Source organism: Roseovarius sp. MMSF_3359 (assembly GCF_030733385.1).
Classification (GTDB): Bacteria; Pseudomonadota; Alphaproteobacteria; order Rhodobacterales; family Rhodobacteraceae; genus Roseovarius.
In genome coordinates, this window is record NZ_JASHJC010000005.1 from 1 (window position 1) to 112,973 (window position 112,973).

115 protein-coding genes (1 of these 115 running past the window's edge) are annotated in these 112,973 nt (G+C 60.5%); 55 read left to right on the forward strand and 60 right to left on the reverse strand.

All coding sequences use genetic code 11. The features are described 5' to 3' along the window. Nucleotides 1–34: 34 nt before the first annotated feature. Nucleotides 35–991 carry an L-malyl-CoA/beta-methylmalyl-CoA lyase gene (locus RBB29_RS08545; protein WP_306115777.1) on the reverse strand — a complete coding sequence of 319 codons (957 nt, stop codon included), beginning with the start codon at nt 989–991 and terminating at the stop codon, nt 35–37. 183 nt (nt 992–1,174) lie between these two features. Between RBB29_RS08545 and RBB29_RS08550 the strand changes: the two genes are divergently transcribed. From RBB29_RS08550 to RBB29_RS08565, 4 genes are all read left to right on the forward strand, one after another. Further along, nucleotides 1,175–2,419, forward strand: a complete 1,245-nt coding sequence (locus RBB29_RS08550) for an MFS transporter (protein WP_306115778.1) — start codon at nt 1,175–1,177, stop codon at nt 2,417–2,419. Between the two features lie 142 nt (nt 2,420–2,561). Further along, on the forward strand, nt 2,562–3,563 hold the full coding sequence (gene dgcN, locus RBB29_RS08555) for an N-acetyltransferase DgcN (protein ID WP_306115779.1): 1,002 nt from the start codon (nt 2,562–2,564) through the stop codon (nt 3,561–3,563). A 79-nt stretch (nt 3,564–3,642) separates the two neighbouring features. Continuing rightward, nucleotides 3,643–4,608: an N-acetyl-D-Glu racemase DgcA gene (gene dgcA, locus RBB29_RS08560; protein ID WP_306115780.1), complete on the forward strand. Its 966-nt coding sequence runs from the start codon at nt 3,643–3,645 to the stop codon at nt 4,606–4,608. An 11-nt stretch (nt 4,609–4,619) separates the two neighbouring features. Further along, nucleotides 4,620–5,480: a D-amino-acid transaminase gene (locus RBB29_RS08565; protein ID WP_306115781.1), complete on the forward strand. Its 861-nt coding sequence runs from the start codon at nt 4,620–4,622 to the stop codon at nt 5,478–5,480. Between the two features lie 15 nt (nt 5,481–5,495). Here RBB29_RS08565 and RBB29_RS08570 read toward each other — a convergent pair whose 3' ends face one another. The 7 genes from RBB29_RS08570 to RBB29_RS08600 form a co-directional block, all read right to left on the reverse strand. Next, nucleotides 5,496–5,999, reverse strand: coding sequence for a hypothetical protein (locus tag RBB29_RS08570; protein WP_306115782.1), 504 nt, complete (start codon nt 5,997–5,999; stop codon nt 5,496–5,498). A 73-nt stretch (nt 6,000–6,072) separates the two neighbouring features. Then, entirely contained in the window at nt 6,073–6,528 is a 456-nt protein-coding gene (locus tag RBB29_RS08575; RefSeq protein ID WP_306115783.1) for a YHS domain-containing (seleno)protein, read from the reverse strand. Nucleotides 6,529–6,558: 30 nt separating this feature from the next. Then, nucleotides 6,559–7,575 (reverse strand): GlxA family transcriptional regulator, encoded by a 1,017-nt coding sequence (locus tag RBB29_RS08580; RefSeq protein ID WP_306115784.1) that lies wholly within the window; start codon nt 7,573–7,575, stop codon nt 6,559–6,561. A gap of 76 nt (nt 7,576–7,651) precedes the next feature. Next, nucleotides 7,652–9,124 carry a Na+/H+ antiporter NhaC gene (gene nhaC, locus RBB29_RS08585; RefSeq protein WP_306115785.1) on the reverse strand — a complete coding sequence of 491 codons (1,473 nt, stop codon included), beginning with the start codon at nt 9,122–9,124 and terminating at the stop codon, nt 7,652–7,654. A gap of 261 nt (nt 9,125–9,385) precedes the next feature. Next, nucleotides 9,386–9,700: a DUF1244 domain-containing protein gene (locus tag RBB29_RS08590; protein ID WP_306115786.1), complete on the reverse strand. Its 315-nt coding sequence runs from the start codon at nt 9,698–9,700 to the stop codon at nt 9,386–9,388. A gap of 17 nt (nt 9,701–9,717) precedes the next feature. Next, nucleotides 9,718–10,059: a 5-carboxymethyl-2-hydroxymuconate isomerase gene (locus tag RBB29_RS08595; RefSeq protein WP_306115787.1), complete on the reverse strand. Its 342-nt coding sequence runs from the start codon at nt 10,057–10,059 to the stop codon at nt 9,718–9,720. 348 nt (nt 10,060–10,407) lie between these two features. Then, nucleotides 10,408–11,148 (reverse strand): N-formylglutamate amidohydrolase, encoded by a 741-nt coding sequence (locus RBB29_RS08600; RefSeq protein WP_306115788.1) that lies wholly within the window; start codon nt 11,146–11,148, stop codon nt 10,408–10,410. A 193-nt stretch (nt 11,149–11,341) separates the two neighbouring features. On the opposite strand from RBB29_RS08600, the gene pyk reads away from it, so the two are divergent. The 5 genes from pyk (at nt 11,342) to RBB29_RS08625 (ending at nt 15,801) form a co-directional block, all read left to right on the forward strand. Then, on the forward strand, nt 11,342–12,793 hold the full coding sequence (pyk, locus tag RBB29_RS08605) for a pyruvate kinase (protein ID WP_306115789.1): 1,452 nt from the start codon (nt 11,342–11,344) through the stop codon (nt 12,791–12,793). A gap of 37 nt (nt 12,794–12,830) precedes the next feature. After that, entirely contained in the window at nt 12,831–13,055 is a 225-nt protein-coding gene (locus RBB29_RS08610; RefSeq protein ID WP_306115790.1) for a hypothetical protein, read from the forward strand. Between the two features lie 146 nt (nt 13,056–13,201). After that, nucleotides 13,202–13,402, forward strand: a complete 201-nt coding sequence (gene rpmI, locus RBB29_RS08615; protein ID WP_306115791.1) for a 50S ribosomal protein L35 — start codon at nt 13,202–13,204, stop codon at nt 13,400–13,402. A gap of 14 nt (nt 13,403–13,416) precedes the next feature. Next, entirely contained in the window at nt 13,417–13,782 is a 366-nt protein-coding gene (gene rplT / locus RBB29_RS08620) for a 50S ribosomal protein L20 (protein ID WP_306115792.1), read from the forward strand. Nucleotides 13,783–13,932: 150 nt separating this feature from the next. Next, nucleotides 13,933–15,801, forward strand: a complete 1,869-nt coding sequence (locus RBB29_RS08625) for a phage tail sheath C-terminal domain-containing protein (protein WP_306115793.1) — start codon at nt 13,933–13,935, stop codon at nt 15,799–15,801. Nucleotides 15,802–15,806: 5 nt separating this feature from the next. Here the strand turns inward: RBB29_RS08625 and RBB29_RS08630 are convergent, their stop codons facing one another. From RBB29_RS08630 to RBB29_RS08650, 5 genes are all read right to left on the reverse strand, one after another. Next, nucleotides 15,807–16,424 carry a TetR/AcrR family transcriptional regulator gene (locus RBB29_RS08630; RefSeq protein ID WP_306115794.1) on the reverse strand — a complete coding sequence of 206 codons (618 nt, stop codon included), beginning with the start codon at nt 16,422–16,424 and terminating at the stop codon, nt 15,807–15,809. A 109-nt stretch (nt 16,425–16,533) separates the two neighbouring features. Further along, on the reverse strand, nt 16,534–16,692 hold the full coding sequence (locus tag RBB29_RS08635; protein ID WP_306115795.1) for a hypothetical protein: 159 nt from the start codon (nt 16,690–16,692) through the stop codon (nt 16,534–16,536). Between the two features lie 287 nt (nt 16,693–16,979). After that, entirely contained in the window at nt 16,980–18,380 is a 1,401-nt protein-coding gene (locus RBB29_RS08640) for a TRAP transporter large permease (RefSeq protein ID WP_306115796.1), read from the reverse strand. After that, nucleotides 18,380–19,009 (reverse strand): TRAP transporter small permease subunit, encoded by a 630-nt coding sequence (locus RBB29_RS08645; RefSeq protein WP_306115797.1) that lies wholly within the window; start codon nt 19,007–19,009, stop codon nt 18,380–18,382. The genes RBB29_RS08640 and RBB29_RS08645 overlap by 1 nt, the downstream gene beginning before the upstream one ends. 55 nt (nt 19,010–19,064) lie before the next feature. Next, nucleotides 19,065–20,081 carry a C4-dicarboxylate TRAP transporter substrate-binding protein gene (locus RBB29_RS08650; protein WP_306115798.1) on the reverse strand — a complete coding sequence of 339 codons (1,017 nt, stop codon included), beginning with the start codon at nt 20,079–20,081 and terminating at the stop codon, nt 19,065–19,067. 144 nt (nt 20,082–20,225) lie between these two features. Here RBB29_RS08650 and mbfA point away from each other — a divergent pair, with 144 nt between their 5' ends. The 7 genes from mbfA to RBB29_RS08685 all read left to right on the forward strand — a co-directional run bounded on the left by mbfA (nt 20,226) and on the right by RBB29_RS08685 (nt 26,616). Continuing rightward, nucleotides 20,226–21,203: an iron exporter MbfA gene (gene mbfA / locus RBB29_RS08655; RefSeq protein WP_306115799.1), complete on the forward strand. Its 978-nt coding sequence runs from the start codon at nt 20,226–20,228 to the stop codon at nt 21,201–21,203. Between the two features lie 133 nt (nt 21,204–21,336). Further along, the gene (locus RBB29_RS08660; protein ID WP_306115800.1) at nt 21,337–22,296 is read left to right on the forward strand and encodes a DMT family transporter; all 960 of its coding nucleotides are present in this window, start codon (nt 21,337–21,339) and stop codon (nt 22,294–22,296) included. After that, nucleotides 22,293–22,916, forward strand: a complete 624-nt coding sequence (locus RBB29_RS08665; RefSeq protein ID WP_306115801.1) for an HAD family phosphatase — start codon at nt 22,293–22,295, stop codon at nt 22,914–22,916. Before RBB29_RS08660 ends, RBB29_RS08665 begins: the two co-directional genes overlap by 4 nt. Further along, a complete protein-coding gene (locus RBB29_RS08670) occupies nt 22,913–23,830 on the forward strand; it encodes an ornithine cyclodeaminase family protein (protein ID WP_306115802.1) in 918 nt (305 codons plus the stop codon). The genes RBB29_RS08665 and RBB29_RS08670 overlap by 4 nt, the downstream gene beginning before the upstream one ends. Then, nucleotides 23,827–24,750, forward strand: coding sequence for an alpha/beta fold hydrolase (locus RBB29_RS08675; protein WP_306115803.1), 924 nt, complete (start codon nt 23,827–23,829; stop codon nt 24,748–24,750). The genes RBB29_RS08670 and RBB29_RS08675 overlap by 4 nt, the downstream gene beginning before the upstream one ends. Before the next feature lie 25 nt (nt 24,751–24,775). After that, nucleotides 24,776–25,408, forward strand: coding sequence for a LysE family translocator (locus tag RBB29_RS08680; protein ID WP_306115804.1), 633 nt, complete (start codon nt 24,776–24,778; stop codon nt 25,406–25,408). 173 nt (nt 25,409–25,581) lie between these two features. Next, on the forward strand, nt 25,582–26,616 hold the full coding sequence (locus tag RBB29_RS08685) for a fatty acid desaturase (protein ID WP_306115805.1): 1,035 nt from the start codon (nt 25,582–25,584) through the stop codon (nt 26,614–26,616). 6 nt (nt 26,617–26,622) lie between these two features. On the opposite strand, the gene RBB29_RS08690 is transcribed toward RBB29_RS08685, so the two are convergent. After that, complete coding sequence (locus RBB29_RS08690; protein ID WP_306115806.1) at nt 26,623–27,855, reverse strand: MFS transporter; 1,233 nt, start codon at nt 27,853–27,855, stop codon at nt 26,623–26,625. A 126-nt stretch (nt 27,856–27,981) separates the two neighbouring features. On the opposite strand from RBB29_RS08690, the gene zapE reads away from it, so the two are divergent. After that, nucleotides 27,982–29,040 (forward strand): cell division protein ZapE, encoded by a 1,059-nt coding sequence (zapE, locus tag RBB29_RS08695; RefSeq protein WP_306115807.1) that lies wholly within the window; start codon nt 27,982–27,984, stop codon nt 29,038–29,040. A gap of 91 nt (nt 29,041–29,131) precedes the next feature. Here zapE and RBB29_RS08700 read toward each other — a convergent pair whose 3' ends face one another. The 8 genes from RBB29_RS08700 to RBB29_RS08735 form a co-directional block, all read right to left on the reverse strand. Further along, nucleotides 29,132–30,025 (reverse strand): dihydrodipicolinate synthase family protein, encoded by an 894-nt coding sequence (locus RBB29_RS08700; RefSeq protein WP_306115808.1) that lies wholly within the window; start codon nt 30,023–30,025, stop codon nt 29,132–29,134. Nucleotides 30,026–30,041: 16 nt separating this feature from the next. Continuing rightward, entirely contained in the window at nt 30,042–31,004 is a 963-nt protein-coding gene (locus RBB29_RS08705; protein ID WP_306115809.1) for a D-2-hydroxyacid dehydrogenase, read from the reverse strand. 6 nt (nt 31,005–31,010) lie between these two features. Then, the gene (locus tag RBB29_RS08710) at nt 31,011–32,366 is read right to left on the reverse strand and encodes an MmgE/PrpD family protein (RefSeq protein ID WP_306115810.1); all 1,356 of its coding nucleotides are present in this window, start codon (nt 32,364–32,366) and stop codon (nt 31,011–31,013) included. Further along, on the reverse strand, nt 32,363–33,103 hold the full coding sequence (locus tag RBB29_RS08715) for an Asp/Glu racemase (protein WP_306115811.1): 741 nt from the start codon (nt 33,101–33,103) through the stop codon (nt 32,363–32,365). The genes RBB29_RS08710 and RBB29_RS08715 overlap by 4 nt, the downstream gene beginning before the upstream one ends. Further along, nucleotides 33,100–34,185, reverse strand: a complete 1,086-nt coding sequence (locus RBB29_RS08720) for a histidinol-phosphate transaminase (RefSeq protein ID WP_306115812.1) — start codon at nt 34,183–34,185, stop codon at nt 33,100–33,102. Before RBB29_RS08720 ends, RBB29_RS08715 begins: the two co-directional genes overlap by 4 nt. Then, nucleotides 34,182–35,822 (reverse strand): hydantoinase B/oxoprolinase family protein, encoded by a 1,641-nt coding sequence (locus tag RBB29_RS08725; protein WP_306115813.1) that lies wholly within the window; start codon nt 35,820–35,822, stop codon nt 34,182–34,184. Before RBB29_RS08725 ends, RBB29_RS08720 begins: the two co-directional genes overlap by 4 nt. Beyond that, nucleotides 35,819–37,915, reverse strand: coding sequence for a hydantoinase/oxoprolinase family protein (locus tag RBB29_RS08730; RefSeq protein WP_306115814.1), 2,097 nt, complete (start codon nt 37,913–37,915; stop codon nt 35,819–35,821). The genes RBB29_RS08725 and RBB29_RS08730 overlap by 4 nt, the downstream gene beginning before the upstream one ends. A 242-nt stretch (nt 37,916–38,157) precedes the next feature. Then, on the reverse strand, nt 38,158–39,114 hold the full coding sequence (locus tag RBB29_RS08735; RefSeq protein WP_306115816.1) for a LysR family transcriptional regulator: 957 nt from the start codon (nt 39,112–39,114) through the stop codon (nt 38,158–38,160). 109 nt (nt 39,115–39,223) lie between these two features. Between RBB29_RS08735 and RBB29_RS08740 the strand changes: the two genes are divergently transcribed. From RBB29_RS08740 to RBB29_RS08780, 9 genes are all read left to right on the forward strand, one after another. After that, nucleotides 39,224–40,744, forward strand: coding sequence for a trimethylamine methyltransferase family protein (locus RBB29_RS08740; protein WP_306115817.1), 1,521 nt, complete (start codon nt 39,224–39,226; stop codon nt 40,742–40,744). Beyond that, on the forward strand, nt 40,744–43,134 hold the full coding sequence (locus RBB29_RS08745; RefSeq protein WP_306115818.1) for an FAD-dependent oxidoreductase: 2,391 nt from the start codon (nt 40,744–40,746) through the stop codon (nt 43,132–43,134). The genes RBB29_RS08740 and RBB29_RS08745 overlap by 1 nt, the downstream gene beginning before the upstream one ends. After that, nucleotides 43,131–45,533 carry an FAD-dependent oxidoreductase gene (locus RBB29_RS08750; RefSeq protein WP_306115819.1) on the forward strand — a complete coding sequence of 801 codons (2,403 nt, stop codon included), beginning with the start codon at nt 43,131–43,133 and terminating at the stop codon, nt 45,531–45,533. Before RBB29_RS08745 ends, RBB29_RS08750 begins: the two co-directional genes overlap by 4 nt. A gap of 18 nt (nt 45,534–45,551) precedes the next feature. Further along, on the forward strand, nt 45,552–46,874 hold the full coding sequence (locus RBB29_RS08755) for an aspartate aminotransferase family protein (RefSeq protein ID WP_306115820.1): 1,323 nt from the start codon (nt 45,552–45,554) through the stop codon (nt 46,872–46,874). 81 nt (nt 46,875–46,955) lie between these two features. Continuing rightward, nucleotides 46,956–47,804, forward strand: a complete 849-nt coding sequence (locus RBB29_RS08760) for a flagellar motor protein MotB (protein WP_306115821.1) — start codon at nt 46,956–46,958, stop codon at nt 47,802–47,804. 97 nt (nt 47,805–47,901) lie between these two features. Further along, nucleotides 47,902–49,197: a flagellar hook protein FlgE gene (locus RBB29_RS08765; protein WP_306115822.1), complete on the forward strand. Its 1,296-nt coding sequence runs from the start codon at nt 47,902–47,904 to the stop codon at nt 49,195–49,197. Between the two features lie 52 nt (nt 49,198–49,249). Beyond that, complete coding sequence (flgK, locus tag RBB29_RS08770; RefSeq protein ID WP_306115823.1) at nt 49,250–50,704, forward strand: flagellar hook-associated protein FlgK; 1,455 nt, start codon at nt 49,250–49,252, stop codon at nt 50,702–50,704. 3 nt (nt 50,705–50,707) lie between these two features. Then, nucleotides 50,708–51,718 carry a flagellin gene (locus RBB29_RS08775; RefSeq protein WP_306115824.1) on the forward strand — a complete coding sequence of 337 codons (1,011 nt, stop codon included), beginning with the start codon at nt 50,708–50,710 and terminating at the stop codon, nt 51,716–51,718. Next, nucleotides 51,715–52,827, forward strand: a complete 1,113-nt coding sequence (locus RBB29_RS08780) for a flagellar basal body P-ring protein FlgI (protein ID WP_371931459.1) — start codon at nt 51,715–51,717, stop codon at nt 52,825–52,827. Before RBB29_RS08775 ends, RBB29_RS08780 begins: the two co-directional genes overlap by 4 nt. A gap of 439 nt (nt 52,828–53,266) precedes the next feature. Here RBB29_RS08780 and fliP read toward each other — a convergent pair whose 3' ends face one another. From fliP to fliF, 4 genes are read right to left on the reverse strand one after another with little or no spacing between them, the layout of a single operon-like run. Continuing rightward, entirely contained in the window at nt 53,267–54,007 is a 741-nt protein-coding gene (gene fliP / locus RBB29_RS08785) for a flagellar type III secretion system pore protein FliP (RefSeq protein ID WP_306115825.1), read from the reverse strand. Next, nucleotides 54,004–54,300 (reverse strand): FliM/FliN family flagellar motor C-terminal domain-containing protein, encoded by a 297-nt coding sequence (locus RBB29_RS08790; RefSeq protein WP_306115826.1) that lies wholly within the window; start codon nt 54,298–54,300, stop codon nt 54,004–54,006. The genes fliP and RBB29_RS08790 overlap by 4 nt, the downstream gene beginning before the upstream one ends. After that, a complete protein-coding gene (locus tag RBB29_RS08795) occupies nt 54,300–54,890 on the reverse strand; it encodes a flagellar biosynthesis protein (RefSeq protein ID WP_306121128.1) in 591 nt (196 codons plus the stop codon). Before RBB29_RS08795 ends, RBB29_RS08790 begins: the two co-directional genes overlap by 1 nt. Further along, nucleotides 54,887–56,527 carry a flagellar basal-body MS-ring/collar protein FliF gene (gene fliF / locus RBB29_RS08800; protein WP_306115897.1) on the reverse strand — a complete coding sequence of 547 codons (1,641 nt, stop codon included), beginning with the start codon at nt 56,525–56,527 and terminating at the stop codon, nt 54,887–54,889. Before fliF ends, RBB29_RS08795 begins: the two co-directional genes overlap by 4 nt. 125 nt (nt 56,528–56,652) lie before the next feature. Here fliF and fliL point away from each other — a divergent pair, with 125 nt between their 5' ends. The 10 genes from fliL to RBB29_RS08850 all read left to right on the forward strand — a co-directional run bounded on the left by fliL (nt 56,653) and on the right by RBB29_RS08850 (nt 66,710). Continuing rightward, nucleotides 56,653–57,147: a flagellar basal body-associated protein FliL gene (gene fliL, locus RBB29_RS08805; RefSeq protein ID WP_306115828.1), complete on the forward strand. Its 495-nt coding sequence runs from the start codon at nt 56,653–56,655 to the stop codon at nt 57,145–57,147. Nucleotides 57,148–57,156: 9 nt separating this feature from the next. Then, on the forward strand, nt 57,157–57,555 hold the full coding sequence (locus RBB29_RS08810; protein WP_306115829.1) for a hypothetical protein: 399 nt from the start codon (nt 57,157–57,159) through the stop codon (nt 57,553–57,555). A gap of 9 nt (nt 57,556–57,564) precedes the next feature. After that, nucleotides 57,565–58,173, forward strand: coding sequence for a MotE family protein (locus RBB29_RS08815; RefSeq protein WP_306115830.1), 609 nt, complete (start codon nt 57,565–57,567; stop codon nt 58,171–58,173). 70 nt (nt 58,174–58,243) lie between these two features. Then, nucleotides 58,244–59,113, forward strand: a complete 870-nt coding sequence (gene motA, locus RBB29_RS08820) for a flagellar motor stator protein MotA (protein ID WP_306115831.1) — start codon at nt 58,244–58,246, stop codon at nt 59,111–59,113. Then, complete coding sequence (locus RBB29_RS08825; RefSeq protein WP_306115832.1) at nt 59,113–61,437, forward strand: hypothetical protein; 2,325 nt, start codon at nt 59,113–59,115, stop codon at nt 61,435–61,437. The genes motA and RBB29_RS08825 overlap by 1 nt, the downstream gene beginning before the upstream one ends. Nucleotides 61,438–61,529: 92 nt before the next feature. Then, nucleotides 61,530–62,339, forward strand: a complete 810-nt coding sequence (locus RBB29_RS08830; protein WP_306115833.1) for a transglycosylase SLT domain-containing protein — start codon at nt 61,530–61,532, stop codon at nt 62,337–62,339. A gap of 3 nt (nt 62,340–62,342) precedes the next feature. Beyond that, the gene (gene flhA, locus RBB29_RS08835; RefSeq protein ID WP_306115834.1) at nt 62,343–64,430 is read left to right on the forward strand and encodes a flagellar biosynthesis protein FlhA; all 2,088 of its coding nucleotides are present in this window, start codon (nt 62,343–62,345) and stop codon (nt 64,428–64,430) included. Further along, complete coding sequence (locus RBB29_RS08840; protein WP_306115835.1) at nt 64,427–65,200, forward strand: flagellar biosynthetic protein FliR; 774 nt, start codon at nt 64,427–64,429, stop codon at nt 65,198–65,200. The genes flhA and RBB29_RS08840 overlap by 4 nt, the downstream gene beginning before the upstream one ends. Continuing rightward, nucleotides 65,200–66,285, forward strand: a complete 1,086-nt coding sequence (locus RBB29_RS08845) for a flagellar biosynthesis protein FlhB (protein ID WP_306115836.1) — start codon at nt 65,200–65,202, stop codon at nt 66,283–66,285. The genes RBB29_RS08840 and RBB29_RS08845 overlap by 1 nt, the downstream gene beginning before the upstream one ends. After that, a complete protein-coding gene (locus RBB29_RS08850; protein WP_306115837.1) occupies nt 66,285–66,710 on the forward strand; it encodes a hypothetical protein in 426 nt (141 codons plus the stop codon). The genes RBB29_RS08845 and RBB29_RS08850 overlap by 1 nt, the downstream gene beginning before the upstream one ends. 27 nt (nt 66,711–66,737) lie before the next feature. Here the strand turns inward: RBB29_RS08850 and RBB29_RS08855 are convergent, their stop codons facing one another. Genes RBB29_RS08855 through RBB29_RS08895 form a run of 9 tightly spaced genes read right to left on the reverse strand, consistent with a single transcriptional unit; the run spans nt 66,738 to nt 71,309 of the window. Next, nucleotides 66,738–67,247 (reverse strand): flagellar basal body-associated FliL family protein, encoded by a 510-nt coding sequence (locus tag RBB29_RS08855; RefSeq protein WP_306115838.1) that lies wholly within the window; start codon nt 67,245–67,247, stop codon nt 66,738–66,740. A gap of 9 nt (nt 67,248–67,256) precedes the next feature. Continuing rightward, nucleotides 67,257–67,991, reverse strand: coding sequence for a flagellar basal body L-ring protein FlgH (flgH, locus tag RBB29_RS08860; protein WP_306115839.1), 735 nt, complete (start codon nt 67,989–67,991; stop codon nt 67,257–67,259). Between the two features lie 8 nt (nt 67,992–67,999). After that, the gene (flgA, locus tag RBB29_RS08865; protein ID WP_306115840.1) at nt 68,000–68,419 is read right to left on the reverse strand and encodes a flagellar basal body P-ring formation chaperone FlgA; all 420 of its coding nucleotides are present in this window, start codon (nt 68,417–68,419) and stop codon (nt 68,000–68,002) included. Beyond that, nucleotides 68,419–69,204, reverse strand: a complete 786-nt coding sequence (gene flgG, locus RBB29_RS08870; protein WP_306115841.1) for a flagellar basal-body rod protein FlgG — start codon at nt 69,202–69,204, stop codon at nt 68,419–68,421. The genes flgA and flgG overlap by 1 nt, the downstream gene beginning before the upstream one ends. 15 nt (nt 69,205–69,219) lie before the next feature. Continuing rightward, the gene (locus tag RBB29_RS08875; RefSeq protein ID WP_306115842.1) at nt 69,220–69,933 is read right to left on the reverse strand and encodes a flagellar hook-basal body complex protein; all 714 of its coding nucleotides are present in this window, start codon (nt 69,931–69,933) and stop codon (nt 69,220–69,222) included. A gap of 3 nt (nt 69,934–69,936) precedes the next feature. Beyond that, entirely contained in the window at nt 69,937–70,206 is a 270-nt protein-coding gene (locus RBB29_RS08880; protein ID WP_306115843.1) for a flagellar biosynthetic protein FliQ, read from the reverse strand. Nucleotides 70,207–70,211: 5 nt separating this feature from the next. Next, nucleotides 70,212–70,502: a flagellar hook-basal body complex protein FliE gene (gene fliE / locus RBB29_RS08885; protein ID WP_306115844.1), complete on the reverse strand. Its 291-nt coding sequence runs from the start codon at nt 70,500–70,502 to the stop codon at nt 70,212–70,214. Between the two features lie 12 nt (nt 70,503–70,514). After that, nucleotides 70,515–70,907 (reverse strand): flagellar basal body rod protein FlgC, encoded by a 393-nt coding sequence (gene flgC, locus RBB29_RS08890; protein ID WP_306115845.1) that lies wholly within the window; start codon nt 70,905–70,907, stop codon nt 70,515–70,517. Between the two features lie 12 nt (nt 70,908–70,919). Next, nucleotides 70,920–71,309: a FlgB family protein gene (locus RBB29_RS08895; protein ID WP_306115846.1), complete on the reverse strand. Its 390-nt coding sequence runs from the start codon at nt 71,307–71,309 to the stop codon at nt 70,920–70,922. Between the two features lie 85 nt (nt 71,310–71,394). On the opposite strand from RBB29_RS08895, the gene RBB29_RS08900 reads away from it, so the two are divergent. Beyond that, the gene (locus tag RBB29_RS08900) at nt 71,395–72,828 is read left to right on the forward strand and encodes a FliI/YscN family ATPase (protein ID WP_306115847.1); all 1,434 of its coding nucleotides are present in this window, start codon (nt 71,395–71,397) and stop codon (nt 72,826–72,828) included. 127 nt (nt 72,829–72,955) lie between these two features. Here RBB29_RS08900 and RBB29_RS08905 read toward each other — a convergent pair whose 3' ends face one another. The 6 genes from RBB29_RS08905 to RBB29_RS08930 form a co-directional block, all read right to left on the reverse strand. Then, nucleotides 72,956–73,768 (reverse strand): DUF1217 domain-containing protein, encoded by an 813-nt coding sequence (locus RBB29_RS08905; protein ID WP_306115848.1) that lies wholly within the window; start codon nt 73,766–73,768, stop codon nt 72,956–72,958. Then, complete coding sequence (gene flbT / locus RBB29_RS08910) at nt 73,765–74,169, reverse strand: flagellar biosynthesis repressor FlbT (protein ID WP_306115898.1); 405 nt, start codon at nt 74,167–74,169, stop codon at nt 73,765–73,767. Before flbT ends, RBB29_RS08905 begins: the two co-directional genes overlap by 4 nt. Further along, on the reverse strand, nt 74,169–74,543 hold the full coding sequence (gene flaF, locus RBB29_RS08915; protein ID WP_306115849.1) for a flagellar biosynthesis regulator FlaF: 375 nt from the start codon (nt 74,541–74,543) through the stop codon (nt 74,169–74,171). Before flaF ends, flbT begins: the two co-directional genes overlap by 1 nt. A 75-nt stretch (nt 74,544–74,618) precedes the next feature. Next, complete coding sequence (locus tag RBB29_RS08920; protein WP_306115850.1) at nt 74,619–75,869, reverse strand: flagellin; 1,251 nt, start codon at nt 75,867–75,869, stop codon at nt 74,619–74,621. Between the two features lie 213 nt (nt 75,870–76,082). Next, nucleotides 76,083–76,442: a flagellar protein FlgN gene (locus RBB29_RS08925; protein ID WP_306115851.1), complete on the reverse strand. Its 360-nt coding sequence runs from the start codon at nt 76,440–76,442 to the stop codon at nt 76,083–76,085. Further along, nucleotides 76,432–76,719 (reverse strand): rod-binding protein, encoded by a 288-nt coding sequence (locus tag RBB29_RS08930; RefSeq protein ID WP_371931460.1) that lies wholly within the window; start codon nt 76,717–76,719, stop codon nt 76,432–76,434. Before RBB29_RS08930 ends, RBB29_RS08925 begins: the two co-directional genes overlap by 11 nt. Nucleotides 76,720–76,834: 115 nt before the next feature. Here RBB29_RS08930 and RBB29_RS08935 point away from each other — a divergent pair, with 115 nt between their 5' ends. From RBB29_RS08935 to RBB29_RS08945, 3 genes are all read left to right on the forward strand, one after another. Further along, the gene (locus RBB29_RS08935) at nt 76,835–78,178 is read left to right on the forward strand and encodes a flagellar hook-length control protein FliK (protein ID WP_306121129.1); all 1,344 of its coding nucleotides are present in this window, start codon (nt 76,835–76,837) and stop codon (nt 78,176–78,178) included. Between the two features lie 12 nt (nt 78,179–78,190). Beyond that, nucleotides 78,191–78,862, forward strand: a complete 672-nt coding sequence (locus tag RBB29_RS08940) for a flagellar hook capping FlgD N-terminal domain-containing protein (RefSeq protein WP_306115853.1) — start codon at nt 78,191–78,193, stop codon at nt 78,860–78,862. 80 nt (nt 78,863–78,942) lie between these two features. After that, the gene (locus tag RBB29_RS08945; RefSeq protein WP_306115854.1) at nt 78,943–79,827 is read left to right on the forward strand and encodes a phosphotransferase; all 885 of its coding nucleotides are present in this window, start codon (nt 78,943–78,945) and stop codon (nt 79,825–79,827) included. On the opposite strand, the gene ubiB is transcribed toward RBB29_RS08945, so the two are convergent. Both ubiB and ubiE read right to left on the reverse strand, forming a co-directional pair. Then, nucleotides 79,813–81,345, reverse strand: coding sequence for a 2-polyprenylphenol 6-hydroxylase (gene ubiB / locus RBB29_RS08950; protein WP_306115855.1), 1,533 nt, complete (start codon nt 81,343–81,345; stop codon nt 79,813–79,815). The two genes, RBB29_RS08945 and ubiB, sit on opposite strands and share 15 nt — an antisense overlap. After that, nucleotides 81,346–82,089 carry a bifunctional demethylmenaquinone methyltransferase/2-methoxy-6-polyprenyl-1,4-benzoquinol methylase UbiE gene (gene ubiE, locus RBB29_RS08955; RefSeq protein ID WP_306115856.1) on the reverse strand — a complete coding sequence of 248 codons (744 nt, stop codon included), beginning with the start codon at nt 82,087–82,089 and terminating at the stop codon, nt 81,346–81,348. An 88-nt stretch (nt 82,090–82,177) separates the two neighbouring features. Between ubiE and mutM the strand changes: the two genes are divergently transcribed. Together mutM and RBB29_RS08965 are read left to right on the forward strand one after the other, a co-directional pair. Next, complete coding sequence (gene mutM, locus RBB29_RS08960) at nt 82,178–83,029, forward strand: bifunctional DNA-formamidopyrimidine glycosylase/DNA-(apurinic or apyrimidinic site) lyase (protein WP_306115857.1); 852 nt, start codon at nt 82,178–82,180, stop codon at nt 83,027–83,029. A gap of 64 nt (nt 83,030–83,093) precedes the next feature. Next, nucleotides 83,094–83,870, forward strand: a complete 777-nt coding sequence (locus tag RBB29_RS08965; protein WP_306115858.1) for an enoyl-CoA hydratase — start codon at nt 83,094–83,096, stop codon at nt 83,868–83,870. A 45-nt stretch (nt 83,871–83,915) separates the two neighbouring features. Here RBB29_RS08965 and RBB29_RS08970 read toward each other — a convergent pair whose 3' ends face one another. Continuing rightward, entirely contained in the window at nt 83,916–84,389 is a 474-nt protein-coding gene (locus RBB29_RS08970; RefSeq protein WP_306115859.1) for an ester cyclase, read from the reverse strand. Between the two features lie 102 nt (nt 84,390–84,491). Between RBB29_RS08970 and RBB29_RS08975 the strand changes: the two genes are divergently transcribed. Then, nucleotides 84,492–85,355, forward strand: a complete 864-nt coding sequence (locus RBB29_RS08975) for a LysR family transcriptional regulator (RefSeq protein ID WP_306115860.1) — start codon at nt 84,492–84,494, stop codon at nt 85,353–85,355. A 4-nt stretch (nt 85,356–85,359) separates the two neighbouring features. Here the strand turns inward: RBB29_RS08975 and RBB29_RS08980 are convergent, their stop codons facing one another. Further along, nucleotides 85,360–86,100, reverse strand: a complete 741-nt coding sequence (locus RBB29_RS08980) for a YebC/PmpR family DNA-binding transcriptional regulator (protein WP_306115861.1) — start codon at nt 86,098–86,100, stop codon at nt 85,360–85,362. A 121-nt stretch (nt 86,101–86,221) separates the two neighbouring features. Here RBB29_RS08980 and RBB29_RS08985 point away from each other — a divergent pair, with 121 nt between their 5' ends. Next, nucleotides 86,222–87,994, forward strand: coding sequence for an SLC13 family permease (locus RBB29_RS08985; RefSeq protein ID WP_306115862.1), 1,773 nt, complete (start codon nt 86,222–86,224; stop codon nt 87,992–87,994). Nucleotides 87,995–88,055: 61 nt separating this feature from the next. Here the strand turns inward: RBB29_RS08985 and gyrB are convergent, their stop codons facing one another. From gyrB to RBB29_RS09015, 6 genes are all read right to left on the reverse strand, one after another. Continuing rightward, on the reverse strand, nt 88,056–90,473 hold the full coding sequence (gene gyrB / locus RBB29_RS08990) for a DNA topoisomerase (ATP-hydrolyzing) subunit B (RefSeq protein ID WP_306115863.1): 2,418 nt from the start codon (nt 90,471–90,473) through the stop codon (nt 88,056–88,058). Nucleotides 90,474–90,649: 176 nt separating this feature from the next. Then, a complete protein-coding gene (gene recF, locus RBB29_RS08995) occupies nt 90,650–91,750 on the reverse strand; it encodes a DNA replication/repair protein RecF (RefSeq protein WP_306115900.1) in 1,101 nt (366 codons plus the stop codon). Nucleotides 91,751–92,123: 373 nt separating this feature from the next. Further along, nucleotides 92,124–93,242 (reverse strand): DNA polymerase III subunit beta, encoded by a 1,119-nt coding sequence (gene dnaN, locus RBB29_RS09000; RefSeq protein ID WP_306115864.1) that lies wholly within the window; start codon nt 93,240–93,242, stop codon nt 92,124–92,126. Nucleotides 93,243–93,406: 164 nt separating this feature from the next. Next, nucleotides 93,407–94,759, reverse strand: coding sequence for a chromosomal replication initiator protein DnaA (gene dnaA, locus RBB29_RS09005; protein WP_306115865.1), 1,353 nt, complete (start codon nt 94,757–94,759; stop codon nt 93,407–93,409). Between the two features lie 491 nt (nt 94,760–95,250). Continuing rightward, nucleotides 95,251–95,514, reverse strand: a complete 264-nt coding sequence (gene rpsT, locus RBB29_RS09010) for a 30S ribosomal protein S20 (protein ID WP_306115866.1) — start codon at nt 95,512–95,514, stop codon at nt 95,251–95,253. A 407-nt stretch (nt 95,515–95,921) separates the two neighbouring features. Further along, nucleotides 95,922–96,236 (reverse strand): hypothetical protein, encoded by a 315-nt coding sequence (locus RBB29_RS09015; protein WP_306115867.1) that lies wholly within the window; start codon nt 96,234–96,236, stop codon nt 95,922–95,924. A 437-nt stretch (nt 96,237–96,673) separates the two neighbouring features. On the opposite strand from RBB29_RS09015, the gene RBB29_RS09020 reads away from it, so the two are divergent. Further along, entirely contained in the window at nt 96,674–97,171 is a 498-nt protein-coding gene (locus RBB29_RS09020; RefSeq protein ID WP_306115869.1) for a L,D-transpeptidase, read from the forward strand. Nucleotides 97,172–97,191: 20 nt separating this feature from the next. Here RBB29_RS09020 and RBB29_RS09025 read toward each other — a convergent pair whose 3' ends face one another. Together RBB29_RS09025 and RBB29_RS09030 are read right to left on the reverse strand one after the other, a co-directional pair. Then, nucleotides 97,192–97,716, reverse strand: coding sequence for a hypothetical protein (locus tag RBB29_RS09025; protein WP_306115870.1), 525 nt, complete (start codon nt 97,714–97,716; stop codon nt 97,192–97,194). Between the two features lie 64 nt (nt 97,717–97,780). Then, a complete protein-coding gene (locus RBB29_RS09030) occupies nt 97,781–98,437 on the reverse strand; it encodes a YggS family pyridoxal phosphate-dependent enzyme (RefSeq protein ID WP_306115871.1) in 657 nt (218 codons plus the stop codon). 190 nt (nt 98,438–98,627) lie between these two features. Between RBB29_RS09030 and RBB29_RS09035 the strand changes: the two genes are divergently transcribed. Beyond that, nucleotides 98,628–99,122, forward strand: coding sequence for a DUF3576 domain-containing protein (locus tag RBB29_RS09035; protein WP_306115872.1), 495 nt, complete (start codon nt 98,628–98,630; stop codon nt 99,120–99,122). 28 nt (nt 99,123–99,150) lie between these two features. Here the strand turns inward: RBB29_RS09035 and RBB29_RS09040 are convergent, their stop codons facing one another. Continuing rightward, entirely contained in the window at nt 99,151–99,798 is a 648-nt protein-coding gene (locus RBB29_RS09040) for a carbonic anhydrase (protein ID WP_306115873.1), read from the reverse strand. 151 nt (nt 99,799–99,949) lie between these two features. On the opposite strand from RBB29_RS09040, the gene RBB29_RS09045 reads away from it, so the two are divergent. The 5 genes from RBB29_RS09045 (at nt 99,950) to RBB29_RS09065 (ending at nt 104,434) form a co-directional block, all read left to right on the forward strand. Continuing rightward, nucleotides 99,950–100,330, forward strand: coding sequence for a hypothetical protein (locus RBB29_RS09045; RefSeq protein ID WP_306115874.1), 381 nt, complete (start codon nt 99,950–99,952; stop codon nt 100,328–100,330). Between the two features lie 67 nt (nt 100,331–100,397). Next, nucleotides 100,398–101,777 (forward strand): M17 family metallopeptidase, encoded by a 1,380-nt coding sequence (locus tag RBB29_RS09050; protein ID WP_306115875.1) that lies wholly within the window; start codon nt 100,398–100,400, stop codon nt 101,775–101,777. Beyond that, the gene (locus RBB29_RS09055) at nt 101,774–102,613 is read left to right on the forward strand and encodes an NlpC/P60 family protein (RefSeq protein WP_306115876.1); all 840 of its coding nucleotides are present in this window, start codon (nt 101,774–101,776) and stop codon (nt 102,611–102,613) included. Before RBB29_RS09050 ends, RBB29_RS09055 begins: the two co-directional genes overlap by 4 nt. Beyond that, nucleotides 102,610–103,575 carry an agmatinase gene (gene speB / locus RBB29_RS09060; RefSeq protein ID WP_306115877.1) on the forward strand — a complete coding sequence of 322 codons (966 nt, stop codon included), beginning with the start codon at nt 102,610–102,612 and terminating at the stop codon, nt 103,573–103,575. The genes RBB29_RS09055 and speB overlap by 4 nt, the downstream gene beginning before the upstream one ends. A gap of 4 nt (nt 103,576–103,579) precedes the next feature. Then, the gene (locus RBB29_RS09065) at nt 103,580–104,434 is read left to right on the forward strand and encodes a class I SAM-dependent methyltransferase (protein ID WP_306115878.1); all 855 of its coding nucleotides are present in this window, start codon (nt 103,580–103,582) and stop codon (nt 104,432–104,434) included. Nucleotides 104,435–104,440: 6 nt separating this feature from the next. Here the strand turns inward: RBB29_RS09065 and RBB29_RS09070 are convergent, their stop codons facing one another. The 3 genes from RBB29_RS09070 to RBB29_RS09080 form a co-directional block, all read right to left on the reverse strand. Next, complete coding sequence (locus RBB29_RS09070) at nt 104,441–104,869, reverse strand: hypothetical protein (RefSeq protein ID WP_306115879.1); 429 nt, start codon at nt 104,867–104,869, stop codon at nt 104,441–104,443. Then, on the reverse strand, nt 104,866–105,210 hold the full coding sequence (locus RBB29_RS09075; RefSeq protein ID WP_306115880.1) for a DUF2794 domain-containing protein: 345 nt from the start codon (nt 105,208–105,210) through the stop codon (nt 104,866–104,868). Before RBB29_RS09075 ends, RBB29_RS09070 begins: the two co-directional genes overlap by 4 nt. A gap of 122 nt (nt 105,211–105,332) precedes the next feature. Then, entirely contained in the window at nt 105,333–105,506 is a 174-nt protein-coding gene (locus RBB29_RS09080) for an RSP_7527 family protein (RefSeq protein WP_306115881.1), read from the reverse strand. 207 nt (nt 105,507–105,713) lie between these two features. On the opposite strand from RBB29_RS09080, the gene RBB29_RS09085 reads away from it, so the two are divergent. Continuing rightward, nucleotides 105,714–106,085, forward strand: coding sequence for a cupin domain-containing protein (locus RBB29_RS09085; protein ID WP_306115882.1), 372 nt, complete (start codon nt 105,714–105,716; stop codon nt 106,083–106,085). Nucleotides 106,086–106,205: 120 nt separating this feature from the next. Here the strand turns inward: RBB29_RS09085 and RBB29_RS09090 are convergent, their stop codons facing one another. The 3 genes from RBB29_RS09090 to RBB29_RS09100 all read right to left on the reverse strand — a co-directional run bounded on the left by RBB29_RS09090 (nt 106,206) and on the right by RBB29_RS09100 (nt 108,455). After that, a complete protein-coding gene (locus RBB29_RS09090; RefSeq protein ID WP_306115883.1) occupies nt 106,206–106,370 on the reverse strand; it encodes a hypothetical protein in 165 nt (54 codons plus the stop codon). A 151-nt stretch (nt 106,371–106,521) separates the two neighbouring features. Next, the gene (locus RBB29_RS09095) at nt 106,522–106,980 is read right to left on the reverse strand and encodes a DNA polymerase III subunit chi (RefSeq protein WP_306115884.1); all 459 of its coding nucleotides are present in this window, start codon (nt 106,978–106,980) and stop codon (nt 106,522–106,524) included. A gap of 2 nt (nt 106,981–106,982) precedes the next feature. Continuing rightward, nucleotides 106,983–108,455, reverse strand: a complete 1,473-nt coding sequence (locus RBB29_RS09100; RefSeq protein WP_306115885.1) for a leucyl aminopeptidase — start codon at nt 108,453–108,455, stop codon at nt 106,983–106,985. A gap of 122 nt (nt 108,456–108,577) precedes the next feature. Between RBB29_RS09100 and lptF the strand changes: the two genes are divergently transcribed. The 3 genes in view from lptF to RBB29_RS09115 are tightly spaced (each overlapping or abutting the next) and all read left to right on the forward strand, a layout consistent with a single transcriptional unit that may run on beyond the window. Beyond that, nucleotides 108,578–109,723 carry an LPS export ABC transporter permease LptF gene (lptF, locus tag RBB29_RS09105; protein ID WP_371931461.1) on the forward strand — a complete coding sequence of 382 codons (1,146 nt, stop codon included), beginning with the start codon at nt 108,578–108,580 and terminating at the stop codon, nt 109,721–109,723. After that, the gene (gene lptG, locus RBB29_RS09110) at nt 109,720–110,811 is read left to right on the forward strand and encodes an LPS export ABC transporter permease LptG (protein ID WP_306115886.1); all 1,092 of its coding nucleotides are present in this window, start codon (nt 109,720–109,722) and stop codon (nt 110,809–110,811) included. The genes lptF and lptG overlap by 4 nt, the downstream gene beginning before the upstream one ends. Further along, nucleotides 110,808–112,973, forward strand: the 5' portion of a protein-coding gene (locus RBB29_RS09115) for an LPS-assembly protein LptD (protein WP_306115887.1). The gene runs 15 nt beyond the window's last position; only the first 2,166 of its 2,181 coding nucleotides appear in the window; its start codon is at nt 110,808–110,810; its stop codon lies beyond the right edge, outside the window. The genes lptG and RBB29_RS09115 overlap by 4 nt, the downstream gene beginning before the upstream one ends.

The following is a 112,973-nucleotide window of genomic DNA, read 5'->3' on the forward strand; positions in this document are numbered from 1 at the left end:
CGCGCGAGGGCGGCGATCCCACCACCCCAACACTTTATCCGGCGATCATTTCGGCCTGTTTCACGATCACCTCGGCCTGCTTGATCGACGCGATATCGACCAGCCGCCCCTTGTAGACCGTGGCCCCCTCGCCCTTGGCCTTGGCCTCTTCCATCGCGGCCAGGATCTCACGTGCTTCCTGCACGGCCTCATCCGACGGGGTGAAAACCTCATTTGCCAAGGCAATCTGCTTCGGGTGGATCGCCCACTTGCCAACCATACCAGAGGTCGCTGCCCGGCGCGCCTGCGCGCGGAACCCGTCATCGTCGCTGAAATCGCCAAATGGACCATCCACCGGCAAAAGCCCATGGGTCCGGCAGGCCGCGACGATGGCCGTTGTTGCCCAGTGCCACGGATCGGACCAGTATTTCTCGCCCTCACGCAACATGTAATAATTCTCCTGCGTGCCGCCGATGCCTGTCGTCGCCATCCCCATCGACGCGGCGAAATCCGCAGCGCCAAGGCTCATCGCCTGCAGCCGCGGGCTGGCGGCGGCAATTTCTTCCACATGGGCGATGCCTGCGGCACTTTCGATGATAACCTCGAAACTGATCGGCTTTGTGCGCCCCTTGGCCTGCTCGATCGACGTCACTAGCGCATCGACAGCATAGATGTCACCTGCACAACCCACTTTGGGGATCATAATCTGATCCAGGCGCTCACCAGCCTGCTCCAGCAGATCCACCACATCCTTGTACCACCAGCCTGTATCGAGGCCGTTGATCCGCACACTGAGGTACTTGTTGCCCCAGTCGACAGTGTTGATCGCCTCGATGGTCTGGCTCCGTGCCAGGTCCTTGTCCGTGGGGGCCACCGAATCTTCAAGGTCGATATTGATCACATCGGCGGCACTCGCAGCCATTTTCTCGAACAGTTTGGCATTCGACCCGGGGCCAAAAAGCTGACAGCGGTTCGGACGGGCGGGGGCAGGCGGTTGCAGGCGGAAGCTCATGACAAGGGATCCCTTCGGTAACGAAATTGCGTATGATTTCGCGCAACCGGTATTAAATTGCGCGCCGGCCTGCAAGGCGATTTCCTGCGACATCATCGCCCGGGAGCGACCCTGCTGTCGCAAACAGGGGCGCAGGAACATCGCGGGCCTGACATCCTCACTCCAGACGCAGGAGGGCTAGCCATGCAACGCGCACTCTTAGACAACTGGGCGCTGTTCCTCGGCATGCTGATGCTGATGGTGGCCAACGGATTGCTGGTCACCCTTCTGTCGATCCGTGGCGCGGGGCTGGGCTTCAGCCCGCTGACCATTTCACTGATGCAGGCCTGCTATCCGCTCGGCGCGCTGATCGGCACCATTACCGTCCCGCATCTCATTGAAAAGGTCGGCCATATCCGGGTCTTTTCCGCTCTGGCCTCTATGGTCTCGATTGCAGCGATCATCCACCTGCTGACCAATGACCCGTACAGTTGGAGCGCCATGCGCTTCCTCGCGGGCGTGTGTTTTCCCGGTCTTTACGTAGTCACCGAAAGCTGGCTCAACGCCAAGTCCGAAAACCGCATCCGCGCGCAGGTACTGTCGGTCTATTTCATCATCCAGACCCTCGGTCCCGCCCTCGGCACGGCCCTCGTGGGGTTCCCCGACCCGACCGGCAACCTGATGTTCGGTATCGTGTCGATCCTCATGTCATTGGCCATCGTACCGCTCCTGCTCTCAGGCAATCGCGCGCCCGACTACTCGGCCCCGGATCGGATGACCGTGATCAGGCTCTACCGGGTTTCACCCATGGCCGTCCTGGGCATTATCATCATGAGCGTCGGCGTCTCCGCCTGGTTCATCGCGCTGCCGCTTTACGCATTGCGGCAGGGTTTTACCGATGCGCAAGCCTCCGGCGCGCTGGTGGTGGCAATGATCGCAGCGGGTTTGGTGCAGTACCCGGTGGGATGGATTTCCGACAATACCGACCGGCGCTACGTGGTCATCGGGCTCAGCGTGATTTCCGCCATTGCCGCACTCTGGATGGCCGTCGACACCTCGCCCTCCCGGATCGTCATCGGTTTTGCCATCATCGCGGCGATGACCCTGCCGGTCTATTCGATCCTTGCGGCCCATGCCAACGATCAGCTGAGCCCGGGACAGGTCGTTCCGGCAAGCGGCACCATGGCGTTCCTGCTGCAATTCGGCCAGGTTTTCGGGATCTTGCTGGGGCCCAACCTGATCCTGTTGGCCGGTGGCCGCGGCCTACAGATCCTGCTGGTCGGCATCGGAATCGGCGTGGCCCTGATAGCCGTTGCCCGCCGGGTACAGCGTGAGGCACCTGCCGAGACAGGCGAGGTGCAGGCGACGGGTGTCTTGGGCATGGCGCAACCGGGCCGTTTGCAGGCGGAGGTTCTGGCGGCGTCGGAAGAAGATGAAACCAAGGATTAAGAGACGGGAAATTCTTGCTCAAATCTCATTTTTCTTCGAATTATCTTCTATGATCGACCAATCCGGCCGAGAATTCAAAAGGAATTCGCGCCTGGTTTATCGGAAACTGCCGCGACTCTGATTCCGGCTAGGGGGATAAACCATGATCGAGACACCGTATCTTCTGTTTCTGGGCGACGCGCCTGACATGCTGGCTGCCAAGGTGGCGATCGGTATCCGCGACTGGCGGCCCGAGAACGCCATCGGCCAGATTCGCCTGCCGGGCTGCGGTGCTGATCTGGGTCTGACGGACATGACATTGGCCGAAGCGAAAGAAGCCGGTGCCAAGACCCTCGTTATCGGTGTGGCCAACCGTGGCGGCGTGATCTCGGACGCCTGGAAAGAAGTCCTGATCCAGGCGCTCGACATGGGGTATGACCTGGCGTCGGGCCTGCACAACCTGCTGCGCGACGAGGGGGATCTTGTTGCCGCGGCCCAGACCCATGGCGGCACCTTGCATGACGTGCGAGTCCCAACCGTGGGTTATCCCATCGCGAACGGCGTCAAACGCAGCGGCAAACGCTGCCTGGCGGTTGGCACCGACTGCTCCGTCGGCAAGATGTACACGGCCATGGCGATGGAACGCGACATGCATGCGCGCGGGATGAAGGCCACCTTCCGCGCCACCGGTCAGACCGGCATTCTTATCACCGGCCATGGTGTGCCGCTTGACGCCGTCATCGCCGATTTCATGGCCGGGTCGGTGGAGTACCTGACCCCCGACAATGACGACGATCACTGGGACATGATCGAGGGGCAAGGCAGCCTCTTTCACGTCTCCTATTCGGGCGTGACCATGGCGCTCATTCATGGTGGGCAGCCCGATGCGCTGATCCTGTGTCATGAACCCACCCGCGAACATATGCGCGGGTTGCCCGGCTACACCCTACCCTCGCTCGAAGCGTTGCGCGACACCGCCCTGCCGCTGGCGCAGGTGGCGAACCCGGCCTGTAAGGTCGTGGGGGTCTCGGTCAACACGCAGCACCTCTCCGAAGAGGATGCCCACGCCTACCTGGCCGAGGTCGAGGAACGGATGGGCCTGCCCGCGACCGACCCTTACCGTTTCGGCTCGGACAAGCTGGTGGACGCGCTGGCCGCATTGTGATCTGACGGCGGCGCAAGCGGTCTTGCCGTCGGATGCCTCCGGCGGGAGTGTTTTGAGGCAAGATGAAAGGGGCAGTCCAATGCGGATCTCGGTAACGCGCGACATTTTCAAGCTGGCGCAGGTCTTCACGATTTCGCGCGGATCCCGCACCGAGGCCCAGGTCCTGACCGTGCGCCTGACCGATGGCGCGCATGAGGGTTGGGGGGAATGCGTCCCCTATGCGCGCTATGACGAGACGCTGGAAAGTGTCACCGCCGAGATCGAAGGGTTGCCCGGTGATCTCTCGCGCGCGGCGCTTTATGACCTGCTGCCCGCCGGGGCTGCGCGGAATGCGGTTGATTGTGCGCTGTGGGATCTGGAGGCGAAGCGCGCGGGAAAGCGTGCGTGGGAACTGGCCGGATTGCCAGCACCCGGCCCAGAGATCACCGCCTATACGCTTTCGCTGGATGAACCTGCGAAAATGCAGGAACAGGCGGCAAAGAATGCCTTTCGGCCTTTGCTGAAAATCAAGCTCGGCACACCCGACGACATGCCCCGGCTTGAGGCTGTGCGCGCCGGCGCGCCCAAATCGACCATTATCGTGGACGCGAACGAGGGGTGGAGCGCAGAGGTCTATGCAGATCTGGCGCCGCACCTGGTCCGGCTGGGCGTGGCGCTTGTGGAACAACCACTGCCAGCGGGGCAGGACGAGGCGCTCATCGGCATGGACCGCCCGGTGCCGGTTTGCGCCGACGAAAGTTGCCATGACCGGAGCAGCCTGCCCAAGCTCAAGGGTAAGTATGACGTGGTCAACATCAAGCTCGACAAGACCGGGGGTCTGACCGAAGCCCTGGAACTGCGCAAGGCGGCGCTGACCGAAGGGTACAAGGTGATGGTCGGCTGCATGGTCGGCTCCAGCCTCGCCATGGCACCGGCCACGTTGCTGGCGCAGGGCGCGATGGTAACAGACCTTGACGGCCCCCTGCTTCTGGCCGAAGACCGCGACGAACCATTACTGTTTGATGATGCCGGAGTGCACCCGCCCAAGGCGGCGCTCTGGGGCTAAGGAGACCTGAAATGACCCGTACCGTTTACGTGAATGGAGAGTACCTGCCCGAGGGCGAGGCGACGGTTTCGATCTTTGACCGCGGCTTCCTGATGGCCGATGGGGTCTATGAGGTGACCAGTGTCCTGGGCGGCAAGCTGATTGACTTTGCGGGTCACCTGAAGCGGTTGGAGCGGTCGCTGAACGAGCTCGACATGCAAAAACCAGCGGATTTCGATGATCTGCTGGAGATCCACCGTGAGTTGGTGCGCGTCAACGAAATCGACGAGGGCTTGGTTTACTTGCAGGTCACCCGCGGCAGTGATGGCGACCGTGATTTCGCCTTTCCTTCCGCCGATACCAAGCCCACCGTCGTGCTCTTCACGCAGAACAAGCCGGGGTTGGCGCATTCCGAGGCCTCGAAAAAAGGCAACAAGATCATCTCGATCGAGGATATCCGCTGGGGCCGCCGCGACATCAAGACGGTGCAGCTTCTCTATCCGTCGATGGGTAAGATGATGGCCAAGGCCGCCGGGTGCGACGATGCGTGGATGGTCGAGGACGGCAAGGTCACCGAAGGCACCTCGAACAATGCCTATATCGTCAAGGGCGGCAAGATCATCACCCGGGAACTCTCGAACGACATCCTGCACGGCATCACCCGCGCCGCCGTGCTGCGCTTTGCGCAAGAGGCACAGATGGAAGTCGAAGAGCGCAGCTTTACCATCGACGAAGCCAAAGACGCCGACGAGGCATTTACAACCTCGGCCAGTGCCTTTGTCATGCCGGTGGTCGAAATCGACGGTGTGCAGATGGGCGACGGCACCCCAGGCCCGGTCGCGAAACGCCTGCGTGAGATTTACCTGGACGAGAGCCTGAAAGCAGCAGTCTGACTGAAGACGAAACGGCTACGCCTTTGACAAAGGTTGCGCGTTCAGAAAACGGATCAAATCCTGCACGGTTTCAACCTTGTCGTAGAAGGGGTTGGCTTGGATATTCGCAAGCGACCGACCCGACCGGGTGGCGATATCATGTACCATCTCATCAAGGTCGTCATCATCGACCCTCAGTTCACCGCTGAAGCTATCACCCGGACGAAGGGGGAACTGGTCATCGCCGTTGGAGATGTAGTCCTGAATTTCGTCATAGACCGCTCGAATGATTTTCGTGTCCGTGGTGCGGTAGTCGAGTGCGCGGACAAAGGTGCAGATACTGTCGCCCCTTCTGGCAGTGCGTAGTCGCGCAAGGCGCCCTTGATCCAGAACACCCTCGACCCAGACGCCCACGCCAATCAGCATCAGGATGATTGCTGAGGACGCGCCAAGGAGAAGATAGAAAAGTCCGATGGTCAGGCCATAACCGACAACAAGGAAGCGGGTGTCTATCCGGACGGCTTCGGCACGAGGTGGCATATTACGGGAAGGCTCCTTCATCCGGCAAATGTCGACCTTCGCAGATCGGAAATCAAGATCCGACCGAGGCAGTTCATTGCTTGTTCAGCAGCACCGGCCAATACCCATCGGCCTTTTGAATGTTGGCGTCGATATTGCTGGCCCATTGCCGGCGGACGCGGGGGCTGTAGTTGAGATAGAGCTTGCCTTCCCAGATGCGCCAGGCGAACGGGTCCACGTCGGCAATCGCGTTCTGGCTCGCCGCATAGGCGCAGTAGCCACCGTATTGGGGGGCGTAGCGGGCCGGGTCGGCCAGGAAAAGCCCCCGGTTTTCAACGGTCGTGAAAACCCATGTCGCGCCTTTGTAGGTCGCTGCTATGGCGGGATCACCCTTTTGCGGGTCGCCGCCTTTCCAATAGGTCATCACGTCATAGCCGTTCATCGCCAACTCGTTAAAATATCCCAGATTGACCTCGGGTTCGGCCCTTGCGGGAACCGGACACAGCATGAAATGCACGACCAGTACCAAGATGATCCATGAAGTCTTCAACGGCGATCCCTTCCCCGAGGTTGCATGACTTTATTGCGCCTGGTTGACCCAGCTCTTGCGAAACGCACCCGGCGATTTGCCAAACCTCTTGCGAAACCGAAGCGACAGTTGCGAGGAGCTGCTGAACCCCGTCGCGACGGCAATTTCATTGATCGACATGGCGGTTTCGTTCAGCAGTGCATGGGCACGGGAAATCCGCTGGTCAATGTAGAACTGCGCCGGACTGACGCCCACATGGCGTTTGAACAGTCGCTCAAGCTGTCGACGCGAAATGTTGACCTCGGCTGCGATCTCGTCGATCTCAACCGGGTTCTCGAGATGCTCGTTCATGTATTGCATGGCCGAGATCAGGTGTTGATTGCGGCTGCCAAGCGCGACGGAATAGGCCGATTTCTGCGGCGCTTCGCGGCTGTCGGTGCGGTAATGGATGCACATATCCGCAACGACGATCGCGAGGTCCTTGCCATGGTCCTGCTCGATCATGGCAAGCATCATGTCCGTGGCCGCACTGCCCCCGCCGCAGGTCATCACACCATTGTCACTCTCGAAAAGGTTGTTGGTCGGCTCCAGCCCGATGAAGTTCTCCAGAAACGCGGGCTGATTTTCCCAATGCAGCGTGAATTTCCGGTCTGTGAGCAATCCGGCGCGCGCCAAAGTGAAGGCGCCGGTGCAGATGCCACCAACCTGGCAGCCGAATGTGCGCTGACGGCTGACCCATGCGGCGGCTTTCGCGCTGACGCTTTCCGACGGTTCCGTCCCGGCGCAGATGAACGCCATCGCTTCTTTGGATAGGTTCTCAAGACCGGAATCGGGGCTGATCAGGATGCCGTTGGAACACCGCACCGGCGCGCCATCTTCAGTCATCACGAACCACCGATAAAGCTCGCGATTGGCGACCTGGTTGGCGACGCGCAGCGGCTCTACTGCGGAGCTGAAGGCCAGCATCGTCAAGCGGGGCAGCAGCAGGAAATAGAAGTCCTTGGGCGGCCCTTCATAGTCCACCCGGAAACTGGCAGCACCCCTTGCAATAAAGCTACGCTCACTCATCTGACGATCCTAGCAAAGAAGACGCATCGGGAGAAGGTAACGGGCGCCAGGATACTGCACCCCGGCGCCCGTCTCTTTACGTGGCAAGCTCGGTCACCGGCTCACCGGTCTCGGACCAGGCTTCGATTTCGGCCTCACTGGCGCGGGGCGAGAAAAGACCCGTCATGGCGTAGAAAATGCCAATCACCGGGGACATCCAGCAGGCAAAGGCCAGCGGAATGTAAAGCAGGTTCTCGAAATTGCCATCTCCGATGCCAAGCGCAAGTGCACTGATGACAAATGCGCCACCCGCGTTCCACGGGATCAGCGGCGATACCAGCGTGCCGCCTTCTTCGATGGCACGGCTTAGGTTCAGCGGCGAATAGCCCAGACCGCGATAAACCGGCGCGTACATGCGGCCCGGCAGGGCAATCGACAGGTACGGATCTCCGGCCACGGTATTGGTCGCAACCGATGTCAGGATGGCCGATGTCTGAATTCCCGCGAAGGACTTCACCTTGGAGATGATGACTGCGATGATCGCCTCAAGGCAGCCGGTCCGCTCCAGGGCGCCACCGAAGCCCAGGGCCAGCAGCACCAATGAGATTGTCCACATCATCGACTGAATGCCACCGCGATTGAGAAGGCTGTCGATTTCGCTCACCCCGGTGTCGATCGAATAGCCGCTATTGGCATAGGTGAAGGTTTCGTGCAGGCCCGCGCCCTGGCAGGCCATGGCCATGATACCGCCCACGACCGCGCCGGCGAAAAGCGACGGGATCGGCGGCTGTTTCTTGACCGCCAGGATGATGACCAGCAGCGCAGGAAGCAGCATCAGAGGCGAGATCCAGAACGCCTCATCCAGCGCGGATGTGATGGCGTCGATCCGTTCAAACGACGTCTGCGAGGTGTCGATCAGCGTGAAGCCGACCACGAAATAGATCGCCAGCGCGATCAGCATCGCAGGCACCGTCGTCGGCAGCATGTTGCGGATGTGATCGAAGAGGTTGGTGCCCGTCACCGCCGGGGCCAGGTTGGTCGTGTCCGACAGGGGCGAGATCTTGTCGCCGAAAAACGCACCGGAGACCACCGCGCCCGCGGTCCAATACATCGGGATGCCAAACCCCGCGCCAATCCCCATCAGCGCGAGGCCGACGGTCCCGACCGTCCCCCACGACGTGCCCAGGGACACCGAGACGATGGAGCAGAGGATCATGCCCGCGGCCAGGAAAATTTCGGGCGAAAGCACCTTGAGACCATAGTAGATGAGCGTTGGCACCGTGCCGCTGGCGATCCAGATGCCGACAATCATGCCGACGGTGATCAGGATCGACACCGATGGCAGCGAGATATTGATGACGTGAAACACCCCCTCTTCGATATTGGGCCATTTGTGGCCCAGCTTCAGCCCGACAATGCCGGTGATGGCGATGCCGATGGCAAGCGGGATATGCGGGGTGAAATCACCAAAGTAAAATAGCTGAATACCCAGCACCATCAGGGTCAGGATGATGGGCACCAGCGCCAGCCCCAACCCCGGTTTGGATATAACTCCATTGTCAACGGTCATTGCCGTCTCCTCGTTTGTCAGTTTTCAGGGTTGTTGCAACACCGGCGTATTTCGCAGCTTTTGCGACGTCGGACTCATGGTGAGCGCGCCGCATGTGGCCAGATTCGCGACATTTCGGACCGAAACGGCGCGGTGTCAGCCATTTCGAGGGTCAGATTCTACTGGAGTTAGGCGTCATATCCCGGCGAGAGCGGAGCGTCGCAAGGGGAATGCGCCGAAATCAGGGGTTTCTTAATCAGGGGGTTCTTCGAGGCGTCGGGATCAAGAGCCCTTGCCGACATTCTCGGCAAAACTCTTCTCGAAGGCCTTCTGTTTGTCGGGCGACGCCTCGGTCTGATAGTTGGCTTTCCATTCATCCATGGTCATGCCGTAAAAGATCTCTCGCGCCTCTGCCTTGTCCATGTCGATACCGCGTTCGTTAGCGGCCTCCTGATACCATCGGCTCAGGCAATTGCGGCAGAACCCGGCGAGGTTCATCATGTCGATATTCTGCACATCGGTGCGTTTTTCCATCAGGTGCTCACGCAGGGTGCGAAACGCGGCGGCTTCCAGCTCGATGCGGGTCTGGTCATCCATCAAAGGTCTCCTTTGACCTATAACATGCGCTTCAGGTAGGGCGGGTTCAAGTCCGTCAACCGCACCGTGAGGCTTCCGACATCCGGCAGCGCCGCGTCAAGCGCATCCATGGTGATCTGCGCCAGGTCCTGCCGCGTGGCATCGTCCCGCCCCGGCAAGAGCAGAAGCGTCGCATGGGCAAAGGTCTGCGGTTCCACGCCGATCCGTCCGGCGGTGGCAGCAATTGTTCGCACCCGGACCGTTTCCGGGCCGCTTACAGATGGATGCGCGGCAAACGCCTGCCAGATGGTCTCGCAAAGCGTTTGCAGGTCGTGGCTGTCCTCAAGCCCCTTGGAATGTTCGATCACGATATGCGGCATATGGCTTCCCTCCTGATGGTGGCAATATCCGCAGGAAACGGTGCGACGTGCAATGTGAATTTTGCATGTCCGGCTCGGCGAATGGTTTGTTTGAGCCTGGAACGGACGTCCCCATCCTGAGGTTAAAGCCGCGCGAACGCCAGACCGCGGGATGGCAATCAACCGTCGTCAAACGCGCTTTATCTTTGCCAAGTCCGAAAAACCTCAATTCGGCGCGCAACCTCACCCAATCGCCAGCCCTTGCGGGCGGTCTGGCGATCGCGCGGCGGCCTTCGGCCTTGATTCCGCGCGGGACATGAAAGTCCCGCAGCATCTTTTTCTGCAAAGCCAACACCCACAGATCCAAGATCAGATACCGGCACGGTGTGCGGCTTCCTCCAGCATGGGCGTGAGCCGTGCGGCCCAGGACTGTTGTTGATCATCAGTTCCAATCAGGTCATTCCGCAGTTCCAACAGGATATTGGCGCGTTCATAAGCGATCGCATGACGGGCAATCGCGTCACCGGCCAGATGGCCGCTATAGGGCTCATTATCGCCCACGCAAAGGTCCTCTTCGGCCCGCAGGCGGGTGAGCAAGGGCTTGGCCAGGCGGTCATCGACCGCGTAGAGCAGCCCCACATGCCACGGGCGCGGCGGACGACCAATGAATTGTCGCGTGAAACTGTGGACGGAGCAGATGATTGTGTCGGGTTGGCGCGCCGCCATCTCTGCCAGGGCGGTATGATAGGGGCGGTAGAGGCGGTTCAACCGCGCATCAAGCTCCGCCGGACCCGCGTGGCGATTGCCCGGAATGATGGTCCCGTCATAGAGTTTCATCAACAGGGTCGGATCGTCCTCGCCGCGGTTCGGGTCGATCACCAAACGCGAGAAATTCGAACAGATCACCGGCGCATCAAGCAAGCGCCCCAAGGCCCGCGCCACACCCGCCGCGCCCACGTCATATGCGATGTGGCGCGCCATATCCTCATGGGCCAGCCCGAGCGTCCCGCCATTGACGAAATCCGGCACGGCGTTGCTGGCATGGTCACAGGTGACCAGCCATCGGGACGGGCGGTCAGCCCCCTCGATCAGGAAAGGTTCATATGTCATCTGGTTGTCTTCTTCTTATTCTACCCCTCTAGGGCAGTTGCCCCGGAATGTGAATTGCGTAATAAGGGCCGTGCAATTTGTTAGCGATAACGCCGAAACCGGAAGCCGAGGCCAGATTCCCGACAGCCCCGTTGACACAGACCCCTATTTCGCCTGAGCTTCAGGTTCAGCATTCAAGAGCAGGATCAGACCCATGAGACGCCACCGCAATGTCAAGATCGTGGCCACCCTTGGCCCCGCATCCGAGGATTACGATACGATCCGGGCGCTGCACGAAGCGGGGGCGGATGTCTTTCGCTTGAACATGAGCCATTCGAGCGGTGCCCACGAAGGGATCGTGGAAAAGCACCGGATCATCCGGCAGGTGGAAAAGGATCTCAACAGCCCGATCGCGATCCTGGCCGATCTGCAGGGGCCGAAACTGCGCGTGGGCACCTTCGCCAATGGCGAAGAAGAGCTTGAGAATGGCAAATCCTTCCGCCTTGACCTGAGCGAGGCCGAAGGTGATGTCACCCGCGTCTGCCTGCCCCATCCGGAGATCTTTGCCGCCCTTGAACCCGGTGCCAGCCTGTTGGTCAATGATGGCAAGATCCGCCTCAAGGTCACCGACTGCGGCAAGGATTTCGCCGATTGCGTCGTGATCGCGGGCGGGACGATTTCGAACCGCAAGGGCGTGAATGTCCCCGATGTGATGCTGCCCCTCGCGGCGCTGAGTGAAAAGGACCGCGCCGATCTGGAATTTGTGTGCAATTTGGGTGTCGACTGGCTGGCGCTGAGCTTCGTGCAACGGCCCGAGGATGTGCAGGAGGCGCGGGAGCTTTGCCAGGGGCGCGCCGCGATCCTGTCGAAGATTGAAAAACCTTCGGCGATTGAGCGATTCAACGCGATCCTTGCCGCGTCCGACGGGATCATGGTGGCGCGCGGCGATCTCGGCGTGGAACTGCCGGTGCAGAACGTGCCGCCGATTCAGAAACGCCTGGTGCGGACTTGCCGGGCCGCCGCCAAGCCGGTGATCGTGGCGACGCAGATGCTCGAATCCATGATCGAAAGCCCGATGCCCACCCGTGCCGAGGTCAGCGACGTGGCCACCGCGATCTATGAGGGCGCGGATGCGATCATGCTGTCGGCGGAATCAGCCGCAGGCGACTTCCCGATCGAGGCAGTCACGACTATGGACAATGTCGCCCGCGAGGTCGAGGACGACCCGACCTATACGCAGATCATCGAAGCCTCCCGCAAGGCGACGCGCACGACGGTCGCCGATGGCATCGTGGCCGCCGCGCGTGAAATTGCCGAAACCACGGATATCAAGGCAATCTGCTGCTTCACCCAATCCGGCACCACGGCGCTTCTGACCGCACGGGAACGGCCCCGGGTGCCGATCCTCGCGCTCAGTTCCGAGATGGACACCGCCCGCAGGCTTGGCCTGAGCTGGGGCGTGAACTGCGTCATCACCGAGCAGCTCGACCGGTTCAAACAAGCGGTGATCAACGCCGCCCGCGCCGCCCGCACCCAGGGCTATGCCAGCGCGCTCGATCAGATCGTAGTGACCGCCGGTGTCCCGTTCAATGTACCAGGCACCACCAACATCCTTAGGGTCGCGCCCTGTCAGGAAAGTTTGATTTATTCCCACGAACGCGGGTAAGGTTCCGATTGATTGTGGCTGGTTGGGGAGGCACCGCATGGATGCCGATCTTGCGCTTGTTCTGGGTGTTGTTCTGCTGGTGTTTTCGGTGCCGTCGATCATGTCGGCGTTTTCCGAGGGGCGTGCGCCGCGCGTTGCCGCGTTCACGATCATCCTGGGCGGGACCATGACCATCTGGGCTTTGAGCCAGAAACCCGGCGGGTTTGACATCATGGAGATACCCGAAGCCTTTGTGCGGGTGGTGGCGCGCATCACCTCCTAGAACATCGCGCCTTGAAGCCGCAATTCACACCCGAATCCCCTTGCGTAAACAAAAGATGCGGCGTATACGGCGCCTCTCACGCGCGCGTCCGGCCAAGTGGCATGCCGAGTCGCGCGTCCGACCGACTGACCAAAGAGGAGCCGGAAATGCCCAAGATGAAGACCAAATCGAGCTGCAAGAAGCGGTTCAAAGTGACGGCCAGTGGCCGCGTTGTGGCCGCCCAGGCCGGTAAGCGCCACGGCATGATCAAACGCACCAACAAGTTTCTCCGCAACGCGCGTGGCACAACCACGCTGTCAAAGGCTGATGAGCAGATCATCAAGCCGATGATGCCCTATAGCCGCTAAGGAGGATCTGACAGATGTCACGCGTTAAAGGTGGGACCGTTACCCACGCCCGTCACAAGAAAGTCGTCAAGGCCGCTAAAGGCTATTACGGACGTCGCAAGAATACCTTCAAGGTGGCCGCGCAGGCCGTCGACAAGGCAAACCAATACGCCACCCGCGACCGCAAGAACCGCAAGCGCAACTTCCGTGCCCTGTGGATCCAGCGGATCAACGCCGCCGTGCGCAGCCATGACGAAGCTCTGACATATTCACGCTTCATCAACGGCCTGTCGCTGGCCGGTGTCGAGGTGGACCGCAAAGTGCTGGCCGATCTGGCCGTGCACGAACCTGCTGCATTCGGCGCCATCGTCGATCAGGCCAAGGCCGCGCTGGCACAATAAGCCAGTCGCCGAGGGACAGAAGAACACGCCGCTGGTTGAAAAACCGGCGGCGTTTTTCTTATGGGCTCCCGCCTCGGTTGATTTCTGCGCGGCAGGCGATACCCTCCGATACACTTCATTTGAGTGTTTTTTGATCGCAGGAATTTTGCCATGCCCGAGTATCTGGCCCCCGGGGTTTACGTCGAAGAAGTAAGTTTTGCCGCGTCATCCATCAGGGGTGTTTCAACCTCCACCACTGCCTTTATCGGCGTCACGGAACGTGGTCCCCTGAAAGCCCCCGTCGCCCTGAGTTCGATGGCGGAGTTCGAGCAGGTATTTGGCGGCGCGCCCCATCCCAGTTTCCATCTGGAAAAACATGTCACGCGCACCGGCACCTCCCCCCTCAGCGATGCGGGCGCAACGCAACCCGCTGAACTGCCAGAGATCACCTTTCAGGCCGGTTCCGAGACCTATGCGCTGGTTCAGACGAACCCGGCCTACTTCCTCCATGCCGCGCTGCGGATGTTCTTCATCAATGGCGGCGGAAGATGCGTTGTTGTCAGTTGTGGCACCTATGGCGACGCTTTCGACAGCGCCGAAATGCTTGGCGCGCTCGACACGTTGAAGGACATAGACGAACCCAACCTGATCGTGGTCCCCGAGGTTACGCGATTGCCCCGTGCCGAGGCGTCGATGGTGAACCAGGCCATCCTGGCGCAATGTGAGGACGCCGGCAGCCGGTTTGCCATTCTCGATATCCCCGGCGGGTATCTCGACCGCGCCGACCCGAGCGGAGACCCGGTTGCCGCCTTTCGGGACGATATCGGCACGCGGGCCCTGTCCTTTGGCGCGGCCTATTACCCATGGTGCGAGGCCGCGGTGTTTCGGCCGGAGGACTTCACCTTTGCCAATATCGAACCCGATAGTCGGCCGCTCCTTGTGACCCTTCTGACAGATGCCGGCACCGCGCCGGAAGCTGGGAAGATCAGTGCTCCAACTTTGACCGGTGATTTCACCATCGTGGCGCGACCCGGGCAGTCCGTACCGCTGACCCTCGACGATTTCCGTGCGGTGGATGACAGCCGCGCCAGGAACCTGCGGTATAGCATCCTCGACACCGGCCAGATGACCAGTCGGCTCGTGACCACCAGCACCGGTAAACGCCGGAGCGGGTTTCGACAAAAGGGACTGGCGCAGGGCAAGATCAGCTTTATCCGTGACAGGGATGCCGTTGATCCGGGGCAGTTCGACATTGTTGTCACCGACAAGAATGGCCGAAAAAGCGCCCAGCGGACCGTCTTCGTGGTCTCGGATGAGAATGCCGCGGATAGAGGCCGCATCCTGCAGAAGATCGCCAGTGATGAGGCGGATCAACAGCGGGAGGTTCGCGCCCTGGATCACACCTTGCGTCAAACGTCACCACTCTATGCCGAAATCACCCGGCGCATGGCGGCCTATGCCAACACCTTACCGCCGGGCGCGGCAATGGCCGGGGTTTATACGAGAACCGATAACGCGCGCGGCGTCTGGAAAGCGCCCGCTGGCGTTTCGGTCACCGGTATTCTGCGCCCCACTGTCACAATCCAGAACCGGCAGCAGGATAACCTGAACAGCCCTAACGGCGGTGTCTCGATCAACGCGATCCGGGAGTTTACAGGGCGCGGCACGCTTGTCTGGGGCGCCCGCACCATGGCGAGCCACGACAATGAATGGCGATACGTCCCGGTGCGGCGTTTTTCGATCATGGTGGAACAGTCCGTCAAAAAGTCGATCGCGCCATTCATTTTCGAAGAGAACGACAGCACAGCCTGGCACAGCATTCGTACGATGACCGACAATTTCCTCCTCGGGCTCTGGCGCTCCGGTGCCTTGGCCGGGCAGAAACCATCAGATGCCTTTTTTGTAAAGGTGGGCTTGGGCGAAACCATGACACAGGATGATGTGCTCAACGGCCGGATGATTGTCGATATCGGCATGGCGCCGGTCCGGCCGGCGGAATTCGTCATCATCCGCATTCAGCAGAAAACACGGTCGCGATAGAGGGGTCAGGCCCGGTACCGTGCCAGGAACATCTCAACCGCGCCGTTGACGACACGTTCGATGTTTTCTTCGGTGACGTTGCATTCCACGCCGCAGAGGCACCGCACAAACATGTCGGTCTTGCACAGCTCGCCAAACTGGCTGGCGGCAAGGTCCATGTCGTCGATCCTGAGGATGCCGCGTTCGACATAGGGGGTCAGCACCTTGGACATCCGTTCGCGAACCAGTGCCGGACCGGAATTGTAGAACCGCTGCCCCAACTCGGGAAAGCGGTGCGATTCCGACACGCAAATCCGGAAGACCTGCTGACCGAAGCTCGACAGGAAAAATCGAACGATCCGGCTGGCCGCTTCGTGCAGCACATGCTCGATCGGGGCGTCGACGCCGATCACTTCGAGTGCCTCTTCCGCCTGCCGGTTGCATTCAACGCGGGCCACCTCGGAGAAAAGCAGCCGCTTGTCGGGAAAGTAACTGTACAGTGTCGCTTTGGAGACGCCAGCCGCCCGGGCAATATCATCGACGCTGGCTCCTTCAAAGCCGTCCCGCATGAAGATACTGCGTGCGCCTTCCAGAACCTGGTCGAACTTTCTGCCTTTTTTGATTTCCGCGGCCATTGCCGTCATGCATGTCCTCCCTGCGCGCCGAGTCAGTGTGTCAGGTCGGGATGCCTGCCGCAAGCAATTCTGCCCAGGCGGCGGTCGAACCCGCCCGCCGCCTGGAACGTGAGCGACATCATTTATTGAGGGTCGAACGATCCTGGCTCACCGGCTCCGTTGTGGGTTTCGGAAAGTCCAAGGTCGGGGTCAGGCTCCCCATATCAAAGCCTTGTGCAACGACCGGCGCAGCGGTCAGGGAGAGGGCAAGTGCAAAAGCGATAAGTGGGGTTTTCATGTCATTTCCTTTCTGAACTAATCAGTTCACATCAAAATAAATAAACCGTTTAGTTCAGTTTACAAGAGAAAATTGAACTGAATAGTTCACTTTTATGACGTAACGTCACAAAATCGCGGTTTATCGTTATTTTGCAGATGCTTAAGATGAGCGGAATATGGCCTACCTTCACCCGCGCGAAGAAAAGAGCGCAACGTCAAAACCCGCGCCCGCCCGAGGAAGACGCGCCTTGCGCGGCTGACGAGATTACCAGCGCGCCGCAAGGCGCTCATTTTGGTTGAAGGGCGCTACATCGCCTGGCTGGGCAGCCAAAGAACAATCGCCGGAAAGGCCACCAAGAGCGCAATGGTGATCGCATCCGCAATGAAAAACGGCGTCACGCCCTTAAAGACGTCCTGCACCGTCAGATCATCCCGCACCCCGGCCACCACGAAGCAATTCAACCCGATAGGCGGCGTGATGAGGCAAAACTCGGCCATCTTCACCACTAATATACCGAACCATATGGCGCACATCGTGCCGTTCATCCCAAACGCGCTCTCGGCTGCCGTAACGCTCTCGCCCCCGTTCAGTGCCATCACCGCCGGATAGACCACGGGCAGCGTCAGGAGCAGCATGCCGATCGCATCCATGAACATCCCAAGCACCGCATAGGCCAGCAGAATGCACACCAGGATCATCAACGGCGCCATATCCAGCGACGTGATCCAATCGGCAAACGCTCCGGGCAGGTCTGCGAATCCGAGGAAGCGCACATAGATGAGAACGCCCCAGATGATCGTGAAGATCATCACCGTCAGCTTTGCCGTCTCGATCAGCGCCTCTTTCAATTGCGCCCATCTAAGGCCCCGCGCCAGTGCCATCAGGAAGACGATGAATGCGCCGACTGCCCCGCCTTCTGTCGGTGTGCCCCAGGCATCCCCGAAGGGGTTGTAGACAAAGAAGATGATGATAACGACCACCGCCACAATGGGCAGCGCGGGCAGAAGCGCCGTAAACCGCTCGCCCCAGGTGAAGCCGCCCACCGGCGGCCCGACATTCTTGAACACAAGCGCGATTGTGATGATCAGGATCGCGTAGACCACGGCGGAAAAGGCCCCGGGAATAAAACCCGCGAGCAGGAGCGATCCCACATCCTGCTCCACGATGATCGCGTAGATCACAAGGATCGCCGAAGGTGGAATGAGCGAGGCCAATGTCCCCCCCGCCGCCACGACGCCCGCCGCGAATTGCTTGTCATAGCCAATCTTGAGCATCTCGGGGATGGCGATGCGGGCAAAGACCGCCGCCGTGGCCACGGACGCGCCGGAGACTGCCGCAAACCCGGCCGTCGCGAATACCGTCGAGACCGCGAGACCGCCCGGCACCCAGGCGATCCAGCGTTTCGCCGCCTCGAAGAGCGCCGTGGTGAGCCGGGCGTAATAAGCGAGATAACCGATGAGAATAAAGGTGGGGATCAGGCTCAGCGCATGGGCCGAGACCTTGGAATGCGGCACCTGCCCGGCCACTTTGACGCTGATCTCGACCGCCTTGCCGAAGCGCGCGGGATCATAATCGAACCCGTTCCAGCGCAGCCAGACAAGGCCAACGAAGCCTGCCAGACCGGCAGCAAAAGCCACCCGCATGCCCAGCACGACCATGACGAGCATGCCGCCCGTGACCCAGAGGCCGATTTCGATGGATCCCATCAATCCGCCCCTTCAAGCTGCTTGGCTTCCGCCTCGGCCTGTTCAGCCACCGATTGGTAGAGCGGCACCGCCACGGGCCGCTCCAGGCCTAGTACCAGCGCGCGCCCGTAAGCCCAGACCTGTATCACCAATCGCAGGCTCAACACCGAAAATGCGACCGGCACCAGGAGTTTCGTGGGCCAGATCGGCAAGCCGATATCAATCGAACTGTCCCGGCTCCAGAGCGGTTTCGTCATGTCAAAGCTGCGGTCGAAATGCGCCCAACTACCCCAGACAAGCGCGATCATCAGCACAAGCATCAACGAAACGGTCATCAGTTCCAGCGCCCAAAGCGCCCGCCCACGCAAGGCGCCGATGAGGATGTCCATGCGGATATGCCCGCCTTCGCGCTGCACATAGGCGACGCCCATGATCGCGATCAGCGGCATCAGCGCCTCGATCCAATCCACGTATCCCGGCAGAGGGCTTTCAAAGAACTCCCGGCCACTGACGGAATAGGCTGCAAGAAACATCAGTGAAAACGCCGCGATGCCGCTCAGGAGCGCAAAGAATCGCTCGAGCTTGAGCAAGCCGCGGTCCAGACGGCTGAGCCAGCCATCATCCTGTAAAACGGTTGAGTTACCTGCCATGTGTTCGCGCCGGATTTTACTGGGGCCGCCCCTTCAGGCGCGGCCCCATGATCCCTCAGCTATCGCCGCGGGCTTCCTTGAGCGTCTTCATCACCAGATCATAAAGCTCCTGACCCGGCAGGCCCTGCGCTTCCATATCGGCAATCCACGCAGCCCGGATCGGATCCGCCGCCTTTTCGCGGAAGGCCGCAAGCTCATCTTCGCTGATCTCGACCTTGGTCACGCCCTTTTCTTCGAGGATGCCGTCCCACTTGGTCAGCAACTCGCCATAGTTGGCCAGGTAATGGTCAATCGCCTCCGGGATGGAACTGTCGAGCGCCTCACGCTCCGCGTCCGAGAGCGATTCGTAGGCGTCGATATTCACCACCACCGGGCAGTTCACCGTGCCGGGGTTGAGGTTTGCGGTCCACCAGGCGGCCTGATTGATGGTACCGAAGCTCAGATGCGCGTGCTGCGCGAAGGCCACGGTGTCGACGGTACCCGATTCCATCGCCTGATAGGCTTCGGTCGCGGTCACCGATGTGGGTACGGCGCCCACAGCCTCGAACGCCTTGCCAAGCCCGCCGGTAGCACGCACCCGCATGCCTTCGAAATCAGCGAGTTTTTCACGCGGCTCGCCGGTGCCGACGATGTTGTATTGCGGCATGGGCGAGGTCATCAGGAGCTTGGCATTCCACTGCGCCAATTCGTCCTGTACCGCCGGGTGATCGTAGACCGCGTGGCTCACCGCAACCTCTTCCTCAAGGTTGCTCACCCCCAGGAACGGCAGTTCCAGCACGGTGATCGTCCTGTTCTTGTCGCGGTGATAACCCGCGCAGAACTGCGCCATCTCGAATGCACCGATGGAAATACCGTCGAGGTTTTCCTTGTTCTTCGAAAGGCCGCCATAGCTGATGTTCAACGTGAACTCGCCCCCGGTCTTTTCGCTCACCAACTCGGCCAACTTCTCGACATGCTCGGTGAAGGCCCGGCGCTTGCCCCAGAGCGAGACGTTCCATTCCGTGGCCAGCGCCTCGGACGCGAAGGCGAATGTCATTGTCGCGGCCGTTACGCCACCCAGAAACTTGTGCATCTTCATTCCTCCCTAGAATCACATGCTTATTTCATGACGGGAGTTTAGCGATTCATTTTCGATTGGCTACCGGGTGGCAAGAAAGCTCTTGATCCCGAAGGTTGCTTTGTTAGTTTAGAATCATTCTAATAAAGGATACCCCCAATGATCCCCGGTGTTACCTCCCGCCGCCGTTTCAGCGACCTCTCGGAACAGGAAATCCTGGCGCTTGCGATCTCCTCCGAGGAGGATGACGCGCGTATCTACCGCAGTTACGCCGAAATTTTGCGCGCGGACTTTCCCGACAGTGCGCGGGTGTTCGACGGCATGGCAGCCGAAGAAGATGGCCACAGGCAGCGCCTGATCGACCTGCACTGCGCCCGGTTTGGCGAGGTGATCCCCCTGATCCGCCGCGAACACGTCGCCGGGTTCTATGCGCGCCGGCCCGTCTGGCTGATTGAAAACCTCGGGATCGAGCGTATCCGTGAGGAGGCCGCCGCGATGGAGCGGGACGCCGAGGCGTTTTACCTCAAGGCCGCTGCACGCACGAGGGACGCCGCCACACGCAAGTTACTCGGCGATCTGGCCGCCGCCGAGGCCGGGCATGAGACCCGCGCGGGCGAGCTGGTGGCGGAGCACCTTGATGACGATGCCCGCGCGTCCGAGGACAAGACCGCCAAGCGGCAATTCCTTCTGACCTGGGTGCAGCCGGGGCTTGCCGGCCTGATGGACGGCTCGGTTTCGACCCTCGCCCCCATCTTTGCAACCGCCTTTGCGACGCAAGACACCTGGACCACCTTCCTCGTCGGATTGGCGGCCTCGGTGGGGGCGGGCATCTCGATGGGTTTCACCGAAGCGGCCAGCGACGATGGCGAGCTTTCGGGCCGCGGCAGCCCGGTGAAACGCGGGATCGCCTCGGGCGTGATGACGACCGTGGGCGGTTTGGGCCATGCGCTCCCCTACCTGATCCCGGATTTCTGGACCGCCACGATCATCGCCGTGATCGTGGTCTTCGTGGAGCTTTGGGCCATCGCCTGGATTCAGAACCGCTACATGGAAACGCCCTTTTTCCGCGCGACCTTGCAGGTTGTGTTCGGCGGCGCACTGGTCCTGGCCGCCGGGATCGTGATCGGATCGGGCTGAGCCATAGCGCAGCCCCCGGGGGTCTAACCGGCCGGGCGCACCGGCACGACGATGGCCGAACCTCGGGCACGGGCCTTTACAAATGGTGGTCACTGGCCTCATCTGACCTGATCTTGTTTCAGACCCGGCCATCATGACCCAATCAGCGACCGCCCGTTCGAACCTTACCGGCGCGCTCTGCGCGTTTGCGGCGGCGCTGTGCTTTTCGCTCAACGATGTCGGCATCAAGTTTCTGAGCGACCAATACGCGCTGCATCAGATCATCCTGATCCGCTCTTCCCTGGGCCTGCTGGTATTTCTTGCCATCATCATGCCGCTATCGGGCGGGTGGGGGATCATCCGCACCCGCCGGATCGGGTGGCACCTGCTGCGCGGCCTCTGCGTGGTGCTGGCCAATTCCTTCCTGTTCCTCGGGCTGGCCGCGATGGAGATTGCCGATGCGATCGCGATCTTCTTCGTCTCGCCCCTGCTAATCGCGCTCATGTCGATCGTGTTCCTCGGCGAAGTGGTGGGGCCACGACGCTGGGCGGCGATTGCCGTTGGATTTGCCGGGGTCATGGTGATCGTGCAACCCGGCACCTCGGCGTTCCAGATCGCATCGCTCTTTCCGATTGCCGCGGCTTTCCTTTATGGCGTGATGCATATCGTGGCGCGGCAGATCGGCGGCACCGAAAGCGCCGCCACCATGACGTTCTATATCCTGCTGACCTTCATCACGGTCAGCGCCGCCATCGGCCTCTCGGTCGGCGACGGACGGTTCGCAGCAGAGGCGCACCCGGCGCTTGTCTTCCTGCTGCGGCCCTGGGTGCCGGTGGAGATGGCGGACATGCCGATCCTCGCCATGCTGGGAGTGAGCGGCGTCATGGGCGGCTTCCTCATCAGCCAGGCATACCGCCTTTCCGAAGCGGCCTTTGCGGCGCCGTTCGAATATGTGTCGATGCCGATGGCAATCTTCTGGGGGATCACGGTTTTTGGCACATTCCCCGACCGGACCGCATGGATCGGGATTGCGCTGATCATGGGATCAGGGTTGTATCTGGTCTGGCGGGAGACAGTCAAAGGACGACCACACAGGATGGAGCGACGGGCATGACAGAGGTTCAGGCCGTGATTTTCGACATCGGCAATGTTCTGATCGAATGGCAGCCGGAACGCCACTACGACCGCCTCATCGGGGGGGAGCGGCGCCGGGCGTTCTTCGATGAATTCGACTTCCACGGGCTGATGAACCGGATCGACGAAGGCGCGCCATTTGCGCCGACGATCGACGACGCGGCGCGGGAGGCACCGACATGGGCCACCGAACTTCTGATCCTGCGCGACAATTGGACCGATCTGGCGCAACCGGCCATTCCCCATTCGGTGCGCCTCTTGCGGGCGCTCAAAGAGCGGGGTGTGCCGGTCTTTGTCCTGAGCAATTTCGGCGCCGAAAACTTCCCGGTCAGCCAGGCGCAATTCCCCTTCCTGACGGAGTTCGACCGGTTCTATATCTCCGGCAGGATGAAGATGCGCAAACCCGATCCGGCAATCTATGCCGCGGTCGAAGCCGATTGCGGGCTGCCGGCGCAAAGCCTTCTCTTTGCCGATGACCGTGCGGAAAACATCGACGCCGCGCGCGCCCGTGGATGGCAAACCCACCTCTTCACCACCCCCGAAAGCTGGGCCGATTGCCTGGTTGCCGCGGGGCTCATCAGCAGGGAAGACGCCGCATGAGCATCACGATCATCCCTTTCGACGGCGGCGAGGCAAATCTGGATTGGCTTTCCCTATGCGACGCTTTCGAGCGGGGCCACGCGATGCCAAAGGCAGAGATCGCCGATACGTTCCTCTATCGCGGCAATGACACGCTCCTGAACCGGTCGGCCTGGATCGACGGGCTGGGCCTGGCGGTGAAGTGCGCCACGGTTTTCCCCGGCAACCCCGTGGCGGGCAAACCGATGATCCACGGATCGGTATGCCTTTATGCCGATGCGGATGGCGCGCTTGAGGCGATGATTGATTTCCATCTCGTGACAAAGTGGAAGACCGCAGGTGACAGCCTCTTTGCCGCGCGCCGCCTGGCCCGGCCGGATAGCCAAAACATCCTGATCGTGGGTGCGGGCACCGTCGGGCGCACCCTTTGGCAGGCCTATCGCACGGCCTTCCCGGATGCGCGCTTTACCATCTGGAACCGGACCCCCGCAAAGGCCGAAGAGATGGCGGCGGAATGTCCCGGCATGTCCGTGGCGGGCGATCTGCAAAGCGCGGTGCAGGCTGCCGATATCGTCACCTCCGCCACCATGTCCACGGATCCGCTGATCCAGGGCGATTGGTTGCGCCCCGGTCAGCATATCGACCTGATTGGCGCCTACCGCCCGGACATGCGCGAGGTGGACGATACTGCCCTGACCCGTGCCCGGATCTTTGCCGACAGTTTCGACACCACCATCGACCATATCGGCGAATTCAAGATACCGGTCGCAAGCGGGGCCATCACGCGCGGTGACATCCTGGCGGATTTCTACACGCCCGAGGCATTCAAACGCCGTTCGGATGACGAGATCACGCTTTTCAAGAATGGCGGCGGTGCGCATCTCGACCTGATGACCAGCCGCTACATCCTCGACGCCTGGAACGCGGGCGCATGAGCTGGGTGTGGCTTGTCCTTCTGGCCGCGATCATTGCGGCCCCCTATGTGGCCGACCGTCGACGCAAACCGATGGGCAAGGCCGAGCGGCAAGAGGCCCCCGGCGCTTTCGTCACCTTGTCGCGCGGGGTGACACATTACCAATGGCATGGCCCCGAGGGCGGCCCCGTCGCCGTTTGTGTACATGGATTGACCACGCCATCCTTTGTCTGGGGGCCGATTGTCGAGGGCCTTACCGCCATGGGCTACCGCGTACTGACCTATGACCTCTATGGGCGGGGTTATTCAGACCGGCCACGTGGCGAGCAGGACGCGGCTTTTTTTGTCACGCAACTCGAAGAGCTATTGGACAACCAGCAGGTAAGCGGCAAGTTCACCCTGCTGGGGTATTCCATGGGCGGTGCGATCTCAACCGCCTTTGCCGCGAAATCGCCGGAGCGGTTGCGGCAGGTCGTGCTTTTGGCACCGGCGGGGATGGGCCATGACCTTGGTCCAATTGCCCGGTTGGTGACCAACCACAAATACCTGGGCAGCTGGCTGATGATGGCGTTTTATGGACGGTCCTATGGCCAGGCGCTCGAAGCAGAACGGGATCTGCCCACGGCCATCCCGAACATTGTCGATCTGCAAAAGGCGGAACTCGGGTATCGCGGCTTTCGCGGCGCCGTCCTCGCCTCCCTGCGTGGTATTCTCGACACCGAACAGGAGCACGAACACCGGCAGATCAGCGAGACCAGCCTGCCGGTCATGGCGATCTGGGGCCGCGATGATGACGTGATCCCGATCGCAGGCAAGGCCACGCTCTCGGAGTGGAACCCACGCGCAGCCCACGGCGTGGTTGAAAACGCGGGCCATGCGCTGGCCTATACCCATAGCGACGAGGTTGTGGCCCTGCTGCACGACGTGATGGAAACGCCCTGAAACCCATCCAAGAGGGGAGAAGTAAATGCCATCCGGTGAATTGATGATCGCCTTTTTCGCGGCCACCTTGCTCTTCGCTTATATGCCCGGTCCGGCCCTGCTCTATACCGCGGCACAAACCGTTGCCCGGGGTCGCCGGGGCGGATGGTTGGCGGCGCTCGGGCTCCATGTGGGTGGCTATGTTCACGTCGTGGCGGCGGCACTGGGCCTCGCCCTGTTGTTCAAGGCAGTGCCGGTTCTCTATGTCGCGTTGAAATTCGCCGGGGCGGCGTACCTGGTCTGGCTCGGGGTGCAGATGATCGTGTCCAAACCGCACGCCGTCGAACGGGTCCCCGAAACAAAGGCAAAAGGCCCAAGACGCGCCTTTTGGCAAAGCGTAACGGTCGAGGCCCTGAACCCCAAAACCGCAATCTTCTACCTCGCGTTCTTGCCGCAATTCACGGATCCGGCGGCAAGCCTGCCAATCTGGTTGCAGCTCCTGGTCCTGGGAACGATCGTCAATATCGTCTTTTCATCAGCAGATGTCCTTTGCGTCCTTGCGGCGGACAAGATCACGCGGATGGTCCGGTCGTCCCGTGCGGGTGGACGGATCTTGCACCGCATCGGCGGCAGCGTCCTGATCGCGCTTGGCGTCAACATCGCCCTCGACCAGAACTGACCCGCTTGGCGCCATTCCACCCCCTCGGGCACCACCCAGAGACGTATGACTGCGCGTTATCTGCATCATATCCGCCAAACCGTTTTCGCAAGCTGACCAAAGGTCAACATTCTGCTTGCCAAGTCGCCTGACTTCTCTATCCGGGTGCGCAAGACACACAGAAATGCAGGCATATGACAAAACACCCGGATCTATCCCAGCCCGACCACGACACAATGCAGGCAAGAGACTGGGTCAAGATCCTGTCGAGCTACCGAGAGCCAAACCACCTGCGCAGCGTTTTTGAGACCGGGGTCAGCCTGGTACCCTTCATCCTGCTCTGGGCGCTGGCTTGGTGGACGCTTTCGATCAGCTATTGGCTGGCTTTCGGGATTTCGGTTTTCAACGCGCTTTTCCTGCTGCGCCTCTTCACGATCCAGCACGATTGCGGCCACGGCGCGTTCTTTGCCAACCGCCATGTCAGCGATTGGGTCGGCCGTGTGATCGGCGTCCTGACCCTGACGCCCTACGATGTCTGGCGCCGGACCCATAATGCCCATCACAGCGGTTCCGGCAATCTCGCGCGGCGCGGCATGGGGGATATCCACACCTACACCGTAAATGAATTCAACGCCTTGTCGCCCCTGCGCCGGTTGCAATACCGGCTCTACCGCCATCCGTTTACGCTTTTCGGCCTGGCGCCTGGGTATCTCTTCTTGCTGCAAAACCGCCTGCCGCTTGGCCTGATGAACAGCCTCCGGTACTGGGTCAGCGCCATCGGGACGAACATCGCGATCATCGCCGTTCTTGTCGCAATCTGGTATTTCGGGGGGTTCGCGCCGATCCTGTTGATCTTTCTGCCCACAACCCTCTTGGCGGCGACGGCGGGGATGTGGCTCTTCTACGTGCAGCATCAGTTCGAACACACCCACTGGAACCATGATCAGGATTGGCAACTGCATGACGCCGCGCTGCATGGCAGTTCGCACTATGTGCTGCCGAAGATCCTGCAATGGTTCAGCGCCAATATCGGCATCCACCATGTGCACCACCTCTATAGCCGGATACCGTTCTATCGCCTGACCGAAGTGCTGCGCGATCATGCCGAGCTGGATGAGAGTAACCGCATGACAATCCGGCAAAGCCTTGGCTGCGCGCGGCTGCACCTCTGGGACGAAAACAGCAAGCGGCTGTTGTCCTTCGCGCAGGCCCGCAAGCTATACGGGTAGGGCACGTCAGGCAGGGCTCAACGCCCGTTCCCTGACCGGTAGATGCACAATGGCGCTAAACGCCCCGATCCCCACGCCGACCCACCAGACCAGCGTGTAATCGCCATAGGCGTCGTACATCCGCCCCCCAAGCCAGACGCCGAGAAAACTGCCCAACTGGTGGCTGAAGAAGATGATGCCGTAGAGCGTTCCCATGTAGCGCAACCCATAGATATGGGCGATCAATCCGCTGGTCAGCGGCACCGTTGCAAGCCATGTCGACCCCATGCAGAGCGCAAACAACAGAACCGTGGCGGGGGTCATCGGCACCAGGATGAATGCGGCGGCAAAAATCGTACGCAAAGTGTAGAGACCCGCAAGCAGGTACTTCTTGGAATAACGCTTACCAAGCCAACCCGCCAGCAACGTACCTCCAATGTTTGCCAGTCCAATAATGGCGATCGACGCAGCGCCAAGCGCAGAGGTGGTGGTGATGCCCAACCCGTGCAGCAGCCCGCCCGGTTCAATCGGGCCGCAAACCTCGGTCACGAAAGCCGGGAAATGCGCGGTGATGAACGCCAACTGATAACCGCAGCTAAAGAACCCGAGGAAAATGAGCGTATAGGACGGATCCCGGAATGCTTTCTTCAAAACGTGGCCCAGGCTTTCTTCGAGCGTCTGCTTGCTTGCCGGCGCCGGCAGGCGCATCAGCGGCAGCGTCAGCAGCACCGACAAGATCAGAACCGCAAAGATCAAGAAGACCGTTTGCCACCCCATGAAATTCAGCAGGTATTCCGCCAGTGGCGGGCCGAATACCTGTCCGCTCGACCCCGCCGCCGCGGCAATTGCCAGGCTCATGGACCGGTTGTCAACGCTGCTGGCGCGCCCGACCACGGCCAGGATCACGCCGAAGCCCGTCCCGGCGATACCGAACCCAACGATCACCTCGTAAAACTGATGCGCCAGCGGCGTCACCGCATAGGACGACAGCACCAGGCCCATTGCGTACATGATCGCACCGATCACGATGGCCTTCCTGTCGCCGATCTTCTCCGCAATCGCGCCAAAAATCGGCTGCCCGATGCCCCATGCAAGGTTCTGTATGGCAATGGCGGTGCTGAACTCGGATCTCAGCCAACCAAACTCGTCGGCAATCGGAATTTGAAACACCCCGAACGCAGACCGGATCGCAAACGAAATCAGCAGGATCGCGCAGCCGATGATCAAAACGGGCGTGAAAAGAGGTGTGGTCTTGGTCATCTGCGCCCTCCGATGGCCGGGACACTTTAGTGACGCGGTGACAACGGTCAATTCAACTGTTGTGATGACAGGTATCAATATCCGATCACACTTCCCAAGCCTGCAAGGGCGCGATATGCCGGTTTCATGGAAACGCTGCCGGAAAAATACGCGCGCCTTGTGGCCGCCGGAGACCTGACGCGCGACGACGCACAAGAGGCCCTGCTTCCTGAATTCGAGCGTATCCGGACCGGTCTGGCACCAGCCCCGAAAAAGGGCTGGTTCCGGAAATCAGCCGAGCCGCCCAAGGGCCTCTATATCTGGGGCGGCGTAGGGCGCGGCAAATCCATGCTGATGGACATGTTCGTCGATACGCTTGATGTGCCCAACCGCCGGGTGCATTTCCACGCCTTCATGCAGGAAATCCACCGTGGCATGCATGCCGCCCGTGGGCGTGGTGAAAAGGACGCCCTGGCACCGGTTGCCAAGGAGGTGGCACAATCCGTGCGGCTTCTGGCCTTCGACGAGATGCAGATCACCGATATCACCGATGCGATGATCGTCGGTCGGTTGTTCGAAGCCCTCTTCGCCGCCGGTGTCGTGGTGGTGACGACCTCGAACCGCGTGCCGGACGAGCTCTACAAGGACGGCCTGAACCGGCAGCTGTTCCTGCCCTTCATCGAACTGGTGAAAGAGAAAATGGTGGTGCATGAAATGGTCAGCCCCACCGACTACCGACAGGACAAACTGGCAGGCAGCCCGACCTACTTCACCCCGATCAACGATGAAACCCGGGCGCAAATCCGCGCGGTCTGGCAGGATCTATCCGACGGCGAAAGTGAGCCGCTGACACTTCACGTCAACAAGCGCGAGGTCGAGCTTCCCGGCTTTCACAATGGTGTCGCCCGGGCCAGCTTCTATGACCTCTGCGGCAAACCCCTTGGGCCCGCGGATTATCTTGCGCTGGCCGAGGCCGCGCGCGTGCTGATCCTGGAAAACATTCCGCAACTGAGCCGGTCGAACTTCAACGAGGCCAAACGTTTCGTGACCCTGATCGACGCGCTCTACGAGGCCAAGACCCGCCTGATCTGCACCGCTGCCGCTGCGCCCGAATACCTTTATGTCGAGGGCGAAGGCACGTTCGAATTCGAACGCACCGCCAGCCGCCTGCGCGAAATGCAGTCCGAGAACTGGGGGCAGGATTAAGGCCCGCCCGTCGCGGCAGGCGCCCACCCGAGGAGAAGGCCGGAGGCCGCCGACGAGACATCGCGCGTGCGCGTGAGCGCACTCCTTTTGGTCACGGCAGGGTCGCCACCAGTCCCGCGGCCAGGGCTGCATCCGCATTCTCAAGCGGCGCGCGCAGGTTGAGCCAGCGCGCATCGCCAGTCTGATCTGCCTTGAACGCCTTGAGCGCCGGAATGAGCCCACCGGCCTGTACCGCCTGCCGATGCGCATTGACGCCAGGCTGCATCGCCGACGCTGCGTCCCAATCTCCGGCCGCCGCCTGGTCGAACATCGCACGGATCGGTCCCACATTTGAATTGCAACTGGCCGATATACATCCACCCCCGCCGATCTTCATAGCGTCGATCATGAAACTCTCCGACCCGGGGAAGACCGAAATGCCAGGTGCCGCTTCGATCACCGCTTTGGTGTTGTCCCAATTCCCCGAACTGTCCTTGTAGGCAACAACAACCTCGGGAAACGCCCGGTTGAGACGCGCCGCAAGCCCGGGCGAAATCCCGATCCCGGTATTTTGTGGGATGTGATAGAGGCAGATCTTCAGCGCGTCTGAGCCGACACCTTCGGTCAACTGACTGAAATAGCGATAAAGCCCCTCATCGCTGGCGGTGACAAAAAAGAAGGGCGGCAATGTCATCACCCCCGCGCATCCAAGCGCCACCGCATGCCTGGAAAGCGTCAGCGTCTCCTCAAGCGCATTCAACCCCGTCCCAGGCATCAACTGATCCGGGCGCGCCACGCCGGACGAGATCAGAAGCTCCAGCATTTCCATCCGTTCCCGCGACGAATTGCTCAGCGCCTCCGACGTGGTGCCGAAGGGTGAAAGGTAATGCGCCCCTTCCGACAGGCACCCGGCGGCATGTTCCAAGTATAGGTCCGTGGCAATCGAGTGATCGTCGTTATAGGGGGTCAGGATCGGGGTGATGACCCCGCGCATCGGTTCTGTCATGTCTCGCCTTTTCCGTTCAATAGCCACGTTCGGGGTTCACGATGTTCTTCAACGGCTCCCCCGCCTGCCAGCGCCGCAGGTTCTCGATGAAGAGCTCGAAGGACTGCATCGCCCAATCCGCGTAGACCGCCGAACAATGCGGTGAGAGAATGACGTTCTCCAACCCCCACATGTGATCGTCAAAAGGCAGCGGCTCCGCCTCGAAAACGTCAAGCGCCGCAGCGGCTATCGTCTTTGTCCGCATGGCATTGATCAGCGCCGCATCATCCATCACCCCGCCCCGCGATACATTGACCAGGATCGCCGTGGGTTTCATCGCGGCAAAGCTACGCGCATTCACCATATGCCGCGTGGTCGGCAGAAGCGGGACCGACAACACGATGAAATCCGCCCGGTGCCACAGGTTTTGCAGGTCGCTGCTGGCATGAACCTCATCGACATTCTCCATCGGTTCCGGCCGCGCCCGCGTGCCGATGACCGTGAGGCCAAACGCCTTGGCACGCGCCGCCACCTCCTGACCGGTATGGCCCAGACCGACGATCAGCATCGTCTTGCCCCGAAGCGGCGACATGAGCCGGGCGCTGCGCCACTCGCGCTCGGCCTGATCCGCCTGAAGCCCCGGAATATCCAGGGTGAAATGCAGAATCGAGCCAAAGACATACTCCGCCATCATCGGCGCGGCGACACCGGCAGAATTTGTCACGGTCACGGCATCCGGGTCCCATCCGGCCAGGTGATCCACACCGGAACCGCCCACGGAAATCCACTTTGGCCCACCGTCGCCCAGCAGGGCATCGCGAGGAAACCCCGCGCGCCCGTTGAAGCAGATCGAATACACCGCGTCCGGCCTGAAATCGCGGATCCGCTCCGGCAGACTGTCATAGGTTTCGCAGGTCACCGCCTCGACACCCGGCAGGGCATCGGCCAGGCGCGCGGCCATCTCATCAGTCTTACTGTTATGGATCAGGATACGGGTCATGAGGCCTCAGGGTGCGGGGGTTACCAGCTTTGTAAGTTCGGAGAATTTGCAACCGGGTTCAAGCAGGGCGTCCCGCATGGCCCAGATCGCCGAAACCCGGTCACGCGACAGGCTTGCATCGGCCATATGGTGGAGCTTCTGCAAGACTTCTGCATCCGCCATCGGCGCCTCGGGGCCGCCACGAGCATGTACGTCCCCCGACCGCAGGACACGCCCGTCGGTGAGCGTCACCTCGATATCCGACCACCGCCCGGCGGGAAAACGGTCTGAATGGCGCGCGTCCTCGCTGACTCGGATGCGCGGGACCAGTGCCGCCACGCCCTTGTTCAGCAATCCCGGCCCGGTCAGGTGTTCTGGCCCGATCCGGTCATGCAGCAACACATTGGCCAGCGCGAAATGCAGCGAATATTGCGCCTGGCTGGTGGTTTCGGGCATCCCGGCAAAAAGCCGCGCGGCCTCGGCAAAGGTTCGGACATGGACCTCGCGCACCTGATCGGCGGTCACCGCGTCGGCGGCCTTCAACCGCCGCAACGCATCCAGCGCCGCATGCGCCCATCGGCAGACGGGATAAGGCTTGATATAGTTCTGCGTGACCGTCCACACCTGCCCGAGGTCGCGCCAATACTCTGCCACCTCGGGCGCCTCTGCGGTGATCGCGGGCGCACCCTGAAACCCCCGCAGCGCCAGAAGCGTGGCGGAACACCCCACCAGCGCCCCCATGCCCGAGCCGTCATGCAGCATTGTCGGGTTGTCAATCTCGCGCATCATCTGACTGCGCGGCCCGTGATATTCGGCGATGCCGAGCGCCTGTCGCAGGGTTTCGGCGTCTGTGCCCTCCAACCGGCAGCCAAGTGCTGCCACACCGAGCGCGTTCCAGGCGCCCGATGTGTGATAGTCACTCACCGTTGCATGCAGCGCGATCCCTGCCCTCGCGGCGACTTCATAGGACACCGCCAATGCGGTCAGTGCCGCGCGCCCGGTCAGGTCCGGGTGCCGGGCGGCAAATGCAAAGAGGGCGGGTACCACAGCGCATCCGATATGTCCCTTGGTGGGGTTATAACCGTCATGCCCGTCCAGATTGTCGATCTGCGTCGCGGCAGCCCAGGCGGCACCCGGCAGGCTGACCGACCTGCCATCAAAGAGCATCGGTGCCGCGTTACCCGCCCCGCCAGCCGCGTGGAAATCGACAGCAAAATCGCGGGCAATCCCCGCCACGTCGAGCGCCGCCGCCCCGGCTGCGACACCGAGCGTATCAATCAGGAGCGTCGCGGCAAAACGCAACGCTTCCTCCGGCACGGCCAGGTCGGGGGCTAAAACGAAATCCGCGATGACCTCGAAAGGCGCGGGTGTCGGTGCTGTCATGACGCCACCCCCTCGAACAAGCACCCATATCCCGTTGGCACGTCTGCAATGCCAAGGGCCTGAAGCGTCTGGAACATCATTGCCTGGTTCGAGGTCACGACCGGCTTGCCCACGGCCTTTTCCAGCTTTGCGATCGCCTCGACCCCGCGCATATCGGTGCAGGAGAGGACAATTGCTTCCGCCTCGGGGCTATCGGCGCGCAGGCCGAGCTCGAATACCGCATCCGGGGTCAACGCGCCCTGCCCACTATTGTCCAGCACACCTTGGACATCCGCGCGAGAGACGGCCTCGACCCCCTCATCGGCGAGAAAGGCGATAGCGCGGTCATTGAGGCTTGGCACGTAGGGTGACGCAAACCCGATCCGGCGCACGCCAAGCGCCCCCAGCGCCGCGAGGAGCGCACCCGCCGCCGTGACGGTTTTTGCCCCGCTTTGTGACCTGATGCGCGTGGCTAGATCGCGGTCGAAGGCGGGGCCATGGGACAAGGTGGCCGAGGTGCAACCGTAGAGGATCACATCGGGGCCGATCCCCTGCAGCAGCCGCAGGGGTTCATCCATGTTCGCCGCACCAAGCCCCGCCATCTGATCCTCATCGGGGATCTCATCGGCATCGTATCCCCCGATACGGCTGAAGTGCAGCGAGACGCCGGGTGGGGCCAGCGCCATCATGTCCGGCTCAAGGTTGGTATTGGTAAAGGGTACCAACACCCCGACTTTGGCCCGTCCCCGGCTGGTCATGTCGGCCCCTCCTTCCTTTGCCAATCTTTCAACACCTCGGCGGCAAAAGCCATGTCATCCGCGACTCCAATGGTCGCCCTCAGACAATCCGCAAGGCCTGCACCGCCCTGTGGCCGCAGGAAAATCCCCTCTGCCCGCAGGAAAGTGTCCGCGCTTTGCACCGCCGCAGAGGAGGCAAAGCGCAAGATGACGAAATTGGTGAAACTGCGCGGGATCTGCAGGTCAACACTGGTCAAACCATCGCGAAACGCAGCGGAGCCCGTCACAGTCAGCGCGCAGGTTTCACGCATGTAGTCCTGGTCCGTCACCGCCGTGATGGCCGCTGCCTGCGACAGGGCGCTGACGTTGTTGGGGTTGAGCAGTTTCCGGACTTCCGCCGCAATCGGTGCCGGAAACAGCCCCCATCCCACCCGAGCGCCCGCCAACCCGTAGGCCTTGGACAAGGTGCGCAGCACGATCGTGTTGCCCTGCGCGACCAGATCGAAACACCGCTCATTCAGATGATCCGCGAATTCGCCATAGGCCTCGTCGATGACAAGGATCACGTCCTCGGGCAGCGCGGCGCGCAAGCCGATCAGATCCGCCCGGGAAATCCGCGTTCCGGTCGGGTTTCCGGGGTTGGCCACAAAGACGATGCGCGTCTCCGGGGTCATGGCGTCGAGGAGCGCCGCGCTGTCCACGGTCAGGTCGACCTCGGGCGCTGTGTCAAACCGCGCCCCGGTGGCCAGCGTGGCGGTGCGAAAGAAGGGATAGGCATGTGCCGGGGCCAGTGCCGCATCGCCCGGCCCCAGATAGGCGCGGGTCAGACACCCGATCAGGTCAAGCGAGCCGTTGCCGCAAATGAGCGCATCCGGGTCAATGCCATGCAGGTCCGAAAGGACATGGCGCAGGTCGGTCCAGTCGGGATCGGGGTAAAGCTGTTGATCCCGGGCGGCCCGGGCCGATGCCTCCACCGCCAATGGGCTTGGCGGGCGCAGGCTTTCGTTCTGGCAAAGCGAAATCAGCCGTTTGCCCGGCGGCGCGGTCAGATCCGCCAGCGCATAAGCCGCCATATCCGCCACATGGGGTTTCGCCGCGATCATGTGGACCTCCTCCGCTCTGCCGCGCCAAGCAACCCGTCCTCTTCGTCGCGGCGCACGGCATCCGGGGCGCGGTTTTCCGGCGGGCCGAACCCGCCTCCACCCGGTGTTTCGAGGATCAGCGTATCGCCCGCCGGGATGCGAAACTCTCCCTTGCTGGGCAAATCTGGCCCGTCCACCCCGATCCGCATCCGCCCGGGACGCCCCGGCTTGCCGCCATGGCGACCCGCTGCCGGGAAACGAATGCGTTCGACGGACAGAAAGGCAAGGAAATCCTCGCCGGTGGCAGAGCAGATCTCGATATGTTGTCCCAGCCCGCCGCGATAGGTTCCCGCACCGCCACTGCCCGGCAGAAGTTCCCTGCGCGTAACGAGAACCGGCGCGGTGGCTTCGGTCGGCTCGACCTGACTGCCCCAGACCCCGCTCGGGAAGGCCGTGGCCGAAAGGCCGTCCTTCGCGGGCCGCGCGCCGGTGCCGCCGTTGTAGACCAGTTCCAGTGCGAATTGCGTACCGCCATCGCGCGCCGCCTCGGGCGTGTGCCGAAGCGGGACGTCGTAAAGGCATGATGCCCCCTCGGCGGGAACCTTGTCCGGCAGGGCCTGCGTCAGGCAGCCATAGACCAGGTCGGGCGTCATCTGCCCCAGCGAATGGCGCATCGCGACCGGCACCGGATGTTGCGCATTGAGGATACAACCGGGCGGGCCGGTCACGCGAAACGGCTCCAGCGAACCGGCGTTGTTCGGGATGTCCGGCCCGATGATGCAGCGCAGGGCAAAGACCGAATAGGCGGTGGCATAGTTGAGCGGCACGTTGATACCCTTGTCGGAACAGCCCGACGTGCCATCATAGTCGAGCAGGACATGATCATCGGCCACGGTCAGCGTCGCCGCGAGTTTGATCGGCTGCTCATAGCCATCGACCATCAGTTCATGCCGATAACGGCCATTTGGCACCTCGGCGATTGCCGCAATCGTTCCCTGACGGGACGTGGCGATGATGTAGCGGGAGAGCGCGTCGAGGTCATCGAGCCCGAATTCCTGCATCATGTCCGCCAGACGCTTGGCGCCGGTTTCGCAGCAGGCGATCAGGGCATAGATATCCCCCTCATTGGCAATGGGTTCGCGCGAATTCACCCGCACGATATCCATCAGCAGCGCGTTGAGCTCTCCCGCATCCACCAGTTTGCAGTGCGGGATCATCAGCCCCTCATCGAACACGTCCGATCCCTCCGGCCCCATACCCTTGCCGCCCAGGTCCGCCAGATGCGAGGTGCAGGAGGTGAAGCCCACGACCCGCCCCTTGAAGAACACCGGTTGCATCAGCAGGAAATCGTTCAGGTGACCGGAGGCGAGCCAGGGGTCGTTGGTCATGTAGATGTCACCGGGTTTCATGTCCTGCACCGGGAACCGCTCCCGCAGGTGCTTCACCGCCTCCGCCATGGTGTTGATATGTCCCGGCGTCCCGGTCACGGCCTGCGCCAGCATCTGCCCGTTGACGTCGAATATCCCGGCAGAAATATCGCCGCTTTCGCGCACGATCGGGCTGAAGGCCGCACGGATCAGGGCCTGCCCCTGTTCCTCAACGACCGCCAGCAGGCGGTTCCACATCACTTGCAGGCGGGTCTTGGGAATATCGGTCATGCCAGGGCCTCCGCGCGGGTCAGGATGAGGTTGCCATCGCCATCGACCTCGGCGCCGAAATCGGCGCTTACATAGGTCGTTGTCTGCGGCTCGACGATCAGGGCGGGACCGGTGAGGACCTGCCCGGGGGTCAAAGCCGCGCGATCATAAACGTCTGCGGTGCGGTCCGTCTGCGTCACTTCGCAGAAGATGTCGTGCTGCCGCTGCGATATCGCCGGGGTGGATTGCGGCGGTGACGGAAGGGCGGCGGGCGTGCTCACCTCAGTGCCAAGCCGCACGGACCAGTTGAGGATTTCGATCACCATCCCCGGCACCGCGCGGCTGAACTGCCGGGCATATTCCGCCTCGAAACCCGCGCGCAACGTGTCGATATCGCCCGGCGCCAACGGGCGATCCGGCAGGGTGATTTCGATCTCATGCCCCTGCCCGTGATAACGCATATAGGCGGTCCGGCTGCAGATCAGGCGCCCCTCCGCGCTGCCTGCACGCACGACAGCGGTCGCCTCGGCAATCATGGCGTCGAAAAACCCGTTGATCGCGGTCATGTCGAGCGTATCGAGCGTGGCATAGCGGCTGCGCACGATCTCGAACGACACCGCGGCGTGCAAGAAACCGACCGCCGATCCGACGCCGGGATCGCGCGGCACAAGGATGCGGGACACCCCGGCGCGGCGGGCCACGCGGGTCGCGTGCAGCGGGCCGTTGCCTCCAAAGGCGATCATCGTGCGCGCCGACAGGTCCTTGCCGGATTCGACCGCATGCATGCGCCCGGCGCCGGCCATGCTTTCATCGACAATCTCCGAAATACCCGCCGCCGCTTCCTGCGGCGCGATGTCGAGCGCACGGGCGACGGTTTCTTCCATCGCATGACTTGCGGCATCCAGGTCAATCGCCAACCGGCCCTCGGCAAAGCTCGCCGGTTCGATGAGCCCCTGCAGGATATCCGCATCGGTCACCGTGGCCCGATCACCCCCCTTCCCGAATGCCGCGGGCCCCGGTTCACTGCCCGCGCTTTGCGGACCGACCTGAACCCGGCCCAGACGGTCAACACTGGCGATGGAGCCGCCGCCCGCGCCGATTTCGATCATTTCAAGCACCGGGATACGCACGGGCATGCCCGAGCCCTTGATAAACCTTTCAGCCCGGGCGATTTCGAACCTGCGGGCGCTTTGCGGTCGGTAATTGTCGATCAGGCAGAGCTTGGCGGTGGTGCCGCCCATGTCGAAGGACAAGACCTCGGCAAGGCCCGCGGTTGCCGCAATGCGCGCGGCAAGGATGGCCCCGCCCGCCGGTCCGGATTCGACCAGGCGTATCGGTAACTGTGCGGCGGTTTCCAGCGTCGTCATCCCGCCCCCGGCCGTCATCATCAGGATCGGACATTGAAGGCCCCGTTCCTGGAAGGCCTGCGCAAAGTCCAGGAGGTACCTTCCCATCAGCGGCTGAATATAGGCATTGGCGATCGTGGTGCAGAGCCGGTCAAACTCACGCGCTTCGGGGCTGACCTGCGACGAGATCGAGATGGTCAGATCCGGCAACTCCGCCGCCAGAAGGTCACGCAGCCGCTCTTCATGGGCGGGGTTGGCATAGGCATGCAGCAGGCAGATCGCTACCGCCTCGGCCTCGCACCGGCGAAGGTCGTCAACAAGCGCAGGAAGGCCCGTTTCATCCAGCGGGGTCAACTCGCGTCCCGCAGCATCCATACGGCCACGGATGGTCAAGGCCCGGGCGCGCGGCACGATCAGGTCCGGCTTGTCAATATTGATGTCATACTGGCTATAGCGCCGCTCGTAGGCGATTTCGAGGATGTCGCGAAACCCCTCGTTGGTGATCGTGGCCACACGCGCGCCTTGCCGTTCGATCAGCGCATTCGTGGCCAGCGTCGTACCGTGAATGAAACCGGCGATCTGCCCAAACTCGGCGCCCGCGTCCTGCACCGCCCACTCCACCCCGTCCAGCGCGCCCAGCGTCGGGTTCGAGGGTGTGGTGGGCGTCTTGCAGGTCGCCAGAACGGCGCCGGCATCGTTCATGAGAACGGTATCCGTGAAGGTTCCGCCAATATCGACGGCAACCCGAAGCGAGGGCGTGTCTGCCATGGTGATGTCCAAAGGGTGGGATGCGGGATCCGCGTGGAAAGCAAAGGTGGGCCGCGCCCCGGAAGGGCGCTGCGTTCTATGCGTCCGGTCTAGATGACCAGGGCAAACCGTTTCGCGCGACGTCCATCGCGGTGATCCTGGACCTTGGGGGCCATGGTGAAGATCTCTCGCTTTCGTTCCGGGGTGACGCTGCGCTGCAATCGCGATTCTGTCAAGCGTTTGCCGCAAACCCCCTTCATTGCTCAGAGCAGCGCCGCTTCGCCAACCGGCCCGATAATGTCGGTGATCCTGTCGGTCAGTGTGTCCGCTGCCATCTGTGCGAAACGCGCGGGCAACGCGCCAAGCTCATCCTCGCGCGCTAAAACGGTGATCGAGCGCGTCATCCCAGCAACCGGCATCGGCAAGACCTGCAGTTGCATCCGCTCGACAAACCCGTCGATCAGCAGGGTTGGCGTCAGAAACGTCACCCCGGCGCCACTGGCCACGCAGGCCGTGACCATGCTGGAGCGATCCGCCTGTATCACCCGCGGCGGACGCAGTTTCAGGCGGCGCAGGTGTTGTTCGATCTGGCGTCCGACACTGGTCGTATCGGCAAATCTCACCAGCGGCATACGCTTGAGTATGGCGGCGAGATCATCGCGCGGACCGGTATAGTCACCGGGCAGGACAAGCAGGTACCGCTCCTGCAGGACCGGATGCCGTTCAAGCCCGTCCATGTCATAGAACGGATCGGAGGTGATCGCGATATCCGCCCGTTTGGTGCGCAGAAGCGTTTCGTGGTCGCCGCTCAGCCCGGCATGAAGCGACACGTCCTGCACCCGGAACTCCTCTTGCGCCGCGGCGACAAGCAACGGGGTCAGCGTCGTGGCGATCGAGGCGAGGATACCGATACGCAATACGCTGATCGGGTTCGGACCGCTATGGCGCATCTTGGTGGTCAGGTCTTCGACGGCGTTCAGGATTTCCGTGGCATGGCGGTGCAGCAATCCGCCTTCCTGCGTCAGGCGCACCGGCCGGACCGAGCGGTCCAGCAATTGTGTGCCGAACATCCTTTCCAATGTCGCGATCTGCTGCGAGGCCGCCGATTGCGTGATGCCAAGCAGCTGCGCCGCCGCCGTCATCTGCCCGGTTTCGGCCACGGCGACAAAGACCTCGATGGCCCTGATGAGGTTGCTGTCGGTGACGGGACGCGGGGGCATGGGGCGGTGTTCCACGATGGATACTATTAGAATTCCTAATGCTGCATCGGGTGAATTGATTGCGCAAGGGGCTTGCGATTAGCGTTCTGCCAACGACAAGGAGTGTGATGTGGCCAGGCCCGGATCAAAACGGCAACGCAAGGGGGTGCGGGAAGCGCCGCGCCGCGCGCCCTTTATTGATCGCCGCTTGGGGACGCTGAACATCCTGAGCGAAGAGGGGTTGTGCGTGATCGAGCAAAACGCCGATCAGATCCTGCATGACACTGGAATGGAGTTTCGCGACGACCCCGAGATCCTGGACATCTTCCGCAACGCAGGTTGCGATGTGGACAGCGAAAGGGTGCGTTTCGACCCGGGCTTCTGCCGCCAGACGATCATGGCCAGCGCGCCCCCGGTTTTCCGGCAAAACGCCCGCAATCCGGCCAACACGGTGCAGATCGGCGGCAATGCGACGGTGCTCTGCCCCTCCTGGGGGCCGCCATTTGTGCAGGATCTGGATCGCGGTCGCCGTTACGCGACCCACGACGACTTCATCCGGCTGGTGAAGTTGCACCAGACCATCCCCTGGCTGCACCACTCGGGCGGCGTGGTATGCGAACCCGTGGACCTGCCCGCGAACAAGCGCCACCTCGATATGCTTTACGGCCATATTCGTTGGTCCGACCGTTGCTTCATGGGCGCTTTCATCGGCGAGGAACGCGCCACCCATGCGCTGGAGATGGCGCGGATCGTCTTTGGTGCGGACGACGTGGCGGAAAACCCGGTGCTCTATTGCGTGTCGAACACCAATGCGCCGCTGGTGATGGACGCGCATATGTCCGGCTCTCTCAAGGTCAACGCGCGGGCCGGGCAACCGGTGGCCTGCACGCCATGGGTTCTGACCGGCGCGATGAGCCCCTGCACCGTGGCCGGAACGCTGGCACAGGTACTGGCCGAGACCATGGCCGCGATGGCGCTGACGCAGCTTATCAACCCCGGCGCGCCCTGCCTGATGGGGTCGTTTGCCTCGACCATGTCGATGCAATCCGGCGCACCGACCTTTGGTACGCCTGAGGCGGGGCAGATGGTACTGGCCGCCGGACAACTCGCGCGCCGGTTGGGGGTGCCGCTGCACACAGTCGGCGCACTTTCGGCTTCCAAACTCCCCGATGCGCAGAGCCAGCAGGAAGGCACCTGGGGCCTGATGATGGCGCTCTTTGCCGGGGCCAATGTGATCAATCACGCCACGGGCTGGCTCGAAGGCGGGCTGGTCACCGGATTTGAGAAGACGATCATCGACGCCGATCTCTGCGGCAAGCTCTGCCGGTTCTTCGAGGGGATCGACCTGAGCGAGAATGCTCAAGCCATGGCGGCAATTGCCAGCACCGGACCAGGCGCGCATTTCCTGGGATCGGACCATACGCAGGCGAATTTTCTTTCCGCGCTCTTTCGCCCGGAGACGCCCGATAACGATTCTTTTGAGCAATGGGAGGCGGGCGGAAGCCTCGACACGGCGGAGCGGGCCAACCGGATCTGGAAAGAACGGCTGGAAGGGTATGAAGATCCCGGTCTTGATCCAGCCATCGACGAGGAATTGCAGGACTACATCGCACGCCGCAAAAGCGAAACACCGGACAGGGATTACTTCTGATGGGGCGCACGATCATCATCGGCGGGGGCGTCATCGGGTTGAGCGTGGCCTATCACCTGGCCAAGCGTGGCGCTGACGACGTGATCCTGCTTGAGCGCAATCAACTGACCAGCGGCACAAGCTGGCATGCGGCGGGCATCGTCGGCCCGCTCCGGGCGACGCCCAACATGACGCGGCTTGCGATGTATGCGACGGAACTGTTCCCCCGCCTTGAGGGTGAGACGGGCATGTCCACCGGGTATCGCCGCACCGGGGGGTATTGGCTGGCCCGGCGACCGGAACGGATGGATGAACTGCACCGTATCGCGGCGCTCGGGCGGCATCTTGGCCTGCACCCCGCGGTCCTGGCACCAGATCAGGTCGACCTGCCGCTTCTGAACCTCGAAAACCACGCCGGGGCGATGCACGTCCTGGAAGATGCGAATGTGAACCCGGTTGATCTCTGCATGGCCTATGCCCGCGCGGCCAGGGCAGGCGGCGTCACGATCCGCGAGGGTGTTGAGGTCACCGAAATCCTGTCCAGCGGGCCAGAAGCATCCGGCGTCAGGCTGGCCGACGGCACGATAATTGATGCCGACCGTGTGGTTCTCTGCGCCGGTGCGTGGTCAAAACCGCTCGCCGAAAAGCTGGGGGTGGCGCTGCCCCTGCAGGCCGTCGAGCACATGTACGTGGTCACCGATCCGATCCCTGACCTGCCCGATCCAATGCCGGTGATCCGCGATATGGATACCGGAATTTACATCAAGGGAGATGCCGGAAAACTGGTCATCGGCGGGTTCGAGCCGGATGCGAAATGCTGGGATGCGTTCGGACCAGAGGGCGACCGCCCCTTCCTTGAACTGCCGGAGGATTGGGAACAGTTCTCTCCTTTCATGGAAGCGGCCCTGGCCCTTTGCCCTGCCCTGCACAACGCGGGCATTCAGCATTTCATGAACGGGCCGGAAAGTTTCACCCATGATACCCGCCCACTGGTCGGCGCGGCGCCCAATGTGGATGGGCTCTTTGTGGCCGCTGGGATGAATTCCGTGGGTGTCATGTCCTCGGCCGGGATCGGACGTGCGCTGGCTGACTGGATCACGGACGGGGCGGCGCCCATGGATGTGTGGGAGGTCGATATCGCCCGTGCGGACCCCATGGCGGCAACCACGGATCATATGCAGAACCGCATGCAGGAGGCCGTATCTGACCTTATGGCCATGCACTGGCCTTTCAAGCAACCCAAGGCGGGGCGCGACCTTCGCCGATCGCCGCTGCATGACCGGTGGGCACCTGCGGGCGCCGTCTTTGGCGTCACTGCGGGGTGGGAGCGTGGCCTTTGGTACGCGCAAAACGAGCAGGAGCGTGACTTTCCCTACTCGGTCGGCGTGCAACCATGGTACCCGATCGTCACACGCGAGGCGGCGCAGATGCGGGCCGGCGCGGCACTGATCGACCTGTCGCCCTTCGGCAAGTTCGACATCGCGGGGAGCGGGGCACTTGCCTTTCTCAACCACATCGCCTGCGGGCAGATGGACATGCCGGTGGGCCGCACCGCCTATACCCAGCTTCTGAACTCCCGCAGCGGGATCGAGGCTGATGTGACGGTCTCCCGATTGGCCCCGGACTACTTCCGGCTAACCTCCGGCGCGGCGACCCGGTGGCGCGATCAGGCGTTGTTGCGACGCGCCTCGAACGGGTTTGAGGTAACCGTGACCGATGTGACCGAACGCGAAGCAGTGATCGGCGTCATGGGAGCGGGATCGCGCGCCACCTTGGCAGAGATTGCCTCCGATGGTTTTGCCGAATTCCCCTTCGGCACCTGCCGGGATGTTCACATCGCCAACATCCCCTGCCGGGCGACGCGGCTCAGTTTCGTGGGCGAATTGGGGTGGGAGATCAGTATCCCGGTGGCGCGGGCAGCAACCGTTTTCGACAGGTTGCGGCAGGCCGGTGCGCAACCGATGGGTCATTATGCGGTCGATGCCTGCCGGATCGAGAAAGGGTTTGTCCATTGGGGGCATGATGTTGGCCCGGACGTGACACCGCTTGAGGCCGGGGTGGCCTTCACCATTGACTGGGACAAGGAATTTTGCGGCAAGGCGGCCTTGCTGGCACAACGCAACACCCTTTCGCGACGCCTTCACCTCTTCGACGTGGAAGGAAGCCCGCTTTTGCTGCATGACGAACCGATCTGGGAAGGCGGGCGCGTGGTGGGCCTGACAACTTCCGGCGCGCGTGGGGCGCGGACGGGCAAAGACCTCTGTTTCGGGCTGATTTCCATCTCTCCGGGCGAAACCAGGCGAGACACTGCCAACCGGGTGTTCGAGATTGAGGTTGCGGGCAGGTACCACCAGGCGTGGGTCTTGCCCGAGGTACCTTTCGATCCCAAGGGTGAAAGGATGCGCGCATGAGCCGGGTTCAGGTCTTGATCATCGGTGGCGGGGCGATGGGGGTGTCGCTGCTTTACCATCTCACCAAGGCCGGATGGTCGGATGTGATGTTGGTCGAGAAAAACGACCTGACGCACGGATCGACGTGGCATGCGGCGGGGCTCTGTACGCATTTCGCCCATAACGCCACGATTCAGGAATTGCGCGCCACGTCGGTGCGGCTCTACCGTGACATCTTGCCTGAGGAAACCGGGCAAGGCTGCGGGTTTCATCCCTCGGGCGCGATGCGGATCACGCGAAATCCCGATCGGATGGATGAATTTCGCCATGTGGCGGGCCTGTCGGGATTTACCGGCTACCCGCTCGAAATCCTGACGCCCGAGCGGATTGCAGAGCTCCACCCGCTGGCGCGGCTTGAGGGCCTCTTGGGCGGCATTTACGAACCCGACGACGGGCATGTCGATCCCAGCCTTGCCACCAACGCAATGGCGCAGATGGCGCAAAGGCGCGGCGCCACGATCCAGCGCTTCAACCCGGTCCAGTCGATCCGCCGTGAGGCCGGTCATTGGATGGTCGAAACCGCCAAAGGCACGGTGACCGCAGATCACATCGTCAACGCCGCTGGCACCTGGGGTTGGGAAATCGGGCGGATGATGGGCCTCGATATCCCTTCAGTACCGGTGTTGCACCAATACCTGGTGACGGACACGATCCCCGACGTCGCAGAACGGCAGGCGGCAAACCTGCCGGAACTCCCGATCATCCGCGATCCGGAAGAAAGCTGGTACGTCCGGCAGGAACGCGACGGGCTGATCCTTGGTCCCTACGAGGCGGAGGCGCAAGTCTGGGCAGTTGATGGGGTGCCGCCCGAATTCGGGGCCGATCTCATGCCGCCCGATCTTGACCGGGTCGAACATATCATCGAGGCCGCGATGACCCGCATACCCGCGCTTGGCACGGGTGGGGTCAAGACGGTGGTGAACGGCCCGATCACGTTTACGCCCGATGCCAATCCGCTCATTGGTCCTGCCCATGGGCTGGAGAATGCCTGGCTACTGACCGGGTCCAGCATGGGGGTCATGGAGGGCGGCGGTGCGGGCTGGTTTTTGGCACATTGGATGACCAATGGTGCGCCACCGATGGATGCGCTGGCCGTGGACAGCCGCCGGTTCGGGGCCTGGGCAGATCGCAATTATCGCATTGAAAAGGCTTTGGAATGTTTTGGGCTGCAGTTTGGTGTGCATTACCCCCACGAGGAGCGCCCCGCCGCCCGAGGCAAACGCATTTCACCACTGCATGACCTGATGCTCGAACGCGGTGCTGTCATGGGGGCCGCCCATGGCTGGGAACGGCCAAACTGGTTTTCCGACACCACGGGCGATGTCGCCACCCATAGTTTCCGCAGGCCGAACTGGTTCAATGCCGTTGCGCGCGAGGTCGAGACCGTGACAAATGCCGCCGCCCTCGCCGACCTGTCGGTCTTTGCCAAGTTCGACGTGACCGGCCCCGACACCCGCGCCTTTATCGACAACCTTGGCGCAAATGGTGCGCCGGGCGATGGCCGGATAGGCCTGATCCATACCCTGACACCGGCGGGCGGAACCCTGTCGGAATTCACGGTGACGATGTGGTCAGACACCCATGCCTACCTGACCTCTGCCGCCGCGGCGGAGGAAATCGACCTGGATGCGCTACGCGATCATGCGAAGGGTTTCGACGTGACCGTCACCAATGTGACGGAAACATTTGCCGTCATTGGCCTCATGGGGCCGAAATCCCGCGACATCCTGGCGCAGCTGGTTGATCTCAATGAGACGTTCTCCTGGCTTACAGCCCGCATGATCCAGGTTCAGGGCCATGATATCCGCGCCCTGCGGGTGTCCTATCTGGGCGAGTTGGGGTGGGAGCTGCACCTGCCTGCTGCCGCCGCGGCAGAGGTTTTCCGCGCCCTGGAAGAGGCCGGAGAGGCATCGGGCATCGGCTATTACGGTGCCTTCGCCGCCAATTCCATGCGGCTCGAAAAGGGGTATCGCGCCTGGGGTGCAGACCTGACCTCCGAACGCACGCCGCGCGAATGCGGTGTCGGGTTCTTGGTTCAATCCGATGGCCGGGAATTCCCGGGCCGCACGACGATGGAAGCGCGCGATGAAACCAGCGGCTGGCATTCCGTGCTTCTGGAGGTGCGGAGCGGCCCCGTCGATCCGTTCCACGGTCATCCCGTCTATGCCGGAAACCGGATCATCGGCATCGTCACCTCGGGCGGGTTTGGACATAGAACACAAAAACAACTGGCACTGGCGCTGCTACGCGAACCGCTGCCTAATGAAACCGTCAGCGTCGAGATCCTGGGGCAAAGCTGCCCTGCCGAGGTGCTTCATGCACCGCCTTTTGACCCTGACAACGCGCGCCTCAAGGCCTGATCCCGCAAAGGAACGGATATGACACACCATGCCCCCCTGCACACCTCCTGGCAGATCGACGAAATCGCCGACCTGCGCGATACCTATTATGCGGCGAGCCAGCGCAAGTTCGTGCCCTTCGCGGAACCGATGATCTTCAAGAAAGGGTCGATGCAATACCTTTGGGATGCCGAGGGCCGCAAATATACCGACCTTCTTGGCATGAATGTCTGTATCTCGGTCGGTCATTCGCACCCGACCGTCGTCGCCGCCGCGACCGCGCAGGCGCAAGAGCTGACCCATTGCACGACCATGTTCTATCACCCCACCCCTGCGCATCTGGCCAAGGAGTTGGCGGCAACGATGCCTCCGGGCCATGAATGGGTCGTGCATTTCACCAATTCGGGGTCCGAGGCGGTCGATCTGGCGCTGACCATTGCACGGACCTATACTGGCAATCTCGACATGCTGGCGCTCCGCTCGGCCTATCACGGACCGACGGCGGCGGCGCAATCGGTCACCGGGATCAACGGATGGCGTCATCCGGGCATGCCGGGCAACGTGGCATTCGTCCCCGAGCCGAACCAGTATCGCGGTATCTTCGGTGAAAACGCCGGCGCCGCACCTTACCTGGACGAGATCGACCGTGCGCTGAAGTTCGAGACTTCGGGCCGTGTCGCGGGGATCATCGTGGAGAGTGTGCAGGGCTATGGCGGCATTATCGAGATGCCTGCCGGATACATGACCGGTGCCGCGGAACGGATACGCGCGGCGGGCGGGCTTTACATCGCCGACGAGGTGCAGTCCGGCTTTGGGCGGACCGGCGATCACATGTGGGGGTTCGAAGCCGATGGCGTTGTCCCTGATATCGTGGTGCTGGCCAAGGGGATCGGCAATGGCTTCCCCCTGGGGGCGGTCGTGACGCGCAAGGAGGTCGCTGCGCCGATGGCCGAGAAATTCATGTTCCACACCTATGGCGCCAATCCGACCAGTTGTGCCGCCGGCCGGGCCGTGTTGCAGGTGATCCGCGAGGATAACGTGATGGAAAATGCCCGCAAGGTTGGCGCGGCTCTCCTGCAGCGGTTGCGCGATCTTCAGGCGCGCCATCCCGCAATCGGCGACGTGCGGGGGCGGGGGTTGATGCTGGCCATCGAAATGGTCAGCGACCGCAGCACCAAGGAGCCCGATCCCAAAACCACCGCCGCGGTTTTTGAGGCCACGCGCGAAAGCGGGTTGATCCTCTCGAAATCCGGCGCCTACCAGTCATGCCTCAGGATGGTGCCGCCGATGTGCCTGTCGCTCGATGATGTCGACCAGGTTGCCGATGGGCTGGATAGTGCCTTTACCAAGGTTGCGCGATAAATCCCGACAAATTGAGCTGTTAAGCCTGCCGTAACACCTGATCTGTTAAGGCTGATTTCGGGTGAGTAAAAGGTGGTGAGAATGAGCGCGCAAGGTAACGTGGCGCCAGTCATCATCAAGAAGAAAAAGGTCGTTGGCGGCGATGGGCACCATGGGGGTGCCTGGAAGGTTGCCTATGCTGACTTCGTGACGGCGATGATGGCTTTTTTCCTGTTGATGTGGCTGCTGAACGCGACAACTGAGAAACAACGCAAGGGTATTGCCGACTACTTCAGCCCGGCAATTCCGATCAGCCGGGTATCCGGTGGCGGCGAAGGTGAATTCGGCGGCGAAAGCGTCTTTTCCGAAGAGACGCTGCCGCAAAATGGCACCGGTGCGACGAACCAGCGCCCGACCGAAGCGAGCCAGGCGCGCGGCGAAATGGGCCTGTCGGACCAGGGGGCCGAGGCCAGCGAAGCGGATGCCGCGGCCTTTGAGGAATTGGAAGAAATGCTGACCGCCCGCGCCGGCGAAAGCACGGTATCGGACGCGCTCGGGCGTCATATCCTGACCAGGGTGACAGACGAAGGCCTGGTCGTGGAGCTGTTCGACCTTGAAAATGCACAGTTGTTTGCGCCCCGAACGGAAAATCCTACCCCCCTGATGCAGGAGCTTGCCGATCTGTTGGCATCGGCGGCGAAGCTGGTCGAAAACGAGATCGCTGTCGAGGGTCACACAAGGTCCGAACCGATCACTTTGGCCACAAATCCGGTCTGGGACCTGTCAACCTCGCGCGCCAATCGCGTTCGCATCATGCTGCAGGAGGCCGGCGTTGTCGCACCGCAACTGCGCCGGGTAACGGGACATGCCGATCGTGAACCGGCGGTGCGCAACCCGATGGCGATTCGAAACAACAGACTCGAGGTCATTTTCCTCAGATCCGATCAATAGAAGGAAATACAGCGCATTTTATCTGTTAGCGCGCTGTTAAACGGACGGCCTTACACCTGTACCTCAATATCAGTTGGTACATCAGAAAGGCGTATCCATGACAATTTCTTCTTCGTTGAATGCCGGTGTGGCAGGTCTTGGGGCGAATGCGACGCGACTCGCGACGATTTCGGACAACATCGCGAATTCATCGACATTCGGATACAAACGGATCGAGGCAGATTTCAATTCTCTGGTCATTTCATCCGGGGGCAGCAGCTATTCGGCGGGGGGCGTTCGGTCCAGCACCCAGCGGCTGGTTGATCAGAACGGTACACTGGTCTCGACTTCGAATGCGACCGATCTGGCGGTGCGCGGCCGTGGCATGCTGCCTGTCGCGCGCGCGACACAGGTCGATGCCGGCAATCCCCAAATGCAACTGACAAGCACCGGCTCCTTCCGTACTGATTCCTCGGGCCGCCTGGTCACGGAATCGGGCCTCGTACTGATGGGCTGGCCTGCAAATCCGGATGGCACCATCCCGACATATCCCCGCGACACCAGCGACGCGTTGGAACCGGTCCAGCTTAACCTGAACCAGTTGACGGGCGAACCTACGACCGAAATGACGATTGGTATCAACCTGCCGTCAACAGAAACGGAATCCACAGCCAGCGGTGCGATGATCCCTTACTCGGTCGAATACTTCGACAATCTCGGAAAATCTGAGAGTGTCTCTCTCGAATTCACACCGACAGTCCCTGCGGTCGGTGCGTCGAATGAATGGACAATGGTCCTGACCGACTCGGCGCAGGGCGGTGCGGTTATCGGAGAATATACCCTTACTTTCGATGATTCCCGAACCTCTGGCGGGACGCTGCTGAGTGTCGCCACCGTCTCGGGCGGTGCCTATGATCCGGTGACCGGCAGCGTGATCGTCAATGTCGATGGGGGACCGATGGAGATAACCATCGGCCAACTCGGCGCGCCGGATGGCATGACTCAGCTGGGGAACAGCTTTGCGCCGCTCTCGACCACCAAGGACGGCTCTCCGGTGGGGAGCATGATCGGCGTGAATGTCGACCGGAACGGGCTTGTCCAAGCCACGTTCGACACCGGCCTGACACGTGTCATCTACCAGGTGCCCCTGGTCGATGTGCCCAACCCGAACGGCATGGTCGCAATGGATCAACAAACCTACCTGCCGTCACCTGAAAGCGGATCGTTTTTCTTGTGGCAGGCCGGTGAAGGCCCAACAGGCGAGGTCATTTCCTTTGCCCGCGAGGAATCCACCACCGACGTTGCCGGCGAGCTGACCGACATGATCCAAACACAGCGGGCCTATTCATCGAACGCGAAAGTCATCCAGACCGTCGATGAGATGCTGCAGGAAACAACGAATATCAAACGCTGATCCGGGCCAAGCCATTGCCCGCCGCGCCTTCCAGTAAAAAAGAGGTTCATGTATGAGTATCTCAAGCGCCCTGTCCAACGCTGTAGGTGGTTTGAACGCAAGCGCACGTGCGGCCGGTGTGGCATCAACCAACCTGGCCAACGCGCTGACGCCCGGCTACGGCGTCCGCGCCTTGGAACTGGCATCGCAATCAAGCGGAAATCGCGGGGGGGTCTCGATCGTCGGGATCACCCGCACCGTCGATCAAGGCATTCTGAGCGACCGGCGGATGTCGGACAGTCAGATCGCAAGCGCCAGTACGCGGGCGGAATTCATCGGTCAGCTCGAGCGCATCGTCGGCACACCGGACGAAGGATCTTCCCTGTCGGCACGCATTGCCGCCTTCGATGCAAGCCTTGTCCTGGCCAGCAACAAGCCCGAAGCGACAGAGCTGCTCCAGGCCGCTGTGTTGCGGGCGGGTGAATTGGCCAGCACGCTGAACGCGATCTCAGCCGAGATTCAGACGCGGCGGACAAATGCCGACGGTGAAATCGCTTTGGCCGTTGACCGCGTCAACACGACCCTCGCTCAGATCGAGACGCTCAATACACGGATCAGGTCGGAGACGAAGGGTGGCAACTCGATCGCCGCCCTCCAAGATCAACGGCAGAAGGCGATTGACCAACTGGCGGAATATGTCCCGATCCGGCAAGTCCCCCGTGACAATGGCGCGGTGGCCCTGTTTACGCCGGGCGGGGCAGTTTTGCTTGATGGCAAAGCCGCGACCCTGGATTTCACACCCTCCAATGTCGTCGCACCGCACATGACGCTCGGCGCAGGCCTCGTCTCCGGGTTGACAATCAACGGCATCAACACACCGGCCTCCGGCCCGAACAGTCGGATTTCAGGCGGCAAATTGTCGGCCCTATTCGAAGTGCGTGATGATCTCGGTGTCGACGCCAATACGCAGGTTGATGCCCTCGCACGCGATCTTGCAGAACGGTTCCAGGCCGCAGGTTTGGATGCGACCCGGGCGCCAGGCGATCCTGGTCTCTTTACCGATGGTGGTGCCGTTTTCGACCCCCTGAACGAGGTTGGCATCGCTGGACGCATTGCCGTCAATGCAGCGGTTGATCCCAACAATGGCGGGGATCTCTGGAAACTGCGAGATGGTCTTGGCGCAGTTGCGCCCGGGGCCGCAGGAAACGGCGCGCTCCTGCAGGATTGGCGCCAGGCATTGAGCCAGAATGGTGCCCTTAACTCCGGCAATCTCGGCGCAACGGCGCGTTCGCTTTCCGGCCACTCCGCCAGTTTCACCTCGCGTATCGGTCAAAGCCGTCTTTCCCTGGATCAGGACATCAGTTTCGCAGCCGCACGTCAAAGTGAGCTAAAGACGCTGGAACTCGAGGGCGGCGTAGACACGGACGCAGAAATGCAGCGCCTACTTTTGATCGAGCAAAGCTATAGCGCCAACGCGCGGATGATCCAGACGCTCGACGATATGATGCAAGCCCTTCTGAGGATCTAAGAAATGAACCTGCAATCCATTGGCGATCTCGCGCAAACCTTTAAATTGCGCCAACAGAATGTCTTTCTCAAACAGCAGATGGCGCGTCTGACCGACGAACTGGCCAGCGGTCGAACGGCAAATCTGACTCAACAGCTCGCCGGCAGTTTCGGCCATATTGCCGATATTGAGCACGATCTGGTGGTACTTCAAAGTTATCAGGCTTCTGCCAAGGATGCGGCAACGTCCACAGCGGCAATGCAGGCCGCACTTGATACCGTGCAGTCTCTTGCCGGTGATCTCGGCCAGACAGCCAGCATCGCTGGCGTTACCACCGGCCCCGCAATCGTCGATTCTGTTGCAGTTCAAGGCCGAGGAACGCTGGAAACTGTCATTTCGGCGTTCAATACAGGCGTGGGCGGTCGCGCACTCTTTAGCGGCACCGAGATCGAAACTGCCCCATTGGCCTCTGCAGATACACTACTGAACGAAGTACGGCTTGCGCTAGCAGGGGCGCTGACCGCATCAGATGTTATTGCAGATTTGGACACGTTCTTCGACACCCCGGGAGGGGGCTTCGAGACCTTGATCTACCAAGGTGGAACAGCATTCCTATCGCCTTATCAACTTGGCGAAGGGGAATCTGTAAAACTCGAACTGCGCGCTGATGATACGGCTGTCCGCAACGTCCTGAAGAACACCGTTATGGCCGCACTGGCAGATGACGCGACATTGCCGCTCAACTCCGGCGATAGGGTCGAACTGGCCAAACAGTCGGGCATCAGGTTGCTGACATCGCAAGATGAGTTGGTAGGCATCCGGTCCAGCCTGGGCTTTGCTGAATCAAGAATTGAGCAGGCAGCCGCGAGAATATCTTCTGAGACAAGCAGCCTGGAGATGGCCAGGACAAATCTCCTATCGATCGACAAATTCCAGACGGCCACAGAATTGGAGCAAGTCCAGATACAGCTGGAAACGCTCTACACGATAACTGCGCGCGCATCGCGCTTCAGCTTGGTGAATTTCCTCTCATGAAAAACTATTTTCGATTTCTGATTCAAGCTCTTGCCATTTTTATCCTGGCGATGCCCGCAACCGCAGGGCCGATCCGTATCAAGGATCTGGTCGAGTTCGACGGTGTTCGGGGTAATGACCTCGTTGGCTACGGCCTGGTGGTTGGGCTCAACGGCACCGGTGACGGAATTCGAAATGCGCCGTTCACAGAAGAAATCATGTCGAACATTCTCGAACGGCTAGGTGTCAACATTACCGGCGAGCAGTTTCGCCCGAAGAACGTGGCGGCTGTTTTTGTCACGGCAAGCCTGCCTCCCTTTTCACGGGCTGGCGGGCAGATCGACGTTACAGTGTCCGCCATCGGTGATGCCAAGAGCCTTTTGGGAGGTACATTGGTCATGACACCGCTCAACGCGGCCGACGGCCAGATCTATGCCGTTGCCCAAGGTACGATCGTCGCCGGTGGTGTTTCGGCCGAGGGCGATGCCGGCGGGGTTGTGCAAGGCGTTCCGACGTCGGGTGTCATTCCAGCGGGCGCGCGGGTCGAACGTGAGATTGACTTCGAATTCGCCTCCTTGGACACCATGCGCCTTGCACTCAGGGAGCCGGATTTCACTACTGCCGCCCGCATCGAAGCGGCGATAAACGCCTCGTTCGGGCGATCTGTTGCTGTCATGCTCGATTCCGGGACTGTGCGACTGGACGTTGATCGGACCCAGGCCCGCTCGCCAGCCCACGCGCTTGGCCAGATCGAAAACATCCTGGTGGAGCCAGAGCGGAAGGCCCGCGTTGTGGTGGACCAACGTTCCGGAACAATCGTGATGGGCGAAGACGTACGCATCTCGCGTGTTGCCGTATCGCAGGGCAATTTGACCCTTCGGGTCGAGGAAAGACCCATCGTGGTTCAACCGAACCCGTTTGCAGAAGGGGAAACCATTGTCGTGCCAAGAACGGATGCCACAATCGAAGAAGAACCTGGCACAGGCCTTGCCGAAGTGCCACCAGGAACGTCACTCTCGGAAGTGATAGCGGGCCTGAATGCTCTCGGCGTGTCGCCTAGGGATATGATTGATATACTGAAAAGCATCAAGGCGGCGGGGGCGCTCCACGCGGAGTTCGTTGTACGCTAATTGGTCGCGTAGGAGAGTGTTGCCGACTTTACTTTAGGTCGATGTTTAAGGAGCAGAAGTTCGCTGCTTTGTAACGGTTAAATGGGATTGCACATCTTAATCTGGTCAATGGTATCCTGGTTGATGGTTCGTCGAATTCGATCCTTCAATCTGTCTGCTGGACTCATTCGACGCTCCTTGGGAAGAGCAACGACCAAGTCAAATTTCTCCAACCGCATCTGAACCTGCCTGTTCCCCGTTTTGACTGAGTAGCGGAATGTCATTTCGCGATGGAGGCTTGCAGGGCTGCGTCACATCTTCGAGCAAGCTTCGACTCTCTCGGGTTGTTGTCGAAATGAACCCTCAGAGTTGTAGTCGCTTGATCGTTTACTGATCCTGCAGATATCATCTTCTAGACAGCCTTCAACTGTGCAGGATCGCTGCCGCCGTGGGGTGGGTTTCAGAAGTAACCGCGCACCAAACTGTCGGCAATCAACGTCCAGCCGTCAGCAATAACAAAGAACGCCAGTTTGAATGGCAGGGAAACGATCGCTGGTGGAACCATCATCATGCCCATGGACATGAGGACCGCAGCAACGACAAGGTCAATTATCAGGAAGGGCAAAAAGACCAGGAACCCTATCTGAAATGCCCTTGAGATCTCGGACAAAAGAAAACTGGGCACGAGTACCGATAGCGGCGCATCAGGACCTGATTGGATGTCAGCGGCGTCCGGTCGCAACGCTGCCATCGACGAGAAGGTCTCAGGGTCGACCCGCGCTGCCATGAATGTGCGAAACGGATCGAGCGCCCGCTCTATTGCCGTTTCGACCGGAATCGTTTCGTTCAGCAGGGGCGAAATACCTTCGACCCACGCCGCCGTGAACACGGGCTCCATCACGAAATAGGTGAGGAACAAAGCAAGGCTGACGATCAGCATGTTGGGCGGAGATTGCTGCAAGCCAATGCCCTGACGCAGGATCGACAGCACGGTGACGATAAAGGGGAAGCACGTGATCATGATCGCCAGGCCAGGCGCCAGGCTCAAGACGGTGATGAGTGCAATAAGTTGCAGGGTGCGCGCCGAAAGTGATCCATCGTCGCCGAAAGAAATCGACACTTGCTGCGCGTATGCGGTATCCACGGAAAGGATCAAGCAGAGCGCAACAAGTACCGTCAGTACGGATAGGGTGCGTATCATCCCAGCCCGTCTTGCAAATCGGCAACTTCTGTCAGGCGAACGGCCAATTGACCTTTCTGATCCCCGTCGAGTTCTTCCAACTCTCCCCGCGCAATCAAACGCTCCCCGACATAGAGCTCAACCGCGTCATCAACCCGCTTATCCAACGGCAAGACTGCATCCTTGCCCAGCTTCAGCAGGTCGCGGATCAGGGGTCGCGCCTTGCCGACGGAAATCGTGATCTCAATCGGAACCGCCGAAAATGGATTTGCCAAATCTGCAGAAGGCCGGGACTGAGTAGATGCATCATCCATCATGCAATATCCTTTTGATTTTCTTCGAAAAAGCCAGTTACTGAACGGTCGATTTCCGCCAGAACTGCTGACAAATCCACCTCGCGTTCGGTACCGGCGATACGGATCAGAACCTGGCCGTCTCCGAGCGACGTTTCGCTGTTTACCGTCACCGGGATTGGCAGGTCGTCGGTGAGCAGTTCTTCTATTGCGGTCATGTTCGAGGGCGCGGTCACGATCTGAACAGGTTGTTGACCGTGTTCCTTCGCAAGCTCGTGCAGCATCTCCGAAATTCTGGAACCCAGCGTCGCCTGCGCCGCATGGGGCAGCACGGCATCGACCATCCCCCGCAAAAGCGGCTGAAGCGACTTGAGGATCGACGCATAGGCCTCTTGATACGTGAACGACAGCTCGTGGAGATTTTGTGCGAGATCGGACGACACCCGCAGTGAATTCTCCGACTGCGCTTTCAGACAATCATCCCAACCCGCTTGATATCCACTTTCGAAAGCCGCCAGACGCCGTTCTTCCAGAGAAACATCCGTGAGAGTCACCGGCGCTCCGGATTTGAAATCGCTGTAGTCTTCGAGAAGGTGCCCGATCGACATCATACATTCTCCTCTTCGCCCTCAAGCCAGCTGCGCAAGATCTCGACGGTTTCTTCCTGACGCTCGCCAATCAGGCCCCGAAGACGTTCGACGGGGTCCACCGGCGGGTTCGAACCAAGCGCGGGCAGCCCTTGGGCATCATCCGCGGCGGTCGTATCACCGCTCGAAATCACCGGAATATCCGCGCCGTCGAAATTGTCTTCGGCGATCTCTCCGGTGATTGCCTGAACTTCATCAGAGGCGCTTGTTGATGACTGCTCAGGCAATGCCGCACCCGGCGCATCGAGCTGCGCCACAGGCGTCGGCGGATTGCTCAGCAGCGGACGAACAACAAACAAGCCCAAAACGATGGCGACGAGCCCAAGGACAGCGGCCTGAATGATGGACATCAGGTCCAGGCCGAGGCTGGCAAACATCGAGGGCTCCGCAAGGGTACCCGCCGGCGCAATGGCCTCGAACTGCATGGTCTTGAGCGTGATGACATCGCCACGGCTTTCATCAAATCCCACTGCAGAAGCGACAAGTTCCCGAAGCGCGGCCAACTCTTCTTCCGAGCGCGGCTCGAAAACCGGTGTGCCGCCGTCATCCACCGCGGTTGTTCCATTCACCAGCACGGCCACCGTCACCCGTTTGATCGCTCCGGGGATGTTGGTGATTTCCCGCTCCGTTGCGGAAACCTCGTAGTTCACACGCTCCCTTGTTTCACTGGTCTGGCTTGATGAGCTATCACCGTTCGCCGCGTCCCCGTCCGGCAGGTTGGAAGCCACGGTCACATCGCCACCGCCCTGATCCGACGCGGAGTTTGACCGCTCTTCTGTATCGGTGCTGATCGCGACCCGGCTTTCCGGATCAATTTCTCTTTGGCGAATTGATTCGGTCTGCGTGACCGTGTCGACGCTAACCTCCACGACTGCATTTCCCGGGCCAACGCGCGCTTCCAATAGTCGCTGTACACGTTGGCGCATCGAATCGGCGCGGTCTTCTGATGTGTTTTCCGGTGCTTCTTCTGCCGCGCCGATCAAGCCGCCGGAGCCGTCGATGACCGACACCGCTTCGGGTGTCAGGCCCGTCACCGCCGCGGCCACGAGGAATTTCAAGGCCCGGGCGTGTTTGGCGGACATGCCTCCACCGGTTGTCGTGACCGACACCGAGGCGGATGGTTGCATATCTCTTTGAAAGGGGTTCGAGCCGATATTGGCAATATGGACACGGGCGGACGTCACCGCGGGATGCGCGACGATGGTACGCGCCAATTCGCCTTCTTTTGCGCGCCAATAGGCGGCATCGAACATCTGAGACGTAGTGCCAAACCCGGACAGGTTGTCCAGCAGTTCATAGCCTTTGCTGGAATTCGTCGGCAGGCCCTCGCTGGCCAGGGTCATCCGCAATTCGTCGCGCCGAGCGGCCTCGACAAAGATCGATCCGCCCCGGACATCATAGGCGACGCCGCGCTGTTCAAGCGCACTGACCACCTCCCCGGCAGCGCCATTTTCGAGACCGGAGTAAAGCAACGTCAAACTGGGCGCGGAGGCCATCCGCGTCAATGACAACACGGCTGCGAACACGGCCACTGTCGCAAGCACGACAATCACGCGCCGCTGTGTGTCCATAGCTGACCAGATATTCACGATCTGCTGCAATTTCTTTGCCTCCTGATCCACGGCCTTCTGCCGAACGGTGTGCTCATCTTTCGCTGATCAGGCTTAACAATCGGTTAGTTCCTGCCGGTCTATATTGCCGATATCGAAACTTGCAGGGACGCATCATGGCTGATCCAGAGGAAAGCGCGGAAGAAACGCCCAAGAAAAAATCGAAGATGCCTTTGATTCTGGGGCTTGTGCTGGCGATTGCGGGCGGTGGCGGGGGTTTTTTCGCGGTGCAATCCGGCATGCTTTTCCCAAGCGAATCGCATGCAGAAACTGAGGCCCATGACGAGCCGATCATGGTCCCGAACATGCCGGATGTGGCCTTCGTTCCAATCGACCCGATTGTCGTGTCCTTGGGTCAGGGCAGCGGCGGCAGCCATTTGCGATTTCGCGCCCAGCTGGAGGTTGGCAGCGCCCATAAGGAAGAGGTCGAAAAACTGATGCCCCGGGTTGTCGATGTCCTGAATGGGTATCTTCGCGCGCTCGAACCCGCTGATCTTGAAAGCAGCTCCATCCTGGTTCGACTGCGGGCCCAGATGTTGCGGCGGATCCAGATCGTTACCGGCAACAGCCGGGTCAACGATCTGCTGATCATGGAATTTGTACTGAACTGAGGAATCACCATGGATATGATTGCGGACATTCTTCTTGTCGCCGGCGCACTAGGTGCCGGATTTTATTGCTATATTCTGGCGCGGCGGCTGAGCCGTTTCAATGACCTCGAAAACGGCGTCGGGGGGGCTGTTGCAGTGTTGTCAGCCCAGGTGGATGACCTCACGAAAACACTTGTGGCGGCACAGACAACCGCCAGTTCCTCGACCGATTCGCTTGGCGAGTTGACGGATCGTGCCGAAGGTGTGGCCAAGCGCCTCGAGCTTCTGGTCGCCTCCATGCATGATCTGCCGGAAAGCCAACCGGCCCCGGCCAATCCTGCACCGACGCCGCAACCGGCGGCTCAGGCAGCACCCGAAGAACCATCGCCCACCGGCCCGGTTTTCAAACGCCATAGTGATGCAGCCTAGGAGCCGATCATGACCAAACAAGGCGGCAAAAAACAACGCCGGCGCAGAGCGCCTGGCAGAGGTGCGCTGGTGGCCATTTCCGCACTGCTTATTGGCTCTGCGTTGATCCGCATCGGTGATGATGCCGGGCAAGCGTTCGCCAAGGTCGCCAACGAACCCGAGGTGATGCAACCCCAAGAAACCGTCCAGCAGGGCCAGTCCGAAACACCGGAAGAGCTGCAGGCAATGTTGAATGCCTTTCGCGAGCGTGAGGCGAAAATTGCCCAGCAGGAAGCAGCCATCCAGGACAGAATGCAGGCTTTGAAGTTTGCCAACCGCGAGATCGAACGTAAACTAACAGAACTGACCGCCGCCGAAGAAGCATTGCGCGAAACGATTGCCCTAGCGGACACCGCCGCGGAAAGCGATCTGGATCGGTTGACCCGGGTCTATGAAAACATGAAGCCCAAGCAGGCCGCCGCACTCTTCGAAGAGATGGACCCGAATTTTGCCGCAGGTTTTCTGGGCCGGATGCGTCCCGAAGCCGCTGCTGCCGTCATGGCAGGTCTCAGCCCCGAGGCGGCGCATACGTTCAGCGTGGTCCTGGCAGGTCGAAACGCAAACGTACCGACGGAATAATCCCAAAAACTCAAGGTTTTTTAACACTGCAATGGCAGGTTATGCACAACACTTTGGGCTGGAGACTCAGATGATCGGCATTTTCGGTATCCTGTTTATTTTCGTGATGGTTTTCGGCGGATACCTCGCGGCCGGCGGCAAACTGGGCATTATCCTGAAAGCCTTGCCGTTCGAGCTGATGATGATCGGCGGTGCCGCCATAGGGGCGTTTCTGATCAGTAACGACATGCCGGCCGTCAAGCATACGCTTAAGGATATCGGCAAGGTTTTCAAAGGCCCCAAGTGGAAACACGACGACTATCGCGATCTTCTTTGCCTCCTGTTCGAACTCATTCGGCTGGCCCGCCAGAACCCGGTTGCGATCGAAGAACATGTCGAAGAGCCCGAAAGTTCGTCGATCTTCACCAAGTATCCCCGTATTCTCGCCGACGGCGAGGCTGTCTCTTTGATTAGCGATACATTGCGGTCGGCCTCGATGAACTACGATGATCCGCACCAGGTCGAAGAGGTTCTGGAAAAGCGCATGGACGCGAATATGCATCATGCCCTGCATTCCAGTCATGCCCTGCAAACCATGGCGGACGGCCTGCCCGCGCTTGGCATCGTCGCGGCGGTCCTTGGCGTCATCAAGACAATGGCATCGATTGATCAGCCGCCCGAGATTCTGGGCAAAATGATTGGCGGTGCTTTGGTCGGCACGTTTCTCGGGGTCTTCTTGTCCTATGGCTTGGTTGGTCCCTTTGCCGGGAAGGTCAAGAACGTGGTCGAAGAAGACGGTCATTTCTATCAGCTGATCCGGGAGGTCCTGGTCGCAAACTTGCATAACCACGCCACCAACATCTGCATTGAAGTCGGTCGTCAGAACACACCGTCGCATTGCCGCCCCTCTTTCAACGAGTTGGAAGAAGCGTTGAAGAGCGTCAAACAGGGAGCGGCCTGATGCGCCTCTTAATGGCGGTGTTATGTTCTGCGAGCTTTGCACTGGCGGCCAACGCGCAAGCCATTGATGTTCGGTCGGGGCAACATGACGGTTTTGTACGCCTGATAATCGACCTGCCCGAGCGTGTTGAGGTGAAGGTTGAGAACTGGCGCGAAGAAGCGGTCATTACCCTTCCCGGCCAAGAATTCACGTTTGAAACTTCGCGCGTTTTTGACCGGATTTCACGAGACCGGGTCAGGGATGTCATCGGTGAAGAAGAGGCCGCGAAACTGCGCGTCAGCCTTGGATGTAATTGTAGTGTCTCCACGTTCTGGCACGGGAAATCACTTCTCGTGCTCGATGTAAGAGACACCGATACGGTCTTTCCTTCAATCGCAGACAGGGCGCCACCAGCTTCGCAGGATGATATGCCGGTCGCCTCTGCTGCAACCGAAGAAGAGCGACAACCGAACCAACGTCTCACAATACGGCAAGGTTCTCTTTCCCTTGCTGCGTCTCTCGCCAAAAGACAGCTGAAACCGGAGAGTGATGTTCAAGAAGAGGCCGCCAATGCCGAGCAACCTTCTGTTTTGGAGGAAACAGACCCTGCTGAGCCTCTCGCCAGCGAGGTTCGTGAACACCTGGTCAAACAACTGAGCCGCGCCGCCACACAAGGTCTGATCTCTCCGAGGTCGCAGATCACGCCTCCAACAACTGCACAAGTGGCCGAAACTGTCCCCGAGGAAGTTACGGAACCAGTGTCGTCAACGACCGCCGGGCATATTAACCTACGGGCGCAGAGTAGTATCGACCGGGACTTCCTGGCGGTCCTCGAAGAAGGTATGCGCGGTCATTCCGCAAACGTATGCGTCGATGGTGCAGTACTTGATGTCGGCTCCTGGGGTAGCGATTCACCGTTCGCGCAGCAGGTAGGGCCGCTTCGCAAGGATCTGATTGGTGAATTCGATCAGGTAAATCTGGACGCTGTTGCAGACCTCACCCGACTTTATCTTTATTTTGGCTTTGGAGCCGAAGCGCGTCACACGTTGTCATTGGTCGAAGACCTATCCGATAACCGCGACATCTATCTTGCACTGTCGGCCATCATGGAAGACGGGCATGCATCAAATCTGGCACTGGCAAACCAGCTGCACTGCGATGGACCCGCAGCACTTTGGGCCATCCTGTCCTATGAAACACTTCCCCAAGACACCCAGATAAACAAGGATGCCGCACTTCGGGCATTTGATGCACTCCCCCGGCAACTCCGCAGTCACTTGGGGCCGTCGCTGTCGCGACGCTTTCTGGATGCGGGAGATCCACAAACAGCCGAAAACGTCATTCGCATCCTGAACCGCCTAGAAGAAACAGTGACCGCCGAGGCTGACCTAGTTGAAGCAGAAATCGACCTTGCCGATGGCGAAAACGCTAAAGCCGTCGAAGGTCTGGAGGCTGTTGTCGAAACAAACACTGAAATCTCCGCCAAGGCTCTGATCGAGCTGATTGACACCTCGCTCAAATCAGAAAATGCGGTGTCTTACGACCACGCAATTCTGGCGGGTGCTTATCTGCAGCAAAACCGGGGGGGAGAGCTTGAGCGCGATCTGGCCCGGGTATACCTGATAGGTTTGGCGGCGTCCGGTGCCTTCGATCAATCCTATGAGGAGCGTCTGCGGCTGGCTTCTTCTCTGCCACCTGAGCTTTTGCAAGAAGTGGATTCCGATGTGCTCAATCAACTAACGCAATCTGCGGATGAGATCACATTCCTACGGCATGTTTTTGTCAGTTCAAATGAAGAGCGAAGCCGTTTGAATGCGACGGCCTCCAACGCCGCGGCAACACGGCTTGTCGATCTTGGCTTTGCCGATGCGGCACGTCCTTTTATCGAACAGGAAACACGTGGACGACTGGAGCGCGAGCGTAAAATCTTGCGGGCCAAGATATCACTCATGGAAGGGCGACCGAAACAGGCGGAGGCGGACCTTCTGGATGTTGAAGGAGATGATGCGGAACTCCTGCGGGCAAAAGCGCGTGGGATAGCGGGCGATCACCTCGCCGCGGCTGACACCTATGCTGAATTGGGAGATCGGGAGAACTCGATGCGTCAAGCCTGGCTGGCCGAGGATTGGACTCGGCTGCTTCAGGCCGAAGAGAGCGCGCTATCAAGCGGCGCAGCATTGGCATTGTTGAATGAGAGCAATGCGCAGGAGACGGAAAACGAAGGACAAGACGGCAGTTCAGATCGTGTCCTTTCAATGAACCGGGGCCTCATACAGCAGAGTTCCGCAGCGCGGGAAACCATTGAAGACGTGCTGGTGTTCAATCCTTCGCCGGAAGCCGAATAGGATTTGGCCCGGCCTGCAGAAGGTTACCAAATCTAAAGGATGCCAAAATAGAATCGCCCCATAGGCAACAGAATGTGCCGACCGGAGAGCGAATGAACTTGCGCGAAAAACTATTTCTTCTTTTTTGGCTGCCGCTGAATTGGAACCTACTGCGATGTCCGGTTTGGCAACTTGGCGGAAAGTACTGTCATTCGTTGATGTTTAGGTGTGTCGCAGTCGCGATTTCGCTTTCCTGTGTCACCGCGGCATACGCATCTACGACCGATATCTGCGACACGGCGGCTCACCGCGCGGCCAAGGAATTCGGCGTACCGGTTTCCGTACTTTGGTCCATCACACGCACAGAGACCGGACAGTATCGCGATGGTCGGCTGACCCCCTGGCCCTGGACCGTGAACATGGAGGGGAAAGGACATTGGTTCAAATCCAGACGCGATGCACAGGCTTACGCCCTGCGCGAATTTGAACGCGGTGCCCGGAGCTTTGATGTTGGTTGTTTTCAGATCAATTACAAATGGCACGGCGCTTCTTTTCGAAGCATCGATCAGATGTTCGACCCGCTTGAGAACGCACGCTACGCTGCGGCCTTTCTGTTGCGGCTCTATCGAGAGAGCGGAGACTGGTCGATTGCGGCGGGAGCATATCACTCCCGGACGCAAGAATTTTCGCAAAAGTACCGCGCCCGATTTGACCGGATCCATGCAAGTTACGGATCGGAAGACGGCATTGCGCCCGGCAGGAATTCAAACCGACAAAATGCGACGACACAACCGAGCCGCGAAAATACCTTTCCGTTGCTGGTTCATGCGGACACCCCTGCGCGGAACGGATCGCTTGTCCCGCTGGTCAACAACCACTCACGTGCCTTGTTCACAATACCGGGCATCTCCGGGGAGTCCTGACGCATGAAAAACCTCACGATCAGCGACCTGTTTCAACCGACCGTGTTGCTCGCCCTGGCCTTGATGGCAATCATCGTCATGATGATCCTCCCGGTTCCGGCATGGGTGCTTGATGTGGGACTGGCCGCCTCCTTTGCGCTGGCCATCCTTATCTTCACAGTCACGCTTTTCATCGAGAAACCGCTCGATTTCTCGGCGTTTCCAACGATCCTGCTTGCGTCACTGATGCTGCGCCTGTCGTTGAACGTGTCATCGACCAAGCTCATCATCGGCGAAGGGCATACCGGCACAGATGCGGCAGGCGATGTCATCCAAGGATTCGCCAACTTCGTCATGGGCGGAAGCGTTTTCCTTGGCCTTGTCGTCTTCGGCGTCCTTATGATCGTCAATTTCATGGTCATTACCAAAGGCGCCGCCCGCATGGCGGAGGTGGGCGCACGCTTTGCACTGGATGGCATGCCCGGCAAGCAGCTCGCCATCGACAGTGACATGTCGGCAGGCGCAATCGACCATCAGGAGGCGAAGGAACGACGGGAACGAGAGCAACAGGAAACGACATTTTTCGGCTCGCTGGACGGCGCCTCGAAATTCGTCAAAGGCGACGCAATCGCCGGCCTGCTCATCACGTTGCTGAACCTCGTCATGGGCCTCATCATGGGACTGGTCGTGCATGACATGCCGATCGGAACCGCCTTTGAAACATACACAATCCTGACCGTCGGGGATGGGTTGGTTACCCAAATCCCCGCCGTGGTGATTTCGATTGCATCGGCGCTCTTGTTGGCGCGCGGCGGTGCCCAGGGCGCGACAGACAAAGCATTGATGAGCCAATTGACGCGCCATCCGTCAGCTTTGGCAACCGTCGCGGTCTTGATGATCCTCTTCGCCTTGGTGCCGGGCTTGCCATTTGTCCCCTTCATGATCGGAGGCATCGCCCTCGGCGTCACCTCATTGGTGATGTTCCGGGCGCAGAAGCGGCTTGCCATGGCCGAGGAGACACCTGACCAACCTCTCGAAGTTGCCACCGATAAATCACTGGGCGATATCCTGGAGCTTGACGACATCCATGTGGAATTTGCCCCTGACCTGGTCAACATGGTCCTCGACCCGGGTGTCGGGCTCGACGCGCGCATCTCCAACATGCGCACCCATGTGGCGACTTTCTATGGGTTGATCCTTCCGGAAATCCGCCTGACCGACGATCCGGGCCTGCCTTCCGGCACCTACATGATCCGCATTCAGGGGGTTGAGCAGGCCAAAGCGGTGCTGCGTACGGACCAGATCCTGGCGCTCGACCCTGACAGCAATGAAGCTCTCCCTTCAGGTGAGAACGTGACGGAACCGGTCTATGGTGCACCGGCGCGATGGATTCCGGAGGAAGCGCGCGAGGACGCCGCATTGAACGGTACAACATTGGTAGCACCCACGGAAATTCTTGCCACCCATCTGCTTGAAGTGATCAAGAAGAACCTGAGTCGGTTGTTGACCATGAAAGCGATGCGCCGCCTGTTGGATGAAATGGTCAACCTGACGGATCAGGCACGATCAGAAGCGAACCGCAAGCTCCTCGATGAGATGATCCCGGACCGCGTTCCATCGGACCTGCTGCATTCTGTACTGCGCCTTCTGCTGGCCGAACAGGTATCGGTTAGAAATCTGCCCCTCATTCTCGAAGCAACGGCCGAGGCGCGGCAGTTGCATACCCAGACCGAGGCAATTTGCGAACATGTGCGTCAACGCCTTGGGTTCCAGCTTGTCGCCAATCTGCAGCGGCCAGACGGCAGCCTGCCGTTGATCCAACTCGCTCCAGAATGGGAAGACACGTTCACAACCTACCAGATTGACAATGACCGTGGCCGGATGGACGTGGCACTCCCGCCGGAAATCTTCAACACCCTGACGGCATCGGTATCAGAACAGGTATCGCTCGCGGGCGAGCAGGGCATTTTCCCGGCAATCGTGACCTCCACGCTCAGGCGGCGTTTCCTCCGCACTGTCTTGTCCGCGCGCGACATATCGAACCCCGTGTTGTCCTTTGAAGAAATCGGTCTCGATACCAAGCCGTCGCTTGTCGGGGTGGCCGCGGCATGACTGCACTCGCCGATATCCTGCAGCTCTCCCAGGATATCTTGTGGCTCAACTTCATCGTGTTTCTTCGCGTCGGGCCGGTCATGTCTCTGTTTCCCGGTTTTGGCGAACGCTCCGTTCCGGCGCGGATCAAACTCATGGTCGCGCTGATGTTCACCCTGGTCGTCTCCCCGGCAGTGGCCCCGTTGGTCTCAGAAACAGTCAGGCAACCGCCACCTTTCGCCTGGCTGGTTCTCAGTGAAACGGCCATCGGGCTCATGATCGGCATCGGGATCAGGTTATTTCTCCTGGCGCTGCAGACCGCCGGATCAATCGCCGCGCAGGCAACATCACTGGCGCAAATCCTGGGCAGCGCAGGCGTGACCCCCCTGCCAGCAATCGGCCATCTTCTCGTGGTGGGCGGCCTGGCCTTGGCCATGATGCTGGGCCTGCATGTGCGGGTGGCCGAAATGGTGGTCCTGACCTACAACCTCTTTCCCGTCGCACAACTGCCGGACACCGGCGCGATAACCGCCTGGGGGATCCGGCAGGTCGCCGCCTCCTTTGCACTTGCCTTCACGCTGGCGGCGCCGTTCGTGATCGTCTCGGTCCTCTACAACCTGACATTGGGCATCATTAACCGGGCAATGCCGCAACTGATGGTGGTTTTCGTCGGTGCCCCGGTCATCACCGCAGCCGGTCTCGGATTGCTGTTCCTCATGGCGCCAACGATGTTGACGATCTGGGTCCAGGCCATTGAGGCTTTCGTCATAAATCCCTTCGGAGGGTTTTGATGGCTGACCAGAGTGACGATACGGAAAAAACCCACGACCCAACACCGCACAAGCTGAGCGAAGCGCGCAAGAAGGGCGACATCGCACGCTCTGCCGATCTGACGACAGCGGCGGCCTATGGTGGGTTTTTGCTGGCAGCCATCGCAATCGGGGGGACGTCAGTCCAGAAAATCAGCACGTCCATGATGGTGCTGATCGATCAATCGTCGGATCTGGCCGATCTGATTTTCGACGGTCAGGCGACAACTGCTGTTGGTGGATTGCTCGGGGCAATCGCGCTCGCCACGCTCGGCTGGTTCCTCATCCCCGCGGTGACGTCGATCCTCGCCGTGATCGCTCAGCGTGGTTTCGTCTTTGCGCCAAGCAAACTCGCGCTCAAAGCGTCCCGCATCAACCCGATCGAGAATGCGAAAAACAAATACGGTCTGTCCGGCCTTTTCGAGTTCGCCAAAAGCTTTGCCAAGCTGTTGTTCTATTCCGTCCTCCTCGGTGTTTTCCTCACCTATCGCATGTCCGACATGGCAGGAGCGATTCATGGCGACCCCAAGATCGTCGGTGCGTTGATGACCCGCGTCATCATCGACTTCATGTTTGTGGTGGTTCTCATTGCCGCGGGTGTCGGTGCAGTCGACTACCTCTGGCAACACCACGACCATATTCGCAAGAACCGGATGTCCCACAAGGAGATACGGGACGAGCACAAGCAGCACGAGGGTGACCCCCACCTCAAGCAGGAACGGCGGCAGCGTGGTGCTCAAATCGCGGCGGAGCAGATGATGGCTGACGTGCCGGATGCTGACGTAGTCATCGTGAACCCGACCCATTACGCGGTCGCACTGAAGTGGAGCAGGGCGCCCGGATCCGCCCCGGTTTGCGTGGCCAAAGGCGTCGATCACATTGCGCAAGCCATCCGGGAATGCGCCATGGAGAACGGCGTCCCAATTCACCGAGATCCACCAACTGCCCGTGCCATCCATGGCAGCACGGATATCGGTCAGGAAATCGACCCGGCACAATACCGGAGTGTGGCTGCAGCAATCCGGTTTGCGGAAATGATGCGCCGCAAGGCGAGGAGCTTTGGATAATGCCCGACGCTCTCCAGGATCTGGCCAACCTGACCGATGCTATCTATCAGGCAGAACTGCAGAAGATGGCCGTGTTGAACCATAAGGAAGCAGAGATCCGGCGCAAGATAGCGGATCTCGAAACGCTCCGACGCGACAACCTGCAACTACCTTCGAATGACCTCAATGCCGTGCGTCAAATCGGTGCCGACGTCCTCTGGCAGGGATGGGTCGGGCACACCCGCGAAAGCCTGAATATCGAACTGGCGCAAATCCTTGCCCAGAAAGAGTATATGAAGTCCGCGCTCCAGCGTGCCTTTGGTAAACAAGCAGCCGCCAAGGAGTTAGTGGCGGACGCCGCCAAGCAAGCCCACGACGAACAGGATAAACGTTTCTGGCAGATGCAGGATGATCTTCAGGCGATGAGGTTCAATAAAGACAGATAACCGTCGCCAACCTGTCGGCGCATCCCATCACACATCCTGACGCGCGATATCGGTGATGAGAACACCATTTACGCTGTCTCCGGCGATGGTTTGCGCAACCTCCAACAGGGCGTTGCGCAAGACGTCGAGGTTTCTGGCATTCGTGAATTCACCGCGGAACCCGCCGATATTGGCGTGATCGAACAGGACCTGCAGAAAGGCGTCGCGAAGTTTCGGCTCCCTAGAGTAAATTACCTCCCCCTGGCCCGCCTGGATCTCAACGCTCAAGGTCATCACAACAAGGGACTTGATCCTCTCGTCGGCAACGACCGGCACCAGGAACTGATTATTGAGCTTGATGTATTCCACCGTCTCTTCGGCGCCATGCGCGTCGTCTTCGGCGTGTTCCGGCTCCTTGGCGGCCACCTCGTGATGCACATCCCCGCAGGGGTTTTCAGCGGCCATCTCGGCGGGTTCCGGCTTGAGCGCCAGCCCCGCACCGATGCCGCCACCGACCCCGACAACCGCCAGGATCACCGGCAAAAGCTTCCCAATCATCTCACTCTCCTAAAATGGCAGGACCATATCCAGCACCTGTTGTCCGATCCGGGGTTGCTGAACATCCGTGATCTGACCGCGGCCACCGTAGGAAATCCGCGCGGCGGCAATCTTGTCGTAGGTGATCTGGTTCTGACGCGAAATGTCCTCGGGGCGCACATAGCCGCTTACAAGCAACTCTCTCAGTTCGAAATTCACCCGCACCTCTTGCGTGCCCTGGATCGACAGAACCCCATTGGGCAGGACTTCCATCACGGTGGCCGCAACGCGCAGGGTCAGCTCTTCCTGCCGGCTGACAGAACCGTCACCGCCGGAACTGCCGGACGAGTCCAATGAGACCGCGTTATCCAGAGAGGCGCCGTCCGGCAATTTTCTGTTTATCCGCTGTGGCAAGCCATAGAGATGCGGAATGCTCAATGATTCAGACCCTTTACGGGATCTCTCGGTTGAGTTTGAAATGGCTGCTTCTTCGTCGATTTCGATCACGACGGTCAGGATATCCCCGCGTTTCAACGCCCGTCGATCACCCAGCAGCGACCGCCGGCCACCGCTCCAAAGGGACGCCCCGTCAATCTGCCTTCTGGGCTCCGCCGTCAATGGTAGGCCGGGGTTCATCATCGCCGTATGCTCGGTCGAATTTCGGGTGGGCGTGAAGCTCGGCGGTTTGCCGATGTGGTCGAGGCGGCTGCATCCGGTGACACCAACCGCGAGGCAAAGGCAAAGACTGATTTTTCGATCAAACATGACACATCCTATTGTGATACCATTACACGGCCGTCCGACATGACCTTGCCGGATACCGTCGTTCGCGATGAGAGGTTCATGACCCGCACGACGTCACCGACGCCCGCCCGGGACAAGGACCGCCCTTCCGCGGAAATCTTGAGACCATTGCGCTGGAACACCAACGCGACGATCTGATTGCGCTCGACCAGTGCGGGCGGCCCGGTATCGGCCAGTGGGATTGGCCGGCCCGCATAGAGCGAGACACGCGCCTCGGCACCGATCACCTGTTCGGGTTTGCTGGCCATGCCGACGATATTGCCAGGCTTGGTAATCAGATCCCGCGCGGTAATCACGGTCCCCGGCCGAATGGTACGCGCAGCCAGGACCGTGTCGGCCACGGCCTGATTGGCCAGCAACAGGATCGCAAGGGTCAGGCCGTGTTTCATCAGCGCACCTGCGTGGTCGCGCCAAGCATCTGGTCGGAGGCCGAGATCACTTTCGCATTCAACTCGTAGCCGCGCTGCGCCTCGATCAGTTCGGTAATTTCGCGCACGGGATCAACCGAACTGTCCTCGAGATAACCTTGGCGCAACGTCCCGAGGCCATCCTCGCCCGGGGTGGAAACATTGGCCGGTCCAGATGCTTCAGTCTCGGTGAAGAGGTTGCCGCCGATCGCCTCCAGCCCCTTGGGGTTTGTGAAGCTGGCGAGCGTGATCTCACCGATGGACTGCGCCTGAGCGGCGTCACTGAAGTAAGCGAAAACCTCTCCCGCAGGGTTGATCGAGATACTGCGCGCATCATCCGGGATCACGATTTCCGGCGTCAACGGGAAACCATCGGAGGTCACGATTTGCCCTTCCGCCGAACGTTTCAAAGCCCCATCGCGGGTGTAGGCCGACAAGCCCGATGGCAGCGTCACTTCGAGATATCCACCACCGTCGATTGCCACGTCCAGATCGCCATTTGTCGCCCCAAGCGACCCCTGCTGCAGATTGACCGACACCGCTGCGGGACGCACCCCGAGACCGAGCTGCACGCCCGTAGGCAGCACCGTGCCATCGGCAGAATTCACCGTACCGGCGCGGGCCAGCTGTTGGTAATGCAGATCGGAAAACTCGGCACGGCGCGCGTTGTAACCGGTCGTCGACATGTTCGCGAGGTTGTTTGAAATGGTCTCGACGCGCATCTGCTGAGCGGCCATTCCTGTTGCTGCGATTTTCAGGGCGCGCATGGGCACCTCCTTGGATTAACGGGTGAAAGTGTCGAGGGCTGAGATGATGCGTTTGTTTTCGGAATCGAGGAAACTCTGGCCCATCTCGTAAGCGCGCTGTACTTCGATCATCCGGGCGATCTGGCTCACGGGATCGACATTGGCGCCCTCCAGGAAACCCTGCAAAATGCGTCCGCCTTCGACGGGCAAGACCTCTCCTTCGGTACGGAACATGACGCCATCCTCACGAATAAGGTCGATCGGGTCCGCGGGTTGCACGAGGCCGATCTGCGCCAATGGACGCCCGCCATCGCTGACCGTGCCATCCGGCGAAATCCCCAGCGCCGTCGCATCGGGCGGCACAAAGACCGGCGCCCCCCCGGCATCGAGCACCCGGAAACCATCGTTGGTGACGAGGTCGCCCTCGGCTGACAGCGCAAAGTTACCCGCGCGGGTCAGACGTTGACCCAGCGGTGTTTCGATCAGGAAAAACCCTTCGCCTTCAACGGCCATATCCAGGATTCCACCTGTTTTCGTCAGCGCGCCTTGGATCATCGACGTGTTGCGAACTTCGGCAGACGCCATGGAGATCGACGGCCCCTCCTCGGTACCGCGCACGAATTCGGCAAAGATCAGGCCTTCTTGGCGAAAGCCGGTCGTGGCGCTATTGGCGATGTTGTTGGCAATCACCTGCATTTCGCGCATGAGACCTGATTGCCGTGTCAGCGTTGTGTAACCTGTTGATTCCATATCTCAACCTCCGATGATCAGCGGGATCAGCTGATCCTGGAAAAAGGCGACCAGTGTTTGGGTCATGAACGCCATCGACAGCCAGAAGACGACGACAATGGCGGCGAGTTTTGGTACGAAGGTCAACGTCAACTCCTGGATCGAGGTCAACGCCTGAAAAAGGCCGACCGTCACGCCGGCCAACAAGGCGACCGAAAGGATGGGCAAGGAGATGATCACCGCCACCCAGAGCCCCTGCCGGAGCGTGTCGAAGAAAATCACTTCGTCCATCATGAGGTTCAGACCGGCATCCGCAGGATTTCCTGATACGCTTCGACAACCTTGTCACGCACCGTCACTGCCGTTTCGACGGCCAGTTCGGTCTGCGCCAACGCCTGCACCAGCGCGTGCGGATCGGCATCGCCGGTCATCGCGGCCTTGGCGATCTGCTCGCTTTCCTGGAGCGTGGTCGCAAAATCCTTGGCGAGACCTTTAAAGGCCTCGCCCGCCCCGCCCTGACCGGCATTCGGCTCGGTCGCAGGGCGAGAGGCTGCATAATTCTGTACAGCGTTCAGAGCTTTGATATCCATTCTGGATCTCCTTTATCGACGTAGCAATTCCATCAGGCTTGACGACATCTGACGCGCCTGATCGAACATTTTGAGGTTCGCCTCGTAGCTGCGCTGCGCTTCGCGCGCGTCAGCGATTTCAATGACAAGATTCACATTCGATCCGTCATAATGGCCGCTTTCATCGGCCATGGGATGGCTGGGGTCATACACCTTCGCCAATTCGCTTCGGTCCAGATGGACCCGGCTGGTTTCGACCTCGCCGACAGATCCGCGATTGCCGAATTCCGTTTCAAAGGTCACGCTCTTGCGCCGATAGCCGGGCGTGTCGGTGTTGGCAATGTTCTCCGAGACATGGCGGAGCCTTTGTGCCTGCGCTTTCAAGCCGCTCGCGGAAACCGACAGGGATTTCGAAAATTCACTCATGAAACAACACTCCTATCGGCGGCTGATTGCAGCGCGCAGCACGGTCAGGGATGACTTGTAGATCGCGAGGGCCCGGTCATGCTGACGTTTGACATCAACGGCGGCCAACATCTCTGTCTCCAACGAGACCGAATTTCCATTCGGGTCCGCCATGGCATCACGCCGCTCGCTGACGCTCAGGTCAAACGGCATTGCGGTGGCATTGAGGTGCCCGGGCCGCGTTGCCCGCGGGACAAAACCCGTATCACCCGATTCGAGAATTTCCTTGAAAGGTCGCACGTCACGCGCCGCGTAACCGGGCGTGTCGGCATTTGCCATGTTCTGAGCAACGACCGATTGGCGCGCGCCGGCATGGACAGACATGGCATGGGCCATGCGAAAGATTTCCAGTTTTTCAAACATCGGGGCTTCTCCCTCGATTGGCTTCAACCAAGGCTTAACGATGATTCCTTTAGAAATTGTTTTCAGGAAATTATTGGAGAGTTCGATGAGCAGATCAGACCTGTCCTGCCTGCAAGCAGAGATCGCAAACCTGCAGGCGGTTCGCATTCTGGGGCGTGTGCGGGCGGTGCAAGGCAGCACGCTGCGCATCACCGGGCTTGGCCATGCCGCCCGTCTGGGAGACCGAATCAGGGTCATGAGGCGCGAGGGTGGATGGCTTTCGGGGGAAATCCTGCAGATCGAAGAAGACAGCGTTCTTATGTTGTCGGATGAAGCGCCAACGGGGGTCTCATTGGGGGATCGCGCCACGTTGTTGCAGGCAAGTGATATTGCACCGACCGAGAATTGGATTGGCCGAATCATTGATCCGTTTGGTCAGCCCCTGGACGGGCGCCCCCTTCTGCGCGGCCCGGTTGCGCGGCCTTTATGCGCAGAGCCCCCTGCGGCAACGCAACGCAAGACCTTGGGTGAGCGTCTGGAAACCGGCATGACGGCATTCAATACGCTTCTGCCGATTGTTCGCGGTCAAAGGGTGGGCCTTTTCGCCGGGTCCGGGGTCGGGAAATCGAGCCTGTTGGCGCATCTTGGTCGCAACATGGAGGCCGATATCGTCGTTTTCGCCCTGATCGGCGAGCGCGGGCGTGAGTTGCGCGACTTTGTCGAGAATGTTCTGGGGCCGGAAGGCATGCGGCGTTCGATCATCGTCGCCGCGACATCCGACAGATCTCCGCTCGTGCGCCGACGCTGCGCTTGGGCCGCGATGAGTGTTGCCGAACATTTCCGCGATCAGGGTCATCACGTGTTGTTTCTGGCCGATTCGATCACGCGGTTTGCCGAAGCCCATCGCGAGGTTGCAACTGCCGCCGGTGAAATTCCCGCCCTGCGGGGATTTCCCGCCTCCACCGCCCATACGATCATGTCGCTTTGCGAGCGGGCCGGACCGGGAGAGGACGGCCGCGGCGACATCACCGCCCTGCTCAGTGTCCTGGTTGCCGGATCGGACATGGATGAGCCGATTGCCGATATCCTGCGCGGTGTTCTGGATGGGCATGTGGTTCTGGATCGGCAAATCGCCGAGCGCGGCCGGTATCCGGCGATAGATTTGCTGCGGTCGGTGTCACGCAGCCTCCCCGCCGCAGCCAGCGAGGACGAAAATGCCTTGATCCAACGCGTCCGGAAACTGCTTGGTGTCTATGCCCGGTCTGAGACGATGGTCAAAGCCGGGCTCTACGCGGACGGGACCGACCCCGAGCTGGACCAGGCGTTGAAGGTCTGGTCAGAGCTGGACGGCTTCATGGCTGAAAAAGAGGCTGGCTCCGTCGCAAATAGTTTCGACCGGCTCTCGATCATCCTGCGTCGCGCCGGTGCGAATGCAGCGCCGGGTCCGACTCCGCGACCCACCACTCAAACAACTGCGCCCAAGAGACCGGGCACGAATCTCGCGAGTGCGAGACAAAATCAGCCAAACCCGAAGGCGTAGGAAGCGAAAGATCCGGAATGGCGCGCAGTTTCGCCCAAGACCCTCACACGATATCTACTTGGCTCCTCCGGGAGCCCACATAGTTGGCATTGGTTCCTTTTGGCCTCGAAGAGGCCTGGTAACGATCTTACTGAGTTTGGAAGAGGTTGGGCGTCGATTGCAGAAGAGTCAGTGCAATCGAATTACTGGACTGGACCTGAAAAGAAGCAAGTTGATCACGTAGCAGATATTGCCGGATGAAATCTTCCTTGGCCTCGTCTGCATTCAGATCGTCCAGGGAATCAATGCCCAGCTTGTCAACGGCCATCTCCTTGAAAGTTTCCAACTGCCGGTCGATATCGAGCTGCCCGAAACTGGACGGCAAGCCAAGCGCGGTCTCGAACACTCTCCTCAAAGGCGGGGTCCCCATGATCGTGAACCATTTCGCATCCTCGGTACCCTCGGATTGTAAAACCTCGCCCAACTCTCGATTGGCATTCATCGCCAACCGCAAACTCTCGTCTTGGGCGCCAACAGCCACCTCAAATTCGACACTGCGAAACCGATCGGTAATTTCGCGGCCAAAGCCCGAAAGTCCGGTACGCGGGAACCCGAGTTCGCCAAATCCGAAGGCATCAGAGAGTTTCTTGTAACGCTCATCGGCAAGCCGGTTGGCCAGAGATCCTGGATCACTTGTCCCTTCTTCGAGGACTTTCTTGATCAGGGCCTGGCTGTTGAGGTCATCCCCCAGACCAAAGGCCCCAAGTGCCACCTGCAGCAGCCGACGATCCGACACGAGGTCGTCCGCCGTACGCACATTCCCGATATTCTGTTCAAAATACTCCGTATCGCGAACGATCTGCGGCGACTTGTTGAACAGATCGGTTTGCCGGTCGAGCGTGTTGTTGAGCAACACCCAACCCGGCAAGCCGCCAACGGGAAGGAGAGGTTGAAAATTCACGACGGCCACTGCGCCAACAGGCGCTCCTCGCGCGGCAGGAGCGCGCGCAATGCCTTGAGGCATTGGTAGTGCTGATCTTCAAGTAGTGCACTTGTTGCCTCGGCCAACCGCATTCGGCTATCCGGATCGGTCAAAACTTGGCTCAATTCTTCGATGCTCCGGAGCAGCTTCAAGCGCGACTCTTGGGGATCCGCATCCCCTGACAAGACAAGCTGAGCCGCGTAGCAGACGCGACGCACCGGTGTCGTTGCATCCTCCGGGTGAATGGCATCCCGTAGCCGCAAAATATTCGCGTTTGGCGTCATGATTGACAGCCGAGAGCGGCGGTCGCCGTTTTCAATCACGGCCCCATTGATCAAAACACGTTCCTTGGGGCTCAGTTTCAGGACAAGACCGGTCATCATTTGACCCTTTCATTGCGTAACCCGCGCATGATCGCAGTGTTTATCTCGATGAGCGCATCTGCGCTGGCTTTGCGTGTCAGCACTTTGCTGCTGTATTGGTGTGTGAAATCCGCCAGATAGACGATCCGCGCGCGCAGCATCTTTGGCAGCGGGTTCGACCTGTCGGCGACATCGGCCGCCAGGATCGTCCATAGGTTTCGATTGTCATGCAGTGCCGAAACCAGGTCCCTGAAACCATCGTCGCCCTTCCGGGCGGCTGCTTTCAGACGATGAGTGACTTTGGCAAATGCGTTGTATTCTGTATCTCGGTCTGTTGCGACCAGGTGTGCGTCATTACGGTACGCGTTCTGCGCCTTGGTAATCGCGTTCATTTAGTTTCCTTCCAGGAGAAGCTTCAGCTTGTTCGGAGATCAGGGGCGCCGATCAGGCGCCCCCAAAAGTTCTGATTAACCCCGGAACAACTGCAGGATGGCCTGCGGTGCCTGGTTCGCGATAGACAGCGACTGCGTTGCCAGCTGCTGCTGAACCTGCAGGGCCTGAAGACGCGCAGACGCTTCTTCCATGTTGGCATCTACCAGTGCGCCGATACCTGTTGTCAGCGAATCGGTCAGGTTGGAGATGAACTCGGCCTGAATCTCAACGCGTCCTTCGATCGAACCAAAGGCGGCAGCGCCATCAATGGCGGTATCGATCAGTGTTTCGATTGTGTCCAAGGATGCTGTTGCAGCAGCAGCGTTGGAAACATCAATGCTGGACAGAGCACCAAGGCCGCCTGAACCCGCGTTGGTGAACTGAGCAGAGACTGTCACGTCTTGATCTGCATCAGCACCAGCAGCGGCAGCACCAGTCACGAACGTCAGGGTATTCGGCGAACCGGAATCATAGTCGATTGCGACGCCTGTGATGCCCAACGCATCAAACTGGTTCTTCAAGCCAACAGCAACGATCGCGTCGGTGTACGCTTCATCATAGGTACCCGACGGATCCAGATCACCAGCCTGCACAGTGTACGAGACGGTCTGCCCGCTGACCGTGATCGACACCTTGTCGCCCACGGCGAAGTTGTCGGTCGAACTGTCAATCACGATATCGCCTGTGCCACCAGCCTTATCCATGGTGAAGCCAGCGACATCGTTGTCGGTGGTTGCACCGTCAGAACCGGCAAGAACTGCTTTGGCAGTGTAACCACCGGTCGACAGGTCTTGGCTGGCAACCGAAATCGACGACGCGGTGACGTTACCACTGGCGTCGCGGTCAAGCGATGCGAGAATGGATGCGGTACCGGCTGAGCCATCGACAAGGTTCAGACCATTGAACTGCGCTGCGCTCACAACCGATGCGATCTGATTGCGCAGGGCGGTGACGTCGTCGTTGATCTTGGTCCGGTCGACGTTGTCTTCCTGAGCGGCGACGATCTTGCCCTTGATCTCGGTCAGCAGGTCGGTAACGGTTTCCGCTGCCTGACGGCCCACGGCGATTGTCGACTGACCAAGCGACAGGCTGTCCGAGATGGCTTTGAAGCCTTTCACATCAGATTCCATCACCTTGGAGATCGACCAGATGGCCGAGTTGTCTTTGGCCGAGGCGATGTCTTTACCGGTCGAAATCATGCCCTGCGTGTCGGCCAGGTTCTTGTTGACCATTTTCAGGGTTTGCAGCGCAACCATCGCACTGTTGTTTGTCAGAATGCTTGACATAGCATATTCCTTTAGCTTTGGCGCTTTTGCGCCAGTTTCACGTCCCGCCCCCCACTCGGAAGACGGCCTAGCTGTCTTTCTGACATCTGCAGCTTGGGGTTTTCACCCTGCCGCGCCACCCGAGTTTTCGGATGCTCGCGCAGGATGGTTGTGAAGTGCTAATGGAGTGCTAAATGGCACCGGCTAACTAACCGGCATTTGAGACAAATCCGGTCAGGCTCGTTTCTCGACTCGCCGTTCGACATCGCCTTGAATCGTGCGCTTCTGGCCACTTTCATCATATGTTTCAAGGGAACGGCGAATACGACGGAACGCCGCCATGCGCGCAGCAACCTTGCGGATACCTTGCAGAGCGCCATCAAGTAGCGCCTGATTTCGTTCAACTTTTACCTGTAATTCCTGCAATCCGGCCTTTGTCTCGGGACCATTGTCGTTCAGAGCGTCAATCAGGTTCTCTTTCTCTTCAAGCATGACCGGGATCTTATCGAGATCGCCCTGCAGCAGGGCATCCCGCTCCGCCTCCAGCAGATCATCGAGACGGTTGATAATGCTTTGGGCTGTCTCAGTTTTCATCGTTCTTCTCCATCATTGACTTGTAGAATGCCTCGGCCAGCCCGATCCCGCCCTTCTTGACCATCTGTTCGGCCATCGCCATGCGCTGGAAAGAGGCAAACTGATCTTCGCCGGCGCTACCGCTGAAGCTGTTGTCCTGTTCACCGAAACCTGCGGATTTCAGCATCTCTGCCAGGAATGTGGCCTCGAGTTTCTCCGCGGCCTGCCGCGCTGACACCGGCTTGGTGATAGGGGCATTGGGCGTACGCAGCGATTGAATTGGTAAAGATTCTGTCACGGGATTACCTCGAATTGGATGAACTCTGCTGCATTCAAACCGAATTCGGTAAAGAAGCAGTAACTGTGTTCTGCAATGGTCCGGCTCACGTGGAAGAATCCCGGAGAGTTCATACATGCAGTCCCAGATCGGCCCGGCCACCCAAGGCCCAATGTCTAATCCGATACTTGCCGCCATTGGCAAGGAAAACGGCAATCGCAGCAACGACAACGCGGGCGATCGCGAATCCTTCCAATCGGTTCTTGAGGAGGCTTCTGAGACACCGAAACCAGAACAGGCAGCTCCAACCGATGAAAAGGCCGCCGAAGCCGATTCGGAAACTGTTCCGGCAGATGATGATACTACGCAGGCCCCGGTCGATGAGGTCGTCCCGGATGATGAAGCGGCGCTGGAGTTTCTCGCGAATGACGCTGATGAGCTGGTTTTCAAGCAGAAAACACCGCGCCGGGAATTGACGTCGGGAGATGTTGTTCAACTGGTTGCTGAGGCAGCCGAAGCGATCAAAGCGAGCACCAACACCGGTTCGCCAACGGCATCGCCGGACTCGGGCGTACCGGCGATCAGCAAGGCGGAAACAGCGACGCCGGCATGGTTCTCGACATCAAGAGCGACAGAGGCGACCGGCCAGATGGTCGGCGCTAAGGTTGAAGCCCGTGAAGTCCTTCCGGGCGCCGCGCGCGCGGCAAACGGTAGGGAGGGCAACGGCCAACAAATCAAGCCAGAGGTCAAGGGGACGGAAAAGGCCGTATTGCCCATGGCGCAGGCCGTCATGACCGATGAAGAACCCAAACATGTTATTGAGCGGCGTCTGGCGTCTGAAGATCCGATGCCAGCCTTCGCGACGCGGCGGAACACCGCGTCAGGGGTCGCAACAAATCCGGTTTTTGCGGCGCAGTTGCAGATGGCCACCAGCACCAAAGCGCAAAACGTGTCCTTGGAGGACCAAGGTGTGCGTTGGATAACCGAGGCGCGGGTCACATCAGAGGCCGCGGCGCAGGAAATGCCCGCGACATCGCGGCTGCAGCAATCCACCCTCTTGCAACAACCTGACCTGCCACGGAACATTGCCGTCCAGATCGCCCAGGCCATGCGGCAGGGCGGCGCTGACCGACCGATGGAGCTGGTGCTGAGCCCGGCAGAACTGGGTCGCGTACGGATTTCGATGCTGGCCGGTGACGGGGCCATGACGGTTCACGTCATGGCGGACCGGCCGGAAACCCTCGACCTGATGCGCCGTCACATCGACATCCTCGCGCAGGAATTCCACGAAATCGGTTACGGGACGGCCGAGTTTGCCTTTGGCCAAAACGCTGCCGAAAACGGCAAACAGGGTGGCGATGGCGCAGATACAGGCGGCCTTTCCTCGCCGTCGTCACAGGGCGACATCGACGATGCCGCAGACGTTGCTGCCCCGGCCCCACTGCCCCTCCATTCCGACCGCGTCGATATTCGACTATAGAAAGGCCTTCTCATGGAAGTTTCCTCAACCACACAAACCGCCGCGCAATCCGCCCAAACATCCGGTGCAACGCAGCAACCCCGCAATGCGATAAGCTCGGATTTTGAGACCTTCATCAAGATGCTGACGACGCAGATGCAAAATCAGGATCCTCTAAATCCGATCGAATCGGCCGATTTTGCCGTCCAACTGGCCACTTTTTCGACGGTCGAACAGCAGGTGAAAACCAATGACCTGCTGACATCCCTGGCGGATCGCGTCGGCGGCTTGGGTGTGGCGCAACTTTCTGGTTGGGTCGGCATGACGGCCCGGGCGCAGATGCCCGTTTCATTTGCCGGCACGCCGGTGACCTTGTCGGTCGAGGCCGCGGCGCAGGCGGATAGTGCCGAACTGGTGGTGCGCAACGACGCGGGCAATGTCGTCCTGCGGCAAGCCGTACCAGCCGAAAGCGGCGATATTGCCTGGACCGGGTTGGATGACAACGGCGCGCCGCTGCCGGCCGGAACCTATGCGATCTCGTTTGAGTCCTACAAGGGCGATGAACTTCTCGGTGCCAGTGATGTCGTGGTTCACGACCGGATCGTCGAAGCACGAAACGAAAACGGCGAGACCGTACTGGTCATGTCTGGCGGGCAGGAAATCGCCGCGTCCGATATCCTCGGCCTTCGCGAAACGGCGAGCTGACGTCGCAACAGGGGCTTGTTCGGCAATCTGGAGTGGCGTAGCGTCCCGCGACCTTGCGCCATCCATCCGGGCTAACCCACTTGAACGACATCCAAAGCAAATTCACCAAGGTGCTCGAAGCTCACCTGCGTCAACGGGGTGTGCTCAAAGAAAACGCGCAGTGGACGTCGCTTGAAGGCGGGCGGACAAATCGGCTTTGGCGCGTTTCGCGGCCGGACGGCGACATCGTTGTGAAACTCTACAACGTTGAAGCCCGAAACCCGCTCTTTCCAAATGATCCCATGAGCGAGGTTCGGGCTCTCCAACATTTGGCCGCATACAATCTCTCGCCGATACTACTGGAGTACTTCCAGGCAGATATTGGGTCTGTCGTTATCTATCAGCATCTTGAAGGGTTTTCATGGCGGTCGGATTGCGCGCAAGTGGCCACTTTGTTGCACCGCCTGCACCTCACGCCAGCGCCGCGCGGCCTGCGGCAAACACCCGATGGTAGCGACGCGCTGCGATCACAGGTGCAGACCATATTGAGCGCCTGCCCCACCAACACCGCCGACGAATTACGGCGCCTGGAACCGCTGGATCACATTCCCGCCAGCGGTCTGAAGCGTCTTTTGCATGCCGACCCGGTATCAACGAACATCATCGACCACGCCGGCGGACTGACGCTGATCGACTGGCAATGTCCGGCGATCGGTGACCCGTGCGAGGATATCGCGATCTTCCTGTCACCTGCGATGCACCTGGCTTATCGCGGGGTGGCGCTGACGGCAGAGGAAAAGCGCGCGTTCCTGGCGGCTTATCCTGATCGCGCGGCCATCGACCGGTATCGGCGGCTGGAACCCTGGTATCACTGGCGTATGGCCGCCTATTGCCTGTGGCAAGGGGTGCAAGGAGGATCACAGGCCGCCGAAGGCTACGCAGCCGAAGTCGAAGCGCTGAAAGAGACTTTTTCAGAGCAGGTTTAGCCCCAAAATCATCGCTGCGGCGCCTGCCGCAACGCCGAACCCGCCCCAAAGCAACCGGCCGGGCCAATTTGACCTCGCAGGCGTTTCCTGGGGCATGGATTGACGGATCAGGGCGTTTTCCACGATCACCGGAAGGCGCGGCCCGTACCGCGCCAGGACGGTCAACGTCTTGCCCAGGTCACGCAGAGCCGCGGCGGGACCGATGCTTTCCTTGATGTAGCTTTCCACGACCGGTTTGGCGACGGTCCAGATGTTGATGTCGGGGCTGAGACTGCGGGCGACACCTTCGACAACCACCATTGTGCGCTGCAACAGGATCAGTTCGGTGCGGGTTTCCATGCCGAACCGTTCAGTCACCTCAAAGAGATAACTCAGCAGGCTGCCCATCGAAATGCGGCTGGCGTCCATCCCGAAAATCGGCTCCCCCACGGCACGCAAGGCCCGGGCGAATTCATCCACATCGCGGTCGGCAGGCACATACCCGGCTTCGAAATGCACCTCCGCCACGCGGCGGTAATCGCGCTTGATGAAACCATAGAGGATTTCGGCATAAACCCGGCGCGTATACTCGTCGATATGGCCCATGATCCCGAAATCATAGGCAATGATGTTGCCATTTGCGGCGACCTTGAGATTGCCCTGGTGCATGTCCGCGTGAAAGTACCCGTCGCGCAGCGCGTGGGAGAGAAAAAGCTGCAACACCCGTTCCCCAAGGCGGACCCGGTCGTGACCGGCAGCATCGAGCGCGGTATTATCACCAAGCGGCACGCCATCTGCCCAATCCATCGTCATGACGCGGCGGCCCGAGAGGTGCCATTGCACCTTGGGCAGTTCAAAACCCTCGTCGCCCTCGGTATTTGCGGCAAATTCTGACGCTGAAGAGGATTCGAGCCGCAGGTCGAGCTCGCCCATCACCACGCCTTCAAAATGCGCAATCACATCCGTCGGGCGGAGCCGCCGGGAGGCCGGCGACAGAAGCTCGATCATGCGGGCGGCGAAATAGAAGGCGTCGATATCCTTGCGGAAGGCCTTTTCGATGCCCGGGCGCAGCACCTTGACCGCCACTTCGTCACCGCTGTCGCGCATCCGTGCGCGGTGCACCTGCGCGATCGAGGCCGCGGCAACCGGTTCGCTGAACTCGTCAAACAGGTCTTCGACCGCCCGGCCCAGCTCGGACTCGACGCTTTCCTTGGCCAAGGTCGTAGAGAACGGCGGCAGCTTGTCCTGCAGCACCCGCAGCTGCGTCGCCAGCTCTTCGCCGACAAGATCGGGTCGCGTACTCAGGATCTGCCCAAACTTGATATAGGCCGGGCCGAGTGCCGTCAGCGCCCGCGTGGCAGGCGGCATGGCGGTGTCGCCGCGATAGCCCAGCCATTGAAACGGCCAGGCCAGGAACCGCATCGTCCCCCGCACCAAGGGCGGTGCGTCCATGGCGTCCATCACCACGCCCATGGCACCCGTGCGTTCCAGCGTCGCGCCCGTGCGGATCAGGCGCAGGATGTTATGCGGTCCTCTCATTCAGAGTTTCCAGCCCGAGTGCAGGCAGGCGATTCCCATCGACAGGTTGCGATACTTGGCGTTCTCGAACCCGGCAGCGCGCACCATCTGCAGGAACGTTTCCTGATCCGGGAACTGCCGGATGGATTCGACCAGGTATTGATAGCTTTCGCGATCTCCGGCAATCGCCTGGCCCATGCGCGGGATGATGTTGAAAGAATAGAGATCATAAACCTTCTGCATCAGGTCATTAGGGATCTGGCTGAACTCCAGGACCATCAACCGCCCGCCGGGGCGCAGAACGCGAAACGCTTCGGCCAGCGCGTCGGCAGGGCGGGTCACGTTCCGGATACCGAAACTGATCGTGTAGACATCGAACGTATTGTCCTCAAACGGCAGCGCCATCGCGTCGCCCACGACCCAATCGAGGCTGGCGCCCAAGTGTTCCGCCTCGGCCCGCTTGCGCCCTTCGATCAGCATCGGTTCGGTCAGGTCCAGGACCGTCGCATGCCCCGCGCCTGCGCGTTTCAGAAACCGGAAGGAAATATCGCCGGTGCCGCCCGCCACATCCAATAGCTTCTGCCCCGGGCGCGGTGCCAGCCAATCCATCATCGCGTCTTTCCAGATGCGGTGAATACCAAAGCTCATGGCGTCATTCATCACGTCGTATTTCGACGCGACCGACCCGAAAACCCCCTGCACCCGACCGGCCTTTTCGGCCTCGGGCACGGTTTCAAATCCGAAATGTGTGGTTTTCTCGGTCATGGGTCTTGCCGTTCCTTCTTCCCGACCTTCTTATAGGGCGCTGCCCCGCGGTGACAATGCGCCGTTTGGAAACAAAGGAAAGCCTGAAATGCCCGAATTGCCAGAGGTTGAGACGGTTCGCCGCGGCCTGGCCCCCACGATGGAGGGCGCGGTAATCGCGCAGGCCGATGTGAACCGTCCCGATCTGCGCTGGCCCTTTCCGCCGCGTATGGCCGAACGGCTGACCGGGCAGACGGTTCTGCGTCTGCGCCGGCGGTCGAAATACATCCTGGCGGATCTGGCCAGCGATGAAACCCTGCTCATCCACCTAGGCATGTCGGGGCGGATGTTGATCTCGGGCGATCCCCTCGGGCAGTTCGTGCATGACCATCCGGCGCCGGAAAAACACGATCACGTCGTGTTTCACATGGCCAACGGCGCGCAGATCACGTTCAACGATCCCCGCCGGTTCGGTGCGATGGACCTGATGCCGACCGCCACGGCAGAGGCACATCCGCTGCTGGCCAAACTCGGACCAGAACCGCTTGGAAATGGCTTCCAAGAAGCCTATCTGACCGCCGCGTTGAACGGGAAGAACACGCCGATCAAATCCGCTCTTCTGGATCAGCGAATCGTCGCAGGATTGGGCAATATCTATGTCTGCGAAGCCCTCTACCGGGCCGGAATTTCCCCCAAGCGCCGCGCCGGGCGTATATCCGCCACCCGCGTGGCAGGGCTTGTTCCAATCATCCGTGATGTCATTGCCGAAGCAATCGAGGCTGGCGGCTCAAGCCTGCGCGATTTCCGGCAAACCGATGGAGAACTAGGTTATTTTCAACACCGTTTCGATGTCTATGACCGCGAGGGTGACCCCTGCCGTACCCCGGGTTGCACCCGGTCCGTGACCCGCATCGTGCAGTCGGGCCGGTCCTCTTTCTATTGCCCCCTATGCCAAAGATAGGTTGAACCCAGCCACAACGGTGTTAAGAAAACGGTCCTGACTGAAACAAGCGAAAGCAGATTTCATGGCCTTTGAGACGATCATCGTCGAACTGGAAGACCACGTTAGCCTCATCAAACTCAACCGCCCCGATGCTCTGAACGCATTGAACGACCAACTGCTCGGCGAATTGGTCGTGGCGTTGAACGAGGCGCAAGAGAACGAAAAAGTGCGCTGCATCGTCATCACCGGCTCGGAAAAGGCATTTGCCGCCGGAGCCGATATCAAGATGATGAGCGACAAGAACTTCGTCGACATGTTCGGCGAGGATTTCTTTGGTCCCGAAAGCGATGCGATCATGCGCATCCGCAAGCCGATCATCGCGGCCGTGTCGGGTTATGCCCTGGGCGGCGGGTGCGAATTGGCAATGATGTGCGATTTCATCATCTGCTCGGATACCGCCAAGTTCGGCCAGCCCGAGATCAACCTCGGCGTCATGGCGGGCCTGGGCGGCAGCCAGCGCCTGACGCGGTTCATCGGCAAATCCAAAGCGATGGACATGAACCTGACGGGGCGTTTCATGGACGCGGAAGAGGCCGAACGTTCGGGGCTGGTGAGCCGCGTCGTTCCCGCCAAGAAGCTGCGTGAGGAGGCGATGTCTGCCGCGCAAAAGATCGCCGAGAAATCCATGATCTCCACCATGGCGGTCAAGGAGGCGGTGAACCGGTCCTATGAGATGACCCTGCGCGAAGGGCTTTTGTTCGAACGTCGCGTCTTCCATTCGCTTTTTGCCACGGAAGACCAGAAAGAAGGCATGGCCGCCTTCACCGAAAAACGCGAAGCCCAGTTCCGCGATCGCTGAAGAGCCGCAAAGCTCTTCAGCAGCGTGCCGTGAGTGGTGCCTTGCCTATTCGGCGGTCAGTTGCTGAATGGCCTTGGCCCATTCTTCAACATGGTAGGATTTGACGATCTTGCCATCCTCGACGGTATGAATGTCGATGGTCATGATCTTGAAACTTTTACCCGTTGCCGGATCAATCCCGAAAATCGGCCCGGTCGGCGTGCCGGTGGCGATGCTGCGGACAATGTAGCGGTTGCCATCCTGCAGGATTTCCTGCGGCTCCCAGGCCAGATCGGGAATGACACTGCCAAAGCCGCCAAGCGTCTTGTACAGACCTTCGGCACCGGGGCCGCCGCGGGGCGTGGGGATGGATTCCCAATCTTCGGTGACAACCGCGCGCACCTCCTCGGGGGTGACATCCGCCGGTGTCGTCAGGAGATCCGCATAGAAGCTGCGCACCACCTGCAGATCATCCGCAAGAGCATGGGTTGCGCCGAGAACGGCGATTGTGAGGCTGGTCAGCATTGTCTTGAACGTCATGGACTTGGTTTCCTTTCTAGCAATACGGACAATGCCTAGACCGGGGAGGAATTACGCTGTAGTACAGAAGTACCAAATTTATTATTCTGTATAATCTAACAAATGAAGCCATTCCTTTCGCATCAGACCCTCCGCCGCATTGTCTATTTCGAGGCGATCGCAACGGCCGGGTCGATCCGGGGCGCGGCAGAGCATCTGGGCCTTTCCGTTCCGGTACTTTCCGAGGCTTTGTCCGAACTCGAAGAGGATCTTGGGGTCTCGCTGGCGACGCGCTCCACCCGCAGATTTCAACTGACCGAGGCGGGACAACATGTGCATGGCGTGTCTCAACAGATCGTTGAACTGGCCATGAGCCTGCCCAAACTGAACCGTGACACCCCCTTGTCCGGGACATTGCACATCACCTTACCGGTCGAATTGTCCACCTTCTGGTTGCCGGAAAGGCTGCGGCGGTTTCGTCAGATTGCACCGGAGGTCGAGGTTCGGATTACCGCAACCGACGAGCTTGAAACCCTGAACACCAGCCCAATCGAACTCGCCCTGCGCACGACCTACTCGTCGGGCCAATCCAACCCGGAGAGCGCCATGAGCCTCGACCTCACGATGGTGGCAAGCAAAGCCCCGACGCGCGACGGCGAGCGGTTCCTGGTGCCCCTGATAGATGTCTCGGGAAAACGCTGGTTCTCACCGGTATCGGTCGAATCGGGGCGTGAAGAGGTGATCGGATTTGCGGGTACGGTCGCGGTCAACAACCACTTGTCGGCAATCTCATGGGCGCGGCAGGGGTTGGGGGCGGCGCTGGTCATCCGCGACAGCGTCCGGGAAGATCTGGCCGAAGGGCGGCTGATCGAAATCATGCCGGATTATATTTTTGGCGCGATTGACATGAAATGGGTCTTCCGGGACCGGCTCCCGTCCCGGAATGCGCTTGCTTTCGTCGAGGCGGCTGCCGCCGACGGGCTGTAAGCCATCAAAGCTGCTCCATGACCTCGTCGCTGGCCTCGAAATTGGCGGTAACGCGCTGCACGTCGTCGTCATCCTCAAGCGCGTCGATCAGCTTCATCAGCTTTTGCAAGCCCTCAAGGTCAAGCTCGGTCGTGGTGGTTGGCTTCCAGACCAAATTGGTCTCTTCACTTTCGCCCAACTCCGCCTCGAGCGCATTGCTGACCTCGTTGAGATCCGTATCGGCGCACCAGATGATATGACCGTCCTCCGATGATTCCACATCCTCGGCACCGGCCTCGATGGCGGCCATCATCACCGTGTCGGCGTCGCCGGCCTCGGAGGTGTAGGTCACCTCGCCCTTGCGTTCGAACATGAAACCCACGCTGCCGGTTTCGCCAAGGTTGCCGCCATTCTTGGTAAAGGTCGACCGCACGTTGCTCGCCGTGCGGTTCAAGTTGTCGGTCATCGCCTCGACGATCACCGCAACACCACCGGGGCCATAGCCCTCATACCGGATTTCCTTGTAATCCTCGCTATCGCCCGCCTGCGATTTCTTGATCGCACGGTCGATATTGTCGTTGGGCATGGATTGCGCCTTTGCACTCTTGACCGCAAGACGCAGGCGCGGGTTCTTGTCCGGGTCCGGGTCGCCCATCTTGGCGGCCACGGTGATCTCCTTGGACAGTTTCGAAAAGAGCTTCGAACGCGCCGCGTCCTGCCGCCCCTTGCGGTGTTGAATATTTGCCCATTTTGAGTGGCCGGCCATGCGGGTGCCTCCGATCAGAGATTTTGGTTTTCGTCTCTATACGGCAGGGGCATGTCCCCTCGCAAGCCGGTTGCTTTCATGCGCCGGATGCGGTTGGCTTCGGGGAACGCGAAAGGGCATCATGACCACCGATCAGATCATCCTCTTCAGCCTCTTCGGGCTGGTATTCGGCCTCCTGCTCTGGGGGCGTTATCGCTATGACCTCGTGGCGTTTGCCGCGCTGCTGGGGGGTGTCGTTCTGGGCGTCGTAGACACCAAGGATGCCTTTTCCGGCTTCGGCCACCCGGCCACCATCGTCGTCGCGCTGGTCCTGGTCGTCTCTGCGGGGTTGGTCCGCTCCGGTGCAGTATTTCTCATCACCCGTACGCTGGTGGACAGCACCCGCGCCCTGGGGGCGCATATCGCGTTGATGGGTGCCATTGGCGGTGTCCTCTCGGCCTTCATGAACAATGTCGCGGCCCTTGCGCTCCTGATGCCGGTGGATGTGCAGACCGCACGCAAGGCAAAACGCTCCCCGGGGTTGAGCCTCATGCCGCTCAGCTTCGCAACCATCCTGGGCGGGATGGCCACGCTCATCGGCACCCCGCCCAACATCATCATCGCGTCGTTTCGCGAAGACGCGCTCGGCACCCCTTTCCGCATGTTCGATTTTGCCCCCGTGGGCGGGCTGACCGCCATTGCCGGGCTGGCCTTCGTCGCGCTGATTGGCTGGCGGCTGATCCCCAAGCGCGAGGACGCGACGATCAACGCCTCTGAGATCGCGCAATACATCGCCGAGCTGACCGTGCCGGAGGGGTCGGACCATATCGGCAAACGCTTGGGCGAGCTTGACGAGACAGCCCAGAAAACCGACGTGGCGATCCTTGGCCTCATCCGCGATGGCAAACGGCGCTATGGGACTTCGCGAAACACGCCGTTGCGGGCCGATGATACGCTGGTGCTGGAAGCCTCCCCCGACGCGCTCGACGAATTTCGCGCAGCCCTGTCGCTCGCATTTTCGGACAAGGACCGGGAGGAGAAGCTGAAGGCCGAGGGAGAGGGCCTCGATATCGTCGAGGTCGTTGTGCCAAACGAAGCACGGGTCGCGGGCAAGACCGTGCTCTCCATCGGTCTTAACTGGCGGCACCGCGCGGTCTTGATGGGGATTTCCCGGCAGGGCCGCAAGATCACGCAGCAGGTGCGCAAGACCGTGATCCGGCCCGGCGATATCCTTCTTTTGTTGGTCCCAAAGGATACCGGCGGCCTTGTTACCGACTGGCTCGGCTGCCTGCCCCTCGCGGACCGTGGCCTGGCGGTGACCCAGGACAGCAAGACATGGCTGGCCATCGGCCTTTTCGCTGCGGCGGTTTTGGCGGCAAGCGTGGGGCTTTTGTATCTGCCGATCGCGCTCGGGCTGGTGGTGGTGGCCTATGTCCTGACCAAGATCGTCCCGCTGAGCGAGCTCTACACCCATATCGAATGGCCGGTCGTGGTCCTGCTCGGATCCATGATCCCATTGGGCGCAGCGTTGGAACAGTCCGGCGGAACGGAACTGATCGCTGGAAGCCTCATCAGCCTAACCGGCAACCTGCCACCCTGGGCGATCCTGACCGTCCTGATGATCGTCACGATGAGCTTGTCGGACGTACTCAACAACACGGCCACAACCATCGTCGCGGCTCCCGTTGGCATCCAGATGGCGCAATCGCTGGGCGTATCGCCCGACCCGTTCCTGATGGCGGTGGCGGTGGCCGCATCCTCGGCCTTCCTCACCCCCATCGGACACAAGAACAACACGCTGATCCTCGGACCCGGCGGCTACAGCTTCGGGGACTACTGGCGCATGGGTCTGCCGTTGGAGGTACTGGTGGTGGCTGTCTCGATCCCGGCAATCCTGGTGTTCTGGCCGCTCTGACGTAAAACGGGTCGCGCCCCGGACATGATCCGGGGCCTCTGCCCACATCTGAAAATCGGTATCAGAAGTCGAGGTTTTCGACGCTCAGGGCATTTTGCTGGATGAACTCGCGGCGGGGCTCCACCACGTCCCCCATCAGCTTGGTAAAGAGGTCATCGGCCTCGGCCATATCATCGACCCGCACCTGCAGAAGCGTCCTCGCCTCGGGATCAAGCGTGGTTTCCCAAAGCTGATCTGGGTTCATCTCGCCCAGGCCCTTGTAGCGTTGCAGCGTCAGGCCCTTTTCGCCCTCTTTCAGGATTGCATCGAGAAGGTCGAGCGGCCCGTGGATCAGTTGCGAGCGGTCCTTGCGCACCAGCGACGCGGGCATGCCATAGACCTCGCGGACCGAGGCGGACATCTGCCCCAGCTTGCGCGCCTCACCCGAGCGGAGCACCTGCCCATCAAGCGTACGTACCTCTTCGACACCACGCAGGCTACGGCTCAGCCGAATTCCCTTGTCCTGGGTCGGACGGCCCTGCCAGCCGCGTTCATACTCCAACGCGATCTGATCCAGACGGCGCGCCACATCATCGGCGACGCCCTGCAGGTTGGCATCGACCTTGCCAGAAACGAACGCTTCGGCAATCGCGGCCTGTTCCAGGATATGGCGGGGATAATGGGTCGGGAACGCTTCAAGAATGCGTTTGACCTGGCGGGCTTCTTCGACGACGCGCACAAGGTCCTGACCTACGATTTCCTCGCCCGATCCAAGGCGCAAAACGGCGTCTTCGGTGCCCTGCGCGATCAGGTAATCCTCCAGCGCGGGTTGGTCTTTGAGATAGACCTCGGACTTGCCGCGCATGACTTTGAACAAAGGCGGTTGCGCGATGTAGAGATATCCGCCGTCGATCAGTTCCGGCATCTGCCGGTAGAAGAAAGTCAGAAGAAGCGTGCGGATATGCGCGCCGTCCACGTCCGCATCGGTCATGATCACGATCTTGTGGTAGCGCAGTTTCGAGATGTCGAACTCGTCCCGGCCGATGCCAGTGCCAAGCGCCATGACAAGGTTGCCAATCTCCTGGCTCGACAGCATCCGGTCAAACCGCGCGCGCTCCACGTTCAGGATCTTACCCCTGAGCGGCAGCACCGCCTGCGTCCCGCGATCCCGGCCCGTCTGCGCCGATCCCCCGGCGCTGTCACCCTCGACGAGGAAGAGTTCGGTCTTGGACGGATCTTTTTCCGAACAATCCTTGAGCTTCCCGGCAAGGTAGTTCACGTCCATCGCCGTCTTGCGCCGGGTCAGTTCACGGGCCTTTCGCGCGGCCTCCCGCGCCAGGGCCGCCTCGATGATCTTGCCGACGATCAACTTGGCCTCGTTCGGGTTTTCCTCGAAATACTCCGCCAGTTTTTCGTTCATCAACCCTTCGACCGCCGGGCGCACCTCGGAACTGACCAGCTTGTCCTTGGTCTGCGAGCTGAATTTCGGGTCCGGCACCTTGACCGACAGAACGCAGGTCAGCCCCTCGCGCGCATCATCGCCGGTAAAGCTAACCTTTTCCTTCTTGGCGATCCCGCTCGTCTGGGCATAGCTGTTGATCGTCCGGGTCAGCGCGCCGCGGAAGCCCGCCATATGCGTGCCGCCATCGCGCTGCGGGATGTTGTTGGTGAAGGGCAGCACCGTCTCGTGATAGCTGTCGTTCCACCACATCGCGACCTCGACACCGATCTCGTCCTTTTCGCCGGTGATGAAGATCGGCTCGGGCATCATCGGGGACTTGTGACGATCAAGGTATTTGACGAATTCCTTGACCCCGCCTTCGTAGTGCAGCTCGGTCTCCAGCGCCTCGGCAGGGCGTTCATCGCGCAGGACGATCCGCACACCGGAATTGAGAAACGCCAGCTCGCGCAAACGCTTTTCCAGGGTCTCGTAGCTATATTCGAGGTTCGAAAACGTATCGGTCGAAGCCAGGAAGCGCACTTCGGTCCCCTTGCGGCCCTCGGCCTCGCCCACGACCTTCAGATGATCGACGGTATCACCACCTTCAAACCGGGCGACGTGCTCTTTGCCATTCCGCCAGATCCGCAGTTCCAGCCAATCCGACAACGCATTGACCACCGAAACGCCCACGCCATGCAGGCCTCCGGAAACCTTGTAGGAATTGCTATCGAACTTCCCGCCCGCATGAAGCTGGGTCATGATGACCTCGGCCGCCGAGACGCCTTCTTCCTCGTGGGTTTCGACCGGTATCCCGCGCCCGTTATCGCTCACGGAGACGCTGGAATCCGCGTGAATTGTTACAGTCACACGGTCCGCATGTCCGGCCAAAGCCTCGTCGATGCCGTTATCGACAACCTCATAGACCATATGGTGCAGGCCACTGCCATCATCGGTGTCACCGATATACATGCCGGGGCGTTTGCGAACAGCCTCTAAGCCCTTGAGAACCTTAATGGAATCGGCACCATATTCTTCGGGCACCGCGGCGGGTTCAGCCATGCGTATTTCCTTTGGTCGTTTTCCGATTTTATACGATTTTTCAATAGGATTGTCACGCTCAGACCACAATATTTTGTGGTTTTCGTTGCGCCGTGAACAACGTGGATGGCAGGCCGTTTGTGCGAGTTTTTCCGTGCGGTGCAGCCATGACACTTGTCGGCCTCACCGAGCGAAATTCACGCCTGCTGTACTGACGACAGGCCCCCATCTTCGGTGACCTCGATATGTTGCGCCCGCGCACCCAGTTCGGCGAAAAGCTCATCTCCGGTGCCGGTCATCCATGCCTGGGCGCCGAGGGCACAGATTTCGTCGTAAAGCGCGGCACGGCGGGTGGCGTCGAGATGGGCAGCGACCTCGTCCAGCAACAAAAGAGGTGGCGCGCCGAATTCATCCGCCAGCGCGCGGGCATTGGCGAGGATCAACGACACCAAGAGCGCCTTTTGTTCGCCGGTGGAGCAATCCCGCGCAGGCACCCCTTTGGCGACGTAGACACCGTAGAGATCGGCCCGGTGGGGGCCGACAAGCGTCCTCCCGGCGGCGAGATCGCGAAACCGGCTTTCGCTCAGCGCATCGCGCAGGTCGGAGACCGTCGCGGGCATTTCCCCTTCGGTCTGGGTCAGTTCAAGTTCGGCCGCGGGAAAGCGTGTGCTGGCCCGTGCCTGCGCCTCAGCCACCTGCGCCAGCGCCGCAAGCCGGTTCTGATGGATCTCGACCCCGGCCTCGGACATCTGCCGTTCGACGGCGACATACCAATGGCCATCCCGGACCTGATCCTTGAGCAACCGGTTGCGCTCCCGCATGGCCTTTTCATAGGTCAGCGCGGCCTCGGCATGGCCGGGGAAGAAACTGAGCGTCATTCGGTCGAGAAACCGCCGCCGCCCCTCGGCCCCTTCGATCCAGAGCCTGTCCATGGCCGGGATCAGCCAAAGCACGCGCGAAATCCGGCCAAGCGCCGTCTGCGCCGCCGCCTTGCCATCAATCCGTGTCTGCCGTGCCGCGCCTTCTTCGGACCACAGCTCGATCTCGTGGACCTGGTGCAGCGAGTTCAGGATACCAGTGAGCTTCCAACCCAAGGCCTCCGGGCGCCGGGCCATATCCTGCGCGGACGCACGACGCAGACCCCGGCCCGGGGAAAAGAGTGAAACCGCTTCGATAATGTTGGTCTTACCCGCGCCGTTTGGCCCGTAGATGGCAACCGGTCGCGCATCCAGGTCCAGCGTCGCGGATTTATGCGAGCGGAAGTGCGAAAGCGCGAGCCGGGTGAGGTGTAGCGTCATGCAAATTGAGTAGCGCGAGACCTGAATGCTTACCAGTGCCAATAACACGCCGAACGTCAGCGTTTCCTGCACAATCATGATGGCAACTGAGGCCAATGCGGACATCTCCATCCCGGAACCAAAGCCGTGGGGTTGCCAGACCGGGGGATGGCGATCAACCGTCGTCAATGGCGCTTTATCTCAGCCAAGTCCGAAAAAAGCTCGGAGCGGTGTGCGAGTTCTCCCAATCGCCAGCCCTTGCGGGCGGTGTCGCCCATTGGGCTCGAACCAATGGCGCCTTCTATGAGCAACCGATCGCGCGGCGCCCTACGGGCTTGATTCCGCGCGGGAGGTAAAAGTTGAACGACGGCTTTGTCCGCTAAACGGACCTTTGTTATACCCGCATCGGCATGACGACATACACGGCCGATGTGTCATTGCCTTCGCGCATCAGCGTGGGATCACCGGCAGAGTTGAAGAGGAAGACGGCGTTTTCGCGGTCAACCTGGCCGGCAATCTCCAGAAGGTATTTGGCGTTGAACCCGATCTCCAACCGCTCATCACCATAGGCGACGGCAAGTTCCTCTTCGGCGGCACCGCTATCCGGTGCGTTGACCGACAGGATCAGGCGATCTTCGTCCAGCGCCAGTTTCACCGCGCGGGAGCGTTCCGAGCTGACGGTCGCGACGCGGTCCACCGCATTGGCAAATTCGCTGGCATCAACCTCCATCTTGCGCGTGTTGCCCTGCGGAATGACGCGGGTGTAGTCAGGGAAGGTCCCGTCGATGACCTTTGAGGTCAACGTGATATCGGGCGTGGCAAACCGCACCTTGGTCTCAGAGACGGACACTGCGATTTTCATGTCATCGTCTTCCAGGAGCTTGCGCAGTTCCCCCACGGTTTTGCGCGGCACAATCACGCCGGGCATGTCCGCGGCTCCATCGGGCAGATCAGCGTCAATGCGCGCAAGGCGGTGGCCGTCGGTCGCCACGCAACGCAACTGCTTGCCGCCCTCGGCATCGGCCACATGCATGTAGACGCCGTTCAGGTAATATCTTGTTTCCTCAGTAGAAATCGCGAATTTCGACTTGTCGAACAGCCGCCGTAGATCGGGCGCCTTGGCCGAGAAGTTGCAGGCATATTCCGAGGACGCCATGACCGGGAAATCTTCTTTGGGCAGGGTCGCAAGATTGAAGTTCGACCGCCCAGCCTCAACCGTCAGCCGGCCCGAGGCGCCATCATCGGTCAGCGTCACCAACGCGCCGTCGGGCAGTTTGCGCACGATCTCATGCAGGGTCACGGCGGACACCGTTGTAGCGCCTGCGCGTTCCACTTGTGCCGGGGCCTTGTCGACCACTTCGATATCAAGATCAGTGGCCCGGAAATTCACGTCGCTGCCTTCAGCTTCGATCAGGACATTGGCGAGGATCGGGATGGTGTTGCGCCGTTCGACAACCGATTGTGCCTGCGCGACGGCCTTGAGCAATGTGCCACGTTCGATGCTGAGTTTCATACCCTCGCTCCCTGTCCAGGTGCCGGTCTGATGCCGGAAGGGCAAGGTATCAACTTCACACCCCGGCTCAAGCCCTTTGTTGGGTTTTTCGGCTGTATTCGTCAGAGGGTCAAGAGAACCCCGCCCAAAGCGATGCCTGGGCGGGGAAGCGTGGTGAAAAGGACTCAGCTTTCGAGGGTGCGGCGCAGCAGCTCCAGGTCCTCAGCGATCTGGCCATCCTGCGCGCGCAGCTCCTCGATACGGCGCACGCCGTGCATAACGGTCGTGTGGTCACGCCCACCAAAGCAGCGGCCGATTTCCGGCAGCGAGCGGCTGGTCATCTGCTTGCAGAGATACATCGCCACCTGCCGGGGACGCGCGAAGTTGCGCACCCGCTTGGGGCCGATCATATCAGAGAGGCGGATGTTGTAATGGTCGGAGACCTTGCGCTGGATCTCCTCGATGGAGATCTTGCGCTCCGAGGCGCGCAGCACATCAGCCAGGCAATCCTGCGTCAGCTCCAGCGTGATCTGGTGACCGACCAGCGACGCGAAGGCATATAGCCGGGTCATCGCCCCTTCGAGCACGCGGACATTGGTGCTGATCCGGTGGGCGAGGAATTCGAGCACGCCTTGGTCCATGTGCAGGTCGGGATATTGCGCGCCGAAGAGTTCCGCCTTGGATTGCAGGATGCCAAGACGCAATTCGTAATCGGTCGGGTGCAGATCCACCACCAGACCGCATTGCAGGCGTGACTTGATACGGTTTTCCAGGTTCTCGATCTCTCCCGGGGCGCGGTCGCCGGAAATGATGATCTGCTTGTTCTGATCGACCAGCGCGTTGAACGTGTGGAAGAATTCTTCTTGTGTCGAATCCTTGCCGGCGATGAATTGCACGTCGTCAACCATCAACACATCGACCGAGCGGAACATCTGCTTGAAGTCCATCATCTTGCGGTCGCGCAGGGCCTGCACGAAGCGGTACATGAATTGTTCCGCCGAGAGATAGACGACATTGAGGTCAGGGCGGCGGGCCTGAAGCTCCCAGGCGATGGCGTGCATCAGGTGCGTTTTGCCGAGGCCCACGCCGCCGTAGAGGAAGAGCGGGTTGAAGGTGACGGGGCCACCTTCGGCCACGCGCTTGGCGGCGGCATGGGCCAATTCGTTGGGTTTGCCAACAACAAATGTGTCGAATGTGAAACGGTCATCAAGGGGCGCGGCGGGCAGGAAGCCGTCGACCGGATTTTGCGCGGCCTTGGTTACAGGTTGCGCGGCAGTTGTCGGTCGCGTGGTCGTATTGGCCGCCACCTGGAAGTTGAGGCGTTTCACCTCGGGGGAGCGAGCGGTCATCTGGTACAGGATCAGCTCGCCGAAATTGCGCGAGACATAGTTGCCCAGAAAGCTGGTCGGTACGCTGAAAGTAGCAATTCCGTCGGTTACCCCGTCGAATTCCAGCGGCTCAATCCAGTTCTTGTAGCTGTTCGATCCAACCGATTTCAGTAATTCCTTTTTGAGTTCGCCCCATTGTTCCTGTGTCATACTTCCCCGTCTCAAACGCTTGCACCTGTCCGTTTTGCGTAGGTACTCCCCGACCTCCGCTGCTCAGCGTTTCACCTCGGATCAGGCAAAGAGGACCACCCCGATTGCACGTGGCAATCGACGAAGAGCCTATTTACCGGCCAAAATGCACCTCGCCTGCATGAAAAATCCCGCATCGCGCCCGAAGGGCGGCTATTGCTTTGGTCTTCATGTAGCGCGGTACAAACCTGTAAGACATGGCCGGGGTTTCCCCCGTTCGAATCCGCCGGACATATCCCCATAAGCCGGTCCGGATTCGCTAGCAGCCTGTCCCCCCAAGCGTGAATCGCCAGCCGAAACTAACAAGCTGTCAGGCGCTCGGGCAACTACTCTTCTTCCTTGACAAGCGCTTTCGGCAAAAAGAATCTGTCGCCCCTCCAGGCACGACCGAAACAAAAAAAGGCGCCAACAGAACCGGCGCCTTTTTTGATCAATACCTTAGGTGCGTTTCTTCAGCCAATGGCCTTCACGCGCGCCGAGAGCCGCGAAATTTTGCGGGCGGCAGTGTTCTTGTGGAAGACACCCTTGGACACACCGCGCATCAGCTCGGGCTGGGCAGCGCGCAGGGCCGTGGTTGCGGCATCTTTGTCACCCGAGGCGATCGCCTCTTCGACTTTGCGGATGTAGGTACGGATGCGCGAACGGCGCGCTTTGTTGACGGCGAAACGCTTTTCGTTCTGACGTGCGCGTTTCTTGGACTGTGCCGAGTTGGCCATGTGAATCTAACCCTTGATCTGGTTCAGTGACTATTGCGTTGCGCGTACATGTCCCGAACCGGGTCCCGATCTCTCGGGATTGATTCTTGCCTGAGCGGGCATCGCGCGCATGTATGACGGCGCTCTATAGGGAAGTCTGGCGGGTTTGCCAACCCATAACCGGAGAAGAACGGCGCGGCGGCCTTGCACGCAGGAGCTGCCTCGCCATCGCAAGGGTAACTTTGAGCCCAAAGCGGACATTGCTCCCGCCCGGAATCAAGGTGCGCAGCACCGCCGGGCAGCGCCCGACCGCCCCATGGGCGGGCAATGCCCTCAGGTTTGATGGTGATCGAACGGCCGCTTTGTCCCGCAGAGCAGCCAATGTTTGTTTCGAGCCCTGTTCAACCATTGATGTTTCGGTTGGGGAGTTATCGCCAGCTCCGCCTCCAACCGAGACCAATTACCCAAAGTACTGCGACATACACGAGAGTCACTGGGATTTCGTTGATGATGCCATCGATTTGAAAGAGCTTTTTGATTGGGAAACTGGCATAAAATGACAAACCCATAAGCATACCAATAGACCAGCCTACGTCAGATATCTTATGGATGACTACAGGTGCGGAAACCGCAGCAACCAGGCCAAACAAAAGCGAGGCCTGCGAGTACTTTAGACCCACTGAAACTGCAATCACGAGGGTTCCGAATACCGCGATAACTACGCCTAGCACATACTTATTCATCTAATTTTCCCAATTCGCTCACGGCGCTTATTGAGTCAGCGCTCAAGATTGGCAACTGCAACTTTCTCCGCTTAGCCACCAATGACCGCTCTGAGCTCAAAGCGGACATCTCCATCCTGCGTCCAAAGCAGCGTGATTGCCAGACCGCGGGATGGCGATCAACTGTCGTCAAACGCGCTTTATCTTTGCCAAGTCCGAAGAACCTCAGTTCGGAGCACAACCTACCCAAATCGCCAGCCCTTGCGGGCGGTCTGGCGATCGCGCGGCGGGCTTCGCCCTTGATTCCGCGCGGGAGGTGAAAGTCGAACGGAAGCTGTGGTCCGCGAAACAGTTATTTGACGTACGGCCAGGGGGCCGAACAGTATCCGAGCCAACGAAATCCGGTGCGCAATCAATCGCGCTTTTCAACAACGGCCGTCTCGGCCATGGTGGCGGCGATGACGCCGAATGATCTTCTTCTCACGCCGACGGGCCTGCGGTTCCGGGGCCGGCGGTTTCCCTGTTCGATCGGGCGGGGTGGCATCCGCGCCGACAAGCGCGAAGGCGACGGGGCAACGCCGGTGGGGACACACCGGATTGTCGGGCTCCTTTACCGCCCCGACCGCATGGCGCGTCCGACGGATTGGGCCGTGCCGATCCGCCCCGGCGACCTGTGGTCCGACGATGTGGCACATGAGGATTATAACCTGATGGTGCGCGCCCCTTACGGGTACAGTCACGAAGTGTTGCGCCGGGCCGACCCGCTTTATGATCTGATTATCATCACCGATTGGAATTGGCCCTATGCAAAGAGGGGTCACGGTTCTTGCATCTTTATCCACCAATGGCGCAGGCCGGGATTTCCGACCGAAGGCTGCGTGGCCTTTCGGCGTGAACACCTCCGCTGGATTGCGCGGCGGCTCACCATCGGAAGCCGCCTGATCGTCCGGGACTGACCCAACTGCTACTCCGGCTGTCAGCCCTCCGGCAGTTTTAACGCCTTTCGCAGCTTTCCGGCGCGGGCGCGTACAGACGCGGCCTCATCTTCGGCCGCATTGGCCAGGAGCTCTTGGACGTCAACGCCCGGTCCAGCAAAGCGATGCGCCAACGTGACCCTCGAGTGCAGGCTCCACGCCCGGAGAAAGGGCCGTGGATGATCCGCATATTGACCCGCCCAATCGGCAACGTCTGAGCCCTCTGCCGCCGACAGGTCCAGAAGATCAGCGACCTGCAGCAGATGTAACGCCGCCTGACATGACGTGATGCGATGCAGCGCCTGCACGATTTCGCCACGCTGACTGTCCCCAAGGCGATTGCCTGCCTCCAGCTCGGCTTTCAGAATCCAGGTCGCGCCAGATGAGACCAGTGGACGTCTATCGAAGCAAAGGCGAACCAGATCGTCCAAGTAGCCCGCCCCGGCACCACACGCCGCCTTTGCCTCAGAGAGGCAGGACACAGCCTTGCCATCGAATTCGAGCAGGCGCTGTTCAAGACATGTCACTTCTATCACCTCCTCGCGACACCATAGCGGTGGCGCGGGCAAAGGATTGCGGCTGGCGACCTGGTCAGCCGCTGTAATCCCGGGCGCCGAAAATGGCGCTGCCGACGCGGATATGGGTCGCCCCAAGCGCGATGGCACTTTCGAAATCCCCGCTCATACCCATCGACAAGCCTTCAAGGCCGTTGCGCGCGGCGATCTTGGCCAGAAGCGCGAAATGCAGGCTGGGTTCTTCGTCAACAGGCGGAATACACATCAATCCCTGCACCGGCAGGTCCAGCCCGCGGCATTCGGCCACGAACGCATCGGCCTCTGCAGGCATCACGCCCGCTTTCTGATCCTCTTCCCCGGTATTGACCTGCAGGAAGACATCCGGGCAATGGCCGGTCTCATCCGCCAGCCGCGCGATTGTTTTGGCCAGTTTCGGACGGTCAACCGAGTGGATCGTCTGAAACAGCTCAAACGCCTGGCGCGCCTTGTTTGTCTGCAACGGACCGATCAGGTGCAGGTCGATCCCCTCGAACCGGTCGCGAAAGTCTGGCCACTTGCCCGCGGCCTCCTGCACCCGGTTTTCGCCGAAGACGCGGTGGCCTTCGTCAAGCACGGCCTCGACACGTTCATTGGGTTGCACCTTGGAGACCGCAATAAGCGTCACGCTGCCCGGATCGCGGCCTGCGTCGGCCTCGGCTTTGCGAATACGGGCGGTGATTTCTGAGAGGCTCAATCTGATCTCCGTTCATGGCCAGGGGCATCGGGATTTGTCGTCACAGGGATAGACCGGGTGGGATGAGGGATGCAAACTGTCTTTGCCAAGGACGCGGATGCGGGCCGGACCGCCACCCGGTGCAGCAAACACCTTGCCCCACTGTCCCGCGTTGGATAGTAGGGTTAAGGAAACAGTTCCGGATGGTAAAATGATCCAATTGCGTTTGCAGAAAGTTGGCCTGGCACTGGCCTGTGTTTTGATGGTCGCCTCCTGCGGTGGTCTCAGAGACAGCTTCAAAAACACCACCACGCCCGACCCGAGGGTAAAGTCCGGGCGCGAAGCCAAGGGCCCGGAACGTGTGGGTGATGGGTCGTCCCTTCTGGACGCCTTCAAGGGCGGGCAATCGAACGTCAAGGTGAACCGCTTCCTGTGGACCGCGTCATTGGACGTTCTGAGCTTTCTGCCGGTGCAGACAGCCGATCCCTTTACCGGCGTGATCTCGACCGGTTACGGGCGTCCGCCCGGCGGCGGTCAGGCCTATCGCGCAACTGTCCTCATCAGTGATCCTGCCCTTGATGCACGGTCTCTGAAAGTGGCGCTTCAGACGCAGCGCGGCCCGGTCAGTGACGCCACGCAGCGCGCTGTCGAAGATGCCATCCTTGCACGCGCAAGACAGCTCAGGATCAATGCAGGCCGGTTCTGAAGACCGGCCCTTGCCAACTGCATTTTGATCAGACGGGGATGAACTTTTTCGCGTCCTTGCTGTATTGCTCGATCCCGCCCTCGCCGATGTCATGCCAAAGGCCGTGAAGGCTCAGGTGTCCGCTATCGACAGCCGATTTGACAAAGGGAAAGGTCATCAGGTTTTCGAGCGACACCAGGACCGCCTCTTTTTCCAAAGCCGCGGTGCGTTCCGTCGGATCCTGGATGTCTTTGACACGCTCGTAACCGGGCCGCAGGATATCCATCCAACGGCCAACGAACGATGATTTCTCTTCCAGTTCCGGGGCCGCGCCCGAGCACATGTCATGGCATCCTTTCACGCCGCCGCAATTGGAGTGACCCAACACGATCAGATGCGCGACCTTGAGCGCGGTGACCGCATATTCCACCGCCGCCGATGTACCATGCTGGCCGCCGTCGATCTCGTAGGGGGGCACCAGGTTGGCGATATTGCGGTGCAGAAAGAACTCGCCCTGATCCGCACCGAAAACCGAGGTGACATGCACCCGGCTGTCGCAGCAGGAGATCACCATCGCGCGCGGGTGCTGCCCCTCGGCCAGACGCTTGTACCAGGCCTGATTTTCGGCATAGGTGGTCGCCTTCCAGCCGTGAAACCGCTGGATCAGGTAGGTGGGCAATGGCCGGGCGTGTTCCATCTGTTTTTCACTCTCGCTGGTCGTTTGTCCGCTAGTTATTAGAAATTCGAGAAGAATTCGAGAGAGAATTACCCCACCGCGCAACGATTTGGGAACCCCTCTGAGGCAGGATGGCCAAAGCTATGGGGGCGAAGAAGCATAAGGTGAGATTGTGGAACAAGTAACTACGCTGAGACATGACGAGGTGGTTCGGGTCAATCCCGACAGGCTCGAGGAACTGTATCGCCAGTTGGGCGAAACAGGGGCCGAGGATGTCGTGTGCCGTGCCCTCGAAGAGCTTGCCGCGCGCCTGTCTCATACCGAACGCTGCTTTCGCGAGATGCGCCACCATGACATGCGCAAAAGTGCGCGCAGCCTGGTGGCGATCGCCGAACAGATCGGCATGTCCCTGCTGGCGCAGGTCGCGCTGGACGTGACGATCTGCATCGACGCGGGTGACAAGATTGCCCTATCGGCCACGATGGCGCGTCTGCTGCGAATCGGGGAACGGTCGCTTACGCAGATCTGGGATCTTCAGGATCTTTCTATTTGAGCCCTTGCAGGCGCCGCGCAGACCGATAGGCTGGGTCCGAATTTGACCCGGCAGGAAGGCCCGCGCGATGTCCCTGACTTTTTCCGATGCAACCGCGGATGCGATCTCCGTACATGTCGTCGCGGCGGATGCGCTTGACGCCTGGCTGCAGTCGCAGCCGGATCACGTCACGAAATGGGTAAAATCATCAGGGTTTTCCGGATCTCTTGGCGCCACACTCCTGATCCCGGACGGCGACGGCGGTATCGCCCTGGCACTGGCCGGATATGGCACCGAGGCTGCGCGATCACGTGGGCGTTTTCACCTGGCCGCCGCGGCGTCGGCCCTGCCGGAAGGGAATTACCGGTTGGAAAGATTGCCAACGGATCGCGCCGAGGAAGAGGCGCTCGGCTGGCTCCTCGCCGGGTATGCGTTCGATCGGTACAAGGAGCAGAAACCAGCCAAGGCGAAACTGGTCCCACCAGAGGGGGTGGATGCCGCACGACTGGAAGTGATCGCGGCCGGCGAGGCGCTGACCCGTGATCTCATCAACACGCCCGCGTCGGACATGGGCCCGGATGACCTTGAAAACGCCTGCCACAAGCTGGCGCAGGAACACGGCGCCGGGATTTCCGTGATCGCGGGTGAGGCGCTGATCGAAGAGAACTTCCCGATGATCCACACGGTGGGTCGTGCGGCGGCCCGCGCGCCGCGCCTGATTGACATGAGTTGGGGCGATGCTGGCCCGACGCTGACGCTGGTGGGGAAAGGTGTCTGCTTCGACACTGGCGGGCTGAACCTCAAACCCGGCGGCAGCATGGGGCTGATGAAGAAGGATATGGGCGGCGCGGCCACGGTCCTGGGCCTTGCGCATATGATCATGGGTCTTGGCCTCGGCCTGCGCCTCAGGGTGCTGATCCCGGCGGTCGAAAACGCGGTCAGCGCCGATGCCTACCGCCCCGGCGACATCCTGACCGCGCGCAATGGCCTGACGGTGGAGGTCAACAACACCGATGCCGAGGGGCGCCTGGTGCTGGCCGATGCATTGGCGCTTGGGGCAGAGGATACGCCCGACCTGATGATTTCGATGGCAACGCTGACCGGGGCCGCGCGCGTGGCGGTCGGCCCGGACCTTGCGCCCTATTATACCGATGACGGTGCCATGGCATCGGCGCTCGAAACCGCGGCGGCGCGCATGGCCGACCCGGTCTGGCGCCTGCCGTTTCACGCGCCCTATGAGGCGATGATCGAACCCGGCATCGCCGATCTCGACAATGCGCCCAAGGGCGGGTTTGCCGGGTCCATTACCGCCGCACTTTTCCTGCGTCGGTTCGCGGGCGACGTCCCTTACACCCATTTCGACATCTACGGCTGGTCCCCGACCGCCGCACCTGCCAGACCCAAGGGCGGCGTGGGCATGGGCGCGCGGGCCGTGTTAGAGGCCCTACCTGAGGTATTGGAGTTATGACGGATCGACGACTTCTGGCTGCAAATGACCGTGTGGCGCATGACAGCTTAAGCGGTCAGATCGAAGCGGCGACATTCGTGGCAGGCGAAACGAAACGCTGTATCTTGCCGCAAGTCGACCTCTGCCGCACCGCCGGCGGCGCACGGGACAAGCAGCTTCTGCTGGGCCAACCCTTCCGGGTTCTGGATGTCCATGACGGTTGGGCATTCGGGTTTGACGAGGTTGATGGCTATGTCGGCTATTTGCCTGAAAACGCCATCGGAAACACGGACGCGCCAAACCACCGGGTAAAGGCCCTCTTGGCGCATGTCTATTCGGAACCGGATTTCAAATCGCCTGAAATCGGCTTGCTGAGCTTTTTCTCCGAGGTGACGGCAGAACCGGAAACAGAACGCTTCTCTGCACTGACCGGTGGCGGTTACATTGCAACACCCCATCTGGCCCCGCTGTCATGGCGGGCTGATGACATGGTGGGCGTTGCCGAGTTATTTTTGGGCACGCCCTATCTCTGGGGTGGAAATACGGCCACCGGGATAGACTGTTCCGGGCTTGTTCAACTGGCGGCCTATGCGCACGGTTTTGCCGCCCCGCGCGACAGCGACCTGCAACAGGCAGAGCTGGGTCAGGAATTGCCCGAAGACACGCCTCTGCGCCGGGGCGATCTGCTGTTTTGGAAGGGTCATGTCGCCTGGGTGGTTGACGAAGGTACCATCCTTCATGCCAATGCGCATCACATGGCCGTGGTCTGTGAACCGATGCAGGAGGCCATCACCCGTATCGAGGCACAGGGCGATGGCCCGGTGACCGCGCGCAAACGCCTGGGAGGAGTTTCATGAGCGATCCGTTTTTTCACCCCGTTTCGGGGTTCGACCTGCCACGTTTTGCCGGCGTGCCGACCTTCATGCGGCTGCCTTACGTGCCGCATGGTCATGAGCGTTACGGCGATGTGCAGATCGGGCTGATCGGCGTTCCCTGGGACAGCGGCACCACCAACCGGCCCGGTCCGCGCCATGGCCCGCGGCAGTTGCGCGATGCCTCGACCATGATGCGCGCGCAACATCCGGTAAACGGCACGCGGCCTTACGAGGCCGCGAATTGTGCCGATCTGGGCGACGTAGGCCCGAACCCGGCGGATATTATCGACAGCATGGACCGCATCACCGCCTTCTACGATCAGGTTCTGGCGGCGGGGATCAAGCCGCTGACCGCGGGGGGTGATCACCTGACCTCGCTGCCGGTCTTGCGGTCGCTGGCCAAGGTGCATGGCCCCATGGGAATGGTACATTTCGACAGCCATACGGACCTTTTCCACTCTTATTTCGGCGGCACGATGTACACCCATGGCACGCCCTTCCGCCGCGCGGTCGAAGAGGGGCTTCTGGACCCCAAGCGCGTGGTGCAGATCGGCCTGCGCGGCACGATGTATGACACCGAGGATCGCGACTTTGCCGCGGCGAACGGTATCCGCCTGATCCTGATCGAAGAGTTCCACGCCCGAGGGGTCGAGGACGTGATGGCCGAGGCACGTGAGATCGCAGGAAGCGGCAAGACCTATGTCAGCTATGACATTGATTTCGTCGATCCGACCTTTGCCCCGGGCACCGGCACGCCCGAGGTGGGCGGGCCAAACAGCTATCAGGCGCTGCAGGTCTGTCGCGAGCTGGCAGGGCTCGATATCGTCGGGGCGGATATGGTCGAGGTGTCGCCGCCTTTCGACACATCGGGCGGCACGGCGTTTCTGGGTGTGTCCATCATGTTCGAAATCCTCTGCGTGATGGCCGCCCAAGCCGGGGCCTGACCAGATGCCAGACACGCCCGATACCGATCAGTCCGAATATTGGCGGTCGGCCCAGCAATGGGTCGATCAGCAGGAAACACTTGATGCAATGATGCAGCCCGTGCTCGAGCGGCTTCTGACAGAGGCGGCGTTGGCACCGGGCGTGCGGGTGCTCGACATCGGATGTGGCACCGGGGCCAGCACGATGGCCGCGGCGCAGGTCGTCGGGCCGGAAGGCCATGTGACGGGCGCGGATATCTCCGGCATCATGCTGGATCTGGCGCGGAACAGGACCCGTTCCGCCGGGATCGCAAACGCGCGTTTTCTGGAAAGCGACGCGCAGACCTACGACTTCGGCGATGCGGCCTATGACACCATCATGTCCCGCTTTGGCGTAATGTTCTTTGGCGATCCGGTGGCAGCCTTCGCCAACATTCGCAAGGCGCTCAAACCGGGCGGCACGATGGTGTTCCTGGCCTGGGCGGGCTTGTCGGCAAACCCATGGTTTGCCATCCCGCGGCAGGCGGCGATCGACGTGCTTGGCGCGCCAGAACCTTCCGATCCGCGCGCACCGGGACCGATGGCCTTTCAGGAACAGGACTATGTGGCCGGCATCTTGCGCGATGCCGGGTGGCACAATGTCTCGATCGAAGAGATCGGCGTTGAGTTGACACCGCCCGGCACGGTGGCCGACGTCGCAGGTTTTGCCACGCATCTTGGACCGGCGTCACGGATCATCGACGATCTTGGGGGCAACGACGCGGACACCCAAAAGGTCAAGGCATTGGTTGCTACCCGCCTTGCGGATTTCTCCTCGGGTGACGTGGTTCGCGTGCCCGCGCGGCTCAACCTCATCCGGGCATCGGGAACCGGCGCCTGAGCGTCATCACTGCCGGTCGATGCGCAGAAAAACGAGGCTTTGGCTCAGGGCGGCCTTGTCCTTGAGGGATACAGAGATCACCAGCCGACCGCGCTGATAGCGACGCAATTGATAGCTGTCGGGATGATTAACTGTGCTATCAGCGGGCAGAATTGTGGCGTCCGAAAAACAGCGTCTGACATCCTGGTCCAACCTCTCGAAAGCCGTGGTTGCGGCAGTATCCCGATAGGCAAAGGTCCAAAAACACAGGGTTGTCCTGCCGCCACGCTCGTCCTGGGACACCGAACACTCCGGGGTGCCTGCAGCGATCTCGATCTGGCTAATTTGGAAATCTCCGCCCTCCGCGTGATCCACCAGGTCCCGCAGGTCGGAACAGATATCCGCACAAGCCATCGCGGGCCAGAGCAAGAGGACAAGCGCAGCGCGCAGGGTCATTCGACCGCGCGGATCAGCTTGCGTTCGAGAATGCGCAGGACGGTCCTGAGGTCAGAGCCGCGTTTAAGAACCTGCCCTTCCGGGCCGATAATCGCATATTCACCCTGCTTGAGCCGAAGTTTCGGACGTTTCTCAATCCGGTAGAGCGGTGTCTCGGCGGTGCGGCGAAAAACCGAAAACACGGCCACATCGCGCAGGCAGGATATGCCGTAATCGCGCCATTCGCCCGCCGCAACCATGCGACCGTAGAGGGACAAAATAATGGAAAGCTCGGTTCTGTGAAAAGCCACCTGCGAGGTGCTTTGCGGCCCCGGAAACGGGGTGAGGGATTGAAAACTCATACCGCCAGTTTGCGCCAAATCGCCGGTTAATCAAGGGTTTTTCGACCCAAGCAACCCCGTGTGTGCCAAGGGGTGCCGGGTTTCGGCACCCGCCACCATACCGGCGGGCCGCATCACAGCCTTCAGGTGGTCAGATCGGAGGGATGGCGAGGACCCTGAAAGAGGCTCTTGAGGCCCGCGACCAGTTTGCGCAGCATTTCTGCGGTATATTCCGCGCGCATTTCATGCGCCTGAGCGATGATACGGTCAATTTCCTGTGGGGTCGGTGGGGTGGAGAATTTGGGGGCGTCAGCCATGATCTTGTCTCTTCCTGAGTTCAAGTGGTTCCTCCCACGGCGCATAAATTGTGCATCCGGACGCGAAACGCAAATCATAGCCGCTATGCGCCTGGGGCCGTGTCTCGGGCAGGCAAGCCGCGCTCGGTTTCAGATCTCGGCAGAGGTGTCGAATTCACCCACATCTTGCGCTAGGCTCACCCGACCAGAAATCAGCGGAGGCCGGTGATGACCCCCTACAAACCAGGCGATCCGATCGGACCGTTGGACGATTGGCCCTTCGACGCCCCAGAAAGCGATTATGTCATCCGCGATGGCGCGCCCCGTGCGTCCGGTCGGATCGACGCAGGCGGGCCGGGTCATGTCACGCGCAACGGTATCTGGCGCTGCACCAAGGGTGTTTTTGACTGTACCGAGCAGGGCGATGAATTGATGACGATCCTGACAGGCCGATGCCGTATCACGCAGCATCATGATTGGTCTGTCGCCGAACTCGCGCCCGGCGACAGCCTTTTCGTTCGCGATGGCAGCCGTGTGACATGGGACATCATCGAAGACGTCACTAAAGTATTTTTTGCCTATAAATCAAACGGGTACTAGATCCGCCACGTCACCACCCACGGCCCGGAACATGCCTGGCCTTTCGGTGACGCGGCGGCACTGGTTAAAGAAACAAACTTGCGGTGTCCCTGCATTCACGGACCACCATCGCGCTCGGGATCAGTTTGCGAGTGACCTCTTTTCCTTGGTCACGGTCTGATCTTTGACGTGATCCTTGGGAAAATGCAGCGTGGGCGTTGGCGCGCCGACGACGGAGCCTACGGCGAAGGAACTCGTGGCGGCAAAGGACAAGGCCAGTGCGAGGGTGAAAGTAATCGGTTTCATGTCTCAAATCTCCTGTGGGATCAATGTGGATTGGTTTGGTTAACAGGCAGGAGATATGCCAACGCCACGTTTCAGTTTTGCGTCGGGGTGCGATAAATTTTGTTTCAATCAGGTAAGGAGCAGGTTTCAGGCGGCGCTGCGCGCGCGAGGGTTATTTTTCCGCTTTCTTTTCCCAGCGACCGCTTTCTTCGGACCAGTACTGCGCGGAACACCCCGCGTCGGTCAGGGATTTCCACTGCCCTCGCGCCGTGTCCAGCGCGGCGGGATCGTTGCCATCGAAGAGAACGCAGACACGGTCGAGTGATGCAACCTCTTGCGGCGTTACGTCGGCGCCATCGACGCTCATCAAACAAGTGGCACCGTTGGGTATATCGGCGCTGGTGGTCAGCAGAACCGGCTGATCGGCCTCATGCGGTTTTCCCGCGACCCCGTGGGGCAAGAACCCCTCTTCGGGACCAAGCCACAGCTTTTGGTCAAGCCAGTCGATTCGCGCCGGATCACGTCCCCGCACCGCCACACGCCAGCCCGCCCCCATCGCCTTGCCCAAAAGCATGGGCAGCGTGACCTCCACCGGCCCGCGCGTCAGGTGATAGAAATAGGCGGCCCCCAAAATCAGTCGCCCTCGTAGACATCCGCCACCAGACGGTTGAGCGACATCACGCCCCAACCAGTGGCACCCTTGGGGGCATAGGTGGTCTCGGATTTGACCGAAGCGACCCCCGCGATATCGAGGTGAATCCACGGGCAGTCATCCTTGACGAAGCGTTGCAGGAACTGCGCCGCGGTGATCGACCCCGCCGCGCGGCCACCGACGTTTTTCATATCGGCAATCTGGCTTTTGAGGAGATCGTCATAGGCTTTGCCCATCGGCATGCGCCAGGCGCCCTCACCCTCCGCCTCGGCAGCCTTGAGGAAGTTGCGCGAGATCGTGTCATCGTTGGAAAAGACACCCGCATTTTCGTGGCCCAGGCCGATGATGATCGCGCCGGTCAGGGTGGCGAGGTTGATCATCCCGCAGGGTTTGTAGGTCTCCTGCGCGTACCAGAGCACATCGGCCAGAACCAGCCGACCTTCGGCATCGGTGTTGATGATCTCGACCGTATCGCCCTTCATCGACGTGACCACATCCCCGGGTCGCGTGGCGCGGTCGGAGGGCATGTTTTCGACCAGCCCGACAAGACCCACGACATTGGCCTTGGCCTTGCGCAGCGCCAGGGTACGCATCACACCGGTGACCACACCCGCGCCGCCCATATCCATGGTCATGTCTTCCATGCCAGCCGCCGGTTTGAGGCTGATCCCGCCGGTATCGAATACGACGCCTTTGCCAATAAGCGCCAGCGGGGCATCGCCCTTCTTGCCGCCGTTCCATTCCATGATCGCGACCTTCGAGGGCGTGATGGAGCCATGGCCCACCGACAGAAGAAGGTTCATGCCCAGCTTGCCCAACTCGTCTTCGTCGAGAATGGTGATCTTGAGGCCCAGATCGCCCATCGCCTCGATCCGGTTGGCAAATTCGGTGGTGGTCAGGTGATTGGCGGGCTCGCTGACCAAGTCACGTGTCATGAACACGCCTTCGGCGACGGCCATCGCGGCGGCGGCATCGGCTTTGGCCTCATCGGGCTTGGCAACCATCAAGGTGACGGCGCCGGCATCCTTGTCCTCGGCGGTTTTGTGGGTGGTGAACTCGTATGCGCGCAAGACGATGCCCAGCATCAGGTCAACCGGGCGGCGCACCTGCCCCGCCAGCACCAGAAGCGCCGATTTCCCCTTGGCCCGGCCCAGCGCCACCCCGACCTTGCGCACCTCCTCCTGCTTGGCAGCGCGCGGCAGGCAGATGACATCGAGCGCCTCGGCGGCCATGCCCGTTGGCCAGGCGACGGAGATTACATCACCGGCCTTTTTCTTTTCCCAGGTCTCGCTTTCGACCAGCCGCGCCAGGGCACCCTTGGTCAGGCGGTTGACTCTGCGCGCACCTGCATCAAGCTTGCCATCGGGTGTCACGACGACGGCCACACGGCCCTCGGCCCCGGCAATAAGATCAATGTTGGTTTCCTGAAAATCTACTGTGGCCGGGCTGGTCATGCATCTGCTCCTAACTGCTGTTGACCAGAGTCCTAGCGCGCCATTGCCGACATTGCCAGATAGCAGTTTTCCCGGGCGATCAATTCCGTTAGTCTTCGCCCCGTAAGGCAGTTTGATGGGGGATGCGTGTGACCAGATTCGACAGATACATGCTGTCGCAATTCATGGTGCTTTTCGGATTCTTCGCGCTGGTGCTCGTGTCGATCTTCTGGATCAACAAGGCGGTGCGTATGTTCGACCGCCTGATCGCCGACGGACAACCTGCCTGGGTTTTCCTTGAATTCACCGCTCTGACCCTGCCGGGTGTCATCGGGATCGTGCTGCCGATCGCGGCCTTTGCGGGGGCGGTCTATGTCACCAACCGGCTGAGCACGGAAAGCGAATTGACCGTCATGCAGGCCACGGGGTATTCGCCCTATCGGCTGGTGCGGCCCGTGGTGGTCTATGGCATGATCATCGCAGTCATGATGTCGATCCTTACCCACTTCCTGATCCCGGCGAGCCTTTCGCAACTCAAGCAGCGCCGCGCCGAGATCAGCCAGAACATCACTGCCAAGCTGCTGACCGCCGGGGAATTCCTGCATCCGGCTCCCGGCATCACCTTCTACATCCGCCACATCACGCCAGTGGGGGAGTTGCAAAACGTGTTTCTTTCGGACCGGCGTGATCAGACCAATCCCGTGGCCTATACCTCCTCCACCGCCTACCTGGTGCAGGAGGGTGGTGGCACCAAGCTGGTGATGGTCAAGGGGTTGGCGCAGAACCTGAACCGCCAGGACAACCGGCTTTTCACCACGCATTTCGACGATTTTTCCTATGACATCAGCACACTCGTTTCGCGCAATGCCATCAACCTGAACGACATCAGCTTTGCCGCAACGCAGGACCTGCTGCGCCGCCCCGAGGAGATGGCCGAAACAGCAGGTATCCGGGTGGGCGAGGTCGCATATGAAGCGCATAACAGGTTTGCCCAGGCATTGATGTGCGTTGTCGCGGCGACGGTAGGTTTTGCGACTCTGCTCTTGGGCAACTACAGCAGGTTTGGCGTCTGGCGACAGGTGGTGATCGCGTTTTTCCTGCTGGTCGGCCTGAAGGTGGTCGAGGGGGTCGTATCTGGACCGGTTCTGTCGAATGCCGCGCTCTGGCCGCTCTTGTATATTCCCGTGGCGATTGGTGGGGTCCTGACGGTTATCCTGCTCTACATTTCCGCCAATCCGGGATTTGGCCGGGTGTTCAGGCGCCGACAGGCGTCGGGAGATGCCGCATGATCCTGCATTTCTACTTTGCCCGGCGGTTCCTTTGGACCTTTCTCAGCATCTTCTTCGTTTTCGTGATGCTGCTCGGCCTGATCGACCTTGTGGACGAGTTACAGGATTTTCCGGATCTGGCTTTCGGCCAGGTGCTCGAGATCGTGCTGCTGAAACTGCCCAAGGCCAACTACGAGATCTTGCCCCTGATCGTCATCCTTGCCTCGGTTGCATTGTTCGTGCGGCTGGCGCGGTCATCCGAACTTGTCGTGGTCCGGGCGGCGGGCCGATCGGCGCTTGGCAGCCTGATTGCGCCACTGACCGTCGCCGCAATGATCGGCATCCTGTCGGTGACCATGTTCAATCCGATCGTCGCCGCCTCGTCCAAACGCTACAATGACCTCGTCAACACCTATATCGGCTTTGGCTCGAACGTCCTGGCGATTTCGGCCGAGGGGCTTTGGCTGCGTCAGGGGACATCCGAGGGTCAGACGGTTATCCATGCCGCGCGCGCCAGTTCGGATGTCAGCGTCCTTTTCGATACGACTTTCGTTTCCTTTTCCCCCGAGGGTGAGCCGCTCTCGCGCATTGCCGCGCGCAAAGCGACCCTGGCGGACGGGGAATGGCAGCTGTCCAAGGCCAAGAAATGGGATCTGAGCCGCGGCACCAACCCGGAATCGAGGGCAATTGCCAGCGCGGAGATGACCATCCCTTCGTCCCTGACCCAGGCCCGGATCGTGGAGAGTTTCGGCAAGCCCGAGTACATTCCAATCTGGGATCTTCCGCGTTTCATCGCGCAGCTTGAACAGGCCGGTTTCTCTGCCCGCCGGTATGAAATGTGGTTTCAGATGGAATTGGCGCGCCCGCTTTTCCTGACGGCGCTCGTTCTGGTCGCCGCGGCCTTCACCATGCGCCATACCCGCCTTGGCAATACCGGCGTTGCGGTTCTGACCGCCGTCATGCTTGGCTTCAGCTTGCATTACATCCGCAATTTCGCGCAGATCCTGGGGGAAAACGGGCAGATTCCGATCCTTCTCGCCGCCTGGGCGCCGCCGGTGGCCTCACTGCTCTTGGCACTGGGGATCGTGCTGCATATGGAGGACGGATGACCCGAGTGTTCCGCCTCTTCGCTGCGATTTCCGCGCTGCTGCTTACGCCTCTGACCGCGCAAGCGCAGGACACGCCGGACCTCGGCGCGCTGCTGGTGGCTGATGAGGTCTATATCACCGGTGACAAGAAGCTGGTCGCCGAGGGCAATGTCGAAGCGGTCTACGAGGGTCAGAGATTGCAGGCACGGTCGATCACCTATGACCAGACCACGGAGATCCTGTCGATTGAGGGGCCGATTGTTCTGGACGACGGGGTGAACACGCTGGTCCTGGCTGATGCCGGCGAACTGGATCGCGAGTTTCATAACGGTGTGCTGACCGGTGCGCGGGTTGTGCTAGACGATCAATTGCAGATGGCCGCGAACAAGATGACGCGGGTCAACGGGCGATACACGCAATTGCACAAGGTATCGGTCACGTCCTGCCGCATCTGCCACGAAGGCAACCGCCCGCTCTGGCAGATCCGGGCCAAGCGCGTGATCCACGACCAGGAAGAGAGACAGCTTTACTTTCACGATGCGCAGTTCAGGGTGCTCGACGTGCCGATCATCTACCTGCCGCGCCTGCGACTGCCGGACCCGACCCTGGAACGCGCCACCGGCTTCCTGATCCCGTCGGTCCACAGTTCGACCGAGCTGGGTTTCGGGGTCAAGGTGCCTTATTTCATCAAGCTCGGCGATCATCGCGACCTGACCCTGACACCGTTTATCGCCACCGAGTCGACAACGCTTGAATTCCGGTATCGCCAGGCGTTCCGCGATGGCAATATCGAAGTCAACGGTGCCGCCTCAAATGATCGGGCGGGCAACCGGACCAATCGCGGTTATCTCTTCATCGACGGCAATTTCAGCCTGCCCCGCGACTTCCAGTTGAGGTTCGATCTCGAAGCCGTCAATGACGACGAATATCTCGAAGATTACGGGATTACCGCCAAGAACCGGCTGGACAGCGAAATCTCGATCTCGCGCGCCCGGCGGGATGAATTCATCCGTGGTGCAATCACGCATTTCAAGACGCTGGTGGTGGGGGAGAATAACTCAACTTTCCCAACCGTGGTGGGCAATGCGGAATACGAGCGGCGCGTGCATCTGAAACGCCTCGGCGGCGAGTTGCGGTTCGGGATCGAGGCGCATTCGCATTACCGCAGTTCCGATCTTTCGGTGGACGGGTTGGATGTGGACCGGTTTGCCGACGGGCGTGACGTCAATCGCCTGACCGCTAGCGTTGACTGGCACCGTCGCTGGATCTTGCCTTATGGCATCCTTTCGCAGTTCCAGACTGGCGTCGCCTTCGACACCTTCCGGATCAGTCAGACCGGCGGGACATCGCGGTCGGAGGCAAGTGAGATCACGCCATCGACCTCCTTGGTGCTCAGGATGCCGCTGATCAAATCGACACCGACCGGGGCGACCCATGTGATTGAGCCGATGTTGCAACTGGCCTGGGTCGGCGGCAGCAATCCGGACGTGCCAAACGACGAAAGCACGCGGATTGATTTCGACGAGGGCAACCTTCTGTCCCTGTCACGGTTCACCGCACCGGACCGGCGGGAGCGCGGCGCCAGCCTCGCCTACGGCGTCAACTGGACCCGCCACGATCCGCGCGGATGGAAATCGTCGCTGACCTTCGGGCAGGTGGTGCGCGACGAAGTACTAGTCGAAGTGGATGGCACAACCAGTTTCACCAACGCCTCCGGCCTGCAGGACAGGTTCTCGGATTACCTGATTGCCGGTCAGATCAAGATGCCCAACGGCATCTCCTTCACCGCCCGCAGCATCTTTGACGACGCTTTCGACACCACCAAGGCCGAGGCGCGCGCCAATTGGCGTAATCAGCGTGCCGATCTGGGCGCGACCTTCATCTGGCTGCAGGCCGACCCGGCAGAAGCGCGGGCCCGGACCATTTCGGAATGGGCGTTTGACGGCAGTTACAGGCTGGCGCGGCACTGGACGGGCAGCGCCGAATGGCGTTATGACGTTGTCACAGACAAAAGTGTTCGGGCGGGTGTCGGGTTGAAATACACCAATGAGTGCGTGGAAATCGAGCTTTCGGCCTTACGCCGTTTCACCACGTCCACTAATCTCGAAGCGTCGACCGATATCGGCCTCACCATAGGGCTCAGAGGGTTCAGTACCACAACCGAGGACAAATCCTATACTCGG

Coding starts and splice junctions, on each gene's coding strand:
- RBB29_RS08545 (WP_306115777.1), bottom strand. CDS start 991: ATGAGCTTCCGCCTGCAACCGCCTGCCCCCGCCCGTCCGAACCGCTGT.
- RBB29_RS08550 (WP_306115778.1), top strand. CDS start 1,175: ATGCAACGCGCACTCTTAGACAACTGGGCGCTGTTCCTCGGCATGCTG.
- dgcN (WP_306115779.1), top strand. CDS start 2,562: ATGATCGAGACACCGTATCTTCTGTTTCTGGGCGACGCGCCTGACATG.
- dgcA (WP_306115780.1), top strand. CDS start 3,643: ATGCGGATCTCGGTAACGCGCGACATTTTCAAGCTGGCGCAGGTCTTC.
- RBB29_RS08565 (WP_306115781.1), top strand. CDS start 4,620: ATGACCCGTACCGTTTACGTGAATGGAGAGTACCTGCCCGAGGGCGAG.
- RBB29_RS08570 (WP_306115782.1), bottom strand. CDS start 5,999: ATGCCACCTCGTGCCGAAGCCGTCCGGATAGACACCCGCTTCCTTGTT.
- RBB29_RS08580 (WP_306115784.1), bottom strand. CDS start 7,575: ATGAGTGAGCGTAGCTTTATTGCAAGGGGTGCTGCCAGTTTCCGGGTG.
- nhaC (WP_306115785.1), bottom strand. CDS start 9,124: ATGACCGTTGACAATGGAGTTATATCCAAACCGGGGTTGGGGCTGGCG.
- RBB29_RS08590 (WP_306115786.1), bottom strand. CDS start 9,700: ATGGATGACCAGACCCGCATCGAGCTGGAAGCCGCCGCGTTTCGCACC.
- RBB29_RS08595 (WP_306115787.1), bottom strand. CDS start 10,059: ATGCCGCATATCGTGATCGAACATTCCAAGGGGCTTGAGGACAGCCAC.
- RBB29_RS08600 (WP_306115788.1), bottom strand. CDS start 11,148: ATGACATATGAACCTTTCCTGATCGAGGGGGCTGACCGCCCGTCCCGA.
- pyk (WP_306115789.1), top strand. CDS start 11,342: ATGAGACGCCACCGCAATGTCAAGATCGTGGCCACCCTTGGCCCCGCA.
- RBB29_RS08610 (WP_306115790.1), top strand. CDS start 12,831: ATGGATGCCGATCTTGCGCTTGTTCTGGGTGTTGTTCTGCTGGTGTTT.
- rpmI (WP_306115791.1), top strand. CDS start 13,202: ATGCCCAAGATGAAGACCAAATCGAGCTGCAAGAAGCGGTTCAAAGTG.
- rplT (WP_306115792.1), top strand. CDS start 13,417: ATGTCACGCGTTAAAGGTGGGACCGTTACCCACGCCCGTCACAAGAAA.
- RBB29_RS08625 (WP_306115793.1), top strand. CDS start 13,933: ATGCCCGAGTATCTGGCCCCCGGGGTTTACGTCGAAGAAGTAAGTTTT.
- RBB29_RS08630 (WP_306115794.1), bottom strand. CDS start 16,424: ATGACGGCAATGGCCGCGGAAATCAAAAAAGGCAGAAAGTTCGACCAG.
- RBB29_RS08635 (WP_306115795.1), bottom strand. CDS start 16,692: ATGAAAACCCCACTTATCGCTTTTGCACTTGCCCTCTCCCTGACCGCT.
- RBB29_RS08640 (WP_306115796.1), bottom strand. CDS start 18,380: ATGGGATCCATCGAAATCGGCCTCTGGGTCACGGGCGGCATGCTCGTC.
- RBB29_RS08645 (WP_306115797.1), bottom strand. CDS start 19,009: ATGGCAGGTAACTCAACCGTTTTACAGGATGATGGCTGGCTCAGCCGT.
- RBB29_RS08650 (WP_306115798.1), bottom strand. CDS start 20,081: ATGCACAAGTTTCTGGGTGGCGTAACGGCCGCGACAATGACATTCGCC.
- mbfA (WP_306115799.1), top strand. CDS start 20,226: ATGATCCCCGGTGTTACCTCCCGCCGCCGTTTCAGCGACCTCTCGGAA.
- RBB29_RS08660 (WP_306115800.1), top strand. CDS start 21,337: ATGACCCAATCAGCGACCGCCCGTTCGAACCTTACCGGCGCGCTCTGC.
- RBB29_RS08665 (WP_306115801.1), top strand. CDS start 22,293: ATGACAGAGGTTCAGGCCGTGATTTTCGACATCGGCAATGTTCTGATC.
- RBB29_RS08670 (WP_306115802.1), top strand. CDS start 22,913: ATGAGCATCACGATCATCCCTTTCGACGGCGGCGAGGCAAATCTGGAT.
- RBB29_RS08675 (WP_306115803.1), top strand. CDS start 23,827: ATGAGCTGGGTGTGGCTTGTCCTTCTGGCCGCGATCATTGCGGCCCCC.
- RBB29_RS08680 (WP_306115804.1), top strand. CDS start 24,776: ATGCCATCCGGTGAATTGATGATCGCCTTTTTCGCGGCCACCTTGCTC.
- RBB29_RS08685 (WP_306115805.1), top strand. CDS start 25,582: ATGACAAAACACCCGGATCTATCCCAGCCCGACCACGACACAATGCAG.
- RBB29_RS08690 (WP_306115806.1), bottom strand. CDS start 27,855: ATGACCAAGACCACACCTCTTTTCACGCCCGTTTTGATCATCGGCTGC.
- zapE (WP_306115807.1), top strand. CDS start 27,982: ATGGAAACGCTGCCGGAAAAATACGCGCGCCTTGTGGCCGCCGGAGAC.
- RBB29_RS08700 (WP_306115808.1), bottom strand. CDS start 30,025: ATGACAGAACCGATGCGCGGGGTCATCACCCCGATCCTGACCCCCTAT.
- RBB29_RS08705 (WP_306115809.1), bottom strand. CDS start 31,004: ATGACCCGTATCCTGATCCATAACAGTAAGACTGATGAGATGGCCGCG.
- RBB29_RS08710 (WP_306115810.1), bottom strand. CDS start 32,366: ATGACAGCACCGACACCCGCGCCTTTCGAGGTCATCGCGGATTTCGTT.
- RBB29_RS08715 (WP_306115811.1), bottom strand. CDS start 33,103: ATGACCAGCCGGGGACGGGCCAAAGTCGGGGTGTTGGTACCCTTTACC.
- RBB29_RS08720 (WP_306115812.1), bottom strand. CDS start 34,185: ATGATCGCGGCGAAACCCCATGTGGCGGATATGGCGGCTTATGCGCTG.
- RBB29_RS08725 (WP_306115813.1), bottom strand. CDS start 35,822: ATGACCGATATTCCCAAGACCCGCCTGCAAGTGATGTGGAACCGCCTG.
- RBB29_RS08730 (WP_306115814.1), bottom strand. CDS start 37,915: ATGGCAGACACGCCCTCGCTTCGGGTTGCCGTCGATATTGGCGGAACC.
- RBB29_RS08735 (WP_306115816.1), bottom strand. CDS start 39,114: ATGCCCCCGCGTCCCGTCACCGACAGCAACCTCATCAGGGCCATCGAG.
- RBB29_RS08745 (WP_306115818.1), top strand. CDS start 40,744: ATGGGGCGCACGATCATCATCGGCGGGGGCGTCATCGGGTTGAGCGTG.
- RBB29_RS08750 (WP_306115819.1), top strand. CDS start 43,131: ATGAGCCGGGTTCAGGTCTTGATCATCGGTGGCGGGGCGATGGGGGTG.
- RBB29_RS08755 (WP_306115820.1), top strand. CDS start 45,552: ATGACACACCATGCCCCCCTGCACACCTCCTGGCAGATCGACGAAATC.
- RBB29_RS08760 (WP_306115821.1), top strand. CDS start 46,956: ATGAGCGCGCAAGGTAACGTGGCGCCAGTCATCATCAAGAAGAAAAAG.
- RBB29_RS08765 (WP_306115822.1), top strand. CDS start 47,902: ATGACAATTTCTTCTTCGTTGAATGCCGGTGTGGCAGGTCTTGGGGCG.
- flgK (WP_306115823.1), top strand. CDS start 49,250: ATGAGTATCTCAAGCGCCCTGTCCAACGCTGTAGGTGGTTTGAACGCA.
- RBB29_RS08775 (WP_306115824.1), top strand. CDS start 50,708: ATGAACCTGCAATCCATTGGCGATCTCGCGCAAACCTTTAAATTGCGC.
- RBB29_RS08780 (WP_371931459.1), top strand. CDS start 51,715: ATGAAAAACTATTTTCGATTTCTGATTCAAGCTCTTGCCATTTTTATC.
- fliP (WP_306115825.1), bottom strand. CDS start 54,007: ATGATACGCACCCTATCCGTACTGACGGTACTTGTTGCGCTCTGCTTG.
- RBB29_RS08790 (WP_306115826.1), bottom strand. CDS start 54,300: ATGGATGATGCATCTACTCAGTCCCGGCCTTCTGCAGATTTGGCAAAT.
- RBB29_RS08795 (WP_306121128.1), bottom strand. CDS start 54,890: ATGATGTCGATCGGGCACCTTCTCGAAGACTACAGCGATTTCAAATCC.
- fliL (WP_306115828.1), top strand. CDS start 56,653: ATGGCTGATCCAGAGGAAAGCGCGGAAGAAACGCCCAAGAAAAAATCG.
- RBB29_RS08810 (WP_306115829.1), top strand. CDS start 57,157: ATGGATATGATTGCGGACATTCTTCTTGTCGCCGGCGCACTAGGTGCC.
- RBB29_RS08815 (WP_306115830.1), top strand. CDS start 57,565: ATGACCAAACAAGGCGGCAAAAAACAACGCCGGCGCAGAGCGCCTGGC.
- motA (WP_306115831.1), top strand. CDS start 58,244: ATGATCGGCATTTTCGGTATCCTGTTTATTTTCGTGATGGTTTTCGGC.
- RBB29_RS08825 (WP_306115832.1), top strand. CDS start 59,113: ATGCGCCTCTTAATGGCGGTGTTATGTTCTGCGAGCTTTGCACTGGCG.
- RBB29_RS08830 (WP_306115833.1), top strand. CDS start 61,530: ATGAACTTGCGCGAAAAACTATTTCTTCTTTTTTGGCTGCCGCTGAAT.
- flhA (WP_306115834.1), top strand. CDS start 62,343: ATGAAAAACCTCACGATCAGCGACCTGTTTCAACCGACCGTGTTGCTC.
- RBB29_RS08840 (WP_306115835.1), top strand. CDS start 64,427: ATGACTGCACTCGCCGATATCCTGCAGCTCTCCCAGGATATCTTGTGG.
- RBB29_RS08845 (WP_306115836.1), top strand. CDS start 65,200: ATGGCTGACCAGAGTGACGATACGGAAAAAACCCACGACCCAACACCG.
- RBB29_RS08850 (WP_306115837.1), top strand. CDS start 66,285: ATGCCCGACGCTCTCCAGGATCTGGCCAACCTGACCGATGCTATCTAT.
- RBB29_RS08855 (WP_306115838.1), bottom strand. CDS start 67,247: ATGATTGGGAAGCTTTTGCCGGTGATCCTGGCGGTTGTCGGGGTCGGT.
- flgH (WP_306115839.1), bottom strand. CDS start 67,991: ATGTTTGATCGAAAAATCAGTCTTTGCCTTTGCCTCGCGGTTGGTGTC.
- flgA (WP_306115840.1), bottom strand. CDS start 68,419: ATGAAACACGGCCTGACCCTTGCGATCCTGTTGCTGGCCAATCAGGCC.
- flgG (WP_306115841.1), bottom strand. CDS start 69,204: ATGCGCGCCCTGAAAATCGCAGCAACAGGAATGGCCGCTCAGCAGATG.
- RBB29_RS08875 (WP_306115842.1), bottom strand. CDS start 69,933: ATGGAATCAACAGGTTACACAACGCTGACACGGCAATCAGGTCTCATG.
- RBB29_RS08880 (WP_306115843.1), bottom strand. CDS start 70,206: ATGATGGACGAAGTGATTTTCTTCGACACGCTCCGGCAGGGGCTCTGG.
- fliE (WP_306115844.1), bottom strand. CDS start 70,502: ATGGATATCAAAGCTCTGAACGCTGTACAGAATTATGCAGCCTCTCGC.
- flgC (WP_306115845.1), bottom strand. CDS start 70,907: ATGAGTGAATTTTCGAAATCCCTGTCGGTTTCCGCGAGCGGCTTGAAA.
- RBB29_RS08895 (WP_306115846.1), bottom strand. CDS start 71,309: ATGTTTGAAAAACTGGAAATCTTTCGCATGGCCCATGCCATGTCTGTC.
- RBB29_RS08900 (WP_306115847.1), top strand. CDS start 71,395: ATGAGCAGATCAGACCTGTCCTGCCTGCAAGCAGAGATCGCAAACCTG.
- flbT (WP_306115898.1), bottom strand. CDS start 74,169: ATGACCGGTCTTGTCCTGAAACTGAGCCCCAAGGAACGTGTTTTGATC.
- flaF (WP_306115849.1), bottom strand. CDS start 74,543: ATGAACGCGATTACCAAGGCGCAGAACGCGTACCGTAATGACGCACAC.
- RBB29_RS08920 (WP_306115850.1), bottom strand. CDS start 75,869: ATGTCAAGCATTCTGACAAACAACAGTGCGATGGTTGCGCTGCAAACC.
- RBB29_RS08925 (WP_306115851.1), bottom strand. CDS start 76,442: ATGAAAACTGAGACAGCCCAAAGCATTATCAACCGTCTCGATGATCTG.
- RBB29_RS08935 (WP_306121129.1), top strand. CDS start 76,835: ATGCAGTCCCAGATCGGCCCGGCCACCCAAGGCCCAATGTCTAATCCG.
- RBB29_RS08940 (WP_306115853.1), top strand. CDS start 78,191: ATGGAAGTTTCCTCAACCACACAAACCGCCGCGCAATCCGCCCAAACA.
- ubiB (WP_306115855.1), bottom strand. CDS start 81,345: ATGAGAGGACCGCATAACATCCTGCGCCTGATCCGCACGGGCGCGACG.
- ubiE (WP_306115856.1), bottom strand. CDS start 82,089: ATGACCGAGAAAACCACACATTTCGGATTTGAAACCGTGCCCGAGGCC.
- mutM (WP_306115857.1), top strand. CDS start 82,178: ATGCCCGAATTGCCAGAGGTTGAGACGGTTCGCCGCGGCCTGGCCCCC.
- RBB29_RS08965 (WP_306115858.1), top strand. CDS start 83,094: ATGGCCTTTGAGACGATCATCGTCGAACTGGAAGACCACGTTAGCCTC.
- RBB29_RS08970 (WP_306115859.1), bottom strand. CDS start 84,389: ATGACGTTCAAGACAATGCTGACCAGCCTCACAATCGCCGTTCTCGGC.
- RBB29_RS08975 (WP_306115860.1), top strand. CDS start 84,492: ATGAAGCCATTCCTTTCGCATCAGACCCTCCGCCGCATTGTCTATTTC.
- RBB29_RS08980 (WP_306115861.1), bottom strand. CDS start 86,100: ATGGCCGGCCACTCAAAATGGGCAAATATTCAACACCGCAAGGGGCGG.
- RBB29_RS08985 (WP_306115862.1), top strand. CDS start 86,222: ATGACCACCGATCAGATCATCCTCTTCAGCCTCTTCGGGCTGGTATTC.
- gyrB (WP_306115863.1), bottom strand. CDS start 90,473: ATGGCTGAACCCGCCGCGGTGCCCGAAGAATATGGTGCCGATTCCATT.
- recF (WP_306115900.1), bottom strand. CDS start 91,750: ATGACGCTACACCTCACCCGGCTCGCGCTTTCGCACTTCCGCTCGCAT.
- dnaN (WP_306115864.1), bottom strand. CDS start 93,242: ATGAAACTCAGCATCGAACGTGGCACATTGCTCAAGGCCGTCGCGCAG.
- dnaA (WP_306115865.1), bottom strand. CDS start 94,759: ATGACACAGGAACAATGGGGCGAACTCAAAAAGGAATTACTGAAATCG.
- rpsT (WP_306115866.1), bottom strand. CDS start 95,514: ATGGCCAACTCGGCACAGTCCAAGAAACGCGCACGTCAGAACGAAAAG.
- RBB29_RS09015 (WP_306115867.1), bottom strand. CDS start 96,236: ATGAATAAGTATGTGCTAGGCGTAGTTATCGCGGTATTCGGAACCCTC.
- RBB29_RS09020 (WP_306115869.1), top strand. CDS start 96,674: ATGACGCCGAATGATCTTCTTCTCACGCCGACGGGCCTGCGGTTCCGG.
- RBB29_RS09035 (WP_306115872.1), top strand. CDS start 98,628: ATGATCCAATTGCGTTTGCAGAAAGTTGGCCTGGCACTGGCCTGTGTT.
- RBB29_RS09040 (WP_306115873.1), bottom strand. CDS start 99,798: ATGGAACACGCCCGGCCATTGCCCACCTACCTGATCCAGCGGTTTCAC.
- RBB29_RS09050 (WP_306115875.1), top strand. CDS start 100,398: ATGTCCCTGACTTTTTCCGATGCAACCGCGGATGCGATCTCCGTACAT.
- RBB29_RS09055 (WP_306115876.1), top strand. CDS start 101,774: ATGACGGATCGACGACTTCTGGCTGCAAATGACCGTGTGGCGCATGAC.
- speB (WP_306115877.1), top strand. CDS start 102,610: ATGAGCGATCCGTTTTTTCACCCCGTTTCGGGGTTCGACCTGCCACGT.
- RBB29_RS09065 (WP_306115878.1), top strand. CDS start 103,580: ATGCCAGACACGCCCGATACCGATCAGTCCGAATATTGGCGGTCGGCC.
- RBB29_RS09070 (WP_306115879.1), bottom strand. CDS start 104,869: ATGACCCTGCGCGCTGCGCTTGTCCTCTTGCTCTGGCCCGCGATGGCT.
- RBB29_RS09075 (WP_306115880.1), bottom strand. CDS start 105,210: ATGAGTTTTCAATCCCTCACCCCGTTTCCGGGGCCGCAAAGCACCTCG.
- RBB29_RS09080 (WP_306115881.1), bottom strand. CDS start 105,506: ATGGCTGACGCCCCCAAATTCTCCACCCCACCGACCCCACAGGAAATT.
- RBB29_RS09085 (WP_306115882.1), top strand. CDS start 105,714: ATGACCCCCTACAAACCAGGCGATCCGATCGGACCGTTGGACGATTGG.
- RBB29_RS09090 (WP_306115883.1), bottom strand. CDS start 106,370: ATGAAACCGATTACTTTCACCCTCGCACTGGCCTTGTCCTTTGCCGCC.
- RBB29_RS09100 (WP_306115885.1), bottom strand. CDS start 108,455: ATGACCAGCCCGGCCACAGTAGATTTTCAGGAAACCAACATTGATCTT.
- lptF (WP_371931461.1), top strand. CDS start 108,578: ATGCGTGTGACCAGATTCGACAGATACATGCTGTCGCAATTCATGGTG.
- lptG (WP_306115886.1), top strand. CDS start 109,720: ATGATCCTGCATTTCTACTTTGCCCGGCGGTTCCTTTGGACCTTTCTC.